This is a genomic window from Bradyrhizobium sp. USDA 4369 (genome assembly GCF_054056435.1).
This window is the reverse complement of the sequence record NZ_JBSRYH010000001.1, coordinates 4030573-4144879: the sequence shown is the minus strand read 5'-3', so window position 1 is coordinate 4144879 and position 114307 is coordinate 4030573. Positions and strand designations below refer to the sequence as shown.

At 66.0% G+C, this 114307-nt stretch carries 99 protein-coding genes and 2 pseudogenes (2 of these 101 running past the window's edge); 50 read left to right on the top strand and 51 right to left on the bottom strand.

Annotation, left to right across the window (positions count from 1 at the left end; genetic code table 11):
- The 8 genes from ACVIJ6_RS18710 to hutI all read right to left on the bottom strand — a co-directional run.
- Positions 1 to 552 carry the start of a phytoene desaturase gene (locus ACVIJ6_RS18710; protein ID WP_456773883.1) on the bottom strand. It extends 987 nt beyond the left edge of the window, so the window shows 552 of its 1539 coding nt (coding positions 1–552); the start codon lies at positions 550 to 552; the stop codon falls past the left edge of the window.
- A gap of 51 nt (positions 553 to 603) precedes the next feature.
- Positions 604 to 1509 carry an alpha/beta fold hydrolase BchO gene (gene bchO, locus ACVIJ6_RS18705; RefSeq protein WP_456773882.1) on the bottom strand — a complete coding sequence of 302 codons (906 nt, stop codon included), beginning with the start codon at positions 1507 to 1509 and terminating at the stop codon, positions 604 to 606.
- A gap of 33 nt (positions 1510 to 1542) precedes the next feature.
- Complete coding sequence (locus tag ACVIJ6_RS18700) at positions 1543 to 2511, bottom strand: alpha/beta fold hydrolase (RefSeq protein WP_456773881.1); 969 nt, start codon at positions 2509 to 2511, stop codon at positions 1543 to 1545.
- A 150-nt stretch (positions 2512 to 2661) separates the two neighbouring features.
- Positions 2662 to 4407 (bottom strand): magnesium chelatase subunit D, encoded by a 1746-nt coding sequence (locus tag ACVIJ6_RS18695; protein ID WP_456773880.1) that lies wholly within the window; start codon positions 4405 to 4407, stop codon positions 2662 to 2664.
- Positions 4404 to 5450, bottom strand: a complete 1047-nt coding sequence (bchI, locus tag ACVIJ6_RS18690; protein WP_456777025.1) for a magnesium chelatase ATPase subunit I — start codon at positions 5448 to 5450, stop codon at positions 4404 to 4406. Before bchI ends, ACVIJ6_RS18695 begins: the two co-directional genes overlap by 4 nt.
- An 84-nt stretch (positions 5451 to 5534) precedes the next feature.
- Positions 5535 to 7205: a urocanate hydratase gene (gene hutU, locus ACVIJ6_RS18685; protein WP_456773879.1), complete on the bottom strand. Its 1671-nt coding sequence runs from the start codon at positions 7203 to 7205 to the stop codon at positions 5535 to 5537.
- Positions 7206 to 7214: 9 nt separating this feature from the next.
- A complete protein-coding gene (gene hutH, locus ACVIJ6_RS18680) occupies positions 7215 to 8762 on the bottom strand; it encodes a histidine ammonia-lyase (RefSeq protein WP_456773878.1) in 1548 nt (515 codons plus the stop codon).
- A complete protein-coding gene (gene hutI / locus ACVIJ6_RS18675) occupies positions 8759 to 9973 on the bottom strand; it encodes an imidazolonepropionase (protein ID WP_456773877.1) in 1215 nt (404 codons plus the stop codon). The genes hutH and hutI overlap by 4 nt, the downstream gene beginning before the upstream one ends.
- Before the next feature lie 87 nt (positions 9974 to 10060).
- Between hutI and ACVIJ6_RS18670 the strand changes: the two genes are divergently transcribed.
- From ACVIJ6_RS18670 to ACVIJ6_RS18650, 5 genes are all read left to right on the top strand, one after another.
- Entirely contained in the window at positions 10061 to 11419 is a 1359-nt protein-coding gene (locus ACVIJ6_RS18670) for a formimidoylglutamate deiminase (protein ID WP_456773876.1), read from the top strand.
- Positions 11416 to 12153 carry a histidine utilization repressor gene (hutC, locus tag ACVIJ6_RS18665; protein ID WP_456773875.1) on the top strand — a complete coding sequence of 246 codons (738 nt, stop codon included), beginning with the start codon at positions 11416 to 11418 and terminating at the stop codon, positions 12151 to 12153. The genes ACVIJ6_RS18670 and hutC overlap by 4 nt, the downstream gene beginning before the upstream one ends.
- Before the next feature lie 130 nt (positions 12154 to 12283).
- Complete coding sequence (locus ACVIJ6_RS18660; protein WP_456773874.1) at positions 12284 to 13228, top strand: ABC transporter substrate-binding protein; 945 nt, start codon at positions 12284 to 12286, stop codon at positions 13226 to 13228.
- A 221-nt stretch (positions 13229 to 13449) separates the two neighbouring features.
- Positions 13450 to 14223 carry an ABC transporter permease gene (locus ACVIJ6_RS18655; protein WP_456777024.1) on the top strand — a complete coding sequence of 258 codons (774 nt, stop codon included), beginning with the start codon at positions 13450 to 13452 and terminating at the stop codon, positions 14221 to 14223.
- The gene (locus ACVIJ6_RS18650) at positions 14220 to 15005 is read left to right on the top strand and encodes an ABC transporter ATP-binding protein (protein WP_456773873.1); all 786 of its coding nucleotides are present in this window, start codon (positions 14220 to 14222) and stop codon (positions 15003 to 15005) included. Before ACVIJ6_RS18655 ends, ACVIJ6_RS18650 begins: the two co-directional genes overlap by 4 nt.
- A gap of 304 nt (positions 15006 to 15309) precedes the next feature.
- Here ACVIJ6_RS18650 and ACVIJ6_RS18645 read toward each other — a convergent pair whose 3' ends face one another.
- Complete coding sequence (locus ACVIJ6_RS18645; protein ID WP_456773872.1) at positions 15310 to 15558, bottom strand: hypothetical protein; 249 nt, start codon at positions 15556 to 15558, stop codon at positions 15310 to 15312.
- A 32-nt stretch (positions 15559 to 15590) separates the two neighbouring features.
- Positions 15591 to 16352, bottom strand: coding sequence for a DUF899 domain-containing protein (locus tag ACVIJ6_RS18640; protein WP_456773871.1), 762 nt, complete (start codon positions 16350 to 16352; stop codon positions 15591 to 15593).
- 85 nt (positions 16353 to 16437) lie between these two features.
- On the opposite strand from ACVIJ6_RS18640, the gene ACVIJ6_RS18635 reads away from it, so the two are divergent.
- Positions 16438 to 17658 (top strand): helix-turn-helix domain-containing protein, encoded by a 1221-nt coding sequence (locus ACVIJ6_RS18635; RefSeq protein ID WP_456773870.1) that lies wholly within the window; start codon positions 16438 to 16440, stop codon positions 17656 to 17658.
- A gap of 35 nt (positions 17659 to 17693) precedes the next feature.
- Positions 17694 to 18335, top strand: coding sequence for a Vgb family protein (locus ACVIJ6_RS18630; RefSeq protein ID WP_456773869.1), 642 nt, complete (start codon positions 17694 to 17696; stop codon positions 18333 to 18335).
- Between the two features lie 50 nt (positions 18336 to 18385).
- Here ACVIJ6_RS18630 and ACVIJ6_RS18625 read toward each other — a convergent pair whose 3' ends face one another.
- Positions 18386 to 19534: a hypothetical protein gene (locus ACVIJ6_RS18625; RefSeq protein ID WP_456773868.1), complete on the bottom strand. Its 1149-nt coding sequence runs from the start codon at positions 19532 to 19534 to the stop codon at positions 18386 to 18388.
- 316 nt (positions 19535 to 19850) lie between these two features.
- On the opposite strand from ACVIJ6_RS18625, the gene ACVIJ6_RS18620 reads away from it, so the two are divergent.
- The 6 genes from ACVIJ6_RS18620 to ACVIJ6_RS18595 are packed head-to-tail and all read left to right on the top strand — an operon-like array spanning position 19851 to position 26104.
- On the top strand, positions 19851 to 20672 hold the full coding sequence (locus tag ACVIJ6_RS18620) for a sugar phosphate isomerase/epimerase family protein (protein ID WP_456773867.1): 822 nt from the start codon (positions 19851 to 19853) through the stop codon (positions 20670 to 20672).
- Positions 20673 to 20715: 43 nt separating this feature from the next.
- Positions 20716 to 22353: an ABC transporter substrate-binding protein gene (locus tag ACVIJ6_RS18615; RefSeq protein WP_456773866.1), complete on the top strand. Its 1638-nt coding sequence runs from the start codon at positions 20716 to 20718 to the stop codon at positions 22351 to 22353.
- Positions 22354 to 22357: 4 nt separating this feature from the next.
- Complete coding sequence (locus ACVIJ6_RS18610) at positions 22358 to 23332, top strand: ABC transporter ATP-binding protein (protein ID WP_456773865.1); 975 nt, start codon at positions 22358 to 22360, stop codon at positions 23330 to 23332.
- On the top strand, positions 23329 to 24321 hold the full coding sequence (locus tag ACVIJ6_RS18605; RefSeq protein WP_456773864.1) for an ABC transporter ATP-binding protein: 993 nt from the start codon (positions 23329 to 23331) through the stop codon (positions 24319 to 24321). The genes ACVIJ6_RS18610 and ACVIJ6_RS18605 overlap by 4 nt, the downstream gene beginning before the upstream one ends.
- Positions 24321 to 25250: an ABC transporter permease gene (locus ACVIJ6_RS18600; RefSeq protein ID WP_456773863.1), complete on the top strand. Its 930-nt coding sequence runs from the start codon at positions 24321 to 24323 to the stop codon at positions 25248 to 25250. Before ACVIJ6_RS18605 ends, ACVIJ6_RS18600 begins: the two co-directional genes overlap by 1 nt.
- Before the next feature lie 11 nt (positions 25251 to 25261).
- A complete protein-coding gene (locus ACVIJ6_RS18595) occupies positions 25262 to 26104 on the top strand; it encodes an ABC transporter permease (protein ID WP_456777023.1) in 843 nt (280 codons plus the stop codon).
- A gap of 280 nt (positions 26105 to 26384) precedes the next feature.
- Here ACVIJ6_RS18595 and ACVIJ6_RS18590 read toward each other — a convergent pair.
- Positions 26385 to 26486, bottom strand: a pseudogene (locus ACVIJ6_RS18590) (pyridine nucleotide-disulfide oxidoreductase); the annotation flags it as partial.
- 239 nt (positions 26487 to 26725) lie between these two features.
- Here ACVIJ6_RS18590 and ACVIJ6_RS18585 point away from each other — a divergent pair.
- Entirely contained in the window at positions 26726 to 26920 is a 195-nt protein-coding gene (locus ACVIJ6_RS18585) for a hypothetical protein (RefSeq protein ID WP_041750979.1), read from the top strand.
- 131 nt (positions 26921 to 27051) lie between these two features.
- Here the strand turns inward: ACVIJ6_RS18585 and ACVIJ6_RS18580 are convergent, their stop codons facing one another.
- The 5 genes from ACVIJ6_RS18580 to ACVIJ6_RS18560 form a co-directional block, all read right to left on the bottom strand.
- Positions 27052 to 28539, bottom strand: a complete 1488-nt coding sequence (locus tag ACVIJ6_RS18580) for an ABC transporter substrate-binding protein (RefSeq protein WP_456773862.1) — start codon at positions 28537 to 28539, stop codon at positions 27052 to 27054.
- A gap of 34 nt (positions 28540 to 28573) precedes the next feature.
- On the bottom strand, positions 28574 to 29626 hold the full coding sequence (locus ACVIJ6_RS18575) for an ABC transporter ATP-binding protein (protein WP_456773861.1): 1053 nt from the start codon (positions 29624 to 29626) through the stop codon (positions 28574 to 28576).
- Positions 29623 to 30633, bottom strand: a complete 1011-nt coding sequence (locus tag ACVIJ6_RS18570) for an ABC transporter ATP-binding protein (protein ID WP_456773860.1) — start codon at positions 30631 to 30633, stop codon at positions 29623 to 29625. The genes ACVIJ6_RS18575 and ACVIJ6_RS18570 overlap by 4 nt, the downstream gene beginning before the upstream one ends.
- Positions 30630 to 31424: an ABC transporter permease gene (locus ACVIJ6_RS18565; protein WP_456777022.1), complete on the bottom strand. Its 795-nt coding sequence runs from the start codon at positions 31422 to 31424 to the stop codon at positions 30630 to 30632. Before ACVIJ6_RS18565 ends, ACVIJ6_RS18570 begins: the two co-directional genes overlap by 4 nt.
- Positions 31425 to 31510: 86 nt before the next feature.
- Positions 31511 to 32461: an ABC transporter permease gene (locus ACVIJ6_RS18560; RefSeq protein ID WP_456773859.1), complete on the bottom strand. Its 951-nt coding sequence runs from the start codon at positions 32459 to 32461 to the stop codon at positions 31511 to 31513.
- Positions 32462 to 32668: 207 nt separating this feature from the next.
- Here ACVIJ6_RS18560 and ACVIJ6_RS18555 point away from each other — a divergent pair, with 207 nt between their 5' ends.
- The 3 genes from ACVIJ6_RS18555 to ACVIJ6_RS18545 are packed head-to-tail and all read left to right on the top strand — an operon-like array spanning position 32669 to position 35949.
- Positions 32669 to 34021, top strand: coding sequence for a GH1 family beta-glucosidase (locus ACVIJ6_RS18555; RefSeq protein ID WP_456773858.1), 1353 nt, complete (start codon positions 32669 to 32671; stop codon positions 34019 to 34021).
- A 3-nt stretch (positions 34022 to 34024) separates the two neighbouring features.
- Complete coding sequence (gene glk, locus ACVIJ6_RS18550; protein ID WP_456773857.1) at positions 34025 to 35005, top strand: glucokinase; 981 nt, start codon at positions 34025 to 34027, stop codon at positions 35003 to 35005.
- Between the two features lie 5 nt (positions 35006 to 35010).
- On the top strand, positions 35011 to 35949 hold the full coding sequence (locus ACVIJ6_RS18545) for a 1-phosphofructokinase family hexose kinase (protein WP_456773856.1): 939 nt from the start codon (positions 35011 to 35013) through the stop codon (positions 35947 to 35949).
- Here ACVIJ6_RS18545 and ACVIJ6_RS18540 read toward each other — a convergent pair.
- The gene (locus ACVIJ6_RS18540; protein WP_456773855.1) at positions 35909 to 37033 is read right to left on the bottom strand and encodes an SbmA/BacA-like family transporter; all 1125 of its coding nucleotides are present in this window, start codon (positions 37031 to 37033) and stop codon (positions 35909 to 35911) included. The two genes, ACVIJ6_RS18545 and ACVIJ6_RS18540, sit on opposite strands and share 41 nt — an antisense overlap.
- A gap of 153 nt (positions 37034 to 37186) precedes the next feature.
- Between ACVIJ6_RS18540 and ppsA the strand changes: the two genes are divergently transcribed.
- The gene (gene ppsA / locus ACVIJ6_RS18535; RefSeq protein WP_456773854.1) at positions 37187 to 39622 is read left to right on the top strand and encodes a phosphoenolpyruvate synthase; all 2436 of its coding nucleotides are present in this window, start codon (positions 37187 to 37189) and stop codon (positions 39620 to 39622) included.
- On the opposite strand, the gene ACVIJ6_RS18530 is transcribed toward ppsA, so the two are convergent.
- The 3 genes from ACVIJ6_RS18530 to ACVIJ6_RS18520 all read right to left on the bottom strand — a co-directional run bounded on the left by ACVIJ6_RS18530 (position 39619) and on the right by ACVIJ6_RS18520 (position 42859).
- Complete coding sequence (locus ACVIJ6_RS18530; RefSeq protein ID WP_456773853.1) at positions 39619 to 39906, bottom strand: hypothetical protein; 288 nt, start codon at positions 39904 to 39906, stop codon at positions 39619 to 39621. The genes ppsA and ACVIJ6_RS18530 overlap by 4 nt on opposite strands.
- A gap of 66 nt (positions 39907 to 39972) precedes the next feature.
- Positions 39973 to 41670, bottom strand: a complete 1698-nt coding sequence (locus ACVIJ6_RS18525; RefSeq protein WP_456773852.1) for a methyl-accepting chemotaxis protein — start codon at positions 41668 to 41670, stop codon at positions 39973 to 39975.
- A 163-nt stretch (positions 41671 to 41833) separates the two neighbouring features.
- Positions 41834 to 42859 carry a histone deacetylase family protein gene (locus ACVIJ6_RS18520; protein WP_012046334.1) on the bottom strand — a complete coding sequence of 342 codons (1026 nt, stop codon included), beginning with the start codon at positions 42857 to 42859 and terminating at the stop codon, positions 41834 to 41836.
- Between the two features lie 333 nt (positions 42860 to 43192).
- On the opposite strand from ACVIJ6_RS18520, the gene ACVIJ6_RS18515 reads away from it, so the two are divergent.
- The 7 genes from ACVIJ6_RS18515 to ACVIJ6_RS18485 all read left to right on the top strand — a co-directional run bounded on the left by ACVIJ6_RS18515 (position 43193) and on the right by ACVIJ6_RS18485 (position 52480).
- Positions 43193 to 44530 carry an MFS transporter gene (locus ACVIJ6_RS18515; protein ID WP_456773851.1) on the top strand — a complete coding sequence of 446 codons (1338 nt, stop codon included), beginning with the start codon at positions 43193 to 43195 and terminating at the stop codon, positions 44528 to 44530.
- Positions 44531 to 44741: 211 nt separating this feature from the next.
- The gene (locus ACVIJ6_RS18510) at positions 44742 to 45647 is read left to right on the top strand and encodes a LysR substrate-binding domain-containing protein (protein WP_456773850.1); all 906 of its coding nucleotides are present in this window, start codon (positions 44742 to 44744) and stop codon (positions 45645 to 45647) included.
- A gap of 136 nt (positions 45648 to 45783) precedes the next feature.
- Entirely contained in the window at positions 45784 to 46728 is a 945-nt protein-coding gene (gene kdgD / locus ACVIJ6_RS18505; RefSeq protein WP_456773849.1) for a 5-dehydro-4-deoxyglucarate dehydratase, read from the top strand.
- A 167-nt stretch (positions 46729 to 46895) separates the two neighbouring features.
- Positions 46896 to 48251, top strand: a complete 1356-nt coding sequence (gudD, locus tag ACVIJ6_RS18500) for a glucarate dehydratase (protein WP_456773848.1) — start codon at positions 46896 to 46898, stop codon at positions 48249 to 48251.
- A gap of 53 nt (positions 48252 to 48304) precedes the next feature.
- Positions 48305 to 49753 (top strand): aldehyde dehydrogenase family protein, encoded by a 1449-nt coding sequence (locus ACVIJ6_RS18495; protein WP_456773847.1) that lies wholly within the window; start codon positions 48305 to 48307, stop codon positions 49751 to 49753.
- Positions 49754 to 49964: 211 nt separating this feature from the next.
- Complete coding sequence (gene garD, locus ACVIJ6_RS18490) at positions 49965 to 51506, top strand: galactarate dehydratase (protein WP_456773846.1); 1542 nt, start codon at positions 49965 to 49967, stop codon at positions 51504 to 51506.
- A gap of 179 nt (positions 51507 to 51685) precedes the next feature.
- Positions 51686 to 52480, top strand: a complete 795-nt coding sequence (locus ACVIJ6_RS18485) for a class II aldolase/adducin family protein (protein WP_456773845.1) — start codon at positions 51686 to 51688, stop codon at positions 52478 to 52480.
- An 80-nt stretch (positions 52481 to 52560) separates the two neighbouring features.
- On the opposite strand, the gene ACVIJ6_RS18480 is transcribed toward ACVIJ6_RS18485, so the two are convergent.
- The gene (locus ACVIJ6_RS18480; protein ID WP_456773844.1) at positions 52561 to 53649 is read right to left on the bottom strand and encodes an SMP-30/gluconolactonase/LRE family protein; all 1089 of its coding nucleotides are present in this window, start codon (positions 53647 to 53649) and stop codon (positions 52561 to 52563) included.
- A gap of 229 nt (positions 53650 to 53878) precedes the next feature.
- Between ACVIJ6_RS18480 and ACVIJ6_RS18475 the strand changes: the two genes are divergently transcribed.
- Complete coding sequence (locus ACVIJ6_RS18475) at positions 53879 to 54457, top strand: hypothetical protein (protein ID WP_012046343.1); 579 nt, start codon at positions 53879 to 53881, stop codon at positions 54455 to 54457.
- 16 nt (positions 54458 to 54473) lie between these two features.
- Here ACVIJ6_RS18475 and pdxR read toward each other — a convergent pair whose 3' ends face one another.
- Complete coding sequence (gene pdxR, locus ACVIJ6_RS18470) at positions 54474 to 55922, bottom strand: MocR-like pyridoxine biosynthesis transcription factor PdxR (RefSeq protein ID WP_456773843.1); 1449 nt, start codon at positions 55920 to 55922, stop codon at positions 54474 to 54476.
- A gap of 65 nt (positions 55923 to 55987) precedes the next feature.
- Between pdxR and ACVIJ6_RS18465 the strand changes: the two genes are divergently transcribed.
- Complete coding sequence (locus ACVIJ6_RS18465) at positions 55988 to 56710, top strand: pyridoxamine 5'-phosphate oxidase family protein (protein ID WP_456773842.1); 723 nt, start codon at positions 55988 to 55990, stop codon at positions 56708 to 56710.
- A 367-nt stretch (positions 56711 to 57077) separates the two neighbouring features.
- Here ACVIJ6_RS18465 and ACVIJ6_RS18460 read toward each other — a convergent pair whose 3' ends face one another.
- Genes ACVIJ6_RS18460 through ACVIJ6_RS18430 form a run of 7 tightly spaced genes read right to left on the bottom strand, consistent with a single transcriptional unit; the run spans position 57078 to position 63676 of the window.
- Positions 57078 to 58124 carry an ABC transporter substrate-binding protein gene (locus tag ACVIJ6_RS18460; RefSeq protein ID WP_456773841.1) on the bottom strand — a complete coding sequence of 349 codons (1047 nt, stop codon included), beginning with the start codon at positions 58122 to 58124 and terminating at the stop codon, positions 57078 to 57080.
- Positions 58121 to 59293 carry an NAD(P)/FAD-dependent oxidoreductase gene (locus ACVIJ6_RS18455; RefSeq protein WP_456773840.1) on the bottom strand — a complete coding sequence of 391 codons (1173 nt, stop codon included), beginning with the start codon at positions 59291 to 59293 and terminating at the stop codon, positions 58121 to 58123. The genes ACVIJ6_RS18460 and ACVIJ6_RS18455 overlap by 4 nt, the downstream gene beginning before the upstream one ends.
- Positions 59277 to 60671 carry an FAD-dependent oxidoreductase gene (locus ACVIJ6_RS18450; protein WP_456773839.1) on the bottom strand — a complete coding sequence of 465 codons (1395 nt, stop codon included), beginning with the start codon at positions 60669 to 60671 and terminating at the stop codon, positions 59277 to 59279. The genes ACVIJ6_RS18455 and ACVIJ6_RS18450 overlap by 17 nt, the downstream gene beginning before the upstream one ends.
- On the bottom strand, positions 60664 to 60957 hold the full coding sequence (locus tag ACVIJ6_RS18445; protein WP_456773838.1) for a (2Fe-2S)-binding protein: 294 nt from the start codon (positions 60955 to 60957) through the stop codon (positions 60664 to 60666). Before ACVIJ6_RS18445 ends, ACVIJ6_RS18450 begins: the two co-directional genes overlap by 8 nt.
- Before the next feature lie 9 nt (positions 60958 to 60966).
- Complete coding sequence (locus ACVIJ6_RS18440; RefSeq protein WP_456773837.1) at positions 60967 to 61761, bottom strand: ABC transporter permease; 795 nt, start codon at positions 61759 to 61761, stop codon at positions 60967 to 60969.
- Between the two features lie 5 nt (positions 61762 to 61766).
- Positions 61767 to 62624: an ABC transporter permease gene (locus ACVIJ6_RS18435; RefSeq protein WP_456773836.1), complete on the bottom strand. Its 858-nt coding sequence runs from the start codon at positions 62622 to 62624 to the stop codon at positions 61767 to 61769.
- Positions 62621 to 63676 carry an ABC transporter ATP-binding protein gene (locus ACVIJ6_RS18430; RefSeq protein ID WP_456773835.1) on the bottom strand — a complete coding sequence of 352 codons (1056 nt, stop codon included), beginning with the start codon at positions 63674 to 63676 and terminating at the stop codon, positions 62621 to 62623. Before ACVIJ6_RS18430 ends, ACVIJ6_RS18435 begins: the two co-directional genes overlap by 4 nt.
- Before the next feature lie 180 nt (positions 63677 to 63856).
- On the opposite strand from ACVIJ6_RS18430, the gene ACVIJ6_RS18425 reads away from it, so the two are divergent.
- From ACVIJ6_RS18425 to ACVIJ6_RS18395, 7 genes are all read left to right on the top strand, one after another.
- Positions 63857 to 64675, top strand: coding sequence for an IclR family transcriptional regulator (locus ACVIJ6_RS18425; protein ID WP_456773834.1), 819 nt, complete (start codon positions 63857 to 63859; stop codon positions 64673 to 64675).
- A 198-nt stretch (positions 64676 to 64873) separates the two neighbouring features.
- A complete protein-coding gene (locus ACVIJ6_RS18420) occupies positions 64874 to 65764 on the top strand; it encodes an ABC transporter substrate-binding protein (RefSeq protein WP_456773833.1) in 891 nt (296 codons plus the stop codon).
- A gap of 308 nt (positions 65765 to 66072) precedes the next feature.
- Positions 66073 to 67683: an amino acid ABC transporter permease/ATP-binding protein gene (locus tag ACVIJ6_RS18415; RefSeq protein WP_456773832.1), complete on the top strand. Its 1611-nt coding sequence runs from the start codon at positions 66073 to 66075 to the stop codon at positions 67681 to 67683.
- Between the two features lie 240 nt (positions 67684 to 67923).
- A complete protein-coding gene (locus ACVIJ6_RS18410) occupies positions 67924 to 69165 on the top strand; it encodes an acetamidase/formamidase family protein (protein WP_456773831.1) in 1242 nt (413 codons plus the stop codon).
- Positions 69166 to 69431: 266 nt separating this feature from the next.
- Positions 69432 to 71765: an acetamidase/formamidase family protein gene (locus tag ACVIJ6_RS18405; protein WP_456773830.1), complete on the top strand. Its 2334-nt coding sequence runs from the start codon at positions 69432 to 69434 to the stop codon at positions 71763 to 71765.
- Positions 71766 to 71916: 151 nt separating this feature from the next.
- Positions 71917 to 72300: a RidA family protein gene (locus tag ACVIJ6_RS18400; protein ID WP_456777021.1), complete on the top strand. Its 384-nt coding sequence runs from the start codon at positions 71917 to 71919 to the stop codon at positions 72298 to 72300.
- Between the two features lie 139 nt (positions 72301 to 72439).
- Positions 72440 to 74035 carry a gamma-glutamyltransferase family protein gene (locus tag ACVIJ6_RS18395; RefSeq protein WP_456773829.1) on the top strand — a complete coding sequence of 532 codons (1596 nt, stop codon included), beginning with the start codon at positions 72440 to 72442 and terminating at the stop codon, positions 74033 to 74035.
- 372 nt (positions 74036 to 74407) lie between these two features.
- On the opposite strand, the gene ACVIJ6_RS18390 is transcribed toward ACVIJ6_RS18395, so the two are convergent.
- From ACVIJ6_RS18390 to kynU, 3 genes are read right to left on the bottom strand one after another with little or no spacing between them, the layout of a single operon-like run.
- Complete coding sequence (locus ACVIJ6_RS18390; RefSeq protein ID WP_456773828.1) at positions 74408 to 75232, bottom strand: alpha/beta hydrolase; 825 nt, start codon at positions 75230 to 75232, stop codon at positions 74408 to 74410.
- 31 nt (positions 75233 to 75263) lie between these two features.
- A complete protein-coding gene (gene kynA, locus ACVIJ6_RS18385) occupies positions 75264 to 76103 on the bottom strand; it encodes a tryptophan 2,3-dioxygenase (protein ID WP_456773827.1) in 840 nt (279 codons plus the stop codon).
- Entirely contained in the window at positions 76100 to 77293 is a 1194-nt protein-coding gene (gene kynU / locus ACVIJ6_RS18380; RefSeq protein WP_456773826.1) for a kynureninase, read from the bottom strand. Before kynU ends, kynA begins: the two co-directional genes overlap by 4 nt.
- Before the next feature lie 156 nt (positions 77294 to 77449).
- Between kynU and ACVIJ6_RS18375 the strand changes: the two genes are divergently transcribed.
- Positions 77450 to 77857 (top strand): DUF4864 domain-containing protein, encoded by a 408-nt coding sequence (locus ACVIJ6_RS18375; RefSeq protein WP_456773825.1) that lies wholly within the window; start codon positions 77450 to 77452, stop codon positions 77855 to 77857.
- A gap of 13 nt (positions 77858 to 77870) precedes the next feature.
- Here the strand turns inward: ACVIJ6_RS18375 and ACVIJ6_RS18370 are convergent, their stop codons facing one another.
- Together ACVIJ6_RS18370 and ACVIJ6_RS18365 are read right to left on the bottom strand one after the other, a co-directional pair.
- Positions 77871 to 78956: a TAXI family TRAP transporter solute-binding subunit gene (locus ACVIJ6_RS18370; RefSeq protein ID WP_456777020.1), complete on the bottom strand. Its 1086-nt coding sequence runs from the start codon at positions 78954 to 78956 to the stop codon at positions 77871 to 77873.
- A 527-nt stretch (positions 78957 to 79483) separates the two neighbouring features.
- Positions 79484 to 80722, bottom strand: coding sequence for an MFS transporter (locus tag ACVIJ6_RS18365; RefSeq protein WP_456773824.1), 1239 nt, complete (start codon positions 80720 to 80722; stop codon positions 79484 to 79486).
- A gap of 171 nt (positions 80723 to 80893) precedes the next feature.
- On the opposite strand from ACVIJ6_RS18365, the gene ACVIJ6_RS18360 reads away from it, so the two are divergent.
- The 8 genes from ACVIJ6_RS18360 to ACVIJ6_RS18325 all read left to right on the top strand — a co-directional run bounded on the left by ACVIJ6_RS18360 (position 80894) and on the right by ACVIJ6_RS18325 (position 89506).
- On the top strand, positions 80894 to 81364 hold the full coding sequence (locus tag ACVIJ6_RS18360; RefSeq protein WP_456773823.1) for a hypothetical protein: 471 nt from the start codon (positions 80894 to 80896) through the stop codon (positions 81362 to 81364).
- Between the two features lie 67 nt (positions 81365 to 81431).
- Positions 81432 to 81722, top strand: coding sequence for a hypothetical protein (locus ACVIJ6_RS18355; RefSeq protein ID WP_456773822.1), 291 nt, complete (start codon positions 81432 to 81434; stop codon positions 81720 to 81722).
- Positions 81723 to 81732: 10 nt separating this feature from the next.
- Positions 81733 to 83160 (top strand): TolC family protein, encoded by a 1428-nt coding sequence (locus ACVIJ6_RS18350; protein ID WP_456773821.1) that lies wholly within the window; start codon positions 81733 to 81735, stop codon positions 83158 to 83160.
- Between the two features lie 13 nt (positions 83161 to 83173).
- Positions 83174 to 84514 carry a multicopper oxidase family protein gene (locus ACVIJ6_RS18345; protein WP_456773820.1) on the top strand — a complete coding sequence of 447 codons (1341 nt, stop codon included), beginning with the start codon at positions 83174 to 83176 and terminating at the stop codon, positions 84512 to 84514.
- A 32-nt stretch (positions 84515 to 84546) separates the two neighbouring features.
- Complete coding sequence (locus ACVIJ6_RS18340) at positions 84547 to 85008, top strand: cupredoxin domain-containing protein (RefSeq protein ID WP_456773819.1); 462 nt, start codon at positions 84547 to 84549, stop codon at positions 85006 to 85008.
- Between the two features lie 142 nt (positions 85009 to 85150).
- Positions 85151 to 85447, top strand: coding sequence for a copper-binding protein (locus tag ACVIJ6_RS18335; RefSeq protein WP_012046371.1), 297 nt, complete (start codon positions 85151 to 85153; stop codon positions 85445 to 85447).
- 322 nt (positions 85448 to 85769) lie between these two features.
- On the top strand, positions 85770 to 87992 hold the full coding sequence (locus ACVIJ6_RS18330; protein ID WP_456773818.1) for an O-linked N-acetylglucosamine transferase, SPINDLY family protein: 2223 nt from the start codon (positions 85770 to 85772) through the stop codon (positions 87990 to 87992).
- A gap of 350 nt (positions 87993 to 88342) precedes the next feature.
- A complete protein-coding gene (locus ACVIJ6_RS18325; RefSeq protein WP_456773817.1) occupies positions 88343 to 89506 on the top strand; it encodes a TAXI family TRAP transporter solute-binding subunit in 1164 nt (387 codons plus the stop codon).
- 14 nt (positions 89507 to 89520) lie between these two features.
- Here the strand turns inward: ACVIJ6_RS18325 and maiA are convergent, their stop codons facing one another.
- The 5 genes from maiA to ACVIJ6_RS18300 all read right to left on the bottom strand — a co-directional run bounded on the left by maiA (position 89521) and on the right by ACVIJ6_RS18300 (position 93499).
- On the bottom strand, positions 89521 to 90192 hold the full coding sequence (maiA, locus tag ACVIJ6_RS18320; RefSeq protein WP_250172100.1) for a maleylacetoacetate isomerase: 672 nt from the start codon (positions 90190 to 90192) through the stop codon (positions 89521 to 89523).
- Between the two features lie 53 nt (positions 90193 to 90245).
- Positions 90246 to 90749: a hypothetical protein gene (locus ACVIJ6_RS18315; RefSeq protein ID WP_012046375.1), complete on the bottom strand. Its 504-nt coding sequence runs from the start codon at positions 90747 to 90749 to the stop codon at positions 90246 to 90248.
- 413 nt (positions 90750 to 91162) lie between these two features.
- Positions 91163 to 91942 (bottom strand): IS3 family transposase, encoded by a 780-nt coding sequence (locus ACVIJ6_RS18310; RefSeq protein WP_456773816.1) that lies wholly within the window; start codon positions 91940 to 91942, stop codon positions 91163 to 91165.
- Positions 91939 to 92340: a transposase gene (locus ACVIJ6_RS18305; protein ID WP_456773815.1), complete on the bottom strand. Its 402-nt coding sequence runs from the start codon at positions 92338 to 92340 to the stop codon at positions 91939 to 91941. Before ACVIJ6_RS18305 ends, ACVIJ6_RS18310 begins: the two co-directional genes overlap by 4 nt.
- Positions 92341 to 92497: 157 nt before the next feature.
- Positions 92498 to 93499, bottom strand: a complete 1002-nt coding sequence (locus tag ACVIJ6_RS18300) for a dimethylarginine dimethylaminohydrolase family protein (protein WP_456773814.1) — start codon at positions 93497 to 93499, stop codon at positions 92498 to 92500.
- A gap of 1391 nt (positions 93500 to 94890) precedes the next feature.
- Here ACVIJ6_RS18300 and flhA point away from each other — a divergent pair.
- Positions 94891 to 97017, top strand: a complete 2127-nt coding sequence (gene flhA / locus ACVIJ6_RS18295) for a flagellar biosynthesis protein FlhA (RefSeq protein WP_456773813.1) — start codon at positions 94891 to 94893, stop codon at positions 97015 to 97017.
- A 370-nt stretch (positions 97018 to 97387) separates the two neighbouring features.
- On the top strand, positions 97388 to 97588 hold the full coding sequence (locus tag ACVIJ6_RS18290; RefSeq protein ID WP_012046378.1) for a hypothetical protein: 201 nt from the start codon (positions 97388 to 97390) through the stop codon (positions 97586 to 97588).
- Positions 97589 to 97716: 128 nt separating this feature from the next.
- On the opposite strand, the gene ACVIJ6_RS18285 is transcribed toward ACVIJ6_RS18290, so the two are convergent.
- The 4 genes from ACVIJ6_RS18285 to fliI all read right to left on the bottom strand — a co-directional run bounded on the left by ACVIJ6_RS18285 (position 97717) and on the right by fliI (position 101353).
- On the bottom strand, positions 97717 to 98721 hold the full coding sequence (locus ACVIJ6_RS18285) for an anti-sigma factor (RefSeq protein ID WP_456773812.1): 1005 nt from the start codon (positions 98719 to 98721) through the stop codon (positions 97717 to 97719).
- A gap of 75 nt (positions 98722 to 98796) precedes the next feature.
- Positions 98797 to 99345, bottom strand: coding sequence for a sigma-70 family RNA polymerase sigma factor (locus ACVIJ6_RS18280; protein WP_012046380.1), 549 nt, complete (start codon positions 99343 to 99345; stop codon positions 98797 to 98799).
- 156 nt (positions 99346 to 99501) lie between these two features.
- Positions 99502 to 99921 (bottom strand): flagellar export protein FliJ, encoded by a 420-nt coding sequence (fliJ, locus tag ACVIJ6_RS18275; RefSeq protein ID WP_008960735.1) that lies wholly within the window; start codon positions 99919 to 99921, stop codon positions 99502 to 99504.
- A gap of 109 nt (positions 99922 to 100030) precedes the next feature.
- Positions 100031 to 101353: a flagellar protein export ATPase FliI gene (gene fliI, locus ACVIJ6_RS18270; protein WP_012046381.1), complete on the bottom strand. Its 1323-nt coding sequence runs from the start codon at positions 101351 to 101353 to the stop codon at positions 100031 to 100033.
- A gap of 387 nt (positions 101354 to 101740) precedes the next feature.
- Between fliI and ctrA the strand changes: the two genes are divergently transcribed.
- Together ctrA and ACVIJ6_RS18260 are read left to right on the top strand one after the other, a co-directional pair.
- A complete protein-coding gene (gene ctrA / locus ACVIJ6_RS18265) occupies positions 101741 to 102442 on the top strand; it encodes a response regulator transcription factor CtrA (protein WP_012046382.1) in 702 nt (233 codons plus the stop codon).
- A gap of 974 nt (positions 102443 to 103416) precedes the next feature.
- Positions 103417 to 103545 (top strand): annotated as a pseudogene (locus ACVIJ6_RS18260) (LptA/OstA family protein); the annotation flags it as partial.
- Between the two features lie 95 nt (positions 103546 to 103640).
- Here the strand turns inward: ACVIJ6_RS18260 and ACVIJ6_RS18255 are convergent.
- The 7 genes from ACVIJ6_RS18255 to ACVIJ6_RS18225 form a co-directional block, all read right to left on the bottom strand.
- The gene (locus ACVIJ6_RS18255) at positions 103641 to 105101 is read right to left on the bottom strand and encodes a hypothetical protein (protein ID WP_456773811.1); all 1461 of its coding nucleotides are present in this window, start codon (positions 105099 to 105101) and stop codon (positions 103641 to 103643) included.
- A 252-nt stretch (positions 105102 to 105353) separates the two neighbouring features.
- Positions 105354 to 107501, bottom strand: a complete 2148-nt coding sequence (locus tag ACVIJ6_RS18250; protein ID WP_456773810.1) for a phospholipase D-like domain-containing protein — start codon at positions 107499 to 107501, stop codon at positions 105354 to 105356.
- Positions 107502 to 107983: 482 nt separating this feature from the next.
- The gene (gene hydA, locus ACVIJ6_RS18245) at positions 107984 to 109387 is read right to left on the bottom strand and encodes a dihydropyrimidinase (protein WP_456773809.1); all 1404 of its coding nucleotides are present in this window, start codon (positions 109385 to 109387) and stop codon (positions 107984 to 107986) included.
- Between the two features lie 17 nt (positions 109388 to 109404).
- Positions 109405 to 110133: a maleate cis-trans isomerase family protein gene (locus tag ACVIJ6_RS18240; RefSeq protein WP_456773808.1), complete on the bottom strand. Its 729-nt coding sequence runs from the start codon at positions 110131 to 110133 to the stop codon at positions 109405 to 109407.
- Positions 110134 to 110204: 71 nt separating this feature from the next.
- Positions 110205 to 110981 carry an ABC transporter ATP-binding protein gene (locus ACVIJ6_RS18235; RefSeq protein ID WP_456773807.1) on the bottom strand — a complete coding sequence of 259 codons (777 nt, stop codon included), beginning with the start codon at positions 110979 to 110981 and terminating at the stop codon, positions 110205 to 110207.
- Between the two features lie 2 nt (positions 110982 to 110983).
- Entirely contained in the window at positions 110984 to 111793 is an 810-nt protein-coding gene (locus ACVIJ6_RS18230; RefSeq protein WP_456773806.1) for an ABC transporter permease, read from the bottom strand.
- Between the two features lies 1 nt (position 111794).
- Positions 111795 to 112802 (bottom strand): ABC transporter substrate-binding protein, encoded by a 1008-nt coding sequence (locus ACVIJ6_RS18225; protein WP_456773805.1) that lies wholly within the window; start codon positions 112800 to 112802, stop codon positions 111795 to 111797.
- A 193-nt stretch (positions 112803 to 112995) separates the two neighbouring features.
- Here ACVIJ6_RS18225 and ACVIJ6_RS18220 point away from each other — a divergent pair, with 193 nt between their 5' ends.
- The 3 genes from ACVIJ6_RS18220 to ACVIJ6_RS18210 form a co-directional block, all read left to right on the top strand.
- Positions 112996 to 113736: a GntR family transcriptional regulator gene (locus ACVIJ6_RS18220; RefSeq protein WP_456773804.1), complete on the top strand. Its 741-nt coding sequence runs from the start codon at positions 112996 to 112998 to the stop codon at positions 113734 to 113736.
- 69 nt (positions 113737 to 113805) lie between these two features.
- Positions 113806 to 114210 carry a DUF350 domain-containing protein gene (locus ACVIJ6_RS18215; protein ID WP_456773803.1) on the top strand — a complete coding sequence of 135 codons (405 nt, stop codon included), beginning with the start codon at positions 113806 to 113808 and terminating at the stop codon, positions 114208 to 114210.
- A gap of 2 nt (positions 114211 to 114212) precedes the next feature.
- Positions 114213 to 114307 carry the beginning of a hypothetical protein gene (locus ACVIJ6_RS18210; RefSeq protein ID WP_456773802.1) on the top strand. It continues 298 nt past the right edge of the window, so the window shows 95 of its 393 coding nt (coding positions 1–95); its start codon is at positions 114213 to 114215; its stop codon lies beyond the right edge, outside the window.

Here is a 114307-nt window from a genome sequence, read left to right as displayed (position 1 = left end):
ATATACCGACCGAAAGCTCTGTAGCTTGATCATCGCCGGCGCGATCCGGGCCATGTCGAGCAGCGACAGGAACGGCACGTCGCCGAGCTCCTCGAAGCCTTTCTTGAAGATCGCCTCGCTCGCCTTCATGAAGCGCTCATAGCCCTCGACGTCGCCGGGCGAAATCCTCATCACCTCGGCGCGCATCGCCGCCGGGTCGGCCGAGCAGTCGAAAATCGTGCCGTCGTCGAAGCGGATGCGATAAAAGGGCGAGATCGGCTTGAGCGTGACGTCGTCCGACATTCTCCGCCCGCACAGCTGCCACAGCTCCTCGAACAGGAACGGCGCCGTGACGATGGTCGGGCCGGCATCGAAGGTGAAGCCGTCCTGGCGATGCACATAGGCGCGGCCGCCGGGCGCATCGAGCTGCTCGAACACGGTGACGCGATAGCCGCGCGCGCCGAGCCGGACCGCCGCGGCGAGACCGCCGAAGCCGGAGCCGATCACGACCGCATGCGGCCGGTCTCCGAGCTCAGCCGGAACAGCGGCCTTGATGGTGGAGACGTCGAGCATGGGCGAAAGCGTAAATTGAAATTGACGCTTTCGCCAGCCAAAAATGTCAATTCAACTGGACATTTCCTGCTGCACTGCGAGTACGCCGGCTCTCTCGGCCGCGGCGATGATCAGCGCTGCGATCCGCGCCGGCTGCTCCTCATGCGCCAAATGGCCAAGCCCATCAATGAGTTCGAGCTGAGCCTGCGGCACCAATTGCTTGACGCGGTGGGCCACGTCCGGCGGGATGGCCCGGTCATGCGAAGCGGCCACGAGCAGCAGCGCCGTCTTGAGCCGCGGCAGGTCGCGCAGCAACGGACGCAGGTCCCAATTCGCCATCATCTCCAACGCGGCGCCGACATGGCCGGTGCTGCCGACGAGGCGGCGATAGAACCGCTCGCCATTGGCATCGACGGTCGAGCCGGTGCCCTTCAGCAGCCGATGCACCGCCGCCGGATCGCGGCCGCGCCAGGCGAACAGCCGCGGCACCAGCGGATTGAGCGCCATCATCTTGGCGAGCGGCGTGAAGAACTGCGCGGCGGCCCCGCCGAACGGCAGATAGGCGCCGTTGAGGCTGACGATCAGCCTCGGTGCGATCAGGCCATCGATGGTCATGCGGGTGAGGATCGCAGCGCCGGCCGAATGGCCGATCGCGATCTGGGGCTGGACCGCAAGCCGTTCGCACAGGATTGCGAGATCGCGCGACATGCCGTCGAGCGACAGCCGCTGCCAGTGCGGCGTTGCGGTGAAGCCGTGGCCGGAGAGATCCGGCGCGACGACGGTGAAGTGGCGCGCGAGCAGCGGCGCGAGATCGCGCCAGGAATGGGTCGCAGCCCCCGTGCCATGCGCCAGCAGCGCGACTGGCCCCTCGCCCATCACCTGCACATGCCAGCGCAGGCCGGCAGCGTCGACGAAGCGGCTGGCCGCGCGGTTGGGCCAGTCCTTGCCGTCGACGCTCCAGTTCGGCTTGTCGCTCATGCCGGCCCACGGGGTTGAACGCGGCTTTCCGGGTCAGCCCCCCGCGGCGCGCGCCAGGAAATCATCGTAGCCCGCGACGACTTTATCAAGCTGCTCGAAATGCGGCATCGCCCCGGTCTGCAACACCTCGATCCGCCAGTTGGGCAGACCTTCGACCGCGTGCTTGCCGTGATAATCGACAAAGTCGCCGCGCACGCCATGCACCATCCACACCGGCATGGCCAGCGCCTGGTAGAGCTTCAGCGCATGGATGCTGAACATGTAGCCGGACACGAAGGAATACGGCGCATTCTCGGCGCCGGGCTGGTGGGTGGTGATGTAGTCGTACTCAAGCAGGCCTTCATCGATATCCTTGCGCCCAAATGTCTTGCGCAGGAAGAAGCGGATGCTGGCGCGCGAGGTCAGCAGCGAAAAGAAACGGTGTTTCCACAGCGGCACCGTGAAGATGTTGCGCAGCCACGGCATGGCGCGGGTCGCATCCTTGTCGCCCCCTTTCTTGGCCGCCGCTTCCGTGCGGCGGTCGAGGCCGGTCGGGCTGATCAGCCCGAGCGTGCGAAACAGGTTCGCCGCCTCGGTGCCGGCGCGCGCGGCGAATTCGCAGCTGAGCGACAGCGCGATGGCGTCGATCGGCGTATCGCCGTGACGGCGGCGAATCTCATTGGCCGCGAGCAGGACCGCATCAGTCATCAGGCGCGGCGTGTAGATCCGGTCGGCGCGGTCCGACAGGCCGAAGCCGGGCAGATCGAGCGCATAGACCGGGCGCGCCTTGCGATAATGCTCGAACAGCGGCTTCATCTCATAGGCGGTGGCCGCGGCATTGACGCTGTGAATCAAGAGCAGCGGACGCTGCTCGGACGGCGCGGCAGGACCGTCGCCATAGCAGGTGATGCGGCCGATGCGCGCGTCGGCCAGTTCGAAACGGGCCGCGGCCAGCGGCGGCGGCATCGTCACGGCGCGCGGGGCCGCGGCATGATCACTCTGGGTGGCCGAAGTGATCTGCATGCCGTGCTCCTGTGTGACGATTTCATGTCGAAGGCAGTTCAAGTCGAAAGCCAGCGTCGCCCGCATCCGATCCGGGCGAGCATAACGATGACGGGCGCTCTTGTCAGTCGTTGTTGGGAACGCCGCTTGACGCCCAGCGTTCCATTGCCGTCAGCCACGGCCGGCCTCGGCCATCACCGCCTGCGACAACCGCGCCGCGTCAGCATGAGGCAGCGCGACGTAGCGTGCCTGCATCGCGCCGGCCAATTGCGCCGCCTTGTCCTGCGGCCGCGGCGAGGAATCGACCAGCACCACGGGGATGCCGGTGAGCGCGAGCTGCCTGGCGGCCACCAGCGCTTCCGCCTCGGCCTCGCTGCGTCCGCCGACACCATCGCGGGCGACATTGGCGCGGCCATCGGTCATCAGCACGACGGTCGGCGCCTGCCCCTTGGCCTTCACGGCGAGCGCCAGCTCGGTGGCAGCAAAGATCGCCGCCGACAGCGGCGTGCCGCCGCCGCCGGGAAGCGCTGCCAAGCTGCGCTTCGCGCGGGTCAGCGAGCGGGTCGGCGGCAGCAGCAGCTCGGCGCCCTTGCCGCGAAACGCAATCAGCGCCACCTCGTCGCGACGGATGTAGCATTCAGCGAGCAGCAGCTCGACCGCGCCCTTCACTTCGGCAAGCCGCTGCAGCGCCGAGGAGCCGGAGGCGTCGACGACGAAGATCGTCGTGGTGCCCGAGCGCTGCTTGAAGCGCGTGATGCGGATATCGTCCTTGTGCACGATCAGCCGGCCGCTCTTGCCGGAGCGCTGCGTCCGCCGCCGCAGCGGCTGCCACGGCGCCGCCGCGCGCAAGGTCTCGAGCACGTTGAGCCGCGCACCCGCCTGCCACTCGCCGCGGCGTGCGCCAATGGGACGGCCGCGCTTCGGCGCCTTCTGCGCGGTGCCCTGCTTGCTTGAGCTGCTGCTGCGGACGCGGGTCGCGCGCTCCTCCTGCAGGCGCTTGAGCAGATCAGCCGGAATGGCCGCCTGCGCTGCCTCGAGCACGCGATCCTCGAGCGGGCCGTCCTCGCTGCGGTCGTCCTCCTCGTTCTCGGCCGGGTCGTTCTCAGGCTCCGGCGCCTCGCTGGTCTCCGTCTCGTCATCTGCCGCGGGGAGCCGTGTCGCACGCGGCGCCAGCACCAGCCGCGCGGCGCAGGCGATGTGCGATTCCGCGACATCGGTCGCGCCATCCAGCGCCGCTGCGATGCGCGCGATCCGACACGCCAGCAGCGGCGCGCGCAGCGAGTCGATGCCGAGCGCACACGCCGTCGTCGTCAGCGCCGCGATGGCGTCGTCGGACAGACCGACCTGCGGCAACAACGCCCGCGCGGCCGCGATATCCGAGGATGTGAACAGGCTCTCGCCGAGATCGGCGCGCGCGACCATGCCGAGATCGAGATGGCAGGCCAGGCGGTCGGCGAGTGCCGGCGACACGTGCTCGTCGCCAATGCCCTCGTCGAGCGCGACCAGGCCGAACCGCGCCGGCGCGCGCAGCGACAGGCCATCGCGCTCGATGCTCATCATGCCGGTATCGAGCGCGGCCGTGAGATGGGCGACCGTCGACGGCGCAATCCGCTCGGCCATGACGGCGATCAGCAGGCCATCATGAAGCTCGGCGAGCAGCCCGCGCTGCATCACCGGGCGGCCGGCCTGCAGGGTCGCGGCAAGATCGAGCCCGCCGAGCAGGCGATCATCGGAGATCGACGGCGGGAGCTTGCGAATGGCGGTCGTCCCCGGCATCAGCTCGCGTAGCAGCTCCAACCACTGCTCGCGCACCGGGCCCGCGCCTGCACGCAACAGCACTGACGCAGCCGCCGGATCGATCGCCGCCAGCGCGGCTGCGATCATCGCATCGGCCCAGATCGCGGCGCCGTCGCTCACGTTGCAAACAGCTCGTTGAGCGCGCGCTCGACCCGCACCGAGGAGCCGGAATCGTCCAGCGGATTGCGCCGCAGACGGTGCCGCAGCGCCATCGGCGCCACGGTTTTGAGATGGCCGTCATCGACCGCCTTCGCGCCGTCGAGCGCGGCGGCGGCGCGCGCCGCTCGCATCAGGGTGAGCTCGCCACGCAGACCATCCGTGCCGAGCGCCATGCACAGCCGCGCCGCGTTTTCCAGCTCGCGGTCGGCGACCTTGACCGAGCCGATATGCTCGCGCGCGGCGAGGATGCGCTTGCGCTGCTTCGCCTCCTCCTTCTCCCAATGCGCGACGAAGGCTGCGGGATCGTTCTCGAACGCATCGCGGCGCTTGATGACCTCGATGCGCGTCGGCAGATCGCTCGGCGTCTTGACCTCGACCGAGAGTCCGAAGCGATCGAGCAATTGCGGTCGCAGCTCGCCCTCCTCCGGATTGCCGGTGCCGACCAGCACGAGCCGCGCAGGATGGCGGATGCTGAGACCATCGCGCTCGACCACGTTTTCACCCGACGCAGCGACGTCGAGCAGGAGGTCGACGAGATGATCCTCGAGCAGATTGACCTCGTCGATATAGAGAAAGCCTCTGTTGGCACGCGCCAGCAGACCGGGCTCGAAGGATTTCTCGCCATGCGCCAGCGCGCGCTCGAGATCGAGCGCGCCGACCACACGGTCTTCGGTGGCGCCGAGCGGCAGGTCGATCACCGGCACCGGCACCTCATGCGCCTTCAACGCCGCCGGCTTCTTGCCTTTGCTGCCCGGCTTGGAGCGCGCACGGCACGCGGCGCATTGCGCGGCGGCATCGGCCGGGTCGCATTGATAGGGACAGCCGACCACGGCGCTCATCGGCGGCAGCAATGCGGCAAGCGCGCGCACCGCGGTGGACTTGCCGGCACCGCGATCACCGAACGCCAGCACGCCACCGACCTTTGGATCAACGGCGGCGATCATCAGCGCCAGCTTCATCTCGTCCTGGCCGACGATGGCCGCGAACGGAAAGGCGATCCCCATGAGCGTCCCCTGCATCGCGACACGTTCCGTCGCGTTAGCGACATGAGACCACAATCAGGGGCCGCACTTCAACCCATGAGCGCCTTAACGGCGCAGGCTCGGCAGATCCAGACCGTTGGCCTCGGCGCAGGCGATAGCATCCTCATAGCCGGCATCGGCGTGCCGCATCACGCCGGTGGCGGGGTCGTTCCACAGCACGCGCTCCAGCCGCCGCGCCGCATCGGGCGTACCATCGGCCACGATCACCATGCCGGCATGCTGCGAATAGCCGATGCCGACGCCGCCACCATGATGCAGCGACACCCAGGTCGCGCCGCTAGCACAATTCAGCAGCGCATTGAGCAGCGGCCAGTCCGACACCGCATCCGAGCCGTCCTTCATCGCCTCGGTCTCGCGGTTCGGGCTCGCCACCGAGCCGGAATCGAGATGGTCGCGGCCGATCACGATCGGCGCCTTCACTTCGCCGCGCGCCACCATCTCGTTGAAGGCGAGCCCGAGGCGATGCCGGTCGCCGAGCCCGACCCAGCAGATCCGCGCCGGCAGGCCCTGGAACTTGATGCGCTGCCGCGCCATGTCCAGCCAATTGTGCAGGTGCTTGTTGTCCGGCAGCAGCTCCTTCACCTTGGCGTCGGTCTTGTAGATGTCCTCGGGATCGCCCGACAGCGCTGCCCAGCGGAACGGGCCGATGCCGCGGCAGAACAGCGGACGAATATAGGCCGGTACGAAGCCGGGGAAATCGAACGCGTTGGCGAGGCCCATGTCCTTCGCCATCTGGCGGATGTTGTTGCCGTAGTCGAGCGTCGGAATGCCCATGGCGTGGAAATCCAGCATCGCCTGGACGTGGCCGACCATCGAGGTCTTCGACGCCTGCTCCACCGCCTTCGGGTCAGAGGCGCGCTTGGTCTCCCATTCGGCGAGCGTCCATCCCTTCGGCAGATAGCCGTTGATCGGATCATGCGCGCTGGTCTGGTCGGTGACGATGTCCGGACGCACGCCGCGACGCACGAGTTCCGGGAAGATCTCGGCGGCATTGCCGAGCAGGCCGACCGACACCGCCTTCTTCGTCGCCGCGGCCTCAGCCATCAGCGCCAGCGCCTCATCCAGCGTCGCAGCCTGCCGGTCGAGATAGCCGGTGCGCAGCCGCATCTCGATGCGGCTCGGCTGGCATTCGACGGCCAGCATCGACGCGCCGGCCATCGTCGCCGCCAGCGGCTGCGCGCCGCCCATGCCGCCAAGGCCAGCAGTCAGGATCCACTTGCCGGCGAGATCGCCATGGTAGTGGCGGCGGCCGACCTCGACGAAGGTCTCATAGGTGCCCTGCACGATGCCCTGGCTGCCGATATAGATCCAGGAGCCGGCCGTCATCTGGCCGTACATCATCAGGCCCATGCGATCGAGCGCGTTGAAGTGATCGAGCGTCGCCCAATGCGGCACGATGTTGGAATTGGCGATCAGCACGCGCGGCGCATCGGGGTGGGTCCGGAAGATGCCGACCGGCTTGCCGGACTGCACGACCAGGGTCTGGTCCGCTTCGAGCTCGCGCAGCGAGGCAACGATGCGATCAAAACTGTCCCAGTCGCGCGCGGCGCGGCCGATGCCGCCATAGACGATCAGTTCGCTCGGCTTCTCGGCGACATCGGGATCGAGATTGTTCATCAGCATGCGCAGCGGCGCTTCGGTGAGCCAGCTCTTGGCGCTGATGTCGCTGCCATGGGGGGCGCGGATCACCCGTTCATTGTCCAGGCGTCTGTTCATGGGTCCCTCTCATCCAAGCTTGGGAAACGGATCGCGTCCGAGCGCGTCACTCGCTGCGTCAGCCAGCACACCGCCCGCCACGATCGCCGCCGCCTTCGCGAGGTCGTCGGCCATGTAACGGTCGTTCTCGAGCGCCGGCACATGGACGCGCAGAGCGCCGATGACGGCCGAGAGCGCGGCGCTGGTGCCATGCGGCACGCGCAGCTCGATGCCTTGCGCGGCAACCAGGAGTTCGATGCCGATGATGTGGGCGAGATTATCGGCCATGTCGTGCAGCCGCCGCGCCGCATGCGCGGCCATCGAGACATGGTCTTCCTGATTGGCGCTGGTCGGCGTCGAATCGATCGAGCATGGCAGCGCGCGCTGCTTGTTCTCGGCGAACAAGGCCGCCGCCGTCACTTCCGCGATCATGAAGCCGGAGTTCAGGCCCGGCTGCGGGGTGAGGAACGGCGGCAGCCCGAAATTGAGCGCGGGGTCGACCAAGGTCGCAATGCGCCGCTCGCTGATCGCGCCGAGCTCGGACAGCGCCAGCGCGATCTGGTCCGCCGCGAACGCCACCGGCTCGGCGTGAAAATTGCCCCCGGAGATGATCTCGCCGGTCGCGACCAGCACCAGCGGATTATCCGTCACCGCATTGGCCTCGGTCATCAATGTCCGCGCCGTCTGCGTCAGCAGATCGAGCGCGGCGCCCGCGACCTGCGGCTGGCAGCGCAGGCAATACGGATCCTGCACGCGTTCGTCGCCTTCGAGATGCGACAGCCGGATGGCGCTGCCCTCGAGCAGCTCGGTCAGGACGCGGCCGGCCGCGATCTGCCCGGGATGGCCGCGCAGCGCCTGGATCTCGGGACGGAACGGCGCGGTCGACGCCATCGCGGCATCGACCGACAGCGCGCCGGTGACCAGCGCAGCCTTGAGCAGATCATGGGCACGAAACAGTGCCGCGAGCGCGTAGGCGGTCGAGAACTGCGTGCCGTTGATCAGCGCGAGCCCTTCCTTGGGCCCGAGCATGACCGGCGAAAGTCCGGCATGCGCGAGCGCCTCGCGGCCCGGCACCAGCCGCCCATCGACGAAGGCCTGGCCTTCGCCGATCATCACCGCCGTCATATGCGCGAGCGGCGCAAGATCGCCGGACGCGCCGACCGACCCCTGCTGCGGCACGAACGGACACACGCCATGCGCCAGCATCGCCTGCAGCTGTTCGATGATCTCACGGCGGACGCCCGAGGCGCCGCGGCCGAGCGAGATGATTTTCAGCGCCATCATCAGCCGCACGACGGCCTCGGGGGTCACAGGCCCGACGCCGCAGCAATGCGAGAGGATCAGATTGCGCTGCAGCTGCGCGGTCTGGTCCGGCGGAATGCGTTTCGACGCCAGCTTGCCGAAGCCGGTATTGATGCCATAGACCGGCTCGGCCCCCTGCGCCGCCTTGGCGACGATCGCCGCCGCAGCCTCGACATCAGGCCAATAAGAAGCATCGAGCTCGAGCGTTGCGCCCGCATAGACGCGCGCGAGATCATCAAGGCTGACGCGGCCGGGCGCCGCAATGATCGTGCTCATCGACCTCTCCAGACACGCTGATGCAGGGGATTGAAGCCCATGCGGTAGACCAGCTCCGCCGGCCGGCCAATGTCCCAGATCGCGAGGTCGCACCATTTGCCGGCGTCGAGCGTACCGGTCTCGGCCAACAGGCCGAGCGCGCGGGCGCCTTCGCGCGTCACGCCGGCCAGACATTCGTCGACGGTCATGCGGAACAAGGTCGCCGCCATGTTCATGGTCAGCAGCAGCGAGGTCAGCGGCGATGAGCCGGGATTGCAGTCGGTCGCCAGCGCTAGCTTCACGCCGTGATTGCGGAACAGATCGACCGGCGGCTTCTGCGTCTCGCGAATGAAGTAGTAGGCGCCGGGCAGCAGCACCGCGACCGTGCCGGCCCGCGCCATCGCCGCTGCGCCGACATCGTCGGTGTGCTCAAGATGATCGGCCGACAGCGCGCCGAACTCGGCCGCGAGCACGGCGCCGCCGAGATTGGAGAGCTGGTCGGCATGCAGCTTGACCGGTAGGCCGAGCGCCCTGGCCGCGGCGAACACGCGCGAGGTCTGCGCTGCGGAGAAGGCGATGTTCTCCATGAAGGCATCGACGGCATCGGCGAGAGCGGACTTGGCGACTGCCGGCAACATCTCGGTGCAGATGAGATCGATGTACCGGTCCTTGTCGCCCTCGGCTTCGGCGGGCAGCGCGTGCGCCCCGAGAAAGCTGGTGCGCACGCTGATCGGACGCTGGCCGCCGAGGCCGCGGGCTGCGGACAATTGTCGCAGCTCAGTCGCCGTCTCCAGCCCATATCCGGACTTGATCTCGATCGTGGTGACGCCCTCGGCTAGCAATGCATCAAGCCGCGGCAGCGCGCTGGCGATCAGCGTCTCTTCGTTGGCGGCACGCGTCGCGGCCACGGTCGAGATGATGCCGCCACCAGCGCGAGCGACTTCTTCGTAGCTTGCGCCGGCCAGGCGCAGCTCAAACTCGTGGGCGCGATCGCCGCCATGGACAAGATGGGTGTGGCAGTCCACCAGGCCCGGCGTGATCCAGCGCCCCTCGCAATCGATGCGTTCAGCAGCATCGGCATCAGCAGGGAAATCTGCCAGCGGACCGGCAAAAGCGATGCGGCCGTTTCGCGCAGCGACCACGCCCTGCTCGATCACGCCAAGGCCCGGCTGCCTCTCGCGCAGGGTCGCGAGCCGCGCATGGTGCCAGATCCGATCGAAACGCTCGGCCATGCGGCCTCCCCCTTCACGAAAGCTTGACGGGCGATATGTCTATACATAAACTTGCTTCCGCCGTCCTGTCCAGCGGGCTTATCGATCATGGCGTCACTGCACTTCGCATCCGCGCTGCTGCCCACGGGTTGGGCCGACGACGTGCAGATCGTCATCCGCGACGGTGCGATCACGTCAGTCACCGAGGGCGTGCCTCCGACCTCCGCCGACGAGCAACATGAGGTCGCGATCCCCGGCATCGCCAGCCTGCACAGCCATGCGTTCCAGCGCGGCATGGCCGGGCTTGCCGAGATCAGCGGTCCCTCCACCGATACGTTCTGGACGTGGCGCGAGACGATGTACCGCTTCGCCCTGTCGATGCGCCCGGAGGACGTCGAGGCGGTCGCAACCTTGCTCTATATCGAGATGCTCGAGCGCGGTTTTACGCGGGTCGGCGAGTTCCACTATCTGCATCACGATCGCGACGGGACGCCTTACGCCGATATCGCCGAGATGGCGGTGCGCATCACCGCGGCAGCCAAGACATCCGGCATCGGCCTGACCCTGCTGCCGAGCTTCTACGCGCATGCCGGCTTCGGCGGCGCGGCTCCGCATGACGGCCAGCGGCGCTTCATCTGTAATGTCGATCAGTTTGCGAAATTGCTGACGGCCTCCCGCAAGGCGATCAGCTCGCTGGCTGGCGCCAATCTCGGCATCGCGCCGCACAGCCTGCGCGCCGTCGCGCCGGATGAGTTGACCGCACTGCTGCCGCTCGCTGACGGCGGCCCCGTCCACATTCACGCCGCCGAACAAGTCAAGGAGGTCGAGGACTGCCTCGCCTGGTCCGGCCGGCGTCCCGTGCAATGGCTGCTCGATCATCACGACGTCAATGATCGCTGGTGCCTGATCCATGCGACGCATATGACGGCGGACGAAACAGCGACGCTCGCACGGAGCGGCGCGACGGCCGGCCTTTGCCCGGTCACCGAAGCCAGCCTTGGCGACGGCATCTTCCCAGCGCGCGACTATCTGCGCGCGCGTGGGCGTATTGGCGTGGGCACCGACTCCAACGTGCTGGTCGGCGTGAGCGACGAGTTGCGCCAGCTCGAATACGGCCAACGGCTGACGCATCGCGAGCGCAACGTGCTGACGTCGGGCCCGGAGGCGTCGACAGGCCGGACGCTGTTTGACGCCGCTCTCGCTGGCGGCGCGCGGGCGCTGGCACAATCCGTCGCTGGGCTGCAGGTGGGCGGCCGCGCCGATATCGTCACGCTCGATCTGTCGCATCCTTCGCTCGCGGGGCGAACGCAGGATGCGCTGCTCGACGGCTGGATCTTCGCGACGGCGTACGACGCGATCGACTGTGTCTGGGCCGGCGGCGCCAAGGTTGTCCAGGGAGGTCATCATCGTTCGCGCGAGGCGGCCCGGCGCGGCTTCAACACGGCCCTGCGGAGGCTGCTCGCATGAGCCTCGCGGAGGACCGTGCCAAGCCGGGAGCGGGCACGCTCTACAAGACGATCCGGCAGGACATCGAGCGCCGCATCCTCACCGGCGAATGGCCGCCCGGCCATCGCATTCCGTTCGAGCACGAGATCATGGCGCGCTATGGTTGCTCGCGCATGACCGTCAACAAGGCGCTGTCGGAGCTCGCGCAGGCCGACCTGATCGAGCGCCGCCGCCGCGCCGGCAGCTTCGTGCGACGGCCGCAATTCCTGTCGGCGGTGTTGAAGATCCCTGACATCCGTGCCGAGATCGGCGCGCTCGGCCGCACCTATGGCTATCAGTTGATCTCCTCGACGCGTCGCGCCGCCAACGCCGGCGATCGCGAGCGCCTCGGCGTCAAGAAGCCATGCAAGGTGATCGCGATCCGCTGCCGCCACAGTGCCGACAATCTCCCATTCGCGATCGAGGACCGGCTGATCGATCTGGACGCGGTGCCCGACGCGGCCAAGGCCGACTTCAAGGTCGATCCGCCCGGCTCCTGGCTCTTGCATCATGTGCCTTGGACGGAAGCGGAGCATGCGATCAGCGCCATCGTCGCCGATGAGGTAATCGCCCAGGGTCTTGGCATCGCGGTGGGTGCGCCGTGCCTGGTCATCGAGCGCCACACCTGGCGCCAAGGTCGGCCGCTCACGGCTGTCAGGCTGATCTATCCCGGCGAGCAGCACCGGCTGGTGGCGCGCTTCAGGGGCAGCGAATGATGGCAACATGCGCGCCGGATCTGAGCACGAGATTTGCAGGCAAGCCGCCAGCTCTTGCAGAGACATGCGGTCACCGCGGGCGACCGCGGACCGCTCCGACAACTTCTTTCAACAGCAAAGGATGATGACGATGCGCAGATTTAGGCTCCTCGCCGTAACGGCCGCCCTCCTGGCCTCGACCACGGCGTTCGCCGACGACGTCAAGGTCGGCATCGGCATTTCCGGCTGGACCGGCTTCGCGCCGCTGACGCTCGCCAAGGAAGCGGGCATCTTCAAGAAGAACGGGCTCGACGTCACCATCAAGAAGATCCCGCAGAAGGACCGTCACCTCGCGATCGCTGCCGGCGACGTGCAGTGCGCGGCGACCACGGTCGAGACGTGGATCTCCTGGAACGCCAACGGCGTCGCCACCAAACAGATCTTCCAGCTCGACAAGAGCTACGGCGCCGACGGCATGGCCGTGCGCAACGACATCGCCTCGATCAAGGACCTGAAGGGCAAGACGGTCGCGGCGTCGGCGCCCGGCACCTCGCCCTATTTCGGGCTGGCCTGGATGCTCAAGAAGAACGGCCTCACCGTCAAGGACGTTACCATCGTGAACCTGGAGCCGGCGGCGGCCGCGCAGGCCTTCGTCTCCGGCCAGAACGATGCGGCCATGACCTATGAGCCATATCTGTCGACGGTGCGCGCCGCGCCCGACAAGGGCAAGATCATCGCCACCACGCTCGATTATCCGATGGTGATGGATACGTTCGGCTGCACGCCGAAATTCCTCTCAGAGAACCCGAAGGCCGCCAAGGCGCTCGCTGACAGCTATTACGAGGCGCTCGACATGATCGCCAAGGACCAGGCCAAGGCCTATGAGATCATGGGCGCCGACGTGAAGCAGACGGCCGAGCAGTTCGGCAACTCCGCCAAATATCTGCGCTGGCAGGACAAGGCCGCGAGCCAGAAGTTCTTCGAGACCGAGTTCAAGACCTTCAACAAGGACGCGGCGGAGCTGCTGCTCGAGGTCGGCATCATCAAGCAGATCCCGAACGTCGAGGATCTCTACGATGCGAGCTTCATCAAGTAGCTCGGAGCTGCGCTCTGAGTGATCCGTCATTGCGAGCGAAGCGAAGCAATCCAGGGCCAGGAAGGAAGTCTGGATTGCTTCGTCGCTTCGCTCTCGCAATGACGGTGTTGAGGCATCCCGCCTGACAATGAGCAGCGTCCTCTGAAGCCAACTCGTTCGATCTCACCACCAGCAGTCCGCGACGCCTCGCGGACTGCGCCAACACGAAAGCCTGATCCGTGATCCGTCCCCTCGACCCCGTCAGCGCCAGATCGAGAACAGCGCTCGGCCTTGCCTTCTTCGTCGTGTTCGTCGCGGCGTGGTCGCTGGCGACATTCGGCGGCTACGTGCCGAAGACGTTCCTGGCCGATCCCCTGACCATGCTGCGCGAGGGCTGGGACCTGCTGACGAAGTTCGGATTCCTCTACGATATCGGCATGACCGTCTGGCGCGTGATCGGCGGCTTCGTGCTGGCGGCCGTCATCGCCGTGCCGCTCGGGCTCTTGATGGGGGCCTACAAGCCGATCGAGGCGTTTCTCGAACCGTTCGTCTCCTTCGCGCGCTATCTGCCCGCCTCCGCCTTCATTCCCTTGCTGATTCTCTGGGCCGGGATCGGCGAGTTGCAGAAGCTGCTGATCATCTTCATCGGATCCGTGTTCCAGATCATCCTGATGATCACCGTCACGGTCGGCAATACGCGGCGCGATCTGGTCGAAGCCGCCTACACGCTCGGCGCCAGCGACCGCGGAATCATTGGCCGCGTGCTGCTGCCTTCCGCGGCGCCTGACATCGCCGAGATCCTGCGGCTGGTGCTCGGCTGGGCCTGGACCTATGTCATCGTCGCCGAGCTGATCGGCTCGTCCTCGGGCATCGGCCACATGATCACCGACAGCCAGGCACTGCTCAACACCGGGCAGATCATCTTCGGCATCATCGTGATCGGCTTGATCGGGCTGATCTCGGATTTCCTGTTCAAGGCGTTCAACGCCTGGCTGTTCCCCTGGAAGCTCGCATGACTACGCTTGTCATCGATCAGGTCACCCGCACCTTCCCGGCCCGCCAGGGTCACGCGCCGACCCGCGCGCTGGAGCCTGTCGCGCTCACCATCGGCAACAATGATTTCGTCACCATCCTCGGTCCCTCCGGCTGCGGCAAGTCGACATTGCTGCGCATCGTCGCCGGGCTCGATCATCCGACCAGCGGCAATGTGCTACTCGACGGTCGCGAGGTCACCGGTCCCGGCGCCGATCGCGGCATGGTGTTCCAGTCCTACACGCTGTTTCCCTGGCTCACCGTGCGCGAGAACATCGCCTTCGGCCTGCGCGAGCGCGGCATCCCGGAAGACAAGCGCAACGCGGTCGCCGACCGTTTCATCCAGCAGATCGGGCTGAACGGTTTCGAGAACCACTGGCCCAAGCAGCTGTCCGGCGGCATGCAGCAGCGCTGCGCCATTGCGCGTGCGCTCGCCAATGATCCCAAGATTCTGCTGCTCGACGAACCGTTCGGCGCGCTGGACAACCAGACCCGTGTGCTGATGCAGGAGATGCTGCTCGGCATCTGGGAGCGCGACCAGAAGACGGTGCTGTTCGTCACCCACGACATCGAGGAGGCGATCTTCCTCGGCAGCCGCGTGCTGGTGATGAGCGCGCGGCCCGGCCGCATCAAGGCCGATATCAAGATCGCGCTGCCGCACCCGCGCTCCTACAAGATTAAGACCTCGCCGGAGTTCGTCGCGCTCAAGGAGCGTCTGGTCGAGGAGATCCGCGCCGAGGCGCTGAAGGTCGCGGCGGAGGCGTGAGGGGGTTGTCGAAGAGGCGGAGCTTGCGGAGAGATACCCCCTCACCCGAGCCAATATGCCGTTCTGTCCTGCATGCCCTCTCCCGCAAGGGGAAAGGGCGCAATAACGGCCACTGCGCCGCTCACATCATGAGCTGTATCTCAGTCAGCGCCGCAGCAAGGCTGCGCGAGACAGCGCCCTCTCCCCTTGCGGGAGAGGGCATCGCCGGCCCATCCGCGAACGCACTTGGGTGAGGAGTCTCTCTCCGCGGACAAGGCTCATAGACACGTAGCCGTCCTCCGAACTGGTTGCATCAGCCGGAGCGCTATCTCCCGACGCCACCGCTGATCCGCTTCAGCCAAGGCACCAGGTGGAACGCGCTCATCAGCAGGTACATCACCGTCATGCTGTCGAGCGACGCCCCGGCGGGCATGGCGGAGCAGATGACATCGCTCCGCCCGTCGCGGGCCATGGCATTCAGCACCGCCATCAACGCGAAGGTCGGCGCCGCGGCAAAGCGCAGACCCGCGGCGATGTCGGGTATCACGCGTTTGGTGGAGGCGAGGAACGCCATGGCTTGGCTCCGAATGGCTTGGCTCCGCGATGTCAGCGTGCGTCGTATTCGTCGCGGCGGCGCCACCATACGCCCTGCTCGTTGCGGCCTTTCGGCGCACGGTCGAGCCACTGATAGGCGCCCCACATACCGTCGAGACCGCGGGCATAGGCCGAATAGGTGTGGTAGATGACACCGTCATCGAGAATGAAAGCGCTCATCCCCGGCCGGTCGCGCATGAAGGTGGCGCCGTCGGTTCCCGCGGCAGTGGCGATCTCGGCCACCATCGGCGGAACGTCGCCGGCCCCGATCGGCGGGCTGATGCGATAATTGTATTCGGTTCCGCCCTGGCGCTGCTGCTCCTCGGTCACGGCGACGTTGAAGTCGAAGTTGAAATCACTGCTCGCCGACGACGCCCAGGGAAAGCTCCAGCCCATCCGGGTCTGATAGGCCTTCAGCTTGGCCAGAGGCGCGCGCGAGACCGCCCACAGCATCACGTCATGATGGGCGAGGTGGACCTGAAAGCCGTTGAACCCATCGGCGATCATCGAGCAGGACGGACAGCCGGCCTGGAAGTCGGGCCCGAACATGAAGTGATAGACGAGCAGCTGCGAGCGTCCCTTGAACAGGTCAGGGAGCGAAGCTGGACCATCCTCGGTGTCGAAGCGATAGCTTTTGTCGACGCGCACCCAGGGCAGCGCCTGACGGCGCTGCGCCAGCTCATCGCCGCGGCGGGTGAATTCCTTTTCTGCTGCGAGCAGGTCGAGGCGGGCCTTCAGCCAGTCTTCGCGAGTTCCTGTGAGATGCGGGGTCATGTCTGTGTTCCTTTGCGTGTTGACCTCGACTGAGACTAGGATCGGCGCGGGAGAACCAGGGAGTGACAAGTTTGGCGGGATTTGCATGGACTCGCTGATCTCGGCGGCAGCGCAGGCGCTCGCCGCCGGCGATCCGCTCGGTGCGCTGAACCGCGTCGCATTGCGCGATGATCCGCCGGCGCTGGCGCTGCGCGGCATCGCGATGGCCCGGCTTGGCGATGTCATGCGGGCGAAGGCACTGCTGCGGCAGGCGGCACGAAGCTTCGGCGCCAAGGCGGCCGTGGCGCGCGCCCGCTGTGCCCTCGCCGAAGCGGAGATCGCGCTCGCGGCGCGGGATCTGTCATGGCCGACCAAGGCGCTGGCAGAGGCGCGCGACACCTTGGCGCAGCACGGCGACCGCATCAATGCCGCCTATGCGCGCAGCCTCGAGATCCGCCGCATGGTACTCATCGGTCATCTCGACAAGGCCGAGCGCGGACTGGCCGATCTCGATCCCTCGCCCTTGCTGCCGGCGGCCCGTACGATCTACGAGCTGATCGTCGCCGGATTGGCACTGCGCCGTCTGCAGACCAAGGCCGCGCAAGCGGCGCTGGAGCGCGCCGCACGCATGGCGCGGCAGGCCCATAGTCCGGAGCTGCTTGTGGAGGTCGAACGGCTGGCGACCGCACTGTCCGCACCGGCTGCACGCCTGATCCAACCAGGCCGGGACCGACGGCTGCTGCTCGACGAGATCGAGGCGCTGTTCCGGTCGGACGCGCTGATTGTCGATGCCTGCCGGCTGGCCGTACGCAAAGGCAACCATGTCGTGTCGTTGACCCGGCGTCCGGTGTTGTTTGTCCTCGCCCGCAGACTGGCGGAGCGAGCGCCCGATGATGTGCCGCGGTCGGTGCTGATCTCCGCCGCTTTCCGCGGCAAGCAGGCGGACGAGTCGCACCGCGCGCGGCTGCGCGTCGAGATCGGGCGCCTGCGTCACCTGCTCAAGGGCATGGCCGAGATCAAGGCCACCCGCGACGGCTTTGCCTTGACGTCCTGCGATGGTCGCGACGTCGTCGTGCTTGCGCAGCCGATCGAAGACGAGAATGCCGCCGTGCTGGCCTGCCTCGCCGACGGCGAGGCGTGGTCAAGCTCAGGCCTGGCGCTGGCGCTCGGTGCCAGTCAGCGCACGGTGCAGCGCGCGCTCGACGCCCTCGCGGTGTCGGGCAAGGTACAGTCCTTCGGCCGCGGCCGCGCCCAACGCTGGACATGCCCGGTGGTCCCGGAATTCGCGACCAGCTTGTTACTCCCAGCCTGGTCCTCGCTGGACTAGCGTCACGCTGTCACAACAAGGGATGCACCACCGCCATGAGACGAGCCCCCGCCGAGATCCTCCGCGAATACGGCCCCTTCGAGGGCGACCAAGTCGCCGGAGTCACCCATGACGGACGACAGGTGTGGATTGCGACCGGCGCAAGCATCCAGGCGTTCGATCCTGCCGATGGCGAGGTCAAGCGGTCGTTCGACATCGCCGCCCATGCGGGGACCGCCTTTGACGGCAAGCACCTGTACCAGATCGCGGAAGCGCATATTCAGAAGATCGATCCCGACAGCGGCGAGGTGATCTCGACCATTCCGGCGCCGGCAGCGGGCGGTGATTCCGGACTCGCCTGGGCGGAGGGCTCGCTCTGGGTCGGCGCCTATCGCGATCGCAAGATCCACCAGATCGATCCGGCGACGGGGCGGATCCTGCGCAGCATCCCCTGCACGCGGTTTGTCACCGGTGTCACCTGGGTCGATGGCGAGCTCTGGCATGGCACCTGGGAGGATGATGTCAGCGACATCAGGCGGATCGATCCGGTGAGCGGCGAGGTGCTCGAGCAGCTGGACATGCCCGCGGGCACCGGCGTCTCGGGGATGGAGGCCGATGGTGATGAGACGCTGTATTGCGGCGGCGGTCGCAGCGGCAAGGTGCGGGCGATCAGGCGTCCGAAGCGGACCGTCGGCTGAGCACGTGCGCGCCCTGACTCACCTGCGAGTGCCAGCCGGATCGGGGGCTGCTATTTCGCGAGCGACGTGTAGGCCGCCTTGCGGAAGTTGGCATTGGCTTCTTCGCGTGTCTGCAGCTGCTGACCGCCACCACCGCCAACCGGCTTGGTCGGCGTGATCACTGAGAACAAGACGAAGCCGCCGGCCTTGCGCGGAAAGATGAAATATTCGGAGACATCGGACTTCTCGCTGTCCTCGCAGGAGGACATGCCGCGAAACACCACCGCGCTGTCGACCAGCTCACTGTTGCGCGCGGAAATGAACTTGCCCTTGCAATCGCGCGCATCGTTGCCGACGATCGTGGCGGCCACCTCCAGCCCGTCGAGATTGGGCTCTGGCGGTACGATCTTCACAAATCCGGTCGCATTATCGGCCTTCCACGCCACGCCGCCGGATGTCAGCCAGACCGGCCTTTCGCCGCCGCCGAGGATGGCCGGATGCGACAGGGCCGCCTTCAGAATGAAGTTGGAGGCGATCTGCATCGCCTCCAGCTGCAGCTCGGGAGAGTCGCCCCGCGGCCGCGACGGCTGGACGGCCGCCGGCGCGCTTGGCACTACCGCCGCCTGCTGTATCGCCGAGCGCTGCGCCGATGGCGCACTGGGTTGAATGTTGAAGTTGGTCGCGGCGGCCAGCCCCCCGGCATTGATGATGCGCACACAATTGGCGAGCGAGGGCAGCAGCACCGCGGTGCCGGTCAGATTGAACTGGAACAGATTGCCTTGCGCGAACGCCGACATCGTCCGCGCGGCGCGGAACGCCTTGATCAGGCTGGAATCGTTGGGCATCGGCACGACGACCATGGTCGTCGACCACACCGCGCCTTCGACATTGTACGACGTCCGGCCATCGAAGCTCAACACGATCGGAAATTTCTGCCCCTGCGACAGCGACCAGCTCGGATGGATGAAGGCGAGCGCCCAATTGAAATTTGGCAGAGCGAGAACACCGAAGTTGATGCCGCTCTTGTAGCTGGCCGATGCGACGCAGCTGGTGAACTGCCCGGTGTTGTCGTCCGTGAAGGCTCCGCCGGACCATCCGGCGACGGAGATCGAGCCGTAGGGTCCTTTGGCGTGTGCCGGCGCGCTGAGCAAAGGCACGCTGAGCAGAGCCGCGATGACTAAAGCCGAGACGACTAAACCCCGGATGAGTAAAGGCTGCATGAGTAAAGGCCGCATGAGTAGACGCCTGATGAGCAGGGGCACGCCGAACGCAAGCGCGGAAAGCGCGAAAACCGAACGCAATCTCGCAACGATTGCACACTGTGTCGTCATTTCACGCCCCCTTTTCCGCCGCATTGTTCCAGTTTCCGCGACTACGTCAAGTAGTGCGTAAAATTGATTATCACCTCAACGATACAGATCTGGCGTCGATCGGGCCGGATCAACACAACATGTCGCATGTGATCATCCACAGCCCTTCATGGGAGCGTCATCGAACTTCGTTAGCGCTCACGGGGTCTCGAAGAAGGATCACGCCATGTCCGCCACGCTGCCCGTTCTCGGCGCCGCCCTCTCCGCCAAATCCATTCCGGCCCACACCGACTGGCTGCTCGAGCGGCAGCGTGATCTCGAGATCCAGGATTTCTTCCGCGCCGACCTGCTCGACAGCGACTGGCGCAGCACCGCCAAGGAGATCAAGTCGATGCTGTCAGGCCATACCGGCCGGCTCGGCATCCACGGTCCGTTCTGGGGCTTCAAGATCGACAGCCACGATCCGATGATCCGCCGCGCCGTCACCAAGCGGCTGCTGCAGGGGCTGGAAGTCGCCGAGTTCCTGGGCGCCACGCAGATGGTGATCCACTCGCCCTACACCACCTGGGACTACAACAATATCGACATGCTGCCGGACAATCGCGAGGGTCTGATCGAGCGCGTGCGGGCGACGCTCTCGGACGTCATCGCCTCGGCCGAGCAGGCGAATTGCGAGATCGTGATCGAGAACATCGAGGACAAGGATCCCTCCGATCGTGTCGCGCTCGCGACGGCGTTGGGCAGCAGCAAGGTGCGGGTGTCGCTCGATACCGGTCATGCCAACTACGCGCATCATTCCACCGGCGCACCGCCGGTCGACTACTATATCGACGCAGCCGGCGACATGCTGACCCACGTCCATCTGCAGGACACCGACGGCTACGCCGACCGCCATTGGGCGCCGGGCGAAGGCAATATCCGCTGGATCGCCGTATTCCGCGCGCTGGCGAAGCTCTCCTCCAATCCGCGCCTGATCCTCGAATTGCGCAACCACGATCACGTCAAGGCCGGCGCCGCCTATCTCGCCTCGCTCGGCGTCGCGCAATAAATCCGCTTCTTTCGCAAAGTCGACAACCTCAAGAGAGATTGCCATGACCAAGCTCACCCGCCGCGGCCTGCTCGGCGCCGGCGCCGCAATCGGCGGCAGCTTCATCCTGCCGCGCGTGTCGATCGCGCAAGCCGACAATCGTCCCTCGGTCACCATCGCCGTGCAGAAGGTGACGAACTCCAACGTGCTCGACGTGCTGCGCGAGCAGTCCAATGTCGGCGAGCGGGTGTTCTACTCGTCGCTGTGGGAAAGCCTGATCTCGAAGAACTTCCGCGGCAATCTCGAAGCCGTTCCGGGTCTCGCCACCGAGTGGAAGCGGATCGACGACCAGACCGTCGAGCTGAAGCTGCGCCAGGGCGTCAAGTTCCACAATGGCGACGAGATGACGTCCGAGGACGTCGTGTTCTCGTTCAGCCGCGAGCGCATGTTCGGCGACAGCGAGGCCAAGAGCCGCACCACCATCAAGGCGTTCGAAAAGATCCCGACGCCGCGCCCCGGCAAGGAGCTGCCGCCGGACGTGATCGGCGTCGCCCGCCGGATGTGGCCGGATCTCGTTCGCGTCGACGCGGTGGACAAATATACCGTCCGCTTCGTCAACGCGACGCCGGACGTGACCATCGAGGGCCGCCTGATGCGCTACGGCTCAGACATCATGAGCCGGCGCGGCTGGGAGGAAGCGGCGAGCTATCTCGACTGGGCGCGCAAGCCGATCACGACCGGCCCCTACAAGATCGTCGAGTTCAAGCCGGACGTGTCGCTGACGCTGGAAGCGCATGACGAATATTGGGGCGGTCGCCCGCCGCTGAAGCGCATCCGCTTCGTCGAGGTGCCGGAGGTCGCAAGCCGCATCAACGGGCTGCTGTCAGGCGAATATCAGTTCGCCTGCGACATCCCGCCGGACCAGATCGCCGGCATCGAGAAGAACGCGGCGTTCGAGGTGCAGGGCGGCACCATCCTCAATCACCGCCTGACCGTGTTCGACAAGAACCATCCGCAGCTCGCCAATCCGCTGGTGCGCCGCGCCTTCACCCATGCGATCGATCGCCAGGCGATCGTCGACAGCCTGTGGGCCGGCCGCACCCGCGTGCCGAAGGGCCTGCAATGGGAGTTCTACGGCGACATGTTCATCGCCGATTGGAGCGTGCCGGCGTTCGATCCGAAGCTGGCGCAGGACCTCCTGAAGCAGGCCGGCTACAAGGGCGACCCGATCCCCTACCGCCTGCTCAACAACTACTACACCAACCAGGTCGCCACCGCGCAAGTGCTGGTCGAGATGTGGCAGGCGGTCGGCCTCAACGTGCAGATCGAGACCAAGGAGAACTGGTCGCAGATTCTCGAGCGCGCGCCCAACCGCGCGGTGCGCGACTGGTCGAATTCGGCGGCGTTCAACGATCCGGTCTCCTCGCTTGTGGCCCAGCACGGTCCGAACGGCCAGCAGCAGCAGGTCGGCGAGTGGAGCAATGCCGAGCTGAACAAGCTGTCGGAATTCCTGGAGACCTCGACCGACCGCGAGGCGCGCAAGAAGGCGTTCCGCCGCATGCTGGAGATCGCCGAGCGCGAGGACCCGGCCTACACGGTGCTGCACCAGAACGCGACGTTCACCGCCAAGCCGAAGTCGATCAAGTGGAAGGCCTCGCCGGCCTTCGCGATGGACTTCCGCACCGGCAATTACGGAGCGTGATGCCGTGGCGCCGCTGGTCCGCATCTCCGGCCTGAAAGTCGCCTTCGACGGCACGCCCGTGCTGCATGGCATCGATCTCGACATCGGCAAGGGCGAGGCCGTCGGCCTCGTCGGCGAGTCCGGATCCGGCAAGTCGGTGACCTGGCTCGCGGCGCTCGGCCTGCTGCCGGCCAAGGCGAGGACCTCGGGCTCGGTGCAGCTCGACGGCCGGGAGCTGCTCGGTGCTGATGGCGCGGTGCTCGACCAGGTGCGTGGCCGGCGCATCGCAATGATCTTCCAGGATCCAGCCAGCGCGCTCAATCCTGTGCTCACCATCCGCCGTCAGTTGTGCGAGAGCCTGGCGCTGCATCGCGCCCTCCGCGGCGAAGCCGCGCGCAGAGAGGCGCTGCGGCTGCTCGATCTCGTCGGCATTCCCGACGCGGCGCGGCGGCTATCGGCCTATCCGCACGAATTCTCCGGCGGCCAGGTGCAGCGGATCATGATCGCGATGGCGCTGGCCGGTCAGCCGGACCTCCTGATCGCCGACGAGCCGACCACCGCGCTCGATGCCACGATCCAGGCGCAGATCCTGGATCTGCTGTCCGCCGTGCGCCGCGAGTTCAACATGGCGATGGTGCTGATCAGCCACGACCTCGGCGTCGTCGCCGAGAATTGCGACCGGGTCTGCGTGATGTATGCCGGCCGCATCGTCGAGCGCGCGCCCGCCACGCGGCTGTTCGACGATCCCTGGCACCCTTACGCGCAGGGCCTGATCGGCGCGCTGCCGCCGCTGGATGGCGCGCGTCGACGCCTGCAGGCGATTCCCGGCACCGTGCCCGATCCGCGCGCGCTGCCGAGCGGCTGCGCCTTCGCGCCGCGCTGCCATCATGCCGGCGATGATTGCCACGCCGGCGTGCCGCCGCTGGCGCCCTCCGAGCAGGACCGCGCGGTGGCCTGCCTGCGGCCGCAACGGCTGCCGGTGGAGCTCGCCGCCGAATGACAACGCCGCTGGTCGAGGTCCGGGCGATCTCGCGCACCTATCGGATGCGGTCCGGCCTGTTCGGGCGGCCCATTTCTGTCCGTGCCGTCGACAATTTGAGCTTCTCGATTCAAAAAGGCGAGACGCTCGGCATCGTCGGCGAATCCGGCTCCGGCAAATCCACCACCGGACGCATGGTGCTCGGACTCGAGCCACCTGACCAAGGCAGCGTGCGCTTCGATGGCGCACCGATCGCTGCACCGGGCACAGCCGCCTGGCGCGCGCAACGCGCGCGCATGCAGATGATCTTCCAGGACCCGCTCGGCGCGCTCGATCGAAGGCTTGCCGTCGCCGCGCAGATCCGCGAGCCGCTCGACATCCACAACATCGGCACCAAGGCCGAGCGCGACGCGCGGGTGCACGAACTGCTGCGATCCGTCGATCTCAACAACAGCCATGGCGCCCGCTATCCCGGCGCCCTCTCCGGCGGCCAGCGCCAGCGCATCGTGCTGGCGCGCGCGCTGGCGACGAAGCCCGACTTCCTCGTCTGCGACGAGCCAGTGAGCGCGCTCGACGTCTCGATCCAGGCGCAGGTGGTCAACCTGCTGATCGATCTGCAGGCGCGGCTCGGACTGACCATGTTGTTTATCAGCCATGACCTGCGCGTCATCCGGCAGATCAGCAGCAAGGTCGCGGTGATGTATCTCGGCCGCATCGTCGAGTTCGGCGACGCCGATGATCTGTTCGCGCGGCCACAGCATCCTTACACGCAGGCGCTGGTGTCGGCCTCGCCGGCGCCCGGCCGGCGCAGCTCGAGCCGCATCGTGCTGACAGGCGATCCGCCCAATCCTGCCGCGCGGCCCTCGGGCTGCGCCTTTCATCCGCGCTGCCGCCACGCGACCGCGCGCTGCGCCGTCGAGGTGCCGCAGCTCGCGGCGCTGGATGAGCAGCGACAGGTGGCGTGCCATCTCGTGGCGGATGCGCCGTCGCAAGCCCAGGACGCCGCGTGATGCTCCGCTTCTTCGCGATCCGCTTTGCGCGCGCGCTGCTGACGATCGCGCTGGTCGTCACCTTCGCCTTCATCGTGCTCAGACTCTCCGGCGATCCCGCGCTGATGATCATGGGACCTGAAGCGCCGCCCGAGGTGATCGAGGCGTTCCGCAAGGCCTGGGGCCTCGATCATCCGATCTGGGTGCAGTATCTCGACTACTTCAAAGCGATCGGCCAGGGCGAGCTCGGGCGCTCGATGCGCGACGGCCGACCGGCGATCCAATTGGTCATCGAGCGCATTCCTGCAACCCTCGCGCTGACCATTCCGGCCTTCCTGGTGAAGGTGCTGCTCGGCATTCCCGCAGGAATCTACGCCGCGCTGCATCGGGGATCGGCCATCGACCGCGCGGTGATGATCACGGCCGTGGCTGGCTTCACGGTGCCGAGCTTCGTACTGGCGCTGCTGCTGGTCTTGATCTTCGCCGTGCAACTCGGCTGGCTGCCGTCGGGCGGACAAGACTCGTGGCGTCACGCCATCCTGCCGATCGTCACGCTCGGCTTCGGCGGCGCCGCCGTGCTGGCGCGCTTCACGCGCAGCGCCATGCTGGAGATCCTCGGCCAGCCCTATATTCGCACGGCATCCGCCAAGGGCGTGCCATGGCGGCGCGTGATCACGGACCATGCGTTGCCGAATGCCGCGATTCCCACCGTGACCATTCTCGGCTTCATGGTCGGCAGCCTGATCGCCGGTGCCGTCGTGGTCGAAAGCGTGTTCTCCTGGCCCGGCGTGGGCCGGTTGTTGGTCGTCGCGGTCGCCAATCGCGACCTCGCGGTCGTGCAATGCATCCTGCTGCTGGTGGCGATGACGATGGTCACCTCGAACCTGATCGTCGATTTCCTGTATGGCTTGCTCGATCCACGGCTGCGCAGCAAGGGAGCGGCGGCATGACCGATGTTGCAATGAAGGCCCCCGCCGCAAGGCGGCTGCGCTGGCCCAATATTCCCGTCTCGGTCACCATCGCCATCGGCTGGATCGCAGCGATACTCATCGTGGCCATCTTCGCCGATCAGATCGCGCCCTATGGCTTCACCAAGTTCGATCTGCGCAACCGTCTTGCTTTGCCGGGCAACCCGGCCCATTGGCTCGGCACCGACGAGCTCGGCCGCGACGTGCTGTCGCGTCTGATCGTCTCGATCCGGATCTCATTGCTGATCGCGTTCGGCGCGACCGCGATCTCGGCCATCGTCGGCACCACGCTCGGCTTCCTCGCCGCGCATTTCCGCGGCCTGGTCGAGCAATTCGTGCTGATGCTCGCCGACTTCCAGGCCAGCATGCCGTTCCTGATCCTGGCGCTCGCGGTGCTCGCCTTCTTCGGCAATTCACTGCCGCTGTTGATCGGGCTGATGGGCCTGTTCGGCTGGGAGCGTTACGCCCGCATCGCGCGCGGGCTGGCGATTTCGGCCAATGCGCAGGGCTACGCCGCCGCCGTGCGTCAGCTCGGCGCGACGCCGCAGCGCGTCTATCTCAGGCACATCCTGCCCAACATCGCCTCGACGCTGATCGTCTCGATGACCTTGGTGTTCCCTGAGGTGATCCTGCTGGAATCCGGCCTGTCCTTCCTTGGCCTCGGCGTGCAGCCGCCGATGACCAGTCTCGGTAACATGGTCGGCTATGGCCGCGAATATCTCACGCGCGCGCCATGGGTCATGCTGGCCCCGGCAGTCACGATCGTCATCACCACGCTCGCGGTCTCGATGATCGGCGACTGGCTGCGCGACCGGCTCGACCCGACCTTGCAATGATCCGGGCTCAGCGACGGACGTCCTGAGCCGCGGAGGCCAGGGGCTCGCAAACGATCAGAGCGTGCCCGGCCTGCTGATCGGCCAGCGCCGTCCATTTGGACGCCTGCAGCAACCAAAGATCACGACGTGCCGGATCGCGCTCCGCTTCCTCGCGACAGCTCATGGCCGCGGCCAGACATGCAGATTTCCTGTCCATGCTCGACCGTCCGACATGTCAACGCAGATGACACCATCATACGCCACCGCGCCCATAGGTTGCAATCACGTTCGCACGACGTGCTCAGCCGGTCGGTTCCGCATCGCACATCGGCAACGCGTGATCCGCGTGGCATGCAGCAACCGCAGCATGGCCGAATGCCACCGTGATCTGCTGCAGATCAGTACGATGACCAGAATGTAAGCCCGCATGGCATGGCCTGACCTTGCTTTCGCTGAAGGCTTAAGCGGGTCGGTGACGGAAAGGTTCTTGCGGTGACGAGGGCGACGCACAGCGCCGATACGGCGCTTTGGAACGGGAGAACGGAACTTTTTGTCACGTCGGAACTTTACCCCATGTCGCTTCCAGGGCTGGCAACACATGCACACTGGCCGCGAGGGGGATTGTTGCAAGGGCGTTTAGCGATGCGATTTGTGAATTCAACGGACGAAAGCCTGTTGGCCTATTACGAGAGTGTCCGGAAGCAGGTAGCCGCCGATAGCCGGATCGGGGGTCCCTATCGCCTGATCGGGGACAGGGCCAAGCAATATGCCCAGGAGCTCCAGGCCGAGATGCGGCGGCGGGAGCTGCGCTTCACGCCGATCGAGTGGCCGCACTGATCTTGCGCAAAGCCGATCGAAGCCGGGCGATCGATTGCTGACAGCGCGTGGCCGCTCATGCGCCCTCTCCGCTTGCGGGAGAGGGCGCTATCTCGCGCATTGCGATTGCGCGGCCAATGACGGCTACGCAATCACTCCCAGGACCAGCTCGCGAAGTCGTTCTCGAACTGCGGCACGTCCTTCCAGACGCCCTTCAGCTTCTTGTTGATGATCGTGATCCATTGCGGCTGGAACAGGAAACCGGCGGCAGCGTCGGTTGCCAGCATCCGCTGGGCGTCGCCGAGCAGCTTGGCGCGCTCCGCGTCGTTCGGCGTATCGACGATCGTCTGATACAGCCTGTCGAACGCCTCGGACTGATAGCCGAAATAGTAGTTCTTCTCGGTGAACTTCACGAGATCGAACGGTTCGACATGCGAGACGATCGTCAGGTCGAAATCATGCGGACCGTTGAAGACCTGCGACAGCCACGCCGCCCATTCGAGATTCTCGATCTTGGCAACGATGCCGACCTTGGCCAATTGCGCCGCGAGCACCTCGCCGCCCTGCCGCGCATAGGCCGGCGGCGGCAGCCGCAGGGAGAGCTGCAGCGGCGTGGTCACGCCGGCCTCGGCCAGCAGCTTCTTGGCCTTCTCCGGATCGTAGGGATTGATGTCGGTGGTATCGACATAGCCGAGCGAGCCTGGAACGTAGAAGCTCCCGATCGGCGTGCCCAGCCCATCGACGGCGCCCTCGATCATCGCCTTGCGGTCGATCGCGGCCAGGATGGCGCGGCGGACGCGAACGTCGTCGAGCGGCTTCTTCTTGTTGTTGATGGTGACGATGGTCTTCGCCTTGGAGCCGCCGATCAGCACCATGAAGCGCGGATCGGATTTGAACTGCGGCAAGGTGCGCGCCGAGGTGCCGCGCGGGAAGGCGTCGACATCGCCCGACAGCAGCGCCGCGACCTGCGCCGCCGGGTCGGAGATGAAGCGGATCGTCACCTTGGACAGCTTGACCGCGGCCGCGTTGCGATAATCGGGCCATTTGTTCAAGGTCAGCGACGAGCCCTTGGCCCAGGCGCCGAGCGTATACGGCCCGGTACCGACCGGCTGCGTCGCATTGGTCGGCGCGCTCTTCGGCTCGACGATGGCCGCCGTCGCCTGTCCGAGCAGGAACGGCAGGTTCGGCTCGGAATATTTCAGCTTGATCTGGATCGTCTCGGCATCGGGAGCTGTCACCTGCTCCATCGCCTGGAACAGCGCCTTGTCCTTGTTGGTGCTGTTGGCGGCGCCGGCGCGCTCGAACGCGAACTTCACCGTCGAGGAATCGAACGCCTCGCCGTTCTGGAACCTGACACCCTTGGCCAGCTTGAAGGTGTAGCTCTTCAGATCGGACGAGGCCTGCCAGCTCTGCGCCAGCAGCGGCGACACCGAGCCGTCCTCGTTGATCTTGGTCAGCGTCTCATAGACATTGTAGAGCGTGACCTCGGCGATGGCCGCGGCGGCCGCGCTGGTCGGGTCGAGGCCCGGCGGCTCCAAGGTCATGCCGACGACGACACTGTCCTTTTTGCTCTGCGCCGAGGCCGGCCCGATGGCCGCGACGAGCGCGGTCAGTGCGATGATCGATAATCTCTTGAACATTGTTTGTTTCTCCCGGACGGAACCAAATTACGCGTCAAAAAGGCTTGGAGACAAGAGGCGGTTGTTCTGCGGCGACCAGCGCCGGCAGCGCCATCACGCTTTCCGACTTGTGGCAGGCAGCCAAATGTTGCGCCGTGAGCGGCCGCAAGGCGGGAGCGGTCGCATGACAATGGGAATCGGCGAGCGGGCAGCGCGGCGCGTAGGGGCATCCCGAAGCCCCCATGGATTGCGAGGCGATCGCGACACTCTCGCGCCGTCGCCGAACTGCGCCGGCCTGCGCCCGCGGCACCGCATCCAGCAATGCCCGCGTATAGGGATGCGCGCATTGCCCGAACAGGTCCTCTGGCCGACCCTGCTCGACGATGCGGCCGAGATACATCACGGCGACCTCGTCACAGAGATAGTCGACGACGGCGAGATCATGGCTGATCAGGACGTAGCTGAGGCCGAACTGCTCCTGCAGGTCCTGCATCAGGTTCAGCACCTGCGCCTGCACCGAGACGTCGAGCGCCGAGACCGGCTCGTCGGCGACGATCAGCTTCGGCTGCGTGATCAGGGCACGCGCAATCGCGATCCGCTGGCGCTGGCCGCCGGAGAATTCGTGCGGATATTTGTCCATGTCGGCATCGCGCAATCCGACCTGCCGCAGCACGCTGGCGACGCGCATGCGCAAGGACGCGCGATCGGGGCTCTCCAGAGCGGTCAGCGGCTCGGCGACGATGCGCGCGATGGTCTGGCGTGGATCGAGCGATCCATAGGGATCCTGGAACACCATCTGGAAATCGCGCCGCGCGCGGCGCAGCTCATCCGCAGGCAGCCGGTCGAGATCACGCCCCGCCATCAGCACCGCTCCCGATGACGGCCGTTCCAGCGCCATGATCAACCGCGCCAGAGTCGATTTGCCGGAGCCGGACTCGCCGACGATGCCGAGGCTCTTGCCGGGCATCAGCTTGAGCGAGACGCCATTCAGTGCCAGCACCTGTCCTGGCGGCCGCAGCAGGCTCTCGCGCGGCAGCGTGTAGCGCTGCACGAGATCCCTGATCTCGAGCAGCGCGGTCTCGGCCGGGCGATCGACTGCCTCGCTCACGCGACCACTCCCACAGGATCACGCGTCAGCGCGACATCGGTCCGGATGCAGCGGACGGCATGACCAGCACCGATCTCGGCCACCGGCGGCAGCGCCGTGCGACAGGCGTCGACAACCAGATTGCAGCGATCGGCAAATGGACAGCCGGCCGGCAGATCGGCGAGTTCCGGCACCGTTCCTGCGATGGTCGCAAGCCGCGTGCCCTTGCGGGCGCCGAGCCGCGGCCGCGCCCGGAACAGACCCTGGGTGTAGGGATGGCCCATGCGCGAGAACACCGCGTCGGTGGAGCCGCTTTCGACGACCGTGCCGCCATACATCACGATCATCCGCTGCACGTTCTCGGCGATGACGCCGAGATCATGCGAGATCAGGATCATCGCCATACCCTGCTCGGCCACGAGATCGGCGATCAGATCGAGGATCTGGCGCTGGATGGTGACGTCGAGCGCGGTGGTCGGCTCGTCGGCGATCAGCACATCCGGCTTGCAGGCGAGCGCCATCGCAATGGTGATGCGCTGGCGCTGACCGCCGGAGAATTGATGCGGATAGGCGTCGTAGCGCCGGGCGGGATCCGGTAGACCGACGCGGTCGAGCAGCGCGATCGCCTGGCGCTTGGCCTCAGCGGCCGAACAGCCGGTGTGGCGCAGCAACGGCTCGGCCACCTGATGGCCGATCGTGTGCATCGGGTTGAGCGCGGTCATCGGCTCCTGGAAGATCATGCTGATGCGGTTGCCGCGCAGCCTGCAATAATCAGCATCCGCAAGGCCGACCATCTCACGGCCGTCGAGCCTGATGCTGCCACTCACAACCGCGCTGTCGGGCAGCAGCCCGAGTAATGCGAGCGCCGTGATCGACTTGCCGCAGCCGGATTCGCCGACGATGCCGAGCGTCTCGCCACGCCGAAGCGCGAACGACACCTCGCGCACCGCCTGCGCGGGACCCCGGCTGGTGTCGAGCCGGATGCCGAGATTCGAGACGTCGAGCAGAGCCTGATCTCCGGCGGTCATCGCTGCCTCGCCAGCCGCGGGTCGAGCAGGTCGCGCAGACCGTCGCCGAGCAGATTGAGGCCGAGCACGGCGAGCGCGATCGCGGCGCCCGGATAGACGGCAAGGCTCGGCGACTGGAACAGCAGGGTCTGCGCGTCGTTCAGCATGCGCCCCCAGGACGGCTGCGGCGGCTGCGTGCCCAAGCCGAGATAGGACAGCGCAGCCTCGGCCAGGATCGCCAGTGCGAACTGGATCGTCGCCTGCACGATCAGGATCGACAGGATGTTCGGCAGCACGTGCTCGATGGTGATGCGGACGCGGCCCTTGCCGGCGGCGCGCGCGGCGAGAATGAACTCGCGGGTCCAGATCGCGCCGGCCGAGCCGCGGGTGACTCGGACAAACACGGGGATCTGGAAGATGCCGATCGCGGTGATCGAGGTCACCATGCCCGGACCGATGACCGCGGCCAGCATGATCGCCGACAGCACCGCAGGAAAAGCGAACGTGAAGTCGCTGAAGCGCATGATCAGCTCTTCGGTCCAGCCGCGCTGCGCGGCGGCGATCAGCCCGAGGCAGACGCCGCAAGTGAGGCCGATGCCGACCGCGATGATGCCGACGAGGATGGTCGCGCGCGCGCCGACCAGCAGCAGCGAGACGATGTCGCGGCCGAGCACATCGGTGCCGAGCCAATGTGCCGCCGAGGGCGGCCGCAGCTTCACGGCGACGTCGATCTCATAGGCCGACCATGGCGTCCAGACCAGCGACAGCAGCGCAGCGCCGAGCACCAGGAGACAGAGCAGCGCGCCGACCATGAAGCTGCGATGCCGCAAGGCCCGGCGCCAGAAGCCATTGGGCAACGGCGCGGCGCTCGCAGCGGCTTGAACTGTAACCAGCGAACTCACAGCTCGTGGACCTTGATGCGCGGATCGATCACCGCATAGAGCACGTCGACCACGAAGTTGACGATGATGACCATGCCCGCGAGCAGCATGACGCAGTTGCGCACGACGATCAGGTCGCGGTTGGCGATCGACTGGAAGATCAACCGCCCGAGACCCGGCAGATAGAACACGTTCTCGATCACGATGGTGCCGGCCAGGAGATTGGCGAATTGCAGGCCCATCACGGTGAGCACCGGGATCATCGCGTTGCGCAGCACGTGCCGCCACAGCACCTCGCGCTTGGTCAGGCCCTTGGCACGCGCCGTGCGCACGAAATCCTCGCGCAGCACGTCGAGCACCGCCGAGCGCGTCACCCGCGCCAGGATCGCTGCCTGCACCACCGCGAGCGCCACCGCCGGCAGCAGCAGCGACCGCAGGCCGGGCCAGATGCCGTCCTCCCAGCCGGGGAAGCCGCCGGCCGACAGCCATTGCAGCTTCACGGCGAACAACAGGATCAGCAGGATCGCAAACCAGAAATTGGGCAGCGCGATGCCGATCTGGGTCAGCGACATCACGCCGACATCGCCCAGCCGGTTATGATTGGCCGCCGTATAGATTCCGGCCGCAAGGGCCAGCACCGTCGTCAGCCCCATCGCCAGGATCGCGAGCGGAATGGTCATCGCCAGCCGCTCGCGGATCAGTTCGGCCACCGGCGTGCCATAGGCATAGCTGTTGCCGAGATCACCGACCAGGAGCCCGCCGAGCCAATGCAGATAGCGGAGCGCCAGCGGCTGATCCAGCCCGAGCTTGACGGTCAGTGCCCTGACGGCGTCCGGCGAGGCATCCGCACCCATCAGCATCTGGGCGGCGTTTCCCGGCAACGCGTCGAGCACGAGGAAAATGATCAGCGACGCGCCGACCAGGGTCGCAAGCAAGGTCAGGCATCGCCGCAGCAGAAAGACGCTCATCCGCGCCGGGACTCCAATTTTCGGCGGCCGCACGTTCCACAGCTTTCGTCCCCGATGCAAGCCCCGGTGCCTGCATGATTGCCCGTGTCAGACGCAGGACCGGATCGCACCAGCCCCGGCGAGCCCCGCCGGATTGATCCCGGTCAACGGTTCGACGTCTGCGATCAGCATCATGCGGCCATTCGCTTCAGTGCAGGCCCATCCCTCATGACCATCCGACCGCGCTTCGTCTGGGGCGCATCCACCTCGGCCTTCCAAATCGAAGGCGCGGCGCATCGCGACGGTCGGGCCGACAGCATCTGGGATGTCTATCTGCGGGCGCCCGGCCGCGTCAGCCACAATGATACCGCTGACATCGCGTGCGACCACTATCATCGTTACGCCGACGACGTGACGCTGATGCGCGAGCTCGGCCTCGATGCCTATCGGTTCTCGATCGCCTGGCCGCGGGTGCTGCCGCAGGGACGCGGCGCGGCCAATGAAGCCGGACTCGCCTTCTACGACCGCCTGATCGACGCCCTACTGGCCGCGGGAATCGAGCCCTGGCTCTGCCTCTATCATTGGGACCTGCCGCAGGCGCTGGGCGAGCTCGGCGGCTGGCAGAACCGCGATACCGCCGGCTGGTTCGCCGACTACACCGCGCTGGTGGCGCGACGTTATGGTGACCGGGTCAAGCGCTTCGCCACGTTCAACGAGGCCGGCGTGTTCACGCTGTTCGGCTACGGGCTGGGCTGGCATGCGCCGGGCATCGCAGACAAGGCAGCGCTGCACCAGGCCATTCATCACGTCAATCTCAGCCATGGCCGCGCCGTCGACGTGCTGCGCCGGGACGTCGTCGGCGCCTCGATCGGCGCGATCCATAATCGCCAGCCCTGTTATCCCTGCACCAGCAGTCCCGAGGACGCGGCTGCCGCGCTGCGGCTCGCGGCCTATTGGAACGACGCCTTCCCGTTTCCGCAGGCGTTCGCCTGCTATCCGCCGGCACTGCGCGACGCCGTCACGCCCTATGTCAGGCCCGGCGACATGGCGCAGATCGCCCGCCCCGTCGACTGGTTCGGGCTGAATCACTACGCGCCGCATTACATCAAGGCCGACACCAACCTGATCGGCGCCAGTTTCGGTCCGCCGCCGCAGGGCGTGCCGCGCAGTGCGATCGGCTGGCCCGTGGTGCCGGATGCGTTCCGCGAAACGCTGGTCGATATCGACCAGCGGTTCCGGATCCCGATCTATGTGATGGAGAACGGCACGGCCGCCGCCGACGTGATCGATCCCGCGGGCCATATCCAGGATGACGACCGGATCGGCTACCTCAAGGCCTATATCACGGCCATGGAACAGGCCATCGCCGAGGGTGCGGATGTGCGCGGCTATTTCGTCTGGTCGCTGATGGATAATTTTGAATGGGGGGCGGGCTATTCGCAGCGCTTCGGCATTGTCTACGTCGACCACACCACGCAGCGCCGCATTCCCAAGGCATCGGCGCGATGGTATGCGGAGATGATTGCGGCAAGGCGGTCGCCCGACGATCCGGCCGGGCCGCACAACCGGGCGGAAGAGTGAGGAATGAGCGATCGCGTTCTTCTGGGGGACATCGGCGGCACCAACGCGCGCTTTGCGCTGCTTGACGGTGGCACGATCGGCCATATCGAACACCTGAAGGTCGCAGACTTTCCGACCATCGATGATGCCATCACCGAGTTCCTGTCCCGGCATGCGGCAGGCGGTGCACCCGGCGCGGCCGTGCTCGACATCGCCGGTCCGATCGAACGCAACCGCGGCATGCTGACCAATTCGACCTGGGTGATCGACGGCGCCGAACTCAAGGCGCGCTTCAATCTGCGTTCGGCAAAGCTCCTCAACGACTTTGAGGCCGTGGGGTGGTCGCTGCCGGCGCTGCATCCGGACGATCTGTTTCCGCTCGGCGGCGACGCAGCCGTTGCAGGCGCGCCGATGCTGGTGATCGGCCCGGGCACAGGATTCGGCGCCGCCTGCTATCTCCCGGGCGACGGCCGTCCCATGGTGGCCGTGACCGAAGCTGGTCACGCCACGCTGCCGGCGACGACCGCGCGCGAGGCTGCGGTGCTGGCCAAGATGCGCGAGCGCTTCGGACATGTCTCGATCGAGCGGGCGCTCTCGGGCATGGGGCTCGAGAACGTCTACCGGGCCGTGGCCGCCGTCGACGGAGTCACGGCGCCGCCGCGCGATGCGGCCGCGATCACCAGCGCCGCCCTCGACGGCAGCTGCGCGACCAGCCGCGCGACGCTCGACATGTTCTGCGCCTGGCTCGGCGCTGTCGCCGGCAATCTGACCTTGACCTTCTGCGCCCGCGGCGGCGTCTATATCGCCGGCGGCATCCCGCCGCGCTTTCCCGACTATTTCGCCAGGTCCGATTTCCGCCGGCAGTTCGAGAGCAAGGGACGCTATGACAGCTATCTGCGTCCGATCCCGGTGCATCTCGTCACCAAGCCGGATATCAGCTTCCTTGGTCTCAAATCGTTCTATGAATCCGGCATTCCCGCGAGCGGCGGCGCTCACACACACTGACAGAGATGAGTGACATCGTCACGATCACGCCGAACCCGGCTGTCGACATCTCGACGACCGTCGAGAGGATCATGCCGGTGGCGAAGCTGCGCGGCACCACGCAGCGGCGTGATCCCGGCGGCGGCGGCATCAATGTCGCGCGCGTAATCACCCGACTCGGCGGCGATGTGACCGCGCTCTATCCCGTGGGCGGGCCGACCGGGCAGCTGTTGAAACAGCTCGTGGAGAGCGAAGGCGTCACCAGCCTCACCTGGACAACAGCCGAGGACACGCGCGAGGACTTTTTCGTGCAGGAGCGCGCCACGGCCCAGCCCTACCGCTTCATCCTTCCCGGACCGACGCTGAGTGAGATCGAGTGGCAGGCGGGTCTCGCGCTGCTCGCCCGCATCGATCCATTTCCCCGCTTCGTGGTCGGCAGCGGCAGCCTGCCGCGCGGGGTCCCGACCGATTACTACGCCCGCATTGCCGCGCTCGTCCGTACCCGCGGTGCGCAGTTCATCCTCGACACGTCTGGCCCGGCTCTGGCCGCGGCAGTCGAAGGCGGCGTAGACCTGATCAAGCCGTCGCTGCGCGAGATGCAGGAGCTCGCCGGCGGCGAACTGCCCGATGCGGCGGCATGGGAACGAGCGGCGCGGGCGCTGATCGCAAGCGGCAAGGCCGGCACGGTCGCGCTCACCATGGGCCATCTCGGCGCGCTCTTGGTGACATCAGAGCGCGTGCTGCGCGCCCAGCCGCTGACCATGGTGCCGGTCAACGCCGTCGGCGCCGGTGACAGCTTTCTCGGCGCGCTGGTGGCGAAGCTCGCGGCAGGTGCACCACTGGAGGACGCGTTCCGCTTCGCGGTTGCGGCCGGCGCGGCAGCGCTGCTGCGCACCGGCACCGCGCTATGCGATCCTTCCGATGTCACCCGTCTGCTGGCTGACGTGCGGCTGGAGACGGCGTAACTTTCACCTCCCCGTCGCCGTTGAGCCGATCAAGCGACAGCAGCAATCCACCGACGCGCTCCAGCGACGACGTCCACTCGGCGACGCGGCTGAAATTGTCCACCATCCAGTTGAACGAGCCCTGCACCAGCGTGAATGCAGCAGCCGCCTGGGTCAGCTCGCCCAGCGTCATCTGATCCGCGAGGAACTTCGGCGCGCAAAGCACAAGGCCGATGATCGGCGCGATCAGCGTGTTGAGGTGAGACACCAGGGTGTTGCGCATCAATTGCCAGCACAGCCGCTGCCATTGCTTGATCGTACGGTCGAGCGCCAGCCAGATGCCCGCGATGACGCCGCGCTCCTCGTGCTTGGGCGTGATGCCTTCGCCGATGTCGCGCAGGTGGTGCGCCGCGGTGATCAGCTCCGACTCGGCCTGGTTCTTGATCTGGATGACGCGGGTGAGCGGTGAGCCGATCCACAGCATGGCCCCGGTGACCAGCGCGGAATAGACGATGACGCTGATCACCAGGTAGCCTGGAATCCACAACTGCAGCCCGGCCGCGGCAAAACCGATGGACCCGCCGACTTGCCACAGCACCTGCACGAACACCACCGCCGTCAGCAGCGAGGAGATCATGCTGACCGCGAAGTCGACCGGCGCATCGGTCGCGATGCGGATGTCCTCGGCGATGCGATACTCGGGGATCTTCAGATCGCCCTGCACCGTCGCGAGCCGCGCATAGCGGTCGTTCTCGACCCAATAATCGATCACCTTGGCGCTCAGCCATTGTCGCCAGTTGCGCTGCATCGCCATGCGGCCCCACACCGAGACAATCGCCAGCACGACGCTCGAAAGACAAAGCGGGATGAGCAGGACGGCCTGTTGCCGCAGCCGCGTCGGATCGCGGCGTTCCAGCGCGTCGAAGAAATCCCGGTTCCAGTAGTTGAAGCGGAACTGGACGTAGAGCTGCAGCAGCACGAGGACGATCAGGGCGGCGCAGAGCAGCCAGACCCGCCAGGCCGCCGATCCCAGCCAGAATTGCCGTGCCGTCAGCCAGAATCGCGACCATTCGCGATTGCCGTCCTCATTCTCGTCGTCGGACATCATCGTGGGTCGGGAGTCCTCCGCTTCAGTGCTGGAACTTCTAGCACAACGTGATCTAAGGAGCGCCGACGTCGTTCCGCTTGATCTTCCGCAAGTCATCGGCCGCGCAACGCGACAAACTTGATGTTAACGCTGCGACGCGGGAGATCACCGATGACGGCACCCGGGTACATCCGCTGGTTCAAGGACCTTCGCATCGAGGACGTGCCCGAGGTCGGCGGCAAGACCGCCTCGCTCGGCGAGCTCTATTCGGCCTTGGCGCCGCATGGCGTGCGCGTGCCCAACGGCTTCGCGCTGACCGCCGCAAGCTACCGCGACGCCCTCCGCGCGGGCGGCGCCGATGACGAGCTGCGCAAGCTGCTTGCCGGCCTCGACAAGCGGCGCATCGCCGATCTGGCCAAGCGGGCGGCAAAGGCGCGGGCGATCGTGTTCGCGGCGACCGATCGCGAAGAGTTGCGCCGCGAGGTCACGCAGGCGTACCGGCAGCTGGAGCAGGAATATGGCCGCGGCGTTGCCGTGGCGGTGCGCAGTTCCGCCACCGCGGAGGACCTGCCCAATGCGAGCTTCGCCGGCCAGCACGAAAGCTTCCTCAACGTCCGCGGGCCCAAGGATCTGTTCGAGGCCTGCCGCCGCTGTTTCGCCTCGCTCTACACCGACCGCGCCATTTCCTACCGCATCGACAACGGCTTTGCGCACGACAAGGTCGCGCTGTCGGTCGCCGTCATGAAGATGGTGCGATCCGATCTCGCCGCCAGCGGGGTGATGTTCTCGCTCGACACCGAGAGCGGCTTTCGCGACGTCGCCTTCATCACCGGCGTCTATGGCCTCGGCGAGACCATCGTGCAGGGTACAGTCGATCCGGACGAGTTCTACGTGCACAAGCCGACCTTCGCCGCCGGCTTCCGCAGCGTGCTGTCGCGCCGGCTCGGCGCCAAGGACAAGCGGATGGTCTACGCCAAGACCGGCGCGCGCGGCGCGACCACGCGCACCGAGGCCACTCCGCCGGCCGACAGGGCGAAATTCTGCATCGATGATGCCGACGTGCTGGAGCTGGCGCAGGCCACGATCACGGTCGAGCAGCACTACTCGCAGAAGGCCGGACGGCCGACGCCGATGGACATCGAATGGGCCAAGGACGGCCGCGACGGCGCGCTCTACATCATCCAGGCCCGGCCGGAGACCGTCGCCTCACAGCGCCGGCCGGAGGCGGTCGAAACCCATGTGCTCAAGACGACCGGCCAGGTGCTGGCAACCGGCCGCGCCGTCGGCGAGAAGATCGCGGCCGGCAAGATCCGCCTGATCCGCACGCCGAAGGATCTGCGTGCGTTTCGGCCCGGCGAAGTGCTGGTCGCCGCCTCGACCAGCCCGGACTGGGAGCCGGTCATGAAGACGGCGGCCGCAATCGTCACCGATCATGGCGGCCGCACCTGCCATGCCGCCATCATCGCCCGCGAGCTCGGGGTGCCGGCCGTGGTCGGCACCGAGGATTTCAGCGCGCGCGCCAAGACCGGGGCAAGCGTCACCGTCTGCTGCGCCGAGGGCGATGCCGGACATGTCTATCACGGCGCCCTGCCGTTCGAGGTGCAGCGCATCGCGATCGACCGGCTGGAGAAGCCGCGCACCGAGATCATGGTCAATCTCGGCAATCCCGAGCTCGCCTTCAAGACCGCGCTGCTGCCGAGCGACGGCGTGGGGCTGGCGCGCATGGAGTTCATCATCAACCAGTCGATCGGCATCCACCCGATGGCGCTGGCCACGCCGAACAAGGTGACGTCGGCGAAGGACCGCGCGACGATCAAACGCCTCACCGCGCGCTACAAGAAGCCGGCCGACTTCTTCGTCGAGCGGCTTTCGGAAGGCGTCGGCACCATTGCCGCCGCGTTCTATCCGCGTCCCGTCATCGTGCGCCTGTCGGATTTCAAGACCAACGAATATGCCAGCCTGATCGGCGGCTCCGATTTCGAGCCGGAGGAAGAGAACCCGATGCTCGGCTTCCGCGGGGCCTCGCGCTACGCCCATCCCGCCTATGCCGCCGGCTTCGCGCTGGAATGCGCCGCCTTGAAGCGGGTGCGCGATGTGATGGGCCTGCGCAATCTCAAGATCATGGTCCCGTTCTGCCGCCGCGTCGAGGAGGCGCGCAGGGTGATCGCGGCGATGGCCGGGCATGGCCTCGTCCGCGGCGAGAACGGGCTCGAGATCTACATGATGTGCGAGATCCCCAACAATGTGATCCTGATCGACGACTTCGCCCAGCATTTCGACGGCTTCTCGATCGGCTCCAACGACCTGACCCAGCTCACGCTCGGCGTCGACCGCGATTCGGATATCGTGGCGTTCGACTTCGACGAGCGCGATCCCGGCATGCTGGCGATGTTGAAGCTGGCCATCGATGGTGCGCACCGCAACCACCGCCATGTCGGCATCTGCGGCGAGGCGCCGGCGAACTATCCGGAGATCGCGCGCTACCTCGCCGGGCTCGGCATCGACTCCATCAGCGTCAATCCGGCGAGCATTCTGCGCACCATGGCAATCGTGCGCGCGGCCGAGCAGGAGCTCATAGCGCCGGCGCCGCAGGCGCTGGCCAGCTAATCGCGCTCCGGTGCGGGCCCGCGGCCGTGGCGATCATGGAGATCGGCGATGGCGCGTTCAGCTGCGGCGATCAGTTCGCGGATGCGCCGCGACTGCTCGCCCGGACACCCCTCGCCGCCGGACTGGGCCAGCTGATCGAGCCAGCGCAGGATCAGCCGCCACGAATCGAGCGTGAGCTGCAGGCGCATGAGCTGCCCCTCGATCGCAGCCTCGGGCGCGGGCTCGGTTCGCTCGCCGCGCACAGCCCGCGCGGCAGCCGTGGGGAATTTGATGATGTCTGCCACGGCTCACCCATGATCTGACTGCAGCAACGCCGCCGCACCATCGAGGTGGCCGGCGCTGGCGGCGCCTCAGGCGGCCCGCACCGTGCCGAGGAATCGTGTGATTTCACCGCGCAGCCGTTCGCTGTCCGTGGACAGCGATTTGGCCGCAGAGAGCACCTGCGACGAGGCCGAGCCGGTCTCGGAGGCACCGCGCTGCACGTCGACGATGTTCGTCGAGACCTCCTTGGTACCCTGCGAGGCCTGCTGCACGTTGCGCGAGATTTCCTGGGTCGCGGCGCCCTGCTGCTCGACTGCGGCGGCGATCGTCGAGGCGATCTCCGCCAGCCGCTCGATCGTGCCCGAGATCTCCCGGATCGCCCCGACCGATTCCTGCGTCGCGGTCTGAATGCCGGAAATCTGCTGGCCGATCTCGCCGGTGGCCTTGGCAGTCTGCTCGGCAAGCGCCTTCACCTCGGTGGCGACCACCGCGAAGCCGCGGCCGGCTTCACCGGCGCGCGCCGCCTCGATGGTGGCATTGAGCGCCAAGAGATTGGTTTGCCCCGCGATGGTGTTGATCAGCTCGACGACGTCGCCGATGCGTGCGGCGGCCTTCGACAGCTCGCTGACCCGATCGTTGGTCTTGCGCGCCTGGCTGACCGCCTCATTGGCCATCCGCGCCGATTCCTGCACTTGGCGGCTGATCTCATTGACCGAGGATGACAGCTCCTCAGCCGCCGAGGCCACCGAATGCACGTTGGTCGAGGCCTCTTCCGAGGCGGAGGCCACCACATTGGTGAGCCGCTGCGATCGTTCAGCCGTCTGGTTGAGCGTATTGGCAGACGCCTCGAGCTCCGTCGATGCCGACGACACCGTCTGGACGATGTCGCCGACCGCCTGCTCGAATTTGTTGGCGAGGTCGTGCATGTCGCGCCGGCGCTGCTCCGCAGCCTGCCGCTCGGTCTCCTCCTGCACCTTCTTCAGGCGCGCCACCTCGATGCCGTTGGTCTTGAAGACCTGGACGGTCTTGGCCATGTCGCCGAGCTCGTCGCGGCGGTCGGTCTCGGGCACCTCGACGGTGAAATCGTTGTTGGCGAGCCGCTCCATCGCAGCCTTGAGCCGGGCGATGGGAGCCGACAGCGATCTCAAGCCGATGAACAATGCGACGGCGACCCCGATGATCAGTCCAACAATCCCAACCAGCATCACCGCGCGGGTGCTTGAGTCAGCTTCGGCTCGGATGGCCTCATTCTTCTTGCGCGTCAGTTCCACGATCTGACCGACGAAGGTCTGCAGTTTGCCGAGCACACCATCGATCGCCGGATCGCATTCCTTGTGCGCGCGATCGGCCACCTTGGCATTTTCCTCCGGGCTCACCGCCTTAGCCCCGGCCTCAAGCACGGCATCGCAAACGGCAAATGCCCGTGTCAGGTCAGCCTTGAAGCCATCGATCTGCTTGGTCTGGGCCGGATCCTCTTTGGACGCCAGGTCCATGAAGGATGCGATCTCGTCTCGGTTTTTGACGGCGAGCTTCAACCGCTTCTCGTTGCCTTCGGCGGTGGTCTCCGTGAGCACAGCGTAGAGCGCGGCATGATAGGTTTCGAGGCGGCGCTGGGCCCGCACCACGGCGCTGGAACTCATTTGCTGATTGGACAGCTCCGCGAAGTCCGCAACCGTCGTGCTCAATTGGTTGGTGCCGTACACGACGACGCCAGCAAGCGTCGCCCCCAGCACCGCAACGATGAGACTGATCTTCCAAATGATCTTGAGATGGTCGAGCAACCGCATCGACATGTTCCCCGCATTCGCCGTTGAAGCGGCCTGGACGAATCTGCGTCGGATCGTCGCATGGGAACCTAACGAAAGCTCTCTTTTCCGGACCCGTGGAAATCCGGACGGAAGGTTTGATTTTGCCGCAGCGCTGGGCGGATTCGTTACCAGGACACCATTCTCACCGCGCCGCCTCGAACCCGGCCAGCACCGCGGTGAGGTTCTGCCCGAGAATGTCGGAGAGGTAGCCGCCCTCCTGGACGAACACCGTGGGCAGGCCGAGCCGCGCGATCGCGCCGCCGATGCGCCTGAAACCGGGTGTGGTCACCGACAGCCCCTTGAGCGGATCGTGCTCGGAAGCATCGAGGCCAAGGGCGACGACGAGCGCGCCGGGCGCGAACGCATGGATGGTCTTGGCCGCGGTCTCGAACGCCTTCAGATAGGTGTCGTCGCCGCTCTTCAGGGCCAGGGGAATGTTGAGGTTGGCGCCGAGCCCGGCGCCGGCGCCACGTTCATGCGCATAGCCCCACACAAACGGATAGTAGTGCGCCGGATCGGCGTGGATCGAGATGGTGAGCACGTCAGGGCGCTCGTAGAAGATGCCCTGCGTGCCATTGCCGTGATGGACATCGACATCGAGGATCGCGACGCGCTCATGGCGCTGCCGCAGATGGGCCGCCGCAATCGCCGAGTTGTTCATGAAGCAGAAGCCGGAGGCGATGTCGCGATACGCATGGTGACCGGGCGGACGGCACAGCGCATAGGCCGCATCCTCGCCGTCGAGCAGCAACTGGGCCGCGGTGGTCGCGACGTCGGTCGCGGCACAGGCGCCTTCCCAGGTGCCCGGCCCGATCGGCGCCGAGGTGTCGATCGTGTGCCAGCCGAGGCGTCCGACGATATGGGTCGGATAGGTGGCGGCATGGCGCACGGGGTGCATGTTCGGAATCATCTCGGTCCCGGCGTCGCCGAGCGCAGCCCAGGCCTCCCACGCCTCTTCAAGAAAGTTGAGATACTCCGGACTATGAACGCGTGCGCGTGCTTCTTGGCCGAAATGGGTGGGCGCGACCAACTCGTGATTGCCGGCCTTCAATCCTGCAAGCAGGCGGTCAGCCCGTTCGGGCTGCTCGGTGGTGCGCTTGACCACCCCACGCACAAGATAGAATTGCGGATCATGGCTGCGATGCAGCTCGGTGTAGACGGCCTTCACGCGCGCGGGCTCCTTGTTCGCTTGCGCAAACGATTGTGCACGCAGCAGCGGTCGATACAAGCGTCGACCGCCCGCGCGCTGGATTATGTTTGTGCAACGTCCAACATGCGGAACGCGACGACGCGTCGGACGCAGCATGCCATCGCGTCAGGTTGACAAGATCGAGGGTGAAAGAGCGAGCCACTCGCAACTCTTCTCACGTTCGCTTTGTGACCGACTGAGGGCATGATCAATCCAATTATTGGATCGATCGATACAGGCTTCGGCTTGGACCCCGGACCTCCATCTCCTCTAGGACAGTTCTTGAGGAACGTTTCAAGAGAGGTGGAGCGCATGAGCGCAATCGTATCCACGGCCGAATTGCGTCGATCGCGCGTGCGGCTGCTCATCGTGACCATGCTGTTCCTGGTCACGACCGTGAACTATGCCGACCGCGCCACGCTGTCGATTGCCGGTCCCGCGCTGTCCAAGGAGCTGCATCTCGACCCCGTCGCGATGGGCTATGTGTTCTCCGCCTTCGGCTGGTCCTATGTGCTTGCCCAGGTGCCGGGCGGCTGGCTGCTCGATCGCTTCGGCTCGCGCTGGGTCTATGCCTGCAGCATCGTCGTCTGGTCGATCTTCACCCTGATGCAGGGCTGGATCGGCTTCTTCTCCGGCGCCGCCGCCATTGTCGCGCTGTTCGCGCTTCGCTTCCTGGTCGGCCTCGCCGAGGCGCCGAGCTTTCCGGCCAACGCCCGCATTGTGGCCGCCTGGTTTCCGAGCAACGAGCGCGGCACGGCATCGGCGTTCTTCAACTCCGGGCAATATTTCGCCACCGTGATCTTCGCGCCGCTGATGGGCTGGATCGCGCATGAATTCGGCTGGCGCCACGTCTTCACCGTGATGGGCGCGCTCGGCATCCTCATGGGCCTGGTCTGGATCAAGACCATGTACGGGCCGAAGGAGCATCCCGGCGTCAACGAAGCGGAGCTCGATTATATCAAGGAAGGCGGCGCACTGGTCGACATGGAGGGCGCGCAAGACGGCAAGGCCGCATCGGGCGGACCGACCTGGTCGCATATCGGACAATTGCTCTCCAACCGCATGATGCTCGGGGTCTATATCGGCCAGTATTGCATCAACACGCTGACCTACTTCTTCCTCACCTGGTTTCCGGTCTATCTGGTCAAGGAGCGCGGGCTGTCGATCCTGCAGGCGGGCTTCGTCGCCACGTTGCCTGCACTGTGCGGCTTCATCGGTGGCGTGCTCGGCGGCTTCATCTCCGACGCCATCCTGCGCAAGACCGGCTCGCTGACGCTCGCGCGCAAGATCCCGATCGTCGGCGGCATGCTGCTGTCCATGGCCATCATCGGCTGCAATTATGTCGACGGCCAGGCGCTGGTGGTCGGGCTGATGGCGCTCGCCTTCTTCGGCAAGGGCATCGGCGCGCTCGGCTGGGCGGTCGTCTCCGACACCTCGCCAAAGGAAGCCGGCGGCGTCTCCGGCGGCCTGTTCAACACCTTCGGCAATCTCTCCAGCATCACCACGCCGATCGTGATCGGCTACATCCTGTCGGCCACCGGCTCCTTCAATGGCGCGCTGGTGTTCGTCGGCCTCAATGCCCTGGTGGCCGCGTTTGCCTATCTCTTCATCGTGGGCCGCATCCAGCGCGTCCAACTCCGAGCCTCCTGAGCACCACGCGCGATCCGCGTGGTCTCGACTTGAACGGCGGCTTCGGCCGCCGTTTCTTTTTGCGAGTCGTCAGAGCGCCGCACCCGCCCATCCTTGGTCGCCGCGCCAGCGCAGCCGCCCTTCTGCCCCTCTCCCGGTCGACATTTCCACCCCGCCTGATCAATGCTACCTAGCCTGGACGATCTGCTCGATCCATGCCGGGGAGGCATCGATGTTCGACCTCAACCAGCTGCGCTGCTTCGTCACAGTGGCGGAAGAGCTGCATTTCGGCCGCGCAGCCGTGCGGCTGAACATGACCCAGCCGCCGCTGTCACGGCAGATCCAGGTGCTGGAGCACATCATTGACGCCGCTTTGCTCGAGCGCACCAGCCGGTCGGTCAAGCTGACGCCGGCGGGGCGCAGCTTCCTGCCCGAGGCGCGGCGCATCCTGAAGATGGCCGAGAGCGCCGCCCAGGTGGCGCAGCGCATCGCCAGCGGCAAGAGCGGCTCGCTGAAGATCGGCTTCACCGCCGCCGCGGCCTACAGCTTCCTGCCCGATCTGGTCGCCGCCTGCCGCACCGAGTTGCCCGAGGCCGACCTGTCGCTCAAGGAGATGGTCTCGGGCGACCAGATCGAAGCGCTGGCCTCCGGCCAGATCGATGCCGGCCTGCTGCGGCCGCCGATCGCGCGGCCCGAATTCGCCACGCGGCGCGTCGTGGCCGAGCCGCTCTGCGCGGCGCTGCCGCGCCGGCATCGGCTCGCCGCCGCCGAGACCGTGTCGATCCGCGATTTCGATGGCCAGCCCTTCATCATGTATTCGCAAACCGAGGCGCGCTATTTCCACGACCTGCTGGTGTCGCAATTCATGCGCGCCGAGGTGCTGCCGCGCTACGTGCAGCACCTGAGTCAGATCCACTCCATCCTGGCGATGGTGCGCGCCGGCCTGGGGCTCGCGATTGTGCCGGAAGCTGCTGCGAGCCTGAAGATCGCGGATGTGAAGCTGCGGCCGCTGAAGCTGCGCAACCCGACACCGGCCGAGCTGTTCCTGGTCTGGCGGCGCGATCACGACAATCCGCTGCTGCCGGCCCTGATCGAGATCGCCGGCAGTCTTGCGGCGTTGCAGCAGGCTGAAGATTGATACCGACCCAGCATCAATCAATACCGTGATTGGCTTGGACCGGCATTGAACTTGGTCCTACGACACGGCGCAAGGAATGCGCGCGCCGGTGGAGTCGCCGCGTCTATTCCTGGAACAAAGGTTGAGGACCCGCGCGATGAGCAAGATGACCCCCCAGGAAATGGCTGCGAAAATCGGCAGCGGCCTGCTCTCCTTCCCCGTGACGCCGTTCAAGGCCGACTATTCGTTCGACGAGGCCACCTATCGCGCCAACATGGACTGGCTGTGCGGCTACGAGGTCGCCGGCCTGTTCGCCGCCGGCGGTACCGGCGAGTTCTTCTCGCTGACGCCGGCCGAGGTGCCGGAGGTCGTCGAGGTCGCCGTGCACGAGACCCGCGGCCGCGTGCCTGTCCTGGCCGGCACCGGCTACGGCACCGCCATCGCGCGCGAGATCGCCATCGGTGCCGAGAAGGCCGGTGCCGACGGCCTGCTGCTGCTGCCGCCCTATCTGACCCATGCCGAGCAGGATGGCCTCGCCGCCCATGTCGAGGCGGTCTGCAAGTCCGTGAAGATCGGCGTCATCGTCTACAACCGCGACAACGCGATCCTGCAGCCGGACACTCTGGCGCGGCTGTGCGAGCGCTGCCCGAACCTGGTCGGCTACAAGGACGGCATTGGCGACATCGAGCTGATGACCCGGGTCTACAGCAAGATGGGCGACCGCCTGACCTATATCGGCGGCCTGCCGACGGCGGAAACCTTCGCGCTGCCCTATCTCGACATGGGCGTGACGACCTACTCCTCGGCCGTGTTCAACTTCGTGCCGGAGTTCGCCACCAACTTTTATGCCGCAGTGCGCAAGCGCGACCACGCCACCATCCATGCCGGATTGAAGGATTTCATTTTGCCGCTGATCGCGATACGCAACCGCAAGAAGGGTTACGCGGTCTCGATCATCAAGGCCGGCATGAAGGTCATCGGCCGCGATTCCGGCCCGGTCCGCCTGCCGCTGACAGATCTCGACGCGGAAGAAATGGCCGCGCTGACCGCGCTGGTGAAGGCACTGCCCGGTGTCCTGCCGGCCCGCCAGGCGGCGGAATAGCTGCTTCTGCGGCCGGAGCCTTTCCCCTCATCCTGAGGAGCCTGCGCAGCAGGCGTCTCGAAGGATGAGGCCAAGGTCCGGGCCTCATGGTTCGAGACGGCGCTGCGCGCCTCCTCACCATGAGGGGAAGCGGCGCCAAGAACGAGAGACGACGACGGAGGAGCATCATGAGTCACGAAGCCACCAGCACCGGGATCTCTGGCGCGCCGGTCGTCACCGGCATGGAGGTCATTCCGGTCGCCGGCCGTGACAGCATGCTGCTCAATCTCAGCGGCGCGCATGGGCCGTTCTTCACCCGCAACCTCGTCATCCTCACCGACAATGCCGGCCACACCGGCGTCGGCGAGGTGCCGGGCGGCGAGAAGATCCGGCAGACGCTGGAGGATGCCAAGAGCCTGATCGTGGGCCGGAGCATCGGCGCCTGCAACACGATCCTGGCGTCGATGCGCACCGCCTTTGCCGACCGCGACGCTGGCGGCCGCGGCAAGCAGACGTTCGATCTGCGCGTCATGATCCACGCGGTCACCGCCGTCGAATCCGCGCTGCTCGACCTCTTGGGCCAGCATCTCGGCCTGCCCGTGGCGGCGCTGCTCGGCGAGGGCCAGCAACGGATCTCGGTCGAGGCGCTCGGCTATCTCTTCTTCATCGGCGACCGCAAGAAGACCGACCTGCCCTACGCCACCGGCGAAGGTGAGAAGGACGGCTGGTTCACCCTGCGCCACCACGAGGCGATGACGCCCGAGGCCGTGGTGCGGCTCGCCGAGGCCACGCATGACGCCTACGGCTTCGCCGACTTCAAGCTGAAGGGCGGCGTGCTCAAGGGCGAAGCCGAGATCGAGGCGGTGAGCGCGATCGCCAAGCGCTTCCCGCTGGCGCGCGTCACGCTCGATCCCAACGGCGCCTGGTCGCTCGATGAGGCGATCCGGCTGTGCAAGGACATGCACGGCATCCTCGCTTACGCCGAGGACCCGTGCGGTGCCGAGGCCGGCTTCTCCGGCCGCGAGATCATGGCCGAGTTCCGCCGCGCCACCGGCCTGCCGACCGCGACCAACATGATCGCCACCGACTGGCGGCAGCTCAGCCATGCGCTACGGCTCGGTGCGGTCGACATTCCGCTGGCCGATCCCCATTTCTGGACCCTGCAGGGCTCGGTGCGCGTCGCCCAGACCTGCCGCGACAACGGCCTCACCTGGGGTTCACACTCCAACAACCATTTCGACATTTCGCTGGCGATGTTCACCCATGTTGCCGCCGCCGCGCCGGGCAAGGTCACCGCGATCGACACGCACTGGATCTGGCAGGACGGCCAGGCGCTGACGAAAGCGCCGCTGCAGATCAAGGGCGGCCGGATCGCCGTGCCCGAGCAACCCGGGCTCGGCATCGCGGTTGACCGCGGCGCCATCGAAAAGGCCCATGCGCTGTACAAGAGCCACGGGCTCGGCGCACGCGACGACGCCGTCGCAATGCAGTATCTGATCCCCGGCTGGACCTTCGACGACAAGCGCCCCTGTCTCGTGCGATGACGGGGGTGATCGGTTAGATTGTCCGAGCAATCGCGCAAAGTCTGGAGAACAACATGAACGCGATCCTCAAGAATTTCATTGCCGGCGAGTGGGTCGACGGCAGCGGGGTCACCCGCAACATCAACCCGTCCAACACCAACGACGTCGTCGGCGAATATGCCAAGGCCGACCGCGCGCAGACCGAGAAGGCGATCGCCGCCGCCAAGGCCGCCTTCCCCGCCTGGTCGCGCTCGACCCCGCAGGAGCGCTACGACGCGCTGAACAAGATCTCGGCGGAGATCCTGTCGCGCAAGGAAGAGCTGGGCCGCCTGCTCGCGCGCGAGGAAGGCAAGACGCTACCGGAGGGCATCGGCGAGGTCGCCCGCGCCGGCCAGATCTTTGCGTTCTTTGCCGGCGAGGCGCTGCGCCTGACCGGCGAGAAGGGCGCCTCCGTGCGCCCCGGTCTCGATGTCGAAATCACGCGTGAGGCGGTCGGCGTGGTCGGCATGATCACGCCCTGGAATTTCCCGATCGCAATCCCTGCCTGGAAGATCGCGCCCGCGCTCTGCTACGGCAACACGGTCGTGTTCAAGCCGGCCGAGCTGGTGCCCGGCTCGGCGCATGCGCTCTCCGAGATCATCGCGCGCTCCGGCCTTCCCGCCGGCGTGTTCAACCTCGTCGTCGGTTCCGGCTCGGTGGTCGGCCAGACCCTGCTCGAACATCCGGATGTCGCCGCGATCTCCTTCACCGGCTCGGTCGGGACGGGCCGCAAGATCGCGCAGGCCTGCGTGCTGTCGAACCCGATGAAGAAGTTCCAGCTGGAGATGGGCGGCAAAAACCCGCTGGTCGTGCTCGACGACGCCGACGTCAAGGTCGCGGTCGAGGCTGCCGCCAACGGCGCCTATTTCTCCACCGGCCAGCGCTGCACGGCGTCCTCGCGCCTGATCGTGACCGAGGGCATCCACGACACATTCGTGGCTGCGCTGACCGAGCGGCTGAAGGGCCTCGTTGTCGATGACGCCGTCAAGCAGGGCACCCATATCGGCCCGGTGGTCGACCAGAACCAGCTCGAGCAGGACCAGCGCTACCTCAAGATCGGCCAGGACGAAGGCGCGAAACTCGCCTGGGGCGGCGAGCTCCTGAACCGCGAGACGCCCGGCTTCTACATGCAGCCGGCACTGTTCACGGAAGCGAACAACAATATGCGCATCGCCCGCGAGGAGATCTTCGGCCCCGTCGCCTGCGTCATCCGCGCCAAGAACTACGACGAGGCGCTGGCGATCTCCAACGACACCGAATTCGGGCTCGCGGCGGGCGTCTGCACCACCAGCCTGAAATACGCCTCGCACTTCAAGCGCAACAGCGAGGCCGGTATGGTGATGGTCAATCTGCCGACCGCCGGCGTCGACTACCACGTCCCGTTCGGCGGCCGCAAAGGCTCGAGCTACGGCGCCCGCGAGCAGGGCTCCTACGCACGCGAGTTCTACACGACCGTCAAGACGGCCTACACCTTCCCGGTGTGAGCTGGCGTCATTGCGAGCGAAGCGAAGCAATCCAGGGCCAGAGAAAGACTCTGGATCGCTTCGTCGCTTCGCTCCTCGCAATGACGAAAAGTGAGACCTGTAGGGTGGGCAAAGGCGCGCAGCGCCGTGCTAACCGACAGGTCTGAATGAGACGAGAGGTGGTGGGCACGCTTCGCCTTGCCCACCCTACATTGAGCGGAACGGAGCCAGCATGAACCAGCAGGTCGTCGCCAATCAGGAGCCGCGCACCATCAAGCTCAACGCGCGCGACAATGTCGCGATCGTGGTGAACGATTTCGGCCTGCCCGCCGGCACCAAATTCCCCGACGGGCTCACGCTGAAGAGCTTCGTCCCGCAGGGCCACAAGACGGCGCTGGTCGACATTCCCGAGGGCGCGCCGATCATTCGTTATGGCGAGATCATCGGCACTGCGAAGTCGCCGATATCAGCCGGCGAATGGGTCGACGAGGCCCGCATCGACATGCCCGAGGCCCCTGAGCTCGACAGACTGGAAATCTCGACCGCCGTGCCGGCACCGCTGCCGCCGCTCGAAGGCTACACATTCGAAGGCTATCGCAACGCTGACGGCTCGGTTGGCACACGCAACGTGCTGGGCATCTCGACGTCAGTGCAATGCGTGAAGGGCACGCTGGAATTCGCGATCAAGCGCATCAAGAGCGAGCTGCTGCCGAAATACCCGAATGTCGACGACGTCGTCGCGCTGACCCACGCCTATGGTTGTGGCGTCGCGATCTCGGCGCCCGACGCCGTGGTGCCGATCCGCACTTTGCAGAACCTCGCGCTGAATCCGAATTTCGGCGGCGAGATCCTGGTCGTCGGCCTCGGCTGTGAGAAGCTCGCGCCGGAACGGCTACTGCCGGAGGGCACTGAAGATTCGATCGTGCGCATGCAGGACGAGGCCTTTGACGGCTTCGGCGCGATCGTCGAGGCCATCATGACCCAGGCCGACCGGCGCCTCGCTCAGCTCAACAAGCGCAGGCGCGAGACCTGCCCGGCCTCCGATCTCGTGATTGGCCTGCAATGCGGCGGCAGCGACGCGTTCTCCGGTGTCACGGCGAACCCCGCGGTCGGCTTCGCCGCGGACCTGCTGGTGCGCGCCGGCGCGACCGTGATGTTCTCGGAAGTCACCGAGGTGCGCGACGCCATCCAGTTGCTGACGCGTCGCGCCATCAACGAGGATGTCGGCCGCGCGCTGATCCGCGAGATGGACTGGTACGATGCCTATCTCAAGCGCGGCGGCGCCGATCGCAGCGCCAACACCACGCCCGGCAACAAGAAGGGCGGCCTCGCCAACATCGTCGAGAAGTCGCTGGGCTCGATCGTGAAGTCCGGCTCCGGCCCGATCCACGGCGTGCTGGCGCCGGGCGAGAAGGCCAAGCAGAAGGGCATGCTGTTCGCGGCGACGCCCGCCTCCGACTTCATCTGCGGCACGCTGCAGCTCGCCTCCGGCATGACCTTGCAGGTGTTCACCACCGGCCGCGGCACGCCCTATGGCCTCGCCGCCGCGCCGGTCATCAAGGTCGCGACCCGCAGCGAGCTGGCGCGGCGCTGGAAGGACCTGATCGATTTCGACGCCGGCCGCATCGCCACCGGCGAGATGACCATCGAGGAAACCGGCTGGGAGCTGTTCAAGCTGATCCTCGACGTCGCCTCGGGCCGCACCAAGCCATGGTCGGACCGCTGGGGCATCCACAACGATCTGACCTTGTTCAATCCGGCGCCGGTGACCTGAGGAGGAGCTCGCTCACCCTGCCATAGCCATTGCCTCGCTCGGATCTCTCCCCGTCATTGCGAGCGCAGCGAAGCAATCCAGGGTCCCGCTCACCATCCTGGATTGCTTCGCTTCGCTCGCAATGACGGGTATGCTGAAGCGGCGAGCCTAGATAACAAGGGTCAAGGGGAAGGAACCAGATGTCCAGCTTCAGCCGCTTCAGCGCGATAGCCGCATCACTTCTCCTCCTCTCCATCAATCCCTCCCGCGCCGAGGACGCCATCCCCGGCGTCCCCCGCGAGCTGCTCGAGGACATCGCGACCGGCAGCCGCGTGCTCGCCGATCTTGGAATCGTCGATGCCTTTGGCCATGTCAGCGCGCGCAGCCCTGCCAATCCGCGCCATTTCCTGATGGCGCGCTCGATCGCGCCGGCGCAGGTCACGGCCAATGACATCATGGAGTTCGACGAGAACGGCGAGCCGGTCGATGCGAAGAACCGCGCCGTGTTCCTCGAACGCTTCATCCATGCCGAGGTGTACAAGGCCCGCCCGGACGTCAACGCCGTGGTGCATACGCATTCGCCCGGCGTCATCCCCTTCAGCGTCAGCCGCACGCCGTTGCGGCCGCTGTATCACAACGCCGCCTTCCTCGGCGAGGGCGCGCCGGTGTGGGATATCAGCAAGGAATTCGGCGCCACCGACATGCTGGTGCGCAACAACGCCATCGGCAAATCGCTCGCGACAGCGCTCGGCGACAAGTCCGTGGTGCTGATGCGCGGCCATGGCGACGTCACCGTCGGCCCGGCGGTGCAGGCGGCCGTGTTCCGCGCCTATTACACCGACGTCAATGCGCGGCTGCAGGCGCAGGCGATGGGCCTCGGCTCCGAGGTGACCTACCTCAGCGCCGAGGAGGCCGCCAAGGCCGACGGCGTCAACATGGTGATCATGGACCGCGCCTGGGTGCTGTGGAAGCAGAAGGCACAGTCAACGAAGTAGGTGTCGACGACGCTGCAGCTTCCGTCACGGGCAGCCCGGACCTGCGGACCCCTTGCTGACGCCGCAGCGTCGACGTCGTTCTACACCGCGCCCTCCGTCTCGACATAGAGCGCGTAGAGCGAATGCGACGCCGCCATGTAGAGGCGGTTGTTCTTCGGCCCGCCGAACGTCAGATTGGCGCAGCGCTCGGGCAGCCGGATGAAGCCGATCGGCTTGCCCTGCGGGTTGAACACCATGACGCCGTCGAGATCCTCCGACTTGGCCTTGAGCGGATAGACCTTGCGGCCATTGACGTCCACCGGATCAGAGGCCAGCGCGCCGTTCGAGCCCCAGCCGCACCAGAGATTGCCATCGCGGTCGACGCGGAAGCCGTCGAGCGAGCCCTGGTCGACGGCGTCGATCAGCTTCATCTTGTTGCCGACGGAGCCGTCGGCGTTGACGTCGTAGCTCCAGATGCTGCGGTTGGGCGTGCCTTTCCACTCCACGACATAGAGCTTTTTCTCGTCCGGCGAGAAGGCGAGCCCGTTCGGGTTGACGAGATCGGTGATGACGGCCGTGAGCTTGCCGTCGGTGCCGATCCGGAACACGTTGGTGCTGGCCTGCTCCGACTTGGCCTTGAAGCCTTCCCAATTGCCGTTGATGCCGAACAGCGGATCGGTGAACCAGATCGTATCGTCGGACTTCACCACGATGTCGTTCGGCGCGTTGAGCCGCTTGCCTTCGAAGCTGTCGGCAAGAACGGTGACGACGCCGCTCTTCTCGGTGCGGGTGATGCGCCGCGTCACCGAGTGCTCGCAGCTGACCAGCCGGCCCTGACGATCGCGCGTGTTGCCGTTGGCATAGTTCGCGGGGCTGCGGAAGACGGTGAAGCTGCCGTCCTTCTCGCTGTATTTCATGATCCGGTTGTTCGGAATGTCGCTGAGCAGCAGATAGCCTTCCTCGGGAAAATAGGCCGGCCCTTCCGCCCAGCGCATGCCGCTGGCGAGCTGTTCGACGGTCGAACTGTAGAGGCGGTACTTGGCGAAGCTGGGATCGAGGATCTCGACCGCGGGATCGGGATAGCGCTGGTTCGGCTTGAACGCGAAGGATTGCGCCCTCGCCTGGCCCGAGATCGCAAGCGCCGCTCCGCTGAGCGCGGCCGAAAGAATGCCGCGACGCGACATTGTCATCAGTTTCCTCCATGTCGTTCTTGTGTTGGGCCGTGAACCGGCCACGCTCTTCCCATAGAAGCTGCACGCGGAACTTTCTAAAGGTTTTTGCGGTATCGAAGGCGAATCGAGCGGCATACTGCGGCGCAATGTCAGGCAATTGGCATCGGGCGGCCGTTGTTTCGCCGCAAAGCTGACACATCGCTTAACCTATTGCGCAGACATGATTCCCTTCAGGCTGACCCCGCGGATGACCTTTCACTTTCCTCGCCTCGTCGCCGTTGCGCTCGGCCTCGGCCTGAGCACGCCATGCGTCGCGCAACAGCCGATGCCGGTCACGAACGTGCCGGAGGAGCAGCCTGATATCGACCTCTACGCCCTGATGTCCGGCAGCTGCCGCACCTTGAAGGTCGACGGCCGGGATTTCCCCTGCAAGACCGTGGCGTTCTTCCACAGCGAGAAAGGCCGGGCTCACTTCACGGTGGCTCTCGACGATCCCGCCGACGAAAGCCACATCATCGCCTTCTCCGGCATCAATGGCCGGCGATCGATTCAGAACGTCTACGAGCTGCCGATCGACCGCATGCTGCTCAACTCGAAAACCCGCCCGAAGGTCGACGGCATTCCGGTGCCCGCAACCCAGAGCTCGTCGGGACACTGCCGGCAGGTCGGCAATTTTGCGATGCTCAAAGTGACGAGCGTGACTTGCTCGGCCAAGGACGACAGCGGCCGCGCCTATGAGCTGCAGTTCGTCTCCGACGGCACGCCGATCACGTTGCGCCGGGTGCGTCAGACCATGACGGACGCCGCGCACGACCCCTATCCTTAGACTCGCCTCATTGAGTTCAGCGCGCGCGTCCGGCTTCTGACAGGATCTCACGGGCGGCACGCCCGAGCCGCCGCGCCGCCTCGGTCAAGTCGTTGGTCGCAAAGCCCGAGTAGCCCAGGATGAAGCCGTCCGGCCCGCGCTGCACGATCCGGGCATCCGACAACAGCCGGCATTCGATGTCCGCCCGCTCGCGGATCAGTTTCGCGGCCGCTTTCGGCGCGCCAGGCGGCAGGGTGGCCAGCAGGTGCAGCCCCTGCGCCGGCGCGGCGAGATGGAGCGAACCGCCGGCATATCTTGCGAGCGTGTCCGCCACGACGTCGCGGGCCTGACGATAGCGCGGGCGCATCCGCCGCATATGAGCCGAGATCACGCCGTCGGCCATCAGATCGGCCAGCGCGTCCTGCATGAAAACGGGCGGAAACCGGTCCTGCGCTGCGCGCGCGGCGACGACGCGTGCGACCAGGGCCGGCGGCACCACGAGATAGCCGAGCCTGAGCCCGGCAAACAGCGTCTTGGCGAACGTGCCGAGATAGATCACGCGTTCGGCGCCGATGCCGGCCAGCGCCGTAAGCGGCGGACCGGCGAACCGATACTCGCTGTCATAATCGTCTTCGAAGACATAGGCACCCTCCCGGCGCGCCCAGTCGAGCAGCGCGATCCGGCGCGCCATGCTCATCGCGACGCCGGTCGGAAACTGGTGCGAGGGCGTGACATAGGCGGCCTTTGCCGCAGCATCTGCCTTCTCGCCGGCGGTCACGACGATGCCCTCACCATCGACCGGCACCGGGACGAGCTTGGCCCCGGTCGCGCGCAACGTATGGCGCGAGGCGACATAGCCGGGGTCCTCGAACCAGACCGCGTCTCCCGGCGCGAGCAGCGCATCGATGCACAGCCGCAGGCCGTGCTGGGTGCCGCTGACGATCAGGATGCAGCTGGGATCACAGCGGACGCCGCGATTGGCGGCGAGATAATGTGCGACCTGGATGCGCAGATGCAGGCTGCCGCGCGGATCCCCATAGCCGAGCTCATCCGGCACAGCCTGCGCGATGCGGCGCCGGCTGGCCGCTCCGAGCCGCTTCAGCAGCACCGGATCGACCAGCGTGACGCCAAGCGCGAACGGGCGGCGCGGCGGAATGCGGATATCCAGCTCGGCCATCGGCGCAGCCGTCTGCGGCGCGGGCAGCTGCGCGGCGACGTAAGTGCCGGCGCCATGCCGCGCCTCGACGAGACCATCGGACAGGAGCGCCTCATAGGCGGCGACGATCGCGTTGCGACGAACGCCGAGCTGCTCGGCGAGGCCGCGTGTCGACGGCAGCCGCAGACCGGGCGCGAGCAGCCCGTCGACGATGCCGCTCCGCAGCGCCGCGTGCACCTGCTGCGACTGGCCGCGAATGGCGCGATCGAGCCGGATCGGTAGCGCGAGCACGTCGTCGCGCCGGCGTGAAGTGGTTGCTGGATTTGGCATCGAAGTGGAACTCCCGGCAACCACTTTGCCATGGCATGACTTCGCCCGCAAACAGGAGACCGACCATGTCCGAGCAACAGGTGGGGAGCTATCCCATCGACGACACTAACCGCGTCAAGCGGAGGCATCAGCGCGCGCACTACGATCACGCCACGGTGCACGCTTTGCTCGACTCGGCCGCACTCTGCCACGTCTCCTACGTCATCGACGGCCAGCCCTACTGCACGCCGACGCTGTATTGGCGCGAAGGAACGGTGCTGTACTGGCACGGCTCGAGCGCCAGCCGGATGCTGCGCAATCTGTCCGAGGGCCAGCCGGCCTGTCTGACCGTGACGCATCTCGACAGCCTGGTGCTGGCGCGCAGCGCCTTCCATCATTCTGCGGACTACCGGTCGGTGATGGCGTTCGGCCATGCGCGGCTGATCGAGGACCAGACCGAAAAGGCGCGGGCCTTGACCATGATGGTCGACCGGCTGTTTCCCGGCCGCACCGCGACGTTGCGCCCGACCACGGAGCAAGAGCTCAAGGCGACGTCGGTCGTGACCATGGACATCGAGAAAGCGTCCGCCAAGATCCGCGCCGCCGGCGTCATCGATGATGAAGAGGACTATTTGCTACCGATCTATGCCGAGCGAATTCCGGTGCGCACCGTGATCGAGCCGCCGGAGCCCGACGGCCGGCTGTTGCCTGGCGTGATGCGCCCTGCGACGCTCTCAGCTTTCAGAACCGGACGGCGACTGGATGAGGCGCTCACAGAGACCTATGCGGTGAGCTATCCGGCGGGGTAGCTCGCCTTCTCTCTTCCGTCATTGCGAGACGCGCAAGCTCTGAAGCAAGCCAGAGGCCCTACAAAGCCGTGGATTGCTTCGTCGCTTCGCTCCTCGCAATGACGATCGGAGCAGGCGTCGCGCGACACGCTCTCCGTCATCGCCCGGCTCGACCGGGCGATCCAGTATGCCGAGACGGCTGTGATGGCGCCGATGGCCGCGGCGTACTGCATACCCCGCTTTCGCGGGAGGACGATGGAAGTATAAGGACGATGGAAGTAAGCGCGTTGGCTCCCGGCCGTCATCGCCAGCGCAAGCGAAGCGATTCAGGGGCCGCACGATAGGACTGGATTGCTTTCGCTGGCGATGACGCGGGAGCCAGGCTATCTCATCGCTCGATCATCCTGTTCCAGCGCGTATTCCATTCGGCGCGCTTGGCGTTGATGCCGTCCCAATCCAGCGTGATCGCGCTCGTCATGTAGGCGTGGAACAGGGCGAGCTTCTGCTCGGCGGCGGGCGTCGTGGCCTTCGCTGCCGTATTGGAGGGCACGATGTTGCCGGCGGCAAGCGCCTTCGCCTGGGCGTCCGGCGACAGCAGATAGGCAGCGAGCTTCTGCGCCAGCTCCGCTTCCGAATTGTTGGCGATCACGCATTCGGCCACCATCAGCACGACGGAACCCTCCTTCGGCTGCGCATATTCGACCGAAATGCCCTTCTCCTTCAGCGTCGACACCGCGGTCGGCGTAAGCGGAAAGATCGCGGCCTCGCCGGTCTGCACCATCTCGGAGATCTTGGCCGAGTTCGGGATATATTCGAGCACGTTCTTGCCGATCGTCTCGGGGAACGCCCTGAAGCCCGGCTCGACATTGACCTCGCTGCCGCCGTTGATGCGGTTGAACATCAGGAAGGCGTGCAGTCCGAAGGTGGACACCGAGGCCGATTGAAAGACGACCTTGTCCTTGAACTTGGGGTCGGCGAGATCGAGCCACGACGTCGGCGCAGCCCAGCCCTTGTCGTCGAACAGCTTCTTGTTGTAGGCGAGCCCGGTCATGCCGATGTCGATGCCGGCGGCGATGTCGCCCTTCAGCCGCGCGAACGGCTCGAGCTGCGCCAAGCCATCGCTCGGCTTCAGCTTCTCGCACAGGCCCAAACCTGCCGCGCGGATCATCACGCCATCATCGAGAAACATCAGGTGCATCTGCGGCTTGTCTTTCGCGGCGATCACCTTGGCGAGGATCTCCGAGGAGGTCCCGGGCACGACGACGATCTTGACGTCGTTGGCCTTCTCGAAATCCGGAAACACCGCCTGCGTATAGGTGCGCTCGAAATTGCCGCCGTTCATGCCGACATAGAGCGTCTTCGTTTCGGCCTGCGCGGCGGCGCTGGCGAGCATGAGCGCGAGGACTGAGCCGAGCGCGGGGCGAGCATCGATCATGGCGAGATCTCCTTCGATCCAGTCGTCATTGCTGCTTGAGATGCACCGCCCGGCTGCGATGCGGGTGAGAAACGGGTGATCGCGAAGGCGGCGATCGGCGTCGCGGTCTGGCCATCGCGCACCAGCTCGGCCAGCACCTCGCCGACACCCGGCGCGATCTGGAAGCCGGCGCCGGAGAAGCCGAAGGCATGAATGAGACCCGGCGTCGTCGCGCTCGGGCCGAGCACGGGATTGCGGTCGGGCATGGTCCCCTCGGTGCCGCTCCAGAACCGGATCGCCTGGGCATGGCGCAGTGGCCCGAACAATTCGCTGGCCCGCTGCATGATGGTGAGAGCGCCATCACTGCGCGGGCGCGAGTAGTCGGGATTGTCGAGCGGCGTGGCGCGCTCGCCGCCGACCACGACATTGCCGCGCGCAACTTGCCGCGCATAGATGCCGCCGCCCTCGATGCCGATATTGACGGAGAGGAACGGATCGAGCGGCTCGGTCACGATCATCGAGGGATAGGTCCGCTCCAGCGGCACCGGCTCGTTGAACGCATGCGCAAATCTGTCGGCCCAGGCGCCGGCGCTGTTGACGACGCTGCGGGCGGTGACGGCGACATCGCCGGCCTCGAGCGCAAAGCCCTCGAACGTCCTGCTCACGCCGGCGACTTCCGTGTTTTCCAGCACCTCGGCGCCGGCGCGGCGCGCCGCCGCAGCGAAGGCCGCAGCGACCAGCCGCGGATTGGCGTGGCCGTCACCGGGACAGAACGACCCGCCGATGAGATCGCCCATCACGCCGAAACGCTCGCGCAGCTGATTGTGTCCGACCAGTTCGAGATCGAGCCCGAACGGCGCGACCTTGGCGGCGTAACGCTCCAGGCTCGCCATGTCGTCGGCGCTGCGCGCGAGCTTGAGATGGCCCGAGCGCAGGAACTCGCCATCGATGCCGATCAGCTGTTGCAGTCGCGGCCAGATCGCATGCGCCCGCAGCGACAGCGGCAGTTGCTCGGGCGGACGGCCCTGGCGGCGCACGCCGCCATAGTTCACGCCGCTCGCCTGCGCGCCGCAAAAGCCCTTGTCGAGCAGCGTGACCGACAGGCCCATGCCGCGCAGCGCCAACGCGGCGGAACTGCCGACCAGGCCGCCGCCGATGATCGCGACATCGCAGTCAATTCGCCGGGTCATGCTGCCTCTCATCGATCGACAGGCCCGCGGCCAACGGTATCGGCTTGATCGGCGCCTGCGCACGCAGCCGCCCGACCGCACCGACGTCGCGGTGGGTCTGCGCAGCCAGCAGCTCCGCCGCAGCAGCGCCGCACATGCGGCCCTGGCAGCGCCCCATGCCGATGCGCGTGACCGCCTTGAGACGATTCATTTCGGTCAGCGAGAATTGCCTGATCGCGCGCCGGGCGTCGCCGGCGCTGATCTCCTCACAGCGGCAGAGCAGCGTGTCGTCGGCGATGTCGGCCGCCCAATGCGACGGAAAAGGAAACGCCGCCTCGAGCAGGTCACGTAAGCGGTCGATGCGCGCCAGCGCGCGTTCGAGATCGGCGGCGCGCGCCGGATCGTGCGGCAGACCACGGTCCTCCAACAGCGCCAGCGCGGCGCGCTCGCCGGCGGCTTCCGCGGCATCCGCCCCGGCGATGCGGGCGCCGTCTCCGGCGAGATAGACGCCGGGGACGCTGCTGCGGCCGGCCGCATCCCGTGCCGGCAAATGCGCGCGGTCGCGGGGATCGAAGCGGAAGGCGCAGCCGGCGAGATCGGCGGCCTGTGTCTCCGAGCGCAGATTGAGCCCATAGCCGACGCCATCACAGGCCATCGCGTGTTCGCGTCCGCCGGCGTAGTAGACGATGCGGGCCACCCTGCCCTCGCCCTCGATGCGGAGCCCGGAGACACCGAGCTGCATCCGCGTTCCACCGAGCGCGAGCTCCGCGGCCATGCGCAGTCCACGCAGCACGATCCCGGGCGCGAGCGGCAGCGCGCGCAGCAGATTGAGCTTGGCCGGCCGCGGCGCTGCATCAAGCACCGCCGCGACGTGCACGCCGGCTTTCATGTATTGCCAGGCGACGAGATAGAGCAGCGGGCCGGCGCCCGCGAACACCACGCGCCGGCCGATCGCGCAGCCCTGCGCCTTCAGCGCGATCTGCGCGCCGCCGAGCGTGAACACGCCGGGCAAGGTCCAGCCGGGGATCGGCAGCACGCGGTCGGTCGCGCCGGTCGCGAGGATCAGCCCGTCATAGGCGAGGCGCCGGCTGACGCCGTCGCGCAGAACGTCGGCCACGCCGTCGCGCAAATTCCACAGCAGCGTCTTCGGCCGGTAGTCGACATCGCTGCCGAGCGCCGCGAAGGCGCGATGCAGCCGCGACGCCTTCGCGGCCTCCGCGCCGTAGCGCGCGCGGTCATCACGCCCATCAGCCGCCAGCGGCTGGCGATAGATCTGGCCACCGCAGGCGTGGCCCTCATCCACCACGATCGGCCGCAGGCCGGCCGCGGCCAGCGTGATCGCAGCGCGGATGCCGGCCGGGCCGGCGCCGACGATCAGTGGCGATGGACGCTCAAGCATGGCTGCCTCTCCGCTGCGTGATGATGTGCATGCCCTCGGCAAGCGGCGTCGTACAGGCACGCAGCCGCTCCCCGCTGTCGAGCTGCACCCAGCAGTCCTGGCACGCCCCCATCTGGCAGAAGCCGGCACGCGGCGCGCCGGAGAACTCACTGCGACGCAGCCGTTCGGCATGACACAGCACCGCGGTCAGCACGGTGTCGCCAGCGCGGCCCTGGCAAGGGGTGCCGTCGATCGTGAAGCGAATCACGGCACTATCGGTGCGGACGAGACGATGCAGCAGCGGCATGGTCGTTCCTCAGCCCGGCCCGACGAGAATCTTGTCGAGGCCGAAGATGCGGTCGAGCAGCAGCATCGCCGCCGCGGTCACCGCGATCATCAGCGCCGACACCGCAGCCATCATCGGATCGATCGACTCGGTCGCGTACATGTACATGCGCACCGGCAGCGTGATCGTCGCGGGCGAGGTGATGAAGATCGACATCGTAAGCTCGTCGAAGGAGTTGATGAAGGCGAGCAGCCAGCCGCCGGTGATGCCGGGCAGGATCATCGGCACGGTGATGCGGCGGAACACGGTCCAGCTGGAGGCGCCCAGGGTTACGGCGGCCTGCTCCGCGCTGCGATCGAGCCCCGACAGCGCCGCCAGCACCAGACGGAGCACATAGGGCGTGACCACGACAATGTGGCCCGCAGTCAGCCAGAGCAGGCTGCCGGTGCCGCCGATGAGCGCGAACTGCCGCAGCAGCGCGACGCCGAGCACGAGATGCGGGATCATCAAGGGCGACAGGAACAGCGCATTCAACGCCGCGCGGCCGCGGAAATCGTAGCGATCGAGCGCAAGCCCGGCGGCGACCGCGAGCACGACCGCAATCGACGCGGCGATCGCTGCGACCCAGAGGCTGTTGAGGAACGAGGCGACGAAGTCCGGATGCGCGAACACGGCCGTAAACCAGCGCAGCGAGACCTGCGTCGTCGGCAGGGTCAAGGTGTTGGCGGGCGTGAACGCGACGAGGCAGATGACGATGAGCGGCGCCAGCACGAAGCCGACGACGAGCGCATGAAACAACAGAGCGATCGGACCGTTGCGGTGCATGCCACTCACCCCAAGGTTCGCTTCGCACGCGTCTCGACGGCGCGCTGATAGGCCAGCATGATGACGAGATTGATGACCAGGACCAGGATCGCGATCGCAGCCCCCAGCGGCCAGTTCAGCTCATGCATGTACTCATCATAGACCAGCGTCGCCGCCATCTTCAGCCGGCGGCCGCCGAGCAACGCGGGGACCGCGAAGGCCGAAGCCGAGAGGCCGAAGACAACGAGGCTGCCCGACAACAGGCCCATCGTCACCTGCGGCAGCACCACGCGGCGCAGCGCCGTGAAGCGCGAGGCGCCGAGCGTCCAGGCCGCGGCCTCGACCATCGGATCCAACTTCTGCAGCGAGGTCCAGACCGGGATGACCATGAACGGAAGCATGACATGGACCAGCGCGATGACGATCGCGGTCTCGGTGTAGAGGATCTTCACGGTGCCGATGCCGAGCCCGCGGAATGCGTCGTTCACGAGTCCCGTGGGGCCGAGCAGCATGCTCCAGCCGAACGTGCGCACCACCACCGAGACCAGCAACGGGCCGATGATCGCGAGCAGGAAGATCGAGCGCCACGGCTCGCGCATCCGCGACAGGACGTAGGCCTCGGGCGCGCCGATGACGGCGCAGATCAAGGTCGTGAGCGCGGCGAGCCGCAGCGTGCGCCAGAAGATGTTCAGAAAATAGCTGTCGGAGAGGATCGCGGCATAGTGCGCCAGCGTGAACTCGTCCTTCACACCGCGCGCGACGTCATAGGCATGGAACGAGAGCACGAATGTGAGCGCGAGCGGCACGAGCACGAGCGCCGCGAACAGCAGCGCACCGGGCGCGGCCAACAGCCAGGGTGTCGTGCTGGCGCGCGCACCGCTCATGCCGCTTGCGCTCCCCCCGGCTTCGCGGCCTTGGCGCTGGTGCTGCTCCAGTCGAGTCCGACGGCATCCCCCTCGCGCGCCGGCTCCTCGCCGGCATTGGGCAGGAACACGCCGATCAGGCCGGCCGGCGTCTCCACGGTGAAGAACCAGGCACTGCCGAGAAAGAAGCGGCCTTTGACGCGGCCGTCGAGCACGCCTGCGCCCGGCGCCTTCAAGCCGATCTTCTCCGGCCGGATGGCCAGCACGGCAGCGGCGCCCTCGCACAGACCAGCGCCGTTGCAGGGCAGCAGGCTGCCGCCGATCTCGACCCCGCCCGAACGCCAGACGCCGGACAGCCGGTTCATCTTGCCGACGAAGGCGGAGATGAAGGACGTGGCCGGGCTCTCATAGAGTCGATAAGGCGGGTCGACCTGCACGATGCGGCCCTGCTCCATCACGACGACGCGGTCGCTCATCGACAGCGCCTCGCCCTGGTCGTGCGTCACCATGATCGTGGTGGTGCCGACGCGCTGCTGGATGCCGCGCAGTTCGAACTGCATCTCCTCGCGCAGCTTGGCATCGAGATTGGACAGCGGCTCGTCGAGCAGCAGCACCGGGGGATCGATGACCAGCGCACGCGCCACCGCGACGCGCTGACGCTGGCCGCCGGAGAGCTGGCGCGGATAGCGGTCGGCGAGCGCGGCGAGTTGCACCAGCGCCAGCGCCTGTTTGACGCGCGCCTCGCGCTCTGCCCTGGCCACCTTGCGCATCTCCAGGCCGAACGAGACGTTCTGCGCGACCGTCATGTGCGGAAACAGCGCATAGCTCTGGAACACAATGCCGAGGCCGCGGCGATCCGGCTTCTCATGGGTAATGTCACGCCCGTCGAGCGTGATGCGCCCCGATGTCGGCTCGACCAGGCCGGCGATCATCTGAAGCGTCGTGGTCTTGCCGCAGCCGGACGGGCCGAGCAGCGAGACGAACTCGCCCTTGGCGACGCTGAGGCTGACGTCGCTGACCGCAGCGACGTCACCATAGAGCCTGGTCAGACCTTCCAGCGTCAGGAAACCCATGCGTCCTCGCGCGGGAGGCGCCCTGGGCCATCACCAGGGATTGCCACCCTGGGGCTCTTTCATTGGGCTGGCGGGACGGCAGGTCAACGGTCGATTTCAATATCCTGAATTTAATTCAGAAAGATTCTGACATATGGAATTATATGGCGTATTTTCTTCCACTTCATTCATCCAAACAAAATGAACGAACCTGACCTGCAGTCCTCTTCCAGCCTCCGCCGCGCGCTCAGACTGCTGCGCGTTCTCGCGGCCGGCGACCCCGCGGGGCTGCGGCTGAAGGACATCGCCGAGGCCGCTGGCTGCAGCCAGCCGACTGCGCATCGCATGCTGCAGGACCTCGCCGCCGAAGGTTTCGCGGAACAGGCCGCCGGCAAACGCTATCGACTCGCGCTCGATTTCTACGTGCTCGCCGCGCGCGCCGGTCAGGCCAGCGGCCTGCGCGAGGCCGCGCGCCCGGCGCTGCTGCGCCTCTCTGCGACGCTCAGCGACACGATCTTCCTGCTGGTGCGCAACGGGTTCGATGCGGTCTGCCTCGATCGCGTCGAGGGGCCGTTTCCGATCCGCTCCTTCACGGGCGATATCGGCGGCAAGGTGCCGCTCGGGCTCGGCCAGGGCAGCCTCGCCATTCTCGCCAACCTGCCGGAGGACGAGCAGGAAGCCGTGATCCGCTTCAACATCCCTCGTCTGCTCGATCGCGGCTTCCTCGACGAGGCGTCGCTGCGCAGCGCTTTGGCGCAGGCGCGCGCACAAGGATGGGTCAACACCAGCACGGGACTGATTCCGGGCATGGCCGGCGTCGGCGTCCCCGTGCTCGACACGCAAGCACGCGCCGTCGCAGCGCTCAGCGTCGGCACGCTGGCGGAGCGGCTGAATGCCGATCGCCTGCCGCATGTCGTGAAGATCCTGCAAAGCGAGGCGCAGGCGCTGGCCGGCAAGCTCAACCCGTTCGACGCCGCGCTGCGCTATCCCTCGCGCAGCCTCAGTACGATCGGAAACTGAGAGAGCGCCTGTCGCAGAGCAGTTTGTAGGCACGCGGCTGCTCATTTCTTGCGCCGCCATGATCCAAATTTTTGTGCGTCCATGGACAAGTCAGCCGCGCTCGCGCGCACCTAAGCTCGCTTTTGAGCTTGGACCGGGGCGACGGCACCCATGCACCGCCCGACCAGCGCGACATCATCGTTCGAAGGAGCTGGCAACATGCAGACGAGGCTATTCACCAAAGCGCGGCGCGCGTGGCTTGTCGCGCTCGGCGCGATCATCGTGGCGGGACTCCTCGCTCCCGTCGGCGCACAGGCCGCGACGCCCGCAGGCTGCGCGGCGCTGAAGGAGAAATATCCGGACTGGACCGGCAAGACGCTCGTCAACGCCATCAACCCGCACACGCCGGGCTATGAGTCGATCGATCCGAAGGACCCGAGCAAATATGTCGGCTTCGACATCGATCTCGGCGAGGCCATCGGCGACTGCCTCGGCTTCAAGCTGACCTACAAACCCGTGACATTCGCCGCGCTCCTGACCACATTGGCGAGCGGCCAGGCCGACATCGTCATCTCCGACATCTACGCCACCAAGGAGCGCGCCAAGGCCGCCGACTTCATCACCTACTCCAAGGTGTTCGACGGCGTGCTGGTCGCCAAGGGCAATCCGAAGGGCATCAACGGCATCAATCTGTCGATGTGCGGCGCCGCCGCCGCCGAGAACACCGGCTATGTCGAGGTCCCGCTGATCCAGGACCTCGGTCCGCAATGCAAGGCCGCCGGCAAGCCCGAGCCGACGCTCCAGCTCTATGACAACAACGCCAACTGCATCCAGGCCATTCTCGCCGGCCGCGCCGACACCTATGTCAACGACGTCAACACGGTCGACCAGGCGGTGAAGGCCTATCCGGACAAGCTGGAGAAGGCGATCGCAGTGACCATTCCCTATTCGGTCGGCATCGCCGTGCCGAAGGACAAGCCGAAGTTCCGCGACGCCGTGATGGCCGCCCTGATCGAAGTCCAGAAGGCCGGCATCCATCAGGAGCTGTTGAAGAAGTGGGAGCTCGATCCCGCGAACTTCAAGGAGCCGGACATTCTGACGGCGGACTAAGCGCGCGCCTTCAAGCGAAGCTGCTGCCGCAAAAGACGGTGCGCTCCCCTCCCCCCTTGCGGGGAGGGGGCGGGGGTGGGGGTCTACACGGCGGAGTCTTTGCTGAGGCCCCCTCCCACTCCCCCCTCCCACAACGGGCGAGGGAGCGCACCAGATCCACGGCAACACACGCATGAGCCAACTTCGCAGGGAGAGCAAAGCGACGCCACAGGCGACGCGCGCCCACCGTCCCCTTGCTGGACAATCGCGGTCGGCACGGCGCTCCGCGCCATTGCCCCCCTGCGGCACTCATCAGGCACTCATCACCGATGTCCCTCTTTCTGCACTATCTCAGCATGCCGTACCTGCTCATGGGCATCGAGCTCACGCTGCAGGTCACCGCGCTCGGGCTGATCGGCGGATTGCTTCTTGGGATCATTCTCGCCGGCATGCAGCTCAGCCGGTTCTGGCTATTGGCCGCGATCGCGCGTGGCTACACCGTGATCTTCCGCGGCACGCCGCTGATCCTGCAGATGGTGTTCGCCTACGACGCGCTGCCGCATATCGGCATCAAGCTGCCGGCGGTGCTGGCCGCCGGCCTCGCGCTGGCCTGCAACGAAGCGCCGTTCATTGCCGAGATGCTGCGCTCCGGCGTGCTCGGCATCGATCGCGGCCAGCTGCTGGCGGGTCAGGCGCTCGGCATGACGCCCGGCGTTCTGATGCGCCGGATCATCGCGCCGCAGGCGATCCGCACCATGATCCCCGCCTTCGGCAACGAGGCCGTGAGCGCGTTGAAGAACTCCTCGCTGGCCTCCGTCATCGCTGTGCAGGAATTGACCCTGCGGTCGACCCAGCTCGCATCCTCCACCTTCGATTTCTTCTCGATCTTCTTTGCTTCCGGCCTCATCTATCTCGTGCTGACCGGCGCGATCAGCGTGATTCAGCTAGCGCTGGAATGGCTGCTTGATCTCGATCGCACGACGAAGCAGCGCGGCCTCGCTGATTATCTCCCCTGGCGCCGTGTCGACCTCGCGTCAAAGCCGGAGCAGGCCAACAAGGCAGCACCGCCGGAGGCACCCGAGCTGAAGGAAACCCCGCCGCTCGCTTTGTCGATCGAAGACCGGGCCCGGCGCGCGGCCACTGTCGCGCGCAACAACGTCGCGGTCGATGTGAAAGGGCTGCGCAAGGCCTATGACGGCAACAAGGTGCTCGACGGCCTCGACCTCACCGTGCGCATCGGCGAGGTGATCGCGCTGCTCGGGCCCTCCGGCTCCGGCAAGAGCACCCTGCTCCGCTGCATCAACCATCTGGAGAACTGGGACGCCGGCGAGATCCGCGTCGGCGGCCGCAAGCTCGGCTTCGACGAACAAGGGCGCAAGCTGTCGCCGCGCGCGATCGCCAATGAGCGCGCCAATGTCGGCGTCGGCATGGTGTTCCAGCAGTTCAATCTGTTTGCACATCTCACCGCGAAGGAGAACGTGGCCGGTCCCCTGCGCTGGGTGCACGGCATGGGCCGGTTCGAGGCCGAGCGCCGTGCGCTCGAGCTGCTGGAGCGCGTCGGGCTCTCGCACCGTGCCGATGCGCTGCCGCGGCATCTCTCCGGCGGCCAGCAGCAGCGCGTCGCGATCGCCCGCGCGCTGGCGCCGAACCCCAGCGTGCTGCTGCTGGATGAGCCGACCTCGGCGCTCGATCCCGAGCTGGTCAACGAGGTGCTGGAGGTGATCCGCCGCCTCGCGATCGACGACGGCCTCACCATGATCATCTCGACCCACCAGATCCGCTTCGCCGACGAGGTCGCCGACCGCGTCGCCTTCCTCAATGGCGGCGTCATCCTCGAGCAGGGCCCGGCCCACGAGGTGCTGACCAACCCGCGCCATCCGCTGACCGCCCGCTTCCTGTCGGTGATGGAGGCCGAGCGGCCGAAGGACGCGGTGGCATGAGCCCACACCTTACGTCAGCGACGAGCAGGTGCCCGCGGCCATTCTTCGAGACGCCCGCCTGCGGCGGTCTCCTCAGGATGAGGTCGGTGGGTGCGGCGCCTTCACTCCCACCCCTCATGGTGCGGAGGCGCGCAGCGCCGTCTCCGGACGATGCCTTCGGCATCGCCTTGAGAACCATGAGGCTCCGGCTCCGGAATTCACCACACGACAATCTCGATCTCTGAGCAAAGAGGCCCTCGCATGAAGCACCATCTGCTGCCGGTGTCCGACAAGACCGTCCACTGGGGCTATTTCTCCAAGGTGGTGACGCCGGCGCTCACCTTGCGCTCCGGCGATCGCGCAACGATCGAGACGCTGACGCATCACGCCAACGACGACTACGAGCGCATGATCAAGGACGATCCCGGCGCCGAGAGCGTGTTCAAATGGACGAAGGAGCACAAGGCCGTGGCGCGGCGCGGCTCCGGCCCGACCGAAGGCCCGTTCATCCGCGGCGCCGGCGAAGGCATCGGCGTGCATCTGCTGACGGGCCCTGTGGCGATCGAAGGCGCCGAGCCCGGCGACGTGCTGGAGGTCCGCATCCTCGATATCAGGCCGCGGCCGAGCCAATGCGGCTGCCATGCCGGCAAGTGCTTCGGCTCCAATGTCGCGGCAAATTGGGGCTTCCACTATCACGACCTGATCGAGGAGCCGAAGCCGCGCGAGGTCGTCACCATCTTCGAGCTCGACAGTTCAGGCGAGCCGTTCGCGAAGGCGGTCTACAACTACGTCTGGACGCCGCAGACCGATCCCGACGGGATCGTCCATCCGACCATCGACTATCCCGGCGTGCCGGTCGATCACACCACGATCAGGAAGCGCGAGAACATCATGCCGGGCATCAAGGTGCCGGCACGGCTGCATTTCGGCACCATGGGCCTCGCGCCCTCCGAGGCCGATTACGTCTCCTCGATCCCGCCGAGCTACACCGGCGGCAATATTGACGATTGGCGCATCGGCAATGGCGCGCGGATGTATTATCCGGTCGCCGTGCCCGGCGCCTATTTCTCGGTCGGCGATCCCCATGCCGCGCAGGGCGACAGCGAGCTCGGCGGCACCGCGATCGAGACCTCGCTGACCGGCGACTTCGAGTTCATCCTGCACAAGAAGGGCGATCTCGGCGGCACCCAGCTGGAAGGCCTCACCCATCCGCTGCTAGAGACCAGCGACGCGTGGTCGGTCTATGGCTTCACCTATCCGAACTATCTCGCCGAGCTCGGCGCCAATGCGCAGACCGAGATCGCCAACCATTCCAGCCTCGACCGCGCCATGCGCGACGCCTTCCGCAAGCTCCGCCGCTTCCTGATGACGGTACATCATCTCAGCGAGGACGAGGCGATCTCGCTGATGTCGGTCGGCGCCGATTTCGGCGTCACCCAGGTGGTGGACGCCAATTGGGGCGTGCACGGCACGATCCGGAAGAACATGTTCCGGTGTGAGTGATTGACGTTGGTGAACGAGCCCTCGCTCCACGAAAGGTACGCTCCCTCCCCCCTTGTGTGGGAGGGTCGGGGAGGGGGGTGGCTCCGGGCGACACCACCGTTGTGGGCCCCCTCCCCACAAGGGGGAGGGGAACAGACCGCTCGCGGGGCACAGCATTGACCAACTCAAGAGCAGCGCTGAACACCGACTCCCTTCCGCGGACACCACGCACCGTAAAACTCACCTGGCACGGGGGTTGCTTCGAATTCCCTGACCCGGGGCGTGCCATGAGTTTCCGTCCGTTCACCAGCGAATCCTATGCCGAGGGCGAGCGCCCGGACGCATGGCGCGACGTGTTGAGCGCCGTCGGGCTGCAGCCGGCGGCGAAGACGGCCTTCTACGACGGCCACGCCACCGCCTCGCATCGGACTGCGCCAGGCTTGGCGCTGTCACGGCTTTCAGCAGGCTCGCAGAGCGTGGCTGCGGTTCCGCAAGCGCATGAGGATCTGCCGATCGTGCTGCTCGCGATCGAGGATGGCGCCGTGCTCCGCAACGGCGACAGCCACCGCATCGTGCCGTCGGGACATCTGCTGCTGCTGCCGCGGACACGCGACTGGAGCATCGCGTTTCAGCGCGACCTGCGCGCAATCGTGCTGTCGGTAACATCGGACGCGCTGCACGGCCGCATCAGCGGCAAGCTGAAATTCGCCAAGCCGCAGGTGATCGCGCCAAATGGGCTCGCCGACGTGGTCTGCCGCACCATCGAGGCGACGGCGCGAACGCTGGAAACGCTCAGCGACGCCGAATGGAGCACGGTGGCGCAAAGTCTCGTCGATCTCCTGCTGACGCTGGCGCATCGACAGGCCGTGCCGGTCTCGGAGGCCGGCAGCAGCGCGACCCGGGCGGCGACCCTGCACCGCATCTGCCAGAGCATCGAGCGACGGCTTGATGACGCCAATCTCACGCCGGCAAGCGTCGCGCAGGCCGAAGGCATCTCCGAGCGCTATCTGCAGAAGCTGTTCGAGAGCGCTGGCGACAATTTCAGTCACTATGTCCGCGAGCGACGGCTGCAGCGCGCCTGGACCGATCTGTCCAATCCGGCCGAAGCCCATCATTCCATCTCGGAGATCGCCTATCGCTGGGGCTTTGCCGATTCAGCGCATTTCAGCCGCAGCTTCCGCGCCCGCTTCGGCCTGTCGCCGCGCGAGTTCCGCCAGCAGAAGGCTGAGCAGGCGGTGACCTCGGCAGCACCGCGCGGCCAGCGCGGCTGGCCGCAGGATGCGCTGGCCCAGCAGCGCGCCTCGCCGACCGCGGCTCCGGCGCGAAGCGACATCGCCCTACCCGCGCCGGCCAACGACCAGGACGCGCAGCAGCGGCATCATCATCTCGAAGTATCAGCCGAGCGCGTGCATTGGGGCTATTTCAGCCGCTCGCTGCCGCCGCAATTGGAGATCGCCTCCGGCGACACGATCACGATCGAGACGCTGACCCAGCACGCCTCCGATGATCCGGAACTGATGATCGCAGGCGACGAGGGCGCGCTCAGCGTGTTCGGCTGGACCAGAACGAAGAAGAACGTCGACCGCCGCGGCGCCGGACCGATGGACGCCAGCGTGTTCGGCCGCGGCGCCGGCGAAGGGTTCGGCGTGCACATCTGCACCGGCCCGGTGGCGATCAAGGACGCGCAGCCGGGCGACGTGCTCGAGGTCCGCATCCTCGACATCGTGCCGCGGCCAAGCCGCAACCCGAACCACGCGGGACGCGTGTTCGGCTCCAGCGTCGCGGCGTGGTGGGGCTATCACTACAATGAGCTGATCGCGTCGCCGCAGCCGCGCGAGGCCGTGACGATCTACGAGATCTTCGCCGGCGATCCGGAGCCGCACGCCCGCGCATTGTATTCCTATCGCTGGGAGCCGCAGACCGATCCGGCCGGGATCGTGCACGCGACCTATGATTATCCCGGCGTCCCGGTGGCCGCTGACAGCGTCAAGCGCCGCCATGGCGTGCTCGACAACATCCGCATTCCGCTGCGGCCGCATTTCGGCGTCATCGCGGTGGCACCGCGCGAAGCCGATTTCGTCGATTCGGTCCCGCCATCCTATTTCGGCGGCAATCTCGACAATTGGCGCATCGGCAAGGGAGCGACCGTGTATCTGCCGGTCGCCGTTCCCGGCGCGCTGCTCTCCGTCGGCGATCCTCACGCCACGCAGGGCGACGGCGAATTGTCCGGCACCGCGATCGAATGCTCGATGACCGGCACCTTCCAGGTGATCCTCCACAAGAAGACCCAGCTCGCCGGACAGCCCTTCGCCGACCTCACCTATCCGCTGATCGAGACCGCGACCGATTGGGTGCTGACCGGCTTCAGTCATCCGAACTATCTCGCCGAGTTCGGCGCGCAGGGCCAGAGCGAGGTCTACGCGACATCCTCGCTCGACCTCGCGATGAAGGATGCGTTCCGCAAGATGCGCCGCTTCCTGATGCACATCAAAGGCCTCAGCGAGGACGAGGCGATCGCGCTGATGTCGGCGGCCGTCGACTTCGGCGTGACGCAAGTGGTCGACGGCAATTGGGGCGTGCACGCGATCCTGAGCAAGCGGCTGTTCGAGGATGCGGATTGAACCGCAGCTGCTTCTCAGATCTCCGTCATTGCGAGCGAAGCGAAGCAATCCAGGGCGTCACGCGCGGCTCTGGATTGCTTCGTCGCTTCGCTCCTCGCAATGACGACCGTTGTTGTTTTTCCAGCGAGCCCCCTACGAAGAGGACACCCCCATGCAATTCCACATGATCACAGGCGCGACGAAGCCGGTGGCGCCGTTCAGTCACGCGGTCGAGACCGACGGCTTCGTATTCGTCACCGGCCAGATGCCGGACTCACCGGAGGCGCCTGGCGCACTGCCGGAGGGGATCGTCCAACAGACGAAGGCGGTGATGCAGAACTTGAAGGACATCCTCCAAGGTCTTAACCTCGGCCTCGAACATATTGTGATGTCTCGGATTTACTTGACCGAGTTCAAGCGCGATTATGCGGCAATGAATGAAACCTACCGTTCATTCTTCCCGCCGGACCGGCTGCCGGCCCGCACCTGCGTCGGCGTCACCGGCCTTGCCTATGACGCGCTGATCGAGATCGATCTGGTCTGCCGCAGACCATAATACCCATTGGTAAACATCTCCTCAACGCGGCCAGCTGTCATTCGATCCGGGCTGGGGAGCCTTCCGCTGCTGCCGATTGTGTGCCGGCACCAACCGGTGTCAATTCGCCGACGAATAAGGCGGATCGAGGGGGAGTGCCATGCCGAACCAGTTTTCCAATCGTCAAGAGATCCGCAAGCCGGCGGTGACGAGCAAAGGCGGCATCGTCGCGGCGCAGTCACGGCGGGCGGCTGAGGTGGGCGCCGAGGTGCTGGGCGCCGGCGGCGACTGCATCGACGCGGTCGTCGCGACCGGCTTTGCGCTCGGCGTGCTGGAGCCCTGGATGAGCGGTCTCGGCGGCGGCGGCGCGATGGTGCTGTACCGCGCCAAGGAGAACCGCGTCGAGGTGATCGACTACGGCATGCGCGCGCCCGACAGTCTGCGCGTGGCGGACTATCCGCTGGCCAATGACGGCAGTGTCGCGGCTGACCTCTTCCCGTGGCCCCGCGTCAAGAACGATCGCAACCTGCACGGCCCCGGCGCGGTCGCCGTGCCCGGCGTGGTCGCCGGCATGGAGGCGGCGCACCGCCGCTATGCCAGGCTGCCCTGGCAGGACCTCGTCACGCCGAGCGTCAAGCTCGCCGCCGAAGGCCTGCTGGTGGATTGGTGGACCACCGTGATGATCTCGAGCTGCGCCGCCGATCTGCGCCGCTATCCCGCCAGCGCCGCGGCCTATCTCAAGGACGGCCTGCCACCGAACCCGCAATGGGGCGCCAAGGCGGTCACGCGGTTGCCGCAGGAGCAGTTGAAGGCGACGCTTGCGCATCTTGCCAGCGCCGGCGCGCGCGATTTCTATCAGGGCGACATCGCCCGCTCGCTGACGCGCGACATCCAGGCTGCCGGCGGCGCGTTGTCGGTCGAGGATCTCGCCGCCTTCGCGGCGCATGTCCGCGAGCCGCTGCGCATCCCCTATCGCGGCGGCACCGTGTTCGCGACGCCGGAACTGACCGCTGGACCCACGCTGGCGCACGCTTTGCGGCTGATACAGGCCAACATCGCCGCGTCAAGCCAGGCGCCTGACGCCAGCGCCTTCATCGCCTATGCGCAGGCGCTGCAATCGGCCTATCGCGAGCGCCTCAACGACATGGGCGATGCGCCCGGCAAGCGCGCGCTCGGCGCGGAATATCTCGCCCCGGCCTGCACCACGCATTATTCGGTGGTCGATCGCGACGGTAACATGGCGGCGGTCACCCAGACCTTGCTGTCGGGCTTCGGCTCGAAATTCCAGGCGCCGCAGAGCGGCATCATGATGAACAACGGCATCATGTGGTTCGATCCGACGCCCGGCACGACCAACTCGCTGGCGCCGGGCAAGCGCTGCCTCACCAACTACACGCCGGTCGTGGCACAGGCGGCGGATGGAAAGCGCCTCGCGCTCGGCGCCTCCGGCGGCCGCCGCATCCTGCCCGCAGTCGCGCAGATGCTGTCCTTCGTGATGGATTACGGCATGGACCTGGACGCCGCGATCCACCAGCCCCGCATCGACGCCAGCGAGGGCGACGTGGTGGGTGCCGATACGCGGCTGCCGGCCGAGGTCATGAACGCGCTCGCGGCAAAGTTCGAGACCGTGCCGGCGCCAGTGCAGACCATGCCGATGAAATTCGCCTGCCCCAGCGTCGTGCTGCGCGAGGGCAATTTGAACAGCGGCGCCACGGAGATCGCACATGCCTGGGGCGATGCGGTGGCGGAGGGGTGAGGCAACGATCCGTCAGATTAGAGATATCATCGCGCTGGCGGTACGTTCTCCTCCCCTTGCGGGAGGGCGATTGCATTTGAAGAAATGCGGCAATCGCAACAGGGACGCCTGGCAGTTACTCCGTCATGCCCGGGCTTCTGCCGGGCATCCACGTAGTTCCGAGGACGCCGGACGACGTGGATGGCCGGGACGAGCCCGGCCATGACGACCTAGAACGGACGAGTACAATACGTAGACGCCCCCATGCGATAGCCCTCCCCGCAAGGGGGAGGGGAGATGAGATCGGTGCGCCGTCGCCGCAGAATTTATGAACGGAGCCCGGGGCGAGGTGCACTGAGCAAGCCGCGAGTTCTCCGGCTCCAACTCTCGGCACTACCCCACCAGAGCCTTTACCAGCCCGCTCTCCGCATCCGCCAGCTCGTCGATCACGTCGAAATGGTGCCGGTCCGGCGCCTCGACATAGGCGGTGGACGCACCCAGCCCGGTCCAGATGTTGGCGAGCAGTTGGGCCTGGCGGCGGAATTCGTTGCGCTCGGCGCCGCCGACCCAGGCGGTGACGCGGGCGCCATCGATCGGCGCCAGCAGCGCCGGGCTCTCGCGCAGCGCCGTTGCGTCGTCGATGTGCAAGGTCTCGTTCATCGCCGTCCGCTGCAGCGGGCGCAGATCGTGCAGGCCGGAGATCGAGACGACGCTGGTGATGCGCGCCTGCCGCTCGGGCGGCAGCGGCGCGCCGCGGCAGATCATGCGGCTGACGAGATGGCCGCCGGCGGAATGGCCGGTCAGCGCCACCGGACCAGCGATCTCGTCCATGGCCCGCGCGATCGCCTGCGCGACATCGGAAGAGATGTCGGCGAGGCCGACCTCGGGGCAGAGCCGGTAGGACGGCATCGCCACGGCAAAGCCGCGCGCGTTGCCTCCGCGCGCCAGATGCGACCAGAAACTCTTGTCGAGCCGCATCCAATAGCCGCCATGCACGAACATGACGAGCCCTTTCGGCGCGGTCTCAGGCAGGAAGAGGTCGAGGCGCTGGCGGTCATGCGCACCATAGGCGATGTCGAGCTTCGCCCGGCCCTGCCCCGCGAGCTCTTTGCGATAGGCGTCAGCCGGCGCGACCCACAAGCCGGGCCAGCGCTCGCCGCCGGCGATGTTCGGACCATTGGCATAGGCGTTGTCCCAGTCCTTGATGGCATACAGCATCGAAATCTCCTGATCGAATGAGCGCGCGGCCTTATAGCCCGGTGCGCAGCTTCCAGAGTTCGGGGAACAACACGATCTCCAGCATCTTGCGCAGATAGTTCACACCGCTGGTGCCGCCGGTGCCGGTCTTGAAGCCGATGATGCGCTCCACCGTGGTGACGTGGTTGAAGCGCCAGCGGCGGAAATAATCCTCGAAATCGACCAGCTTCTCGGCGAGCTCGTACAGCTCCCAATGCCGCTGCGGATCGCGATAGACGCTGGTCCAGGCCGCCGCCACCTCCGGGCTCTCAGCTCGCGTGCCGCGCCAGTCCGTGCGCTGCGCATCGGCGCCGATGAAGAAGCCGCGCCGCGCCAGGAGCCGCAGCGCTTCATCATACAGGCTCGGTTGGGCGAGGATCGCTTCCAGTTCGGCGGTCAGCTCGGGGTGATGCGCGTGCGGACGCAGCATCGCCAGATTGCGGTTGCCGAGCAGGAATTCGATCGAGCGATACTGGAACGACTGAAAGCCGGAGGACTCGCCGAGCTTGTCGCGGAACAGCGTATACTCGCTGGGCGTCATCGTGCGCAGCACGTCCCAGGCGCCGTTGAGCTGCTCGAAGATGCGCGACACCCGCGCCAGCATCTTGAACGCCGGCTGCACGTCGTCTTTGGCGATCGCCGCCATCGCTGCCTTGATCTCGTGGATCGCGAGCTTCATCCACAATTCGGAGGTCTGGTGCTGGATGATGAACAGCAGCTCGTCATGTGCCGACGACAGCGGCGCCTGCGCGTCGAGCAGGCGATCGAGCATCAGATAATCGCCATAGGACATGCGTCCCTTGAAGTTCATCCGCGCGCCTTCGGTGGCGGGATCGTAGGGGGCGTTGCTCACGTCACGAGCTCCTTCTGGCGATACTCAGGCTTGTCCCACAGCCTGTTGGCGAGCACCTCCGCGAGGATGTCGACGGCGCCGCGCACCTCGGCCTCGCCAATATAGAGCGGCGTGAAGCCGAAGCGCAGCGCGTCCGGCGCGCGAAAGTCGCCGATGACGCCGCGCGCGATCAGCGCCCGCATGATCGCATAGCCGTCGGGATGACGGAACGACACCTGGCTGCCGCGCCGCGCGGGATCACGCGGCGACGCCAAGGTCAGCGACGGACAGCGCGCCTCGACCTCGGCGATGAACAGCTCGGAGAGCGCGATCGAGGCCTTGCGCACGTCCTGCATCGACACGCTGTCCCAGGCGTCGAGCGCGGCGTCGAGAGCGGCGAGCGCGATGATCGGCGGCGTGCCGATGCGCATGCGCTCGATACCGCCGCCCGGGCGATAATCGAGATCGAAGGCGAACGGCGCCTCATGGCCCATCCAGCCCGACAGCGCCGGCGGCGCGATCTCGGCGTGGCGCGGCGCGACATAGATGAAGGCTGGCGCGCCGGGACCGCCATTGAGATATTTGTAGGTGCAGCCGACGGCGAAGTCCGCATCCGCGCCAGCGAGATCCACCGGCACCGCGCCGGCGGAATGCGCGAGATCCCACACCGTGAGCGCGCCAACAGCATGCGCCTTCTGCGTCAGCGCGACCATGTCGTGCATCCGGCCGGTGCGGTAGTCCACCTCGGTCAGCATCAGCACGGCAACGCTGTCGTCGATCGCGCCCTCGACCTGCTCGGGGTCGACCACCTTCAAGGTGGCACGGTCGCCGAGCATACGGACCAGCCCCTGCGCCATGTAGAGATCGGACGGGAAATTGCCGCTGTCGGACAGGATCACGCGCCGGCTCGGATTGAGCGAGAGCGCCGCGGCGAGCGCCTGATACACCTTGATCGAGAGCGTATCGCCCATCACGACCGTGCCGGGCACAGCGCCAATCAGCCGGGCGATGCGATCGCCGACGCGGCGCGGCTGCACCATCCAGCCGGCACTGTTCCAGCCGCGGATCAGCTCCTGCCCCCACTCCGCCTCGATCATGCCGGCGACGCGCGCGGGCACCGCGGACGGCAGCGCTCCGAGCGAATTGCCGTCGAGATAGATGATGCCGTCAGGTATCTTGAAAAGCGATCGTGTGTGGGAAAAATCCGTCATGCTGCCTTGCTCTGTTCGCGATCCTGGATGCATGATTTGGGCCGTAAGAGGCAAGATCGGACGGCCCGGGCGGCCACAGCCCCGACCGAGATCGTGACGGGCCGCCCACGCCGCGCGATCTGGCTCTGTCATGACTGCGGCTTTGGAGCAAGCGCGATGAGAGTTTCAGCATGGCTCGTCTTCGGTCTCTGCCTGCTGCGGACGCCCGCCTTTGCCGGCAATGAGGTCGACGCCGCGCAGGGAGTGATCCGCGCCCAGGAGCAGGCGCTGGCGCACGATGACGGCGCGACCGCCTATGCCCAGGCGGCACCGGAGATCCAGGCGCTCTTCCCCAGCATCGAGATCTTCATGGCGATGGTGCGCGAAGGCTATGCACCGGTCTACCGGCACCGCAGCTTCGAATTCGGTCCATCACAGGCGCAGGACGGCACCATCGTGCAGCGGGTTCACATCGTCGACGCCAATGGCGAGGCCTGGGAAGCGCTGTACACGCTGCAAGCGCAGCCCGATGGCAGCCTCAAGATCACCGGCTGCTCGCTGCTGAAGACAGGCCAGTCGGTCTGATCGCGCAGCGCATTCAGCGCGTCGGCGTCGGCGGGCCGCCATGCTGCTGGCGCCATTGCAGGAACTGCCGAAACAGCGCGCTGCGCTCGGCCGGATCGTTCGACACCTGGCCGCCGCTCTGGCGCACGAAATCCTCGAATTGCCGCTGCTGGACATCGGCGACATGCGGCCGCGGCGCCATGTTGCGGGCGACCAGCCACTCGTCCGCCGCCTTGAAGCGCTTCCAGCCGGGAACAGCGGCGACGATGCTCGACTCCTTCCATTTCGGATGCCGCGGCGGCTTCATGAACTCGTCGTAGTTCGCGAAGAACGCATCGACGAAGCGCGCCACCTTGCGGTAGCGCTCGGTATTCTCGGGCCAATTGTAGCTGACGAGCAGCATGCCGATCGCTACGGTCTCGATCGTCTCGCCAGACCCGAGCAGGTTGGGATATTCCTCCGACGACAGCGTGGTCGGCAGATAGAGATCCTGCAGCCGGCGGTCGTAGGGGATGGCCACCAGATGCAGCGCGCGATTGTCGTTGCGGATGTTGCGCGCGAGCTGGAACACTTTGCCGGTCGAGACGATGTAGGCATCGGCTTCGCCGTCGATCAGCTTCTGGATCGATTTCGCATCGTCGGTCGAATAGTCGAACGATGCGGTCATGCCGAGCCGGTTGAAGATCACGCGCGCCGAATAGAACCCGACATCGGTCGGCGCAATGACCCGCTTGCCGTTGAGATCGAAGATCGAGCGGATCGAGGACCGCGCGATGACATGGACTTCATTATAATAGAGCCGGGCGACGTAGCGCAGCTGCGACGTGATGTCCGGGATGCCGTATTGCAGGCGATAGAACTCGGGCACGTCGGCGGCGACCGCGCCCATGTCGATGCTCTTGAGGAACAGGATGTCGGAGACATTGCGGACTGGCCCCTTGCCGAGCACCGGCAGCACACGAATGTTGGACTGATCGTCGAGCACGCGCGCCATGTCCGAGCCGAACACCGAGGTCGCCCCGCCAGCCGGCGCCGTGATGATCGTGACCGTGCCGTCGTTGACGTCGTTCGGGTTCGGCAGCCGCCACACATCGGGTCCGCTGCCTGGCGCCGGCGACAATGAGGCCGGCAATCCGGCCGGACGTGGCGGGGCCGGGATCACTGGCGCAGCATTCGGCTTGGCCGGCGCAGGCGCCACCGGCACGATGATGGAGCGGGTCGGCGCGGGGCGTTGGGGTGGAGGCGCCTGCGCCGAAGCCGCACCGGCGAGCAGGAGGCTGACGATCACTGCGGGCAGCAGCTTCCAAACGCCTTGGGGCAGGATCGGTGATGCGCATCGTCCTTCACCATCGCGATGCCGCCACAGCGATCTCGACCGGTCCGCAGCCTTCACCTCGACGCCTCCTTGCGCTTCGGGCAAGCGATGGGCATCCGCGGCCCCGGGTGGGACCACGCAACATTCCCCCTCGCGATGCGAGTCCCACGAGCGCTCATGGCCTCGAGCAGCCTCGATCGAGTTGGTAGTTGCTGGTTGGGATGCGATGGATTTGCGGCGCGCGCCGGGATTTTGTATGACGGCGTGCATATGACCCGCCGATCAGGATCCGACTGTTGCCGTCACGCAACGCTTTCGGTTCAGGTCTGGGCTCAAGCCGCGAACGAGTGTTGCCGCCGCGCCAGGATCAGCAGCGTGACCACGATGGCCAGATTGAGCGCATTCCAGCCGAGCCCATTGGCGAAGGCCGCGGCATAGGAGCCGGTGGCGTCGAAGATCACGCCGGAAACCCAGCCGCCGAACGACATCCCGAACACCGAGGCGAAGATGATGATGCCCACGCGGGTGGCGGCCTCGCGCGCCGGCATCGCCTCGCGCACGATGATCGCATAGCTCGGCACGATGCCGCCCTGGAACAGGCCGAACATCCCGGAGATCAGATACAGCGAAGTGAGGCCGTCGAAGAACAGATAGAACAGCAGCGCGAAGCCCTGCGCCAGCGAGCCGATCAGCAAGGTGCGCATGCCGCCGACGCGGTCGGCGAGAAAGCCCGAGCCGATGCGGCTGAGGATGCCGAGCGCCATCATCAGCGACAGCATCTGGGCGCCGGCAGCGACGCCATAGCCGAGATCGCCGCAATAGGCGACGATATGGACCTGCGGCATCGCCATGGCGACGCAGCAGGCGATCGCAGCGACGCTGAGCAGCACGGTCAGCGCATTGGTGGAAATCGGCAGCGCGAGCTGCGGCGGCGCGGCATGCGCATGATCCTGCGCGCCGGTGCCGCCCATGCGGGCGCGCAACAGTAGCAGCAGCGCGCTCATCGTCACCGCACTGAAAATCCCGAGCGCGACGTGGCTGGCGCGCCAGCCGATCTGCTGCACGCCCCAATTCACCAGCGGCGGCCAGATCGTGCCGGCGACATAATTGCCGGAGGCGACGATGGTGACGGCGAGCCCGCGATAGCGCACAAACCAATGCGAGGCCTCGGCCATCAAAGGCGCGAAGGTCACGGACGAGCCGAGCCCGACCAGGAAATACACCGCCTGGAACTGCCACAGGGTCACCGAGGCGCCAGCGAGCAGATAGGCTGCCGCGGTGCAGGCAATGCTCAGGGCCATGGCGGTGACAATGCCGAAACGATCGGTGATGCGGCCGACGATGACGCCGCCGAGACCGAAGCCGAACATCGTGAGCGTATAGGCCAGCGAGACCGCGCCGCGGCTGGCGGCGAACTCCGCCTGCACCGTCGGCAGCACGACGACGACGGTCCACATCCCCGCACCGCCAATCGATCCGATCACGAGCGCCAGCACCAGCCGCGCCCAGGCCTGGCGCGAATCCGGAACGAAATGGGACGCTTCCTCGAATCTTGTGGCTGGTACGTGCACGATATCGGCAACTTCGACGCCGCATCGCATCCGGTCAAGTCACATTGCTGCAGCATTGGCCATGCAGAAGCAGCGCAACAGACTTGGCACAATGTTGCTTCCGCAACCCTCTTTGCGGCGACGCGCCTGCTGCGCTAGAGTGCCGACCGATACGGAGAGATTTGCGCGCGCATGTCGCTGGGATTGACACGAAAGTTGCGGGTTTCGGCGGGACGGCTGCTCGTCCTCGCCTACCTGTTCTGCGTGCTCAGCCCGGGCGTGGCGCTCGCATTTGCCCGCAGCGCGGCGCCTTGCTTCGATGACGGCATGGCTGCCGTCGCGGTCTCTCATCATCCGGCCGAACAGGCGTTGGACGATGGCGCGATGCCGCGGCATGCCGCGCATGCGCATCATCATGATCACCAGATCGCGGATGCCGGCCTGCAGCCGCAGCAGGATCCGCCGCGCGCGCCGTCCCACCACGATCACGGCAAGATGTCCGGCCCCTGCTGCGCCATGATGTGCGCGGTCGGCCTCGCCGCCGCGCTGCCAGTTGTGACCCTGCGTGCTCCCCTCGCCTCGGCCAGCGAAGCTGCGCACGAGACCAGCCTGCCCGGGCGCACGCCGCCGCGGCTCGATCGTCCCCCCATCGTCCTGGTCTGAACGAACGACGCCGGCCAGCGCGCAACTGCGCGCGGTCGCTGATCATCGACCGACCAAAGGACAGATCATGTTGTCGCAATCCCAGGCGACGCCCGCTGCCGCATGTCCGGCGCGGCGCGGCCTGCCATATCTCATTGTCTCCGGTGCATGCGCGCTGCTCACCGCTGTGAGCCTCGCCGGCTGCCAGCCGCGCACCGTCGCGTTCGCCGGTCCCGATCCGGCTGATCCCGCAGCCCACGTGGCGCCGGCGCGCATCTCCGCGGTCATCGCGCCCTACACGCCCGTGCGCCCCACCGCACCCGCCGCCTGGGGAGAGCCTGACGGCGCGCGCGCACCGCGCTCCGAACCGGCCCGCTAGGAGCCCTGTGATGCAAGGGATCATCAAGCTCGCGCCGCGCGTCGCGGCACTTGTCGTCGCAGCATTTGGGCTTGCCGGCTGCGCCTCGTTCTCGCCCGACGGCGGCATCGGCGTCGTGGCCGACATCACCGGCCGCACCACCGGCAAGGAGGTCGCCGCGGTCAGAACCGATGACGATGCCGCGCGCCTGCGCGATGCCACGCGCCGGCTGCTGTCGCGGCCGCTGTCGGCAGACGCCGCCGTGCAGGTCGCGCTGTTCAACAACAAGGGCCTGCAGGCGGCCTATCATCAATTGGCGCTCAGCGAGGCTGATACGATCGAGGCCAGCCTGCCGCCGAACCCGACCTTCTCGCTGATGCGCATCAGCGGCGATGGCGCGCTGGAGGCCGAGCGGCAGGTCGCCGGCGACATTCTGGCGCTCGCCACTCTGCCGCTGCGCTCGGAGATCGCGCGCGAGCGCTTCCGGCAGGCGCAGTTGAAGGCCGCACTGAGCACCTTGCGGCTGGCCGCCGACGTCCGCCGCGCGCATGTGCGCGTGGTGGCTGCGAACGAACTGGTGGCGCTGCTCGGCGAGGCGCAATCGGCCGCCGAGGCCACCGCGAAGCTCGCCCAGAAACTCGGCGAGACCGGCGCGCTCAACCGGCTCGATCAGGCGCGCGAGCAGGTGTTCTATGCCGAGACGACGGCCGAGCTCGCCACCGCCCGCCGCATCGCGGCAAGCGGGCGCGAGCGCCTGATCCGGCTGATGGGCCTGTGGGGCGACGACCTGGGCTTCCGCCTGCCGGATCGGTTGCCCAACCTGCCGCGCCGGCCGCTGACCCAGCCCTTCGTCGAGCGCGACGCCGTGGCGCATCGCATCGATCTGCAGATCGCCCGCCTGGAACTCACGGCACTCGCGACCTCGCTGCAGCTCACCGAGGCGACGCGCTTCGTGACGCTGCTCGACCTTGCCGGCCTCGATCGGAAGACTATCGAGCCCGACGGCCGCGGCATCCGTGAGCGCGGCTATGATGTGCAGTTCCAGATTCCGATCTTCGACGGCGGTGAGGTCCGCGCTCGGCAGGCGGCCGAGACCTACAACATCGCCTTCAACCGCCTCACCGAGCGCGCCGTCACGGTGCGCTCCGAGGCGCGCGATGCCTATCGCAGCTATCGCGCGGCCTACGACATCGCCGGCCATTATGCCCGCGAGGTGCTGCCGCTGCGCCAGATCATCAGCGATGAGATGCAGCTGCGCTATTCCAGCATGCAGGCCGACATCTTCGCGCTGCTGGCCGAGGCGCGGCAGCGCCTGGCCTCGCGCCGCGCCGCGATCGACGCCGTCAGAGACTTCTTCCTCGCCGAGGCCGAGCTGTCGGCTGCCGTCAATGGCGGCGTTGCCAGCGGCGAGGACATCACGCAGCAGACCGCGGGCGCGCTCGCGCCAAGCAACGACTGAGAGGAGAGCCCCGATGTTGTCACGCCGAACCCTGCTCGGCTCCGCGGCGCTCGCCGGCGCCTCCGCCGTCTCCGGCCGCGTCCAGGCAGCCGCCATTCCCGAAGCACCGACCATGGACAAGACCGTGATGCAGCCGCCGCTGCATCCGTCCGCCGGACCGGACTATCAGCCGGTGGTCACGCTCAACGGCTGGTCGCTGCCGTTCCGCATGAACGGCGACTGGAAGGAATTCCATCTCGTCGCCGAGCCGGTGACGCGCGAATTCGCACCGGGCATGACCACGCATCTGTGGGGCTATAACGGCCAGTCGCCGGGACCGACCATCGAGGCGGTCGAGGGCGACAGGGTGCGGATCTTCGTCACGAACAAACTGCCGGAATACACCACCGTGCACTGGCACGGCGTGATCCTGCCCTGTGGCATGGACGGCGTCGGCGGCCTGACCCAGCCGCACATCAGGCCGGGCAAGACCTTCGTCTACGAGTTCGAGATGAAGCATGCCGGCACCTTCATGTATCACCCGCATGCCGACGAGATGGTGCAGATGGCGATGGGCATGATGGGCATGATCGTCGTGCATCCGCGCGGCTCCGCGCCGCCGCCGGTCGACCGCGACTTCGTGTTCGTGATGTCGACCTATCGCATCGAGCCCGGCAGCTATCTGCCGAAGGTCAATGAGATGACCGACTTCAACATGTGGACCTGGAACGCCCGCGTCTTCCCCGGCATTGATCCGCTGCCGGTGCGGCTCGGCGACAAGGTGCGCATCCGCATCGGCAATCTCACCATGACCAACCATCCGATCCATCTACACGGCCACAAGTTCAAGGTGATCGGCACCGACGGCGGCTGGCTGCCGGACACGGCGCAATTCCCGGAGACCACCACCGACGTGCCGGTCGGCGCCGTGCGCGTGTTCGACTTTGTCGCCGACAATCCCGGCGACTGGGCGTTCCACTGCCACAAATCGCATCACACGATGAATGCGATGGGCCACGACATGCGCAACCTGATCGGCGTGTCGCGCAAGGAGTTGGCCGCCGCCGTCGGCAAGCTCGCGCCCGAGGGCATGGTGATGGGCCAAACCGGCATGGCGATGGGCACCATGGAGATGCCGGCGCCCGACAACACGCTGCCGATGATGACCGGCACCGGTCAGTTCGGCCCGATCGAGATGGGCGGCATGTTCACCACGCTCAAGGTGCGCGAGGGCCTCGCGCGCGACGACTATCGCGATCCCGGCCCCTATCAGTTTCCGCAAGGCAGCGTCGCCTATGAGGTCGCGAGCGCGCCGGAGCCGGTCCGGCGCGCCGGCAGCGCCGCGGCCGCAACGCCGAAATCCGCCCGTCCATGACCAACCCACCAGATGATCACCAGGAGAGACAGATGAAGACCCCCATCATGATCAGCGCCGCAATCGCCGCCGCGATGATTGCAGCCGCGCCGGCGCGCGGCCACGAGCAGCACGGCGCACCGGGCTATTCGGCTGGCGAGCCGGGTGACCCCAAACTGCCGTCACGCACCGTCGAGGTGCTCTTGAGCGAGATGGAGTTCACTCCGGCGCGCATCGACGTGAAGCGCGGCGAGCAGATCCGCTTCATGCTGCGCAACACCGGCAAGGAGGACCATGAATTCCTGCTCGCCACCAAGCCTGAGAATCTGAAACACGCCGCCGTCATGAGGAAGCATCCCCACATGGAGCACGCCGAACCGAACGGCGCCCGGCTCGCACCGGGCAAGACCACCGAGCTGCTGTGGCGCTTCACCAAGGCCGGGACGTTCGAATATTCCTGCCTGATCCCCGACCATCGCGACTACGGCATGACCGGTCATGTCAGCGTCAAGTGACGGCGCCTCACGCGCCAGCCCCTGGGGCGGATCAGCGTTTGCGTGATCCGCCATCGCCGCGGATCTCAGACCCATCGGCGGATCACGCTGCGCTGATCCGCCTTACGCATTCAGACCCAACACCAGCAGAAGAGACGACACGATGAAGACGTTCACTCAGCTCACCACCGCCGCCGCCCTTGCTCTCGCGCTTCTTACCCCCGCGCTCGCCGCCGATGCCATCAGCGGCGACGTCAAGAAGGTCGACGAAGCCAACGCCAAGATCACCCTGCATCACGGCCCAGCCAAAAGCCTCGGCATGGACGAGGCCATGACCATGGTCTACCGCGTCAAGGACGCCGCGATGCTCAAGGGCCTCAAGGCCGGCGACAAGGTGAAGTTCGAGGCCATCGAGGAGCCCTCCGGCTACACGGTGACCAAGATCGAGAAGGGGAAGTAGGACAAGCGGCGTTGACCCGTCAAAGTCCGGGGACTCTGCGGCCCCTGCGCGAGGGCGCAGCCCCTTTGCCGGCCATTCCCCGCCTCCGCGCTCGCCCCGCCGGCCGCGTTAACGCTTTGCTAACCATGAGGCGGGCAAGCTTTGCCGCGTCGCGCTGCGCGTGGCGGGCCGCCGGATCATCTTTCCGGCGTGCCCCGCCCGTCGCGGCTGCCGGCACGACGGCGCAATCGGCCCGACCTGCGGCCCCCGGCGGGGCGCTCCGCCGAGCGCGGCGCCAGGCCCGTTCGAACGCGCCACCGCACAGTTCGCCCGGAGAAAAGCCTTGAGCACCGTTGGTTCGCGCGCCTTCCAGAAGGCCCGGCAGGAAAAGAAGCAAAAGAAGCTGATCGAGACGCAGCTGACGGCGGCGTACACGGCCTATCGCGCCGGACGGCAGGCGGAGACGCAGGCGATCTGCGCGGCGCTGCTGCAGGAGGTGCCGAGCTGCTTCGACGCCATGCATCTGCTCGGCGTCTCGCTCGTCACCAGTTCGCGTTTCGTCGAGGCCACGGGCTTCTTGACGCAGGCTGTTGCGCTGGAGCCCAATTCGGCCGATGCGCAGTCCAATCTCGGCTGGGCGCTGGTCAATTGCGAGCGTTACGAGGAGGCGCGCGCCGCGCTGGAGCGATCGCTGGCGCTGCGGCCGAACGCGCCGATCACGTGGCGCAATCTGGCGATCGCCTTGCTGCGGCTGAAGCAGGGCGAGGCCGCCCTCAACGCCGCGACCCGCGCCCTCCAGCTCAAGCCTGACGATGTCGATTCCTGGTGCAACCGCAGCGTCGCCGAGTTGATGCTGCGACGCTGGGACGCCGCCGCAGCCAGCGCCGAACGCGCCTTGAGTTTCAACCCGGCTCATTTCGAAGCGCTGGTCAACAAGGGACTCGCGCATCTCGAACTGCATCATTTCGAGCTGGCGGAAGCGACCTTCAACACGGCCCGCTCGGTGCGGCCGAGCAATGCCGAGCTGCTGGCGCATCGCGGCCGGCTGTTCATGCTGAGCGGGCGCAATGCCGAAGCCGAAGCCGAGTTCGACGCCGCGGTCGCGCTCGATCCCGGGCTGCAGGTGGGCTGGCAGGGCAAGGCGCAGATCGCGATGCTCAACGGCAACATCGCGCAGGCGATGGCGGCCTGCAAGCGCGTGCTCGACCAGAACCCGACCGCCCAAGTGGCGCTGACCTTGCTCGGCGCCTGCCAGGGACGGCTTGGCGACATCGAAGGCGCGATCGCGCGCTTCGATCAGGCGCTCGCGGTGCAGCCGGACTATGACGAGGCCATCACCAAGAAGATCTTCTATCTCGACTTCCTCTCCGGCGCCGACTTCGCGGTCCAGCAGGCGGCGCGTTATTATTGGTGGGTGGCGGTCGGCTCGAAATTCCCGCGCCGCAAGCTTGCCGCGCGCGCGCTTGATCCCGAGCGGCGCATCGTTGTTGGCTACGTCTCGGCCGACTTCCGCACGCACTCGGCCGCCTTCGCCTTCCTGCCGGTGCTGCGCGGGCATGACAAGACGCAGGTGCAGGTCAACTGCTACTCGTCATCACCGCGCCACGACGCCTTGACGGCGACCTTCCAGTCCATAGCCGACGTCTGGGTCCAGGCGGCCAACCTATCGGACGACGAGCTTGCCGACCGCATCCAGGCGGACGGCGTCGACATCCTGGTCGATCTCTCCGGCTACACCACGGGCACGCGGATGCCGGTGTTCGCGCGCAAGCCGGCGCCGATCCAGGTCACCGCCTGGGGCAGCGGCACCGGCACGGGGCTTGCGACCATGGACTATTTCTTCGCCGATCCCGTCACGGTGCCCGCGAACGTCCGGCCGCTCTTCGCCGAGCGCGTGCATGACCTGCCGTCGGTGATCACGATCGATCCCCTGCTCGACATTCCGCCATCGCCGCCACCGATGCTGCAGAATGGCCACGTCACCTTCGGCGTCTACAATCGCATCGACAAGATCTCCGACGAGGCGATCGCCTTGTGGGCGCGGCTGCTCGGCGAAGTGCCGGACGCCAAGCTCGTCGTCAAGCATCTCGCGCTCAACGATCCCCTGGTGCGCGACGGCCTGCTCGGCCGCTTCGTGACGCAGGGCGTCCAGGAAGCGCGCATCCTCTGCCTCGGCGCCAGCGCGCGCAGCGAGCATCTGCGATCGTTCGACCGCATCGACATCGCGCTCGATCCGTTCCCGCAGAATGGCGGCATCTCGACGTTCGAAGCGCTCTACATGGGCGTGCCGGTCGTCGCCAAGCTTGGCGCCGGCGCGGCCTCGCGGGCGGCGGGCGGCATCCTGACCGCGGCCGGCCTGTCCGATTGGGTCGCCGACGATGACGACGGCTACATCCGCATCGCCAGGACTTTTGCCGCGCAGCCCGAGCTGTTGGCGCAGCTGCGCACCGAGCTGCCCGGCAAGGTCGCACGCTCCCCCGCCGGCGACGTCGCCCACTACACGCGCTGCGTCGAGGCGGGCTATCGGCAGTTCTGGCGGGACTATTGCGCCAAAACCGGCAGCTGATAGGCCGTGCGGCTCTCGCCGCGCACCGCAGAGAGATCGTTCGCAGACCGCATCAATGCGCGTCCGTCGGGTTCCCAGCGAGCCTCCCGGGGGGCGCGCGGGCACAACCGACAGCTGCACTAGTTCCGCCTGTGCTCTTTCGGCCAAGCCCGATGTAACAATGCTTCTCGCTGGCGAAACCAGGGCACAGTCAAGTTGATGGCTTTTTAGTGGCGACGCGCCGCCGCTGTCTCGGCCAAATAGCGACCAACCGGCGAGTAGTAGACGGCCTTCGCGGAACGACGACATAATCGACCAGAAGAACGACCGTGCCGCGATCGTCGCGCGGCCGGCAATGGGGGATCTGGGGCATGCGGGTCGCGTGGTTGAGTTGCGTCGTTGCGGCGGGATTGAGTCTGGCGACCGCGCTGCTACCGGCCGCGGCACAGACCGCGAAGCCGGCAAAATCGGCCACGGCCGCAGCCGCCGGCGAAGGCGGCAAGCTGCAGGAATCCAACGAATGGACGGTCGGCATCGCCGGCGGCCTGCTTGAGGGCACCAACATCCGCTTTGCCGCCGAGATGGCCAAGGTGCTCGACGACCGGCCGAACCTGCGCGTGCTGCCGATGGTGACCTATGGCGCGCTCGGCAATATCGAGGACCTGCTGTATCTGCGCGGCGTCGACGTCACCATCACCTCGGCCGACGTGCTCGACGAGTTCGTGCGCAACGGCACGCTGGCCAACATCAAGAACCGCATCCGCTATATCTGCTCGTTCTACATCAACGAGATGCATGTCTATGTCCGCCCCGAGATCAGGACGCTGGAGGACCTCGCCGGCAAGAAGGTCTCGTTCAACACGGTGGGCAGCGCGGCCAACCTGACCGGCGGCATCGTGTTCGACCGGCTCAAGATCAACGCCGAGAAGGTGTTCATCAACAATTCGGTGGCGCTGGAGAAGATGCGCAGCGGCGAGATCGCCGGCGTCGTGCACGTCACCGGCAAGCCGACCGACCTGTTCGCCAAGTTCAAGCCCGAGCCGGGCTTTCATTTCCTGCCGATTCCGTTCGCGCGCAGCCTGCAGGACTATTACGTGCCGACCAAGCTGACGTCGCAGGACTACCCCAACCTGCTCAAGCCGGGCGAGACCGTCGAGACGATCGGCGTGCCGCAGGTGCTGGCGGTGTACAACTGGTCGCCGGAGACCGAGCGCTATCGCCGCGTCTCACGGTTCGTCGAGTATCTGTTCAAACGGTTCGACCAGTTCAAGCAGCCGCCCTTCCACCCGAAATGGAACGAGATCAACCTCGCCTCCTCGCTGCCCGGCTGGACCCGCTTCCGCGCCGCCGAGGAGCTGCTCGCGAGCAGCCGCCCGCCCGAGGCCGAGGCCGCCGCGGTCAAGCAGCAGTTCGACGAGTGGATGAGCGCGAGAACCGCGACCGGCGGCCGGCGCCTGAGCAATGATGAGGCCAAGGTGCTGTTCGAGCAGTTTCAGGACTGGATGAAGCAAAGCGGCGGACAGCCGGCGCGATAGCGCCGTCGCTCGGACTACGATGAAGTGGGCGCGCGCCGCAGCGACTCCGGCGTATCCGGCTGCGCCAGCGGATGCGCGGCCGCGAAGGCGGGCAGCGCCATCGCGGCCTCGACGACGCGCTGCACCGTCGGCGCCCCGCCGAGATCGAGGCCCTGGTTGCGTGCGAACAGCGCATGGCCGGCGAGGCAGATGTCAGCGGTGGTCGGCGCATCGCCATGGGCGAAGCGCCCCGTGGCGCCATCGCCCGCGAGCCGCGCCTCGACCGCGCCGAGCATCTCCGCGGCCCAGTACCTGAGCCAGGCCGCGCGCGCCGTATCGTCGAGGTGCAGCACCTCGGTGAGATAGCGCTGCACCCGCGGCGTCGTCAGCGGATGCGCATCGCACGCGATCATCGCCGCCAGCGCCCGCACCCGCGCCCGCCCCTTGGGATCGGCCGGCAGCAGCGCCGGACCGGGACAGGCCTCGTCGAGATAGTCGAGGATCGCCAGCGACTGCGTGAGCACCGTGCCGTCGTCCAGCACCAGCGACGGCAGCGCCATCTGCGGATTGACCGCCGCATAAGCGCCTTCCCGATGCTGCTGGCGGTCGACATCAACCGTGATGAGCTCGTAGGCGACGCCCTTCAGATTGAGCGCGATCCGCACCCGGAAGCTCGCAAGCGACCGCCAGAACGAATAGAGCTTCATCAAGCCGTCTCCCATCGCCACCGGACGGCGCGCCCGAGCTCAATTCCTTTGCCTCACTCCGCGCCCGGCGCAAAGTCCAGATCCGCAACGCTCGCGCTTTGTGGCACCTTGATCACGACGGCGGCGCGGTTCAGCGCCTGATGACAGGAATTGCAGGCCGCCGTGAGATCGGCATATGACTGCTCGAAGCGACCGATGTCCTTCTGCTTGATCGCCTGCGCCAGCGCCTCGAACGGCTGTTGGGTCACCGCCGTCGTCATGTCGGCGAAGGAATTGCCGTCCACCAGCGGCTGCGCACGGCTGACCCGGTTCAAGGCGCCCTTGAGATTCCCGAGCTCATAGGCGCTGAACGCCCAATTGCCGCTATGGGCGGCGATCCACAGCCGGATGTGGCGCGGCTGGATGGTCGCGATCATCAGGTCGCTGACACTCGGCAGATAGGCCGGTGACGGCGGCGGCGTCTCCGCGCGCAAGCCGACGCCGGTCGCGACGATCGCAAGTCCGGCGAGGGTTACTGCGGTCAATGTCAGCCGCAGGCGGTGGTGGGGTGGATACATCCTGGCTTCTCCTTCAAATTAGAAAGGTTCTAAAAAGAAGCTGCCTGGGATGCCAATCGCGATTGCTGATCGCAACCATCAGAAAAACTTGATGCCGCCTGCCGCACGGCCAGCATGATCACGACACAGTTTGTCGGCCGGCACGATCGTCTCGCGGCGATGCGCGGGGGGAGCACGAGACACCGCGGTCGTAGGGCTCTGACGCCGAGCCGTCGTAGATGGACGCATGCGCAGCCGAAGCGGAAGCTGCTCCGCGAATTACGGTGACGGTAATGGACTGCACCCCTCAAGTGAGACACGATAATCTCGGTGACAGTGCGGTTGCCACGACGTGTTATCGTGCGTTGTTTTGCGCGAACACGGCTTCGAACTCAAGAGGCGATCGATAGCCGAGTGCCGAGTGCAGGCGTTCTTTAGTTGTAGACGTCCGCGATGAAGCTATCGATCCGGCGACGCGCGTCTCTGATGTCGGAGAATGTCTTGCCGTTGACCTCTTCGGCCTTGAGCGTCTTCATGAAGCTTTCAGCTTTGGCGTTGTCGAACGGGTTGCCCGGCCTGCTCATGCTGATCGTGATGTCACGATCCGCCAAGATCTGGCGATAGGCAATCGAGGCGTATTGCACGCCGCGATCGGAGTGGTGGATCAGGCTGCCGCGCTGCGGCTTGCGGGCCTCGATTGCCCTGTCCAAAGCCGCAATCGCGAGTGAGGCATCGAGCGTGTTGTCGAAGGCCCAGCCGACTGCCTTGCGCGAGAAAGCGTCGAGGATGACGGCGAGGTAGGCGAAGGTCGTGGCGAGATGGACATAGGTGATGTCCGCGACCCAGATCTGGTCAGGAGCGGACGGCACCAGGCCGCGTACGAGATTGGGGACGACGACAATGTCCCTTGGCCGCTCTGCCGGCGGCTTCAGGAATGGCGCCTTGCGCTGTGCGAGAAGATTGTCCTCGCGCATCAGCCTGAGCACCTTCTTTGCATTGACGACCATGCCTTTGCGTCGGATCGTGGCCGTCACGCGCCGATAGCCGTAGAATGGATGCTTGAGGCAAATGCGCTGGATCTGGTCGCGCAGCTCGCAGTCGGCCGTCTCGCGACTGAGTTTGTTGAGATGCCGGTAATAGGTCGCGCGTGGCAGGCCTGCCAGACTGCAGAGCCGTTGCACGTCGGCGTGGGACTCCGTTGCTTCTGATGTCATGGCCTGGATGACTTCGATGATGCGGGTGCGGGTTTGCCTTGCGCTGCCGGCCGCTCCAATGCGCGCAAGGCTTGCCGAAAAAAATCGAGATCCATCTGCTGACGGCCGACAAGCCGTTCGAGCTCGGCGATACGAGCATTTGCGCGCGTCAGCGCAGACCTCTTATCGTCATAGGTTGCTGTAGCTTTGAGCTTCCGGGGGCCGGGCTTCGGCCCCGGTCTGCGGTTCAATCCGTCGGGCCCTTGGGCCTTCCAGGCCTTGATCCAGTCGTGCAGGATCTTGCGCGATATCCCAAGCTCGCGAGCCACAGGCAGAACGCCTTCGCCTCGCTCGACACGCTTGATCGCCTTCAGCTTGTAAGCCGTCGGAAATCGACGGTTCTTCCCTCTTGCTGCCACAGGTCATCCTCGGAATGCCTGTCACCGAGATTATCGTGTCTCACTTGAGGGGTGCAGTCCAGTAATGGACAACGAGTTGCTGCTTGATTGAAAGGAACTGAGCTCCATCGATGATGCATTTGTCTCGAAGGAGCGCCGGCCTCATTGACGCGTTGCGTCAATCGGCCCGCAGCAGCGGCTGCGTGCTGCAGCGAAATCCGCCGCCCATCGATCGGGAGATGGCGAAGTCGACATATTCGACCGCGACGCCATGTCGGGCGAGCGCCTCGCCAACCGCTGCAAAAGCAGGATCGGTGATATAGATGTCGGACGTCACCGGCAGGCCGTTCACGGCCAATTGGGCCACCTCATCGAGACCGACAGCGATGCGGGTCCAGTTCGCAAGCGCCGAGGGCACGCCGTCGAGGAAGGCGTCCTCGCAGACGACCATCACACCCGGCCGGACCAGGCTGAGCGCACAATCGAGATGGAGCACGTCGGGCCGCAACCTGACGCCTTCCACGGTATAGCCCATCGGGCGCAGCAGATTGGCCAACCATCGGATGCCAGCGTCGTTCGATGCCAGCCCCGATTGCCCGACAAAGACGTGACGCCCCAGGATCAGAATGTCGCCGCCCTCCAGGAACGGGCCGGCGCCGCCGTCATCGTCGTCGGCGATCGCCGGCTGCGGGACTGCGACATAGAGGCAGCCAGTCCGCATCGCCCAGTCAAAGATCAGGTCGCGGGCGGGCAGGACTTCGATGCGGCGATACACAAAGCGCAGCGAGCCTTCGATCAGGAAAGGTCCGATGGTAAAGAACGGATCGCGCGTGAAGAAGTTGGCGTAGCCCCTGGCGCCGGCAAAGGCCTTCTCCGCCCCGTTCAACTTCCGCGGTCGCAGCACCTCGACCTGATGCCGGCGCAGCACCGCCGCGAGCGCCTCGCGCTCGGCTTCCCAAGCGCGCTGCACATCGGGATGGCTCTCAGCCAAGCTGCGGCCAGGCGTTTGAGATCCTGCGGCGCTCGCCTGTTGCGGAAGGAATGCCAGATCTGCCGGCAGCGGCATGGCGTCGGGCGCGCGAAACTCGCATTCGGCGAGCACCACCGTGCGCAGGCGTGCGAACTCGCTGTCCACGAAGATACGTGTCGCATCCATGGCTTCGGCTCCGAGCGAGATCATCGATCCTCCGACGCAGAGGTCCGCGCGGATCAGCTGCTGGCGACAGCATCAAGAACAGTGACGCGCCTTGGCCGGACAACGGCAAATAGACACCGCGAACTCGGTTGTCTAGATCCCACGCCGCCCCTCAATCCAGGAGACCTCGGCCGGCCTGTTCGGAAGGATAGCGTCGCTTCGGTAGTCCAATATGACCAGAACAACGGTCGCTTGTGTGCACTATCAAAGTAATCAAATGCGCGAGCCGGACAAGTCCGCCTCGAGCACCAGCCTGATGACAGCCGCGGCAAAGCAGCCACCATGACCGGAGCGGCTTTAGCGCAAGCTACTTCCGGTTGCGCAAACAACCGAACACTAATGCGATGAATGCTCGCGCTCGATCGCCAGCAACCCGCCTGACTGACAGGGTATGACCGCACCCACCCGATCAACTTCCGATTTACAGAATTTTTCTTCTTTTCTTTTTTCCAGCATTGGCGTATATCAATCCCGTCCTGCTTCCGCTGGAGGGGCGTGTCGCGACCGTCACGAGACGTGGGAGGTGGGATGCGATGGGCGCAGGGAATCGCAGCGTGGCTTTGTGTCGCGCCGACGAACGGTTCGTTGCGCACGGCGAAGTCGTGCGGTCCTGACACCCCGATGCTGGTGTCCCGCGGCGAGCGTGCGCAAGCGCGCCGTCGCGCATGGTGGCCAACAAGCCCGGTGCACCAGGGAGACCACGTATAAGCCGTTCCAACCGTCGCGCGGGGAAGGCCGGGCGTGCCCGGCCAGACCTGTGGTGACTGCCGCCTGCTTTTTTGCTGCAGGCGGGCCACGGGCGCGGCCGGCGCCCGGCCTTCCCCGCGCCCTCCTTTGTTATGAGGGCGAACCTGATGCGAAAGCTCGGGCGCGATGCGCCGCGAGAGATGATGGCGCATGGCCGCGGAGAGACATTCAATCGTGCGCGTCGGCTGTCAGGCGCGGCAGGGGCCTCACGGTTCGAGACGCGCCTGCGGCGCTCCTCACCATGAGGATTTAGCGCCAGCACCGGCGCTGCACGCTGCGTGCTCATGGCGAGGGTCGAGCGGCGAAATCGGCGCCCCCCTCCCCTTGAGAAGATCGCCGAAAGCGGGCGTCTCGCAGGGCGAGGCTCGGGCTGGGGGGTGGATCGGAGCACCGCGGAACACCCCATCCCTTCTCCCCGCAACCCTTTGTTAACCCGCATTAACCGAATGCTAACCATACACCGGGCAAAAATTGCCGAGTGAAATGCGCGTGTCGTGGTTGGGTGCAGTTAACGGGGGAGACCTTCCGTGGACGCCAGCGCGGTACCTCAGTTTCGAAACGGCGGCGCAGTGGCCGCCGCACAGTCGTTTGGGGCCGGGAAACGCGGCTCACGGGAAGGGGCGAAAGCCATGGTCGACGTCACGGCGGGTCAGGGGGCCGGGTCACCGGCCGGGGGCTACTCATTCGGCGATTTCAAGACGCTGATCCTGCGCGGCGACATCGCGCTCGCGCTCGGCATCCTCACCATCCTGGTGGTGCTGATCCTGCCGCTGCCGGCGATCGTGCTCGACCTGTTCCTGGCGATCTCGATCACGCTGTCGATCCTGATCCTGATGACCGCGTTGTTCATCCAGGCGCCGCTGGAATTCTCGTCCTTTCCGACCATCCTGCTGATCTCGACGATGCTGCGGCTGTCGCTGAACCTCGCCTCGACCCGGCTGATCCTCAGCCACGGCCATGAGGGCACCGACGCCGCCGGCCACGTCATCCAGGCGTTCGGCTCGTTCGTGATGGGCGGCAATTTCGTCATCGGCATCATCGTGTTCGCGATCCTGGTGACGGTGAACTTCGTCGTCATCACCAAGGGTTCGGGCCGTATCGCCGAAGTCGCGGCGCGCTTTCACCTGGATTCGATGCCCGGCAAGCAGATGGCGATCGACGCCGACCTCTCCGCCGGCCTGATCGACGAGAAGGTCGCCAAGATGCGGCGCAAGGAGCTCGAGGACGAGAGCGGCTTCTTCGGCGCGATGGACGGTGCCTCGAAATTCGTCCGCGGCGACGCGGTCGCCGGCCTGCTCGTCGTGTTCATCAACATCATCGGCGGCATCATCATCGGCGTCGCCCAGCAGGGCATGTCGTTCGGCGACGCCGCCCGCTCCTACACGGTGCTGACGGTCGGCGACGGCCTCGTCACCCAGGTGCCAGCGCTGATCGTGTCGACGGCCGCGGGCCTGCTGGTGTCCAAGGCCGGCGTCAGCGGCGCGGCCGACAAGGCGCTGATGCAGCAGTTCTCCGGCTATCCGCAGGCCCTCGGCCTGTCCGCCGCCGTCATGCTGGTGCTGGCGCTGCTGCCGGGCATTCCGACCCTTCCGTTCCTCGCACTGGGCGGCGGCGCCGCCGCGCTCGCCATCAAGGCGCGCAGGCAGAAGGACGTCGCCAAGGCGGTCGAGGCCGCGGAGGCGGCGGCGCCCGCCGCAGCCGCCACCGCCACGGCGGCCGAGGAGCCGATCGCGAACGCGCTGAAGATCGACGACCTCAAGATCGAGCTTGGCTATGCGCTGCTGCCGCTGGTCAACGGCCCCGACGGCACCGACCGGCTGACCGAGCAGATCAAGGCGCTGCGGCGGTCGCTCGCGATCGAGATGGGCTTCGTGATGCCGTCGGTGCGCATCCTCGACAACGTCCAGCTCGAGGCCAACACCTACATCATCAAGATCAAGGAGGTCGACGCCGGCTCCGGCAAGATCTGGCCGAACCAGTTCATGGTCATGGACCCCGGCGGCAACCAGGTCGCGGTGCCCGGCATCCACACCACCGAGCCGACCTTCGGCCTGCCCGCCACCTGGGTCGACGCCGGCCTGAAGGAAGAAGCGACCTTGAAGGGCTACACGGTGGTGGACGCGGCGACCGTGCTCTCGACCCACCTGACCGAGCTGCTCAAGGCCAATATGAGCGACCTGCTGTCCTATGGCGAGGTGCAGAAGCTTCTGAAGGAGCTGCCGAAGGAGCAGAGCGAGCTGGTCAAGGACATCGTGCCGACCCAGATCACGATCTCCGGCATCCAGCGCGTGCTGCAATTGCTGCTGTCGGAGCGGATCTCGATCCGCGACCTCTCGACCATCCTCGAAGGCATCGCCGACGCGCTGGCGTTCTCGCGCAATCCGGCCACCATCGTCGAGCATGTGCGCGCCCGCCTCGCCCGCCAGATCTGCGCCCAGAACACCTCGCCGATGGGCTACCTGCCGCTGATCGCGCTGTCGCCGAAATGGGAGCAGGCGTTTGCAGAATCGCTGATCGGCCAGGGCGAGGAGCGCAGCCTGGCGATGCAGCCGTCGAAGCTCTCCGAGTTCATGACCGCGACGCGCGATGCGTTCGAGCGGGCCGCGCGCGAGGGCGAGTCACCGGTGCTGGTCACCTCGGCCGCGATCCGGCCGTTCGTCCGCTCGCTGGTGGAACGCTTCCGGGCACAGACCACCGTGCTGTCGCAGGCCGAAATTCATCCCCGCGCGCGGCTCAAGACGGTCGGAAGCGTGTGAGGACGGGCGCGGCGGAACCCGCGACTCCGCTGCTCGTTGAGATGGGAGGCCGGCGCGCCATCGCCGGCTTCCGCCCTTTTTCTGGGCAGCCCGGAGCTGTGCTTTATCGCCACAGGCAAACGATTTCTTTCTTTTCCGTTAGGTTGCCCGAGCTTCAGAACAGACCAGAAACATCACAAGGCATTGGAAATCAATAAATATTCATCCTTCCGCGCATACCGATCGCAGGCCATCACGACTTTTCACACACTTGTGATGTCACCTACGAAACGGAATCGAGGTTTCCTACGTTCTTACATGCGAGACGATGAACCGGAACGAGCCCGGCTCACACGAATCGACAGAGGACGGAAGGCGGCAGGAGGCTTCCATGAACCACTCGATTTACAGCGCGGATCGGACAACCCACCTCAAGATCGTGGTGGTTGCACTGGTGGCTGGCATCGCGGTGGCCGGCCTCGGCATCTCGGCGCGCCTCAATGCGGAGCCGGGCTATACGCAGACCGCAAAAGTCATGAAGGCTGGCAAGCCGGTGGCGGTGACGAGCTCGGAGACATCGCTGGTTCGCTGATTGGAATTTCCGGAATTCACGCGGTTCTCACAGCCCCCCAACTGGCCGCGTGGATATGTAGTAGACCCAACCCCAAGTCGACTACTGAAAACGCCCGCTCCCCACGGGCGTTTTCTTTTTGCCGCGGTTCAGCGCGACGGCGGCACCGTCTCGATCAGCTTGCCGGTAAAGACAATCGGCCCGGTGGCCTGCCCGGTCGGCGACCCGCCCTCCGGCTCCACCGTCACGGCGTAGGTGGCGCGGCTGACCGTGTCGGCATCATAGGCCGACAGAACCGGCCGGCTGGTGAAGTCGCTGCCGCCGATGACACCGAGCGAGCGCGGCTTCTGCAGCTTGTCCGAGACGATCCAGAGCTCGAAGCTCTTGCCCGGCTCGGGCGCCGCACCAACCCGGCGGACCGTGTAGGTCTTGCTGCCGGCATCGACGGTCAGGATGAAGGCCGGCGAAGCCGCATCCTTCTGCAACAGCGCAACGAACTGGGCCGAAGGCTGCGCTCCAGCCGGCACCTTGACCTCCGCGGTCTGACCCCGCGCCTTCGGCTGCAGCGGTGGCGGCAACAGCTCCGGCCGGTAGATCTGCACCCCGAGCAGCGCGAGCAGCATCGCGGCAACCGCCGTCATGACATTGGCGACGATGCGCAACTGGCGGACCTTGGACGACAGTTGCACGACATTGCTGTTGTCGTTCGCACCGGCCCCGGCCCGTTCGGGCTTGAGCTCGGTCGTCTTGACCGCGGCGACGTCGTCCTCGGCCACTGTGACGGGCGAAGCAAGGGCCAAACCGTCCTCAGCCGAAACTGGCGGAACATCCGGCACCATTGCGCCCGGCCATCCTGGCGCATCCGCAGTGACCGGGTCCTGCGCCGCCACCGCGGCTGCGGTCGACGAGGGGACTTCGGCTACCGGCGTCGAGCGCGCGATCTCGGCCTTGATGCGCTCCCACAGTTCGGGGCGCGGCTCGACCAGCCCGACCATCTGATTGAGCGCACTCAGCCGGAATTCCCAGGCCTGCACGACCGCGGCAAAATCCCTGTCGACCGCCATCATGGTCTCGACCTGGGCGCGCTCGGCGGCGTCGAGGGTGCCGAGCGCATATTCCGCCGCCAGCGCGATATGGTCTTCGCTATACGCCATCACAGGTCCAGGTCAGGTCACCTACAAGATCTCTTGCAACGTCTCTCGCATCACGCACTCGGTCCAAACCACGTTTCAACCCAGACCGAGGCACTGGCGAATGTCCATCATGCTCCGCCGCAGCCAGGTCTTGACCGTATTCACCGGCGCCTCGAACTTGGTCGCCAGTTGCTCGCGGCTCCAACCGTTATAATAGGCCAGCAGCACGAGCTTCTGGCGGTCCGGCTCGAGCCGGCCGACACATTCCAACAGCCGCTTCAGCTCCTCCGACATTTCGCGCCGCGCCAGCGGATCCGGCGTCTCGGCGGCGACCTCGAACGCGGACGGCTCGTCCTCCAAAGACAGCTCGCCCCGCTTGCGCACCAGATCGATGGCCCGGTTGCGGGCGATGGCGGCCATCCAGGTGATCGGGGAAGACACCGCCGGGTTGAATTGGGCGGCATTATTCCAAACCTTGACGTAGGTCTCCTGGACGACCTCCTCGGCGAGGTCCTGTCGGTGCAAGATACGGAGCACGACGCCATAGAGTTTCGCGCGCGTCGCCGCGTAGAGGCGCTCAAAAGCGGCCTCATCCCCCTTGGCGACTGCGGCAAGCAACCAGACCAACTCTGCCGGCGTCAGCATTCAGCGTCCCCGAAAATCGGCCCCACTCCCTCGTTCGAGCCCCGCCCTCCCGTAGCACGACTCGCGCACCGCGCTCCACCTAAGGTGGGCGCGACGAAAAACCCGGACCTTGCGGGCCCGGGTTTTCGAAAGCAAAGGCCGTCGTGGCGCTCCGGCTCAGGCGATGACGCCGAGCCGGGCGCGCATCAGGCCGATACTGTCCATGTCGGCCTGCTCGCGGGCGCTCTCCTCGGCCTTTTCGCGGGCCTGGTCACGCTCGTCGAGCAACTCGACCTTCTTCATCTCCTCGAATGCCTCGGACAGCGCGGCCTTGGCGTCCTCGAGCTGGGCGCGCAGCTCGTCGGCGGAGCGCGTCAGGTTCTCGCGGCGCTGGATCGCGGCCTTGGCATAGGTCGGGTAGGCAAAATGGGTCGGGTCGTTGATGCCGGCCCGCTCCTGCTCGGTCTGAATTTCCCGCTCGAGTTCGGCCGACATGCGCTGGAAATCAGCGATCATGCCCTCGATCTGCGTCACCCGGCGGCGTTTCTCATCCACCTGAAACTTCTTCAGACGGATCAGCGTTTCGCGCGACTTCATCGACTCATACTCCCCAGAAGTCCCGTATACGGCGCGGGACAGGGCCGGCCGCCCTTCCTGGGCCCGCCGACTAGGCTCGTTACATGCGGGGGATGATTACGCGACAAAGTTAGCTTTCCGTTTCCAAGCGTCCAAGGATCTGTTCCAGCTCCCGATACCCCTGGGCCAGGCCGCAGACCTCGTCCTTGCGCTGGCGCAGGAAGGCTTCCAGCGGCTCGTGCAGCCGGATGGCCTCGTCAACCTCGGGGCTTGAGCCGGCGCGATAGGCGCCGAGCCGGATCAGTTCCTCCATGTCGGCATAGGTCGCCATCACCTGGCGCGCCCGCATGATGGTCGGCAAGAATACGGGGTCCGCCGATTTCGGCATCGTGCGCGACACCGATTTCAGGATGTTGATCGCCGGATAGCGGCCGCGTTCGGCGATCGAACGCTGCATCACAACGTGACCGTCGAGAATACCGCGCACCGCGTCCGCCACCGGCTCGTTGTGGTCGTCGCCGTCGACCAGCACCGTGAAGATTCCAGTGATGGTTCCCTCGCCGCTGCCGGGTCCGGCACGCTCAAGCAGTTTTGGCAGCTCGGTGAACACGGTCGGCGTGTAGCCCTTCGCGGTCGGCGGCTCGCCGGCCGACAGGCCGATCTCACGCTGCGCCATCGCGAAGCGCGTCACCGAGTCCATCAGGCAGAGAACATCCTTACCCTCGTCGCGAAAATATTCGGAGATTGCGAGCGTCAGATACGCCGCCTGCCGGCGCATCAGCGCCGGCTCGTCGGAGGTGGCCACCACGACGACAGAGCGCGCGAGGCCCTCTTCGCCGAGATCGTCCTGCAGGAACTCCTGCACCTCGCGGCCGCGCTCGCCGATCAGGCCGATCACCGAGACCGCGGCATCGACATTGCGCGCCAGCATCGACAGCAGCACCGACTTGCCGACGCCGGAACCCGCGAAGATGCCGAGCCGCTGCCCACGACAACACGTCAGAAAGGTGTTCAGGGCACGGACGCCGAGATCGAGCGGCGAACCGACGCGCTTGCGCGAATGCGCCGGCGGCGGATTGTTGCGGTAGGGAACCGGCGCTGCGCCTTGCGGCAGCGGCCCTTTGCCGTCGATCGGCTCGCCCATCGCATTGATGACCCGCCCGAGCCAGGCCGGCGATGGCCGCACCTGGTTCGCTGCATTGGCGATGACCGCACGGCAGCCGCGCCGCACGCCCTCGAGCCCCGCGAACGGCATCACCACCGCGTTCTTGCCGGAGAAGCCGATCACTTCGGCGGGGATGACATTATTGCCGGTCTCGATCACGATGCGGGCGCCGACCGACATCGCATGAATCGGACCGGCGATTTCCACCATCAACCCCTTCACGCCGACGACACGGCCATAGGTGTTCACCGCGTCGATGTCGCTGATCTGCTCGGCCAGTGCCTTCATCACGAAAGCGCCTTCATTGCGAAAACCTTAAGTAAGGGCAGATTCGGTTGTGCGGTTTAACTCTGTGTTTACTCGCATCATTAATCATTGCGTCATGGTCTGGAGTGACTGACGCAGCGCGCCTTGCCGCCCTCAAAAGCGGTGAGGAACGAGAGTCGGTTAGGTCCGTCTCTTAACATGGAGCTTGAACGAGGGCGGCTGAGAAAAACTGCTTCTTCGCAACACCTTACGGCGATTCGACAAAAATTGCACGGTTTGAGCTTGCGGATGTGAATCAGGATTTGTTAACCATCTCTCGTCAGGATCCGAATCAGTTGTTCAAAGGCGTTTTGAGTGCCGCGATGGCGGCCGACCTGACGCCCGGAGCGGCGACTATGGGGAACTGGCATGCGCGTTTTGCTGATTGAGGATGACAGCGCCGTCGCGCAGTCGATCGAGCTGATGTTGAAGTCTGAGAGCTTCAACGTCTACACGACTGACCTCGGCGAAGAAGGCGTCGACCTCGGTAAGTTGTACGATTACGACATTATCCTTCTCGACCTCAATCTGCCCGACATGTCCGGTTACGACGTGCTCAAGCAGCTGCGCGTCTCGAAGATCAAGACGCCGATCCTCATCCTGTCCGGCCTCGCCGGCATCGAGGACAAGGTCAAGGGCCTCGGCTTCGGCGCCGACGACTACATGACCAAGCCGTTCCACAAGGACGAGCTGATCGCCCGCATCCACGCGATCGTGCGCCGCTCCAAGGGGCACGCCCAATCGGTCATTCAGACCGGCGACCTCGTCGTCAACCTGGACACCAAGACCGTGGAAGTCGGTGGCCAGCGCGTGCATCTGACCGGCAAGGAATATCAGATGCTGGAGCTGCTCTCGCTCCGCAAGGGCACCACCCTCACCAAGGAGATGTTTCTCAACCATCTCTATGGCGGCATGGACGAGCCCGAACTCAAGATCATCGACGTCTTCATCTGCAAGCTGCGCAAGAAGCTCGCCAACGCCTCCGAAGGCCGCAACTTCATCGAGACCGTCTGGGGCCGCGGCTACGTGCTGCGCGAGCCGCACGACATGGACGAACGCATCCCCGCCTGAGCTTTCACTGGGTCCTCCGGCGAGCCTCACGGCTTGCTCCTCCCAGACTGAGCCCCGCCGCAAATGGCGGGGTTTTTGTTTGTGGGGATGGATATGCTGGCGGAGCGAGCGGTCGCCTGAGCCTCCAGCGACTTGGGCCATGTAGCACGATCTGCTGTTCCAACGCCCGTCATTGCGAGGAGCGAAGCGACGAAGCAATCCAGGCTGCCGCCGCAGAGACACCCTGGATTGCTTCGCTTCGCTCGCAAGGACGCCCGCGGAGACGTTCGTCTCAAGAAGCTCGCACACCATCTGCGGTTACGTCCTCAGCAGATATGCAGATACACCTTCGCGATCTCGCAGCGCCCCGCGCCCGAGCTCTATGCCATTCTCACCGCCCTCTTCCGAACTGAGGGCGCAGGGAAGGCCAGGAGCCTGCCGCTCCCATGGCCCGCCTGCGGAGAAAGAATGCAGGCGGCAGGTACCACAGGTTCGGCTGGGAACATCCCGGCCCTCCCTGCGCGATGGCGTTACGAATTATACGCGATCTCCCTGGGGACCGGCTGTCTTGCCCCCATCACCCGCAGGCCGCTCATCAGCAACGCCCACAGGCTTGACCTCAGCACCGGGAGGCCAGGACCACGCGACTTCATCGTGCGCTCGGGATCGTTCGTCGGCACGGCGAACCATGCTGCGACCCCAAGCGCCCATCGCATCCCGCACCCGACGTCCGTGACGACCGCGAAGCGTCCCCTCGTTGGGGCGGGACACAGGGGAGTAAAGCATGATTTCTTTAAAAGCGAAAGCGGCATTTTTGCGAAATCCGAAATTTTGTCGTTCCGGCCGCCGCCAAGCAACCGGTACACTCCCCTCCCCCACGCCGCAATCCCGACAGCGATTGCAGGCAGCGGGGAGGGGTCGGGGGTGAGGGTCCAGGCAAGTGGCCTCACGTGAGCCACCCAACCGAAGCCGACTGATCATACCTCTGGAAAAATAAGAGCGCAGTGTTCGACACCAAGACCAACCTGATCACCATGTTCGGCGGCGTGGTGGTGACTCAGTGCCGGAACGTACTGCGCGGGGACCGCCTCCTGGTGGATATGACCACGGGCGTGTCGCGGGTTGTGTGACACCCGAGGCGCTGCCGCTCTCGGGTGATTCGGAACCCCTCCGGGACAAGCAGGATACTATTGTGCAGTATTACTGTCGTCCTTCACAGTCAGACTATTGACTCCTGTTCTTCTTCTTCGATTAGCCGTACGATCAATGTACGGGAAGCCAGCACGGTATCATCCGCTGAAAGGGTACGAGCCTCTCCGTTTTCGAAGAAGTGCTGCGTGATACCAAATTGCTTGTGGGACAGAGGGCGTCTGGCATTTGGATTGTGGAAAAGCTGCAGCTCGTCGGACCAAAACTCTTGGTGGTTAACTTTTATCTCTTCAACGAACGGCTTTGGTGCGACGGCGTTTGGTTCATGATTGGACTTAACTCCGAAGCGGTAGTATCGATGATCAGCAGCGCCGAAGCCCGCGCCGACGCCCATGCGATCAAATTTTGCGAGCGTGCCAGCATTCGAAAACAGAACGGCAGAGATATTTTCTGCACCGGGCAAGTCAAAAAAGCCCGAAGCTATTACTTTTTCGCCATAAACGTGTTCGGAATTCTTAATGGCACTGATCTTTAGTTCGCCATCTACCATCGCCCATTCTATGCGGTGTCCATAGAGGTATGGCCAAAGTGCAGATTGGGTGTAAGTCATTGAACCCGGCTCGTCCGGCCTGCCCGGCTTATGAAAGTCCGCGATGGCTAAAATGAATGGCTTATCAGCGGCCTTTCCTCGTTCCCAATAGCTCTCTCCGTCCTTGTTCTTCTTTTTCAACTTGCTGGTGAGCGCCGAGCCAAATTTTATCGGCATGTAGTTGGCCAAGAACTCTCGCATTTCCTCCTGCGTCTGCGGATTTGGGTGCGCTGCAAGAGGCCCTGAGGTTGAAGCAGCGACTGTAGTTGCTTCGACAGTGAACTCGATTCCGGGCGCTCGGCACAAAAAGTCCGGCGCTTCGGGCTGTTCTATATCAAATCCGAGCTCACGAAGCGCCGCCCACAGGTAAAGTTCCCAAAGGCGTTGATCAAACTGGGCGAATTGGAACTCGCGTACGAAGTGGGGATCGGCTGGAGCAAGCCAGGGCGCAATTTGCTTAAGCACAGCCCGCGCTGGAGCACGCCCTGGCACCTCCATTACCAGTTTGAAAGACGGGTGTAGCTTCTGCGGATCAGCCTCGGGAGGTACGGCAAAGAGATCTACCGGGTAGTTTGTCTCGTCGCCCTGATCCCCGAGTTCTTCATAGTTTCCCTCTTCAACGACGCGAGCTATTCGCTCTCGCAATCCGTTTGTCGCGTAGTCTTCGCTTCTTAGACTGACCTCTCCGTCTACCCACCGGAAACGGCCAACCCTATCGCGAACGAGGATACTCCAGCCGAAATCGTCGTCCACGGCATCGCGGAACACTATCCCGAGCACTTTCTCTTGAAGATCGCTCCAATATGACATTTCCTCGGCAATTAGGCGGGCGGGAGATCGCCGCGTCCCTATGGCTAAGACATTGAATCGCGCTGGCTTCATTTCACGGCTGAGCAACTGGCGGGTTAGCCTAGCCTTTCGTTTTAGCTTTCCCTGCCCCATAGCAACCTCATTTGCGACTGAACTGGATTACGGTGACGCTGTATAAAACTATCAGCTCGCCGCCACGCACGGTTTCCTCGGATGGCGGACGGACGGCCATTTGAGCCGTCTTCAAGTCTGCCGACAACTGAAACGATCGTGGGCCGACGATCCGCTTCGGACAACGAGACGAGATCATGATGCGATCCCGCGGCTCTCATCATTATCTCCAGGCCTCATCCGCGCGACGACGGTTCAGCGCGGGTGCGGCGCTCAGCGCCCCTTCTTCGTGGCGCTCTTCTTGGCTCGCTTGGCGGTCTTGGTCGCGGTCTTCGCCGGACGCTTCGCCGCTGTCTTAGCTGTCTTAGCTGCCTTGGCTTTCGCTGTCTTCGCCGTGGCGGTGCGCTTGCTTGCTGGTCTCGACGCCTTCTTGGCGACTTTCTTCTTCGTCGTCTTCTTGCGGCCGGCCGAGGTCTTCGCAGCAGCGGCGGTCTTCTTCGGAGCCTTCTTGGCAGGCTTGGTCGGCGGCTTTGCAGGGGTGGTCGACGCAGCCGGCGTCTTGGCCGGCTTGGTGGCACCGCCGGGCTTCGCCGGCTTTGTCGGTGCCGCGCCCTCTCCGGCCGGAGCCCCTCCCCCACCCGCTGCCGACAGCCAGAAGCGCAGCTCGGGCGACTTCTCCTCCGCGCCCTTGATGTAACGGTCCTGCCAGCCGTCGTCACCCTGCAGCGGCTTGCCAAAAATCTCCGGGTGCTCCTTCAGGAGGAAGCGCCAGGCGTAGTGGTCGTAGAGGTCGAGGACGTGGCAGGCATAGGCTTCGGCGAGACCGCGATGGCCGCGGATGATCAGCATGTTCTCGTCGTTGTTGTGCGAGGCGCGGAAGCCGAGATTGTGCGAGCCGGTGACCACCACGCAATCGTCGCTGAACGGATCGATCACCACGATCTTGTTGTGGATGATGGCGAAGCCGTATTTGGCGAGTTCCTTCTCCCACTTGCCGAACGCGTCCTGTACCGCGCCGGCCGGGACGCCGCGAAAATCGATGCTGCCCTGGGCGCCCGGCTTCTTCGGCTTGCCGGCTTCGCCGACCACCTTCACTTCGGGCGCATCGCTACCGCCATCATCCTCGCCGCCGCTCTCGGAATGGCCGCCGGAATGCAGCGCGGCGGAGAAATTGGTGGCCCGCACCGGGCTGGTCAGCGCGCCGCGCACGAACAGGTCCGGCTTGTCCTTGAGCAGCTGGCCGGCGACGTCGAGGATCGAGTTGTTGCCGGGATCGAAGGCGAGGAACAGCACGGCGTGCTTGGCTGACCGCATCAAGTCGAATACGCGGCCCATATCGTTCGGGGTCTTGCCGAGCTTGCCCGGCGTGTTGGGCGAGAACATCGGCTCGATGATGACGCCATGGCCGAGGTCGATCGGCGCCTGGATCGCGTCGGCATTGTTGGCATGGGCGAAGTCGCGCAGAGTCTGCGACTGCAGCGCTGCCTTGTCGCCATCGGCGGCGTCGACATCGGCCTTGAGCGCGTTCCAATAGCCGAGATAGCGCTCGGCCAGTTCGGGGCTCTCCACCACCAGCGCGTTGTTGGTCTGGGTGCACAGGCCGGTCGAGGTCCAGTTGGTCGAGCCGGAGAGCACGGCCGCCGGCTTGCCGTTCTCCGAGAGCACCATGAACTTGTTGTGCGGGATGCTGCCCTTGCCGAGGATACGGTCGATCACGGTGACGCCGGCGGCCTTCAGATTGGCGCGGTTCTCGGCATCGGCATCGTCAGAGTCCTTGCCCTGCTCGTTGCCGAGAATGACCGTGCGGCTCGCCGGGTTCTGGTGCAGCTGCTTCTCGAGGCCGTCGGGATCGTTCAGCTCATAGAGCGCAGCGTGGATGGTGCCGCCGCCGGCATCCGCGCGCTTCAACAGCGAGGTCAGGCCGTCCTGCAGCTGGCCCATCAGGCGGATGCGAATCGGATCATTGGGATCGAGAATGTGCGGTGCCAGCGCCGGCACGCTGGGGTGATCGTTCAGCGCGTGGGTGAGCGCCTGGGTCGCGGTGATGCCGCGATTGAAATAGACGTGGAACGGCGGCCGCTCCGGCGTCAGCGTGACGGCGTTGCTCTCCAGCGCGTCGACGCCGGCAAGCGGCGTCAGGGTCTGGCCGGGTGTCCCGCCCATCGGCACGACTCGATATTTGTAGGTGCCGCCGCGCTTGGCAAACAGGTCCTTCCACCAGAATTTCTGCACCGGGGCCTGGTCGGTCTTGAGCGTGTCGGCGGTCTGCCCGGCAAAGCGCGCGAGCGCCGGCAGCACGGTGTCGCTGTTGTCCGCGAGGTCGATGCGGTGAATGGCAAAGCCGAGACAGCCGTCGAGGCGGCGATCGAATGTCCAGGCAACCACGGCAAGATCATTGTTGGAAAATGCAAGCGCGGGCATGGCGGCACTCCTTGTCTGACAAGGATTATGTCTCGCGGTTGTAACAATGGTTCGACACATCCGATACAGGAAAGGGATGGCGGTAGCGCGCGGTGGCGGTGCAGTGCGGGAGAGGGGTGGTTCCACTGGCTCGGTGCGCACCCTCCCCTGAAGGGGGAGGGCGATCGCATATGACCAATCCGAGTTTTTCGCCAGGCTGTCTCCACATCGTCATGCCCGGGCTCCGTCCCGGGCATCCACGTCTTTCCCAGGATGCCGAACGGCGTGGATGGCCGGGACGAAGCCCGGCCATGACGGTGTGGAGGGAGCCGAACTCAAGCCAGGATCATCATATGCGATCGCCCTCCCCCTTCAGGGGAGGGTGAGCACCGGTTTCCACCTCGTCATTGCGAGGAGCGCAGCGACGACGCAATCCAGAGTCACTTCCAGGACTCTGGATTGCGTCGCTGCGCTCGCAATGACGCTTGGAGAGAGACTGCGCTTTACGCGGCCGCGCCCGGCTTGCCGCGGGTGACGTAGCGGCCGCTGCCCTTGGCGCCGAGGAGTTGGCCGTCGCGCACGACGAACTTCCCGCGCAACATCGTGGCGACCGGCCAGCCGGTGATCTCGATGCCCTCATAGGGCGTGTAGTCGGAGCCGTGGTGCAGGTCGGACTGGCTGATCTTGGCGGTCTTGTTCGGGTCCCACAGCGCGATGTCGGCATCGTAGCCGATCGCGATCGAGCCTTTGCCCTTCAGGCCATACGTCTTGGCGTGGTTGGTCGCGGTGAACGCCACGAACTGGTTGAGCGTGATGCGGCCCTTGCTGACGCCCTCCGAGAACAGGATCGGCAGCCGGGTCTCGACGCCGGGGATGCCGTTCGGCACCCAGCGGAAGCTGGTGCGGCCCTTCGGCGTCAGCTTGCCGGCCTCGTCGTCATAGCGGAACGGGCAGTGATCGCTGGAGAACAGCGAGAACACGCCCCTTTGCAGCCCCTCCCAGCACGCCTCCTGGCTCGCGTGATCGCGCGGCGGCGGCGAGCAGACATATTTGGCGCCTTCCATGTTGAGGCCCTGCATGTCCTCTTCGGTCAGCACCAGATATTGCGGGCAGGTCTCGCCGTGGATCTTCAGGCCGCGCGTCTGCGCCCGGCGGATCTCCTCCATCGCCTCGCGGTTGGAGACGTGGACGATGACGATCGGCACATCGATCAGCTCGGCCAGCGAGATGGCACGGTGCGTGGCCTCGCGCTCGACCGCAATCGGCCGCGACTTGCCGTGATAATAGGGCGCGATCTTGCCAGCACGCTCCAGGCGGTCGGTGAGAAAGCGGATGGCATCGTAGTTCTCGGCGTGGATCTGCACCAGCGCGCCGGTTTCGCGCGCGACCTGCAGCACGCCCAGGATTTCGTAGTCGCTCAGCGCGAGATCCTGATAGGTCATGAAGATCTTCAGCGACGAATAGCCGTCGGCGACCAGCGCCGGCAACTCCTGGCCGAGCACGGACTCCGAGGGATCGGCGATGATCAGATGGAAGGAATGGTCGACGTAGCAGGCCTGCTCGGCGAGCGCGTGATAGTCCTTGAGCGCCGCGCGCAACGGCTGACCCTTCTCCTGCAGGCAATAGGGCATGACGAAGGTGTTGCCGCCGAACGCGGCGGCCCGCGTCGCGCTTTCGAAATCGTCGGCCATGACGATGCCGGGGCCGGACGGCTGGCTGATATGGACGTGACTGTCGATGCCGCCGGGCAGGACCAGCAGGCCGCTGGCATCGACGATCTCGCCGGCGTCGGTGATGGCCTCGCCGATCGCGGCGATGCGGCCCTGCCGGATGGCGACGTCGGCCTTGAACGTGTCGCTCGCGGTGGCGACGGTGCCGTTGCGGATGACGGTGTCGAATGCAGCCATGTGACGCTCTCCCAATCTCACGCGAATTTCTGAAACAGCGATCCCCATTCGCCGACTCCACGGGGATCGACGCCGGCGAGCTTCAATGACTTCCATACCACGGTGGCGATGGTGTCCAGAATCGGAATGCCGGTCTCCAATTCGAGGCGCGCCACCAGCGGCGCGGCCCGCATATTGGTGCAGACCACCGCGATGGCATCCGGCTTCTCGCGCGCAACCTCGCGGATCATGGTCTCGATCTCGGCCGGCGTCACCTCGGCAAAGGAGAAATTGTCCTGCAGGTTCAGGTGCCGGTCGCCGCGGCAGGCGATGCCGAGCGTCGCGTAATTGGCGATGATGCGCGCCTGCACGTCGTCGCGATAGGGTGTGACCAGGCCGAGCGTCGTCGCCTTCGCGGCGGCCAGGATCTCGTTGAGCGCCAGCATCGAGGTGGTCGCGGGGATGCCGGTCGCCGCGGTGATCTGCTCGCACAGCCGGACATCGGCCTCAAAACCGAGCCAGCCGGAAGACGTGCCGTTCCAGCCGATGACATCGACCTTGGCATGCGCGAGCAATTCTGCCGCGCGCAGAATGTTCGATATGTCGAACTGCGCAAGCGCATCGCTCGACAGCGCGATCTCGGTGACCTTGAAGCGCGAGAAATGCGCGGAGACATCAGGCAGGCCGGCAACCATCGCCGAGGTGATCGGCTCCAGCGCGGTGTTCGACGACGGCGTCAGCATGCCGAGAAGGGTGCGTTTGGTCATGGGGTCACCTCGATTTCCGCGCCACGTGGGGACACCGCAACCATGGCCAATCTGCACGCGATCCAAGCTGCTCATGCACTCGCCCGCTGCTCCGCCCGCTCCCCGCGCAGCAGCGCGAGGATGTGCCGCTTCAGCGCGTTGAACTGCGGCGAGGTGATGTCGCGCGGGCGCGGCAGATCGATCGGGATGATCTCGACGATGCGCCCGGGGCGCGCGCTCATGACGGCGATCTGGGTGCCCAAGGTCAGCGCCTCGTCGATGCCATGGGTGACGAACACGATCGTGCCCTGGTGCTGCTGCCAGATCCGCACCAGCTCATTCTGCATGTCCATGCGGGTCTGCTCGTCGAGCGCGCCGAACGGCTCGTCCATCAGAATTACCTGAGGATTCATCAGCAGCGCCCGCGCGATGCCGACGCGCTGGTTCATGCCGCCGGACAGTTCGGACGGGTAATGGTTCTCGAAGCCGGTGAGGCCGACCATGTCGATATAGACCTGCGCCCGCGCGCGGCGCTCGGCCTTCTGGCCGCCGCCGAGCAGGAGATGAAAGGCGACATTCTCCCACACCGGCAGCCAGGGCATCAGATTGGCGTGCTGGAACACGACGCCGCGATCGGCGCCGGGCGCGGTGACGATCCGGCCGTCGACGGTGACGTGGCCTGCGCTCGGCTGCTCGAAGCCGGCGATCATGTTGAGCAGGGTCGACTTGCCGCAGCCGGACGGGCCGAGCAGGCAAACGAACTCGTTGCGCGCGATGGAGAGATTGATATCGGCGAGCGCGGTGACGTCGGCGTTGCGCTTCTTGTCGGTGAAGATCTTGGAGACGTTCGAAATGTCGATCGTGGCCATGCCTACTCTCCGCCGCGCAAGGTGGTGTTGCGCTGCCAGTGCAGCACGCGCGCCATCACGAGCCGGATCGCCAGGTCGCTGCAGAAGCCGAGCAGGCCGATGCTGGCCATCGCCGCCAGCACCAGGTCGTAGCGCAGGAAATAATAGCTGTCCCACAGCACGTAGCCGAGCCCGCTCTTCACCGCGACCATCTCGGCCGTCACCGTCAGCATCCAGGCCGAGCCGATGCCGATGCGCAGACCTGCGAAGATGCTGGGCATCGCCGCGGGCACGACGATGTAGCGCAACAGCTTGCGCTCGCTGCCGCCGACCATGGCCCCGGCGCGGATGAGATTGCGGTCGCAGGTCTTCACGCCATGGATGGTGTTGAGCAGGATCGGGAAGAAGGCGCCGAGAAACACCAGGAAGATGGCCGGCTTGTTGGCGATGCCGAACCAGATGATGGCGAGCGGGATCCACGACACCGGCGGGATCGGCCTGAGCATCTGCAGGGTCGGCTCGATCACGATCTCGATCCTGCGCGACCAGCCGATGGCGACGCCGAGCGCGACGCCGAGCACGGTGGCGATGGCGAAACCGGCGGCGACGCGCGACAGGCTCGCCAGCATGTCGGCGAGCCAATGCGCGCTGTAGGTCTGGGTGTTGCCGTCGGTGCCGACCAGCCAGTCCGCCCACGCCCACACCACGGTCGACGGTGCCGGCAGCAGCGCCGCCGGCAGCGCGCCCGAGCGCGAGAACGCCTCCCAGCCGGCGAGCACAAGCAGCGGGACAATGGCGCGGTCGAGCTTCTTGAGCTGGGCGAGCGCAATCATCTCAGTAGCCGAGCTCGGTCTTCGGCTTGCCGGTCGCGGCTTCCAGGAAGCGGTAGTCGAGATTCTTCTCGACCGCGGCCGTGACGTCCGAGTTGATGTATTTGAGATCGCGCATCATCGCGGCGATGGCCAGCGCGGAGGAACGATACATCTTCGGATCGGGATCGAGGTTCTCCACCGCGCCGGTCGCGATCGCCTTGTCGAGGCCGGTGACCTTGGAGATGACCTCGATCAGCGCCGGCTTGTCGGCGGCGATATGCGCATCGACCTTCACCACCGCGCGCACCACGCCTTCGAGCCCCTTCGGGTTGGCGGCGATCACGTCGGAGCGGGTCAGGATCAGGTTGGTCAGCTTGCCGGCGGCCTGGTCATAGGGGAAGCCGAAGAATTTTGCGGCCTTGGCCTGCATGATCTGGGTCGCGAACGGCTCGACGGTGCAGATCAGTTCGACCTCGCCGCGGCGCAGCGCCTGCAGATGGTCGGACGGATTGGGGATGTTGACGAACTGCACATCCTTGTTGATGTCGATGCCCTGCTTGGCGAAGGCGCCGCGCATGTGGATGTCCTGCGCATTGCCGCGCGAGGCGGCGACGCGGAACGGCTTGCCGTCGGCCTTGTACTTGGCAATCAGCGCCTTCAGCGCGCCCCAGTCGCCCTGCGCGACATCGAGATCGTTGCCGAGCAGGATCGCCGAGCCGCCATTGACCTGGCCGGAGATGGCGACGACGTCGAAGCCCTTATCGAGCGCGATGGCGTAATGCAGGTAGGTCACCTGAGCGACGTCGATGTTCTTCGACACCAAAGCCGTCAGCGCATCGGTGCCGGTGTTGAAGCCGACGGCGTCGATCGCGACGCCTTCGGCGAATTGCGGCGTCAGCGACATCGGCGTGCAATGCGCGCATTTGGCATAGCCGAGTTTGATCTTCGGTGCGTCCTCGGCGAAGCTCGGCGCGGGCAGCGCAAACATCAGCAGGGTTAGAATGGGGAGCAGAAAGCGGGTCACGTCCATCTCCTGGGCAGGTCGATCGAATCAGGTCTGTGCTCCCATGAGCAAGCGATGTGCCAATTGGATGCGATATGCAATGTTGATTTTTTACAAAAAAATCAATATCTAATCATCTAATGAAATTTTGGGATCTGCCTGATCCGCGGGCGTTCCGCCCGAATCTCAGGCATCCCGCAGCAGAGCCGCAGCTTCTGTCATGACCCCTCCGGCAACCCGGCCCAGACTGAAAACACGCTTCAAGCCGGCGCGGCTGAAGCTGTCCTCCGACCAGTCGAGCCGGCCGCTGGCGCGGCTGTCGCTGCACGATCAGCTCGTCGCCAAGGTCCGCGAGATGATCATCGACGGCGAGCTCGCCGCCGGTGCACCATTGCCGGAGCGCATGCTGTGCGAGACGTTCGGTGTCTCACGCACGCCGCTGCGCGAAGCGTTCAAGATCCTCGCCGCCGAGGGCCTGATCGCGCTGCGCCCCCATCGCACGCCGGTGGTGACGCCGATCGATGCCCGTGAGATCGCCGAGATCTTCGACGTGATGGTCGCGCTCGACGCCGCCGCCGGCCGCGCCGCGGCCGCGCGCGCCACGGCGGATCAGATCGCCAAGCTGGATGAGATGCATGACGAGCTGGTGGCGCTGCACGGCGCCGCCGAACGCGCCGCCTATTTCCGGCTCAATCAGCAGATCCACCTGGAGATCACCCGGCTCGCCGGCAACAGCGTGCTGCTCAACATCTGGAGCACGCTGCATGCGAGCGTGTTCCGCGCCCGCGCGGTCGCCAATTACGACGCGCGCCGCTGGGACGAGTCGCTGCGCGAGCACGAGGCCTTCATGGCGCTGTTGCGCGCCCGCGATGCCCTGGGCTTCGCGCAGGCGCTCAGCGATCATACCCGCAAGACCGGCGATTCCGTGCTGCAGATGCTGAATCAGGCCAGCACCGCATAGACTTTGTTCACGTCGAACCGGACATGCTGGCACCGCGACAGATGAAAGCTTTCCGCCTCGGGCCTGATCATGATCCTGCAATCGCTCGCCGGCCTGCCGGCGTTCCTGGTGTATTTCTGCACCGCCCTGTTTGCGGTGACGGCGTACCTTTTCATCTATACGCGCGTCACGCCCTACAATGAGTTCCAGCTGATCCGGGACAATCATCCCTCGGCCGCGATCTCGCTCGGCCTGAGCCTGCTCGGCTTCACTTTGCCGCTGGTCAGCGCCATCGCCCATTCGGCCAATGTGCTGGACTGCCTGATCTGGGCGCTGGTCGCGCTGATTGTCCAGGTGATCGTGTATTACCTCGTCCGCATCCCGGTGCCGGACCTCGCCAACCGCATCGTCGCCGGTGAGCTGGCCTCGGCCATCTGGCTCGGCCTCGCCTCGCTCGCGGCCGGCGCGCTCAACGCCGCCTCGATGATCATCTGACCATGGCCGAGCAGCGCATCGAATTCGGCAAGCGCAGGCCGCTGCCTCCGCCGCCCGCCACACCGCCGGTGAAGCGCTCCGGCCATGTCGCGCTGCT

Coding starts and splice junctions, on each gene's coding strand:
- bchO (WP_456773882.1), bottom strand. CDS start 1,509: ATGAGCGACAAGCCGAACTGGAGCGTCGACGGCAAGGACTGGCCCAAC.
- ACVIJ6_RS18700 (WP_456773881.1), bottom strand. CDS start 2,511: ATGCAGATCACTTCGGCCACCCAGAGTGATCATGCCGCGGCCCCGCGC.
- bchI (WP_456777025.1), bottom strand. CDS start 5,450: ATGGGGATCGCCTTTCCGTTCGCGGCCATCGTCGGCCAGGACGAGATG.
- hutU (WP_456773879.1), bottom strand. CDS start 7,205: ATGAACAGACGCCTGGACAATGAACGGGTGATCCGCGCCCCCCATGGC.
- hutH (WP_456773878.1), bottom strand. CDS start 8,762: ATGAGCACGATCATTGCGGCGCCCGGCCGCGTCAGCCTTGATGATCTC.
- hutI (WP_456773877.1), bottom strand. CDS start 9,973: ATGGCCGAGCGTTTCGATCGGATCTGGCACCATGCGCGGCTCGCGACC.
- ACVIJ6_RS18670 (WP_456773876.1), top strand. CDS start 10,061: ATGGCGTCACTGCACTTCGCATCCGCGCTGCTGCCCACGGGTTGGGCC.
- hutC (WP_456773875.1), top strand. CDS start 11,416: ATGAGCCTCGCGGAGGACCGTGCCAAGCCGGGAGCGGGCACGCTCTAC.
- ACVIJ6_RS18660 (WP_456773874.1), top strand. CDS start 12,284: ATGCGCAGATTTAGGCTCCTCGCCGTAACGGCCGCCCTCCTGGCCTCG.
- ACVIJ6_RS18650 (WP_456773873.1), top strand. CDS start 14,220: ATGACTACGCTTGTCATCGATCAGGTCACCCGCACCTTCCCGGCCCGC.
- ACVIJ6_RS18645 (WP_456773872.1), bottom strand. CDS start 15,558: ATGGCGTTCCTCGCCTCCACCAAACGCGTGATACCCGACATCGCCGCG.
- ACVIJ6_RS18640 (WP_456773871.1), bottom strand. CDS start 16,352: ATGACCCCGCATCTCACAGGAACTCGCGAAGACTGGCTGAAGGCCCGC.
- ACVIJ6_RS18635 (WP_456773870.1), top strand. CDS start 16,438: ATGGACTCGCTGATCTCGGCGGCAGCGCAGGCGCTCGCCGCCGGCGAT.
- ACVIJ6_RS18630 (WP_456773869.1), top strand. CDS start 17,694: ATGAGACGAGCCCCCGCCGAGATCCTCCGCGAATACGGCCCCTTCGAG.
- ACVIJ6_RS18625 (WP_456773868.1), bottom strand. CDS start 19,534: ATGCAGCCTTTACTCATCCGGGGTTTAGTCGTCTCGGCTTTAGTCATC.
- ACVIJ6_RS18620 (WP_456773867.1), top strand. CDS start 19,851: ATGTCCGCCACGCTGCCCGTTCTCGGCGCCGCCCTCTCCGCCAAATCC.
- ACVIJ6_RS18615 (WP_456773866.1), top strand. CDS start 20,716: ATGACCAAGCTCACCCGCCGCGGCCTGCTCGGCGCCGGCGCCGCAATC.
- ACVIJ6_RS18605 (WP_456773864.1), top strand. CDS start 23,329: ATGACAACGCCGCTGGTCGAGGTCCGGGCGATCTCGCGCACCTATCGG.
- ACVIJ6_RS18600 (WP_456773863.1), top strand. CDS start 24,321: ATGCTCCGCTTCTTCGCGATCCGCTTTGCGCGCGCGCTGCTGACGATC.
- ACVIJ6_RS18595 (WP_456777023.1), top strand. CDS start 25,262: ATGAAGGCCCCCGCCGCAAGGCGGCTGCGCTGGCCCAATATTCCCGTC.
- ACVIJ6_RS18585 (WP_041750979.1), top strand. CDS start 26,726: ATGCGATTTGTGAATTCAACGGACGAAAGCCTGTTGGCCTATTACGAG.
- ACVIJ6_RS18580 (WP_456773862.1), bottom strand. CDS start 28,539: ATGTTCAAGAGATTATCGATCATCGCACTGACCGCGCTCGTCGCGGCC.
- ACVIJ6_RS18570 (WP_456773860.1), bottom strand. CDS start 30,633: ATGACCGCCGGAGATCAGGCTCTGCTCGACGTCTCGAATCTCGGCATC.
- ACVIJ6_RS18565 (WP_456777022.1), bottom strand. CDS start 31,424: ATGGTCGGCGCGCTGCTCTGTCTCCTGGTGCTCGGCGCTGCGCTGCTG.
- ACVIJ6_RS18560 (WP_456773859.1), bottom strand. CDS start 32,461: ATGAGCGTCTTTCTGCTGCGGCGATGCCTGACCTTGCTTGCGACCCTG.
- ACVIJ6_RS18555 (WP_456773858.1), top strand. CDS start 32,669: ATGACCATCCGACCGCGCTTCGTCTGGGGCGCATCCACCTCGGCCTTC.
- glk (WP_456773857.1), top strand. CDS start 34,025: ATGAGCGATCGCGTTCTTCTGGGGGACATCGGCGGCACCAACGCGCGC.
- ACVIJ6_RS18545 (WP_456773856.1), top strand. CDS start 35,011: ATGAGTGACATCGTCACGATCACGCCGAACCCGGCTGTCGACATCTCG.
- ACVIJ6_RS18540 (WP_456773855.1), bottom strand. CDS start 37,033: ATGTCCGACGACGAGAATGAGGACGGCAATCGCGAATGGTCGCGATTC.
- ppsA (WP_456773854.1), top strand. CDS start 37,187: ATGACGGCACCCGGGTACATCCGCTGGTTCAAGGACCTTCGCATCGAG.
- ACVIJ6_RS18525 (WP_456773852.1), bottom strand. CDS start 41,670: ATGCGGTTGCTCGACCATCTCAAGATCATTTGGAAGATCAGTCTCATC.
- ACVIJ6_RS18515 (WP_456773851.1), top strand. CDS start 43,193: ATGAGCGCAATCGTATCCACGGCCGAATTGCGTCGATCGCGCGTGCGG.
- ACVIJ6_RS18510 (WP_456773850.1), top strand. CDS start 44,742: ATGTTCGACCTCAACCAGCTGCGCTGCTTCGTCACAGTGGCGGAAGAG.
- kdgD (WP_456773849.1), top strand. CDS start 45,784: ATGAGCAAGATGACCCCCCAGGAAATGGCTGCGAAAATCGGCAGCGGC.
- gudD (WP_456773848.1), top strand. CDS start 46,896: ATGAGTCACGAAGCCACCAGCACCGGGATCTCTGGCGCGCCGGTCGTC.
- ACVIJ6_RS18495 (WP_456773847.1), top strand. CDS start 48,305: ATGAACGCGATCCTCAAGAATTTCATTGCCGGCGAGTGGGTCGACGGC.
- garD (WP_456773846.1), top strand. CDS start 49,965: ATGAACCAGCAGGTCGTCGCCAATCAGGAGCCGCGCACCATCAAGCTC.
- ACVIJ6_RS18485 (WP_456773845.1), top strand. CDS start 51,686: ATGTCCAGCTTCAGCCGCTTCAGCGCGATAGCCGCATCACTTCTCCTC.
- ACVIJ6_RS18480 (WP_456773844.1), bottom strand. CDS start 53,649: ATGACAATGTCGCGTCGCGGCATTCTTTCGGCCGCGCTCAGCGGAGCG.
- ACVIJ6_RS18475 (WP_012046343.1), top strand. CDS start 53,879: ATGACCTTTCACTTTCCTCGCCTCGTCGCCGTTGCGCTCGGCCTCGGC.
- pdxR (WP_456773843.1), bottom strand. CDS start 55,922: ATGCCAAATCCAGCAACCACTTCACGCCGGCGCGACGACGTGCTCGCG.
- ACVIJ6_RS18465 (WP_456773842.1), top strand. CDS start 55,988: ATGTCCGAGCAACAGGTGGGGAGCTATCCCATCGACGACACTAACCGC.
- ACVIJ6_RS18460 (WP_456773841.1), bottom strand. CDS start 58,124: ATGATCGATGCTCGCCCCGCGCTCGGCTCAGTCCTCGCGCTCATGCTC.
- ACVIJ6_RS18455 (WP_456773840.1), bottom strand. CDS start 59,293: ATGACCCGGCGAATTGACTGCGATGTCGCGATCATCGGCGGCGGCCTG.
- ACVIJ6_RS18450 (WP_456773839.1), bottom strand. CDS start 60,671: ATGCTTGAGCGTCCATCGCCACTGATCGTCGGCGCCGGCCCGGCCGGC.
- ACVIJ6_RS18445 (WP_456773838.1), bottom strand. CDS start 60,957: ATGCCGCTGCTGCATCGTCTCGTCCGCACCGATAGTGCCGTGATTCGC.
- ACVIJ6_RS18440 (WP_456773837.1), bottom strand. CDS start 61,761: ATGCACCGCAACGGTCCGATCGCTCTGTTGTTTCATGCGCTCGTCGTC.
- ACVIJ6_RS18435 (WP_456773836.1), bottom strand. CDS start 62,624: ATGAGCGGTGCGCGCGCCAGCACGACACCCTGGCTGTTGGCCGCGCCC.
- ACVIJ6_RS18430 (WP_456773835.1), bottom strand. CDS start 63,676: ATGGGTTTCCTGACGCTGGAAGGTCTGACCAGGCTCTATGGTGACGTC.
- ACVIJ6_RS18425 (WP_456773834.1), top strand. CDS start 63,857: ATGAACGAACCTGACCTGCAGTCCTCTTCCAGCCTCCGCCGCGCGCTC.
- ACVIJ6_RS18420 (WP_456773833.1), top strand. CDS start 64,874: ATGCAGACGAGGCTATTCACCAAAGCGCGGCGCGCGTGGCTTGTCGCG.
- ACVIJ6_RS18415 (WP_456773832.1), top strand. CDS start 66,073: ATGTCCCTCTTTCTGCACTATCTCAGCATGCCGTACCTGCTCATGGGC.
- ACVIJ6_RS18410 (WP_456773831.1), top strand. CDS start 67,924: ATGAAGCACCATCTGCTGCCGGTGTCCGACAAGACCGTCCACTGGGGC.
- ACVIJ6_RS18405 (WP_456773830.1), top strand. CDS start 69,432: ATGAGTTTCCGTCCGTTCACCAGCGAATCCTATGCCGAGGGCGAGCGC.
- ACVIJ6_RS18400 (WP_456777021.1), top strand. CDS start 71,917: ATGCAATTCCACATGATCACAGGCGCGACGAAGCCGGTGGCGCCGTTC.
- ACVIJ6_RS18395 (WP_456773829.1), top strand. CDS start 72,440: ATGCCGAACCAGTTTTCCAATCGTCAAGAGATCCGCAAGCCGGCGGTG.
- ACVIJ6_RS18390 (WP_456773828.1), bottom strand. CDS start 75,232: ATGCTGTATGCCATCAAGGACTGGGACAACGCCTATGCCAATGGTCCG.
- kynU (WP_456773826.1), bottom strand. CDS start 77,293: ATGACGGATTTTTCCCACACACGATCGCTTTTCAAGATACCTGACGGC.
- ACVIJ6_RS18375 (WP_456773825.1), top strand. CDS start 77,450: ATGAGAGTTTCAGCATGGCTCGTCTTCGGTCTCTGCCTGCTGCGGACG.
- ACVIJ6_RS18360 (WP_456773823.1), top strand. CDS start 80,894: ATGTCGCTGGGATTGACACGAAAGTTGCGGGTTTCGGCGGGACGGCTG.
- ACVIJ6_RS18355 (WP_456773822.1), top strand. CDS start 81,432: ATGTTGTCGCAATCCCAGGCGACGCCCGCTGCCGCATGTCCGGCGCGG.
- ACVIJ6_RS18350 (WP_456773821.1), top strand. CDS start 81,733: ATGCAAGGGATCATCAAGCTCGCGCCGCGCGTCGCGGCACTTGTCGTC.
- ACVIJ6_RS18345 (WP_456773820.1), top strand. CDS start 83,174: ATGTTGTCACGCCGAACCCTGCTCGGCTCCGCGGCGCTCGCCGGCGCC.
- ACVIJ6_RS18340 (WP_456773819.1), top strand. CDS start 84,547: ATGAAGACCCCCATCATGATCAGCGCCGCAATCGCCGCCGCGATGATT.
- ACVIJ6_RS18335 (WP_012046371.1), top strand. CDS start 85,151: ATGAAGACGTTCACTCAGCTCACCACCGCCGCCGCCCTTGCTCTCGCG.
- ACVIJ6_RS18325 (WP_456773817.1), top strand. CDS start 88,343: ATGCGGGTCGCGTGGTTGAGTTGCGTCGTTGCGGCGGGATTGAGTCTG.
- maiA (WP_250172100.1), bottom strand. CDS start 90,192: ATGAAGCTCTATTCGTTCTGGCGGTCGCTTGCGAGCTTCCGGGTGCGG.
- ACVIJ6_RS18315 (WP_012046375.1), bottom strand. CDS start 90,749: ATGTATCCACCCCACCACCGCCTGCGGCTGACATTGACCGCAGTAACC.
- ACVIJ6_RS18310 (WP_456773816.1), bottom strand. CDS start 91,942: ATGACATCAGAAGCAACGGAGTCCCACGCCGACGTGCAACGGCTCTGC.
- ACVIJ6_RS18300 (WP_456773814.1), bottom strand. CDS start 93,499: ATGATCTCGCTCGGAGCCGAAGCCATGGATGCGACACGTATCTTCGTG.
- flhA (WP_456773813.1), top strand. CDS start 94,891: ATGGTCGACGTCACGGCGGGTCAGGGGGCCGGGTCACCGGCCGGGGGC.
- ACVIJ6_RS18290 (WP_012046378.1), top strand. CDS start 97,388: ATGAACCACTCGATTTACAGCGCGGATCGGACAACCCACCTCAAGATC.
- ACVIJ6_RS18285 (WP_456773812.1), bottom strand. CDS start 98,721: ATGGCGTATAGCGAAGACCATATCGCGCTGGCGGCGGAATATGCGCTC.
- ACVIJ6_RS18280 (WP_012046380.1), bottom strand. CDS start 99,345: ATGCTGACGCCGGCAGAGTTGGTCTGGTTGCTTGCCGCAGTCGCCAAG.
- fliJ (WP_008960735.1), bottom strand. CDS start 99,921: ATGAAGTCGCGCGAAACGCTGATCCGTCTGAAGAAGTTTCAGGTGGAT.
- fliI (WP_012046381.1), bottom strand. CDS start 101,353: ATGAAGGCACTGGCCGAGCAGATCAGCGACATCGACGCGGTGAACACC.
- ctrA (WP_012046382.1), top strand. CDS start 101,741: ATGCGCGTTTTGCTGATTGAGGATGACAGCGCCGTCGCGCAGTCGATC.
- ACVIJ6_RS18255 (WP_456773811.1), bottom strand. CDS start 105,101: ATGGGGCAGGGAAAGCTAAAACGAAAGGCTAGGCTAACCCGCCAGTTG.
- ACVIJ6_RS18250 (WP_456773810.1), bottom strand. CDS start 107,501: ATGCCCGCGCTTGCATTTTCCAACAATGATCTTGCCGTGGTTGCCTGG.
- hydA (WP_456773809.1), bottom strand. CDS start 109,387: ATGGCTGCATTCGACACCGTCATCCGCAACGGCACCGTCGCCACCGCG.
- ACVIJ6_RS18240 (WP_456773808.1), bottom strand. CDS start 110,133: ATGACCAAACGCACCCTTCTCGGCATGCTGACGCCGTCGTCGAACACC.
- ACVIJ6_RS18235 (WP_456773807.1), bottom strand. CDS start 110,981: ATGGCCACGATCGACATTTCGAACGTCTCCAAGATCTTCACCGACAAG.
- ACVIJ6_RS18230 (WP_456773806.1), bottom strand. CDS start 111,793: ATGATTGCGCTCGCCCAGCTCAAGAAGCTCGACCGCGCCATTGTCCCG.
- ACVIJ6_RS18225 (WP_456773805.1), bottom strand. CDS start 112,802: ATGGACGTGACCCGCTTTCTGCTCCCCATTCTAACCCTGCTGATGTTT.
- ACVIJ6_RS18220 (WP_456773804.1), top strand. CDS start 112,996: ATGACCCCTCCGGCAACCCGGCCCAGACTGAAAACACGCTTCAAGCCG.
- ACVIJ6_RS18215 (WP_456773803.1), top strand. CDS start 113,806: ATGATCCTGCAATCGCTCGCCGGCCTGCCGGCGTTCCTGGTGTATTTC.